Source organism: Microbacterium sp. NPDC087665 (assembly GCF_044743285.1).
Lineage (GTDB): Bacteria > Actinomycetota > Actinomycetes > Actinomycetales > Microbacteriaceae > Microbacterium.
Genome location: NZ_JBIUWD010000004.1, coordinates 350,608 through 463,224 on the forward strand (window position 1 = coordinate 350,608; position 112,617 = coordinate 463,224).

Below are 112,617 nucleotides of genomic sequence, written 5' to 3' on the forward strand. Positions count from 1 at the left end.
GTTTTGCTACAAACCTTGGGTCGGTTTTCGCTGGGGGTTGGCCGGGGGTTGGGGGGGGGCGGGGGGCTACACCGCCGTGGGGGGGGGGTTTTTCCCCCGCCCCCCCCCCCGGGGGGTTTAAAGGGGGGGGGGGCCCGGTCCCCCGGCCCCCCCGACTCACTTCCCGAGAGACGCGGCAGCCGCGGTGAGAGCATCCGCCGACTGCCGCAGCAGCGCGAGTTCCCCCTCTGAGAATGTGGTGTTGCGGATCGGCACAGCGCCGGCTGCGCTCACGATCGACGGCACCGACAGCGCGACGCCGTCGAGTCCGTGGAAGTCGTGGAGAACCGTGCTCACCGGCATCACCGCGTGCTCGTCCCGCAGGATCGCCTCGACGATCCGCGCGCTGGACAGGCCGATCGCGTAGTTGGTCGCTCCCTTGCCCTGGATCACCTTGTACGCCGCGTCGCGCACGTCGACGGCGATCTCCTGAAGTTCATCGAGGCTGATCCGCGGATGCTCCGGCGTCTCCCATTCGAGGATCGGCACCGTGCCGATGGTGGCCCGCGACCAGAGCGGGAACTCGGTGTCACCGTGCTCACCGATGATGTGCGCGTGCACGCTGGCCGTCGACACGCCGGCGCGCTGTCCGAGCTTCCACCGCAGGCGCGACGTGTCGAGCACGGTGCCGGAGGCGAAGATGCGCTCGGGCGGGAGCCCGGTCTCCCGCTGGGCGATGACGGTGAGGACGTCGCAGGGGTTGGTCACGATCACGTAGATCGCGTTCGGTGCCACCTCGAGCAGTCGCGGCATCATGCTGCGGATGATACCGGCGTTCACCTCGGCGAGTTCGATGCGCGTCTGACCGGGCCGCTGCTTGGCACCGGCGGTGATGACGACCACGTGCGAGCCTGCGACGACCGAGATGTCGCTGCCGCCGATGATGTCGCTCGTCCCGGTGAACTGGGTTCCGTGCGCGAGGTCGAGAACCTCCGCCTCGACCTTCTCGGTGGCGATGTCGTACAGCGCGACGTGTCGAGCGGACCCTCGGATCAGGGCGGCGTAGGCGACGCTCGATCCCACGCTTCCCGCACCGACGACCGTGAGCTTCGAGTTCTCGATGATCTCCATGCGCCCAGTGTGCCAGGTGACCCGCCGCACTAACATGACCAGGGAAACACGCGTCGTTCGGAGGGGGCAGCGCCGTCATGGCACTTGATCGCAGCCCGACCCCGACCGACCCCGTTCCCGCGTCTCCCACCGATCCGGTGTTCGCCGGCCTGCGCATCGCTCCCCCTCTGGCGCGCGTCTACTTCGCCCTGCAGGCCGTCGCGGGCGTGGCATGGTGGATCGGGGTCTTCACCTCTCCGATGGTGCGTGCGGCGACGCTCGGAGACCTCCCGGCCGTTTTCGTCGCCGCTGCCGACATCCCGCTCTTCGTCATCGCCTCGGCGCTGGTCGCGCTGGGGATGCGCCCCGCCGTGTGGGTCGTGGTGCCGTGGACGGTGCTCGTCGCGATCGGCATGACGATCTACGCGACGGCGAGCGGGATGGCCGGGTGGGGTGCGCTGCTCATGATCGTCGCCGCTGTCGCGAGCGTCGGTGCGGGCATCGTCATCGTGTGCGGGCGGGCGCCGATCGAGTGGATCGCGCAGGGACCCTTCGCGTTCCGCGCCTCGACGGCGAGTCGACGCTCGCGCATCGTCGCACGCACCGGAGTGCAGACACTCTTCTTCTGGGGACTCTTCCTGGGCGTGTTCCCCGTGGTCATCTCCTGGTTCGAGTCCCGATGGGGCCTCCACCTGGAGTTCCCGCTCGGTGTGCGCATCGGCGGTGCCGCACTGCTGCTGGCCGCGACCGCGCTCGGAGTGTCATCGGCCGTCGCGATGTCGACCCAGGGCGAGGGCACGCCGCTCCCCTCCGAGATGCCCCGCAAGCTCGTCGTCGCCGGGCCGTACCGATTCGTGCGCAACCCGATGGCCGTCGCAGGGATCGTGCAGGGCATCGCCGTCGGACTGACGCTCAGCTCCTGGCTCGTCGTGCTCTACGCGGTCTGCGGCTCGCTCGTGTGGAACACGCTCGTGCGCCCCATCGAGGAGGCGGATCTGGCGGCTCGGTTCGGACCCGCGTACACGACCTACGAGCGACGCGTCCGGTGCTGGGTTCCGCGGATCCCCCGCGCGCTCTGAGTTGCGGCAATACCGACTGCGAGGATCTCGACAGAAGTCGTAGCGCCGACCCCGCTCGATCCGGTTGAATGACCTCGACGATCGAGAGAAGGCCCCCATGAGTGTTGTCTCCCGCGGCTTCGGCGCTCGCAGAAGGGATTCCGACGAGCGCCTCCCACCCGGCCAGTATCTGGCGGACGACTTCCCCGTCCTGTCCGCGGGGCCGACGCCCCGCGTCGACACCGACACCTGGGAGTTCGTCATCGTCGGGCTCGACGGCATCCGCCACACCTGGTCGTGGGAACAGCTCCACGCGCTCCCCGTCGAGACCATCACCACCGATATCCACTGCGTGACCCGCTGGTCGAAGCTCGGCACGCACTGGCGCGGGGTCTCCGTCGAGAGCCTGCTGGAGCAGGTGGGACAAGACGGCGCCTTCGCCGAGGTCTTCTCCTACGGCGGCTACACCACCAACGTCTCGCGCGCCGACCTCACGCGTGGCAAGGCCTGGGTCGCGTTCGAGTTCGGTGGAGAGCCCCTCGCGCCCGAACACGGCGGACCGGCTCGCCTGCTGATACCTCATCTGTACTTCTGGAAGTCCGCGAAGTGGGTCCACGGCCTCAACCTGCGCGACCACGACGCCCCGGGCTTCTGGGAGCAGAACGGCTACAACATGCACGGAGACCCGTGGAAAGAAGAGCGGTACTGGTGACGACCGCACCGCTGTGGCGGGTGGCGAGCGTCGTGTCCGCCCGGGCAGCCGGATCCCACGGGCGAGTGATCGAACTGCAGGTCGAGGGGTGGCCGGGCAACATCGCGGGTCAGCACGTTGACGTGCGGCTGACCGCGGAGGACGGATACCAGGCCGTGCGGTCCTATTCGCTCGCTTCGTCGGGCCCCGGCGAGATCCTCGAACTGGCGGTCGATGAGGTCGACGACGGCGAGGTCTCCCCCTATCTGGTGGAAGACGTGCGGCCCGGCGACCAGATGGAGATCCGTGGGCCCATCGGCGGGTACTTCGTGTGGACCCCGGAGCAGACCGAGCCGGTGCAACTCATCGCCGGCGGGTCGGGCATCGTTCCCCTGATCGCGATGGCGAGAGTGCACGCGGCCACCGGCAGCGTGGCACCGATGCGGATGCTGTACTCCGTCCGCTCGGCGGTGGACGCGTTCTACGCCGACGAGCTGGTCCGGCTCTCCGGCCCCCATCTCACCATCGACTGGGCGTACACCCGATCGATACCCGCCGGCTTCGCACGCCCCGCCGGCCGGCTCGACGCCGCCACCATTGCGTCTGCGACACTCCCGCCGACCCGGGAGCCATCGGTCTACGTCTGCGGGCCGACGGGATTCGTCGAAGCCGTCGCCGACTTCCTCGTCGCGGAGGGGCATTCCCCCGATCGCATCCGCACCGAACGCTTCGGAGGCACCTGATGCACGCACATCCCGGTCACCACGAGCGGGTCGACGGCAATGCGGCCGGCGGATACCTCCTCGACATCTTCGGTCGCGATATGACGACCGCGCGAGCCACGTGCGCACACTGCGAGCGGTCGTCCGAGGTGGCGGATGCCGTCGCCGAGGTCGACGCGGCGGGCGTGATCCTGCTCTGCCGCGGGTGCGGTCGCACACTGCTCACGTATGTGCGTGGCGCCGACGGCGAGGCGCTCGTGATCGGCGGGCTGCGAGAGCTGCGCTGGACGAAAGCGGTTCGAGGTGTGGTGGGCCCTGCCGGGATCGAACCGACGACATCCACGGTGTAAACGTGGCGCTCTACCAGCTGAGCTAAAGGCCCTGGTGCCTCCAGTGTATCCGGTCGAGGGTGCGCGCCCGGGTCGTGGAAGAGGGCTAGGCTGAATCCGGCACGCGTTGTGCACAGCCGACAAGGCTGCCCGCGTCGCTTCCCGTTTCCTTGGCATGACCTGCCAGCTTGACGAAAGGCTCCCCGTGACCGTCCACGACCAGGATCCGTACTCTCAGGACTCTCTTGACAGTGATCCGGAAGAAACCGGCGAGTGGCAGCAGTCGCTCGACGAGCTCGTCGATGCCAAGGGCCACGGCCGTGGTCGCGAGATCATGCTCAGCCTGCTCAAGCGCTCGAAAGAGCTGCACCTGGGCGTGCCGATGGTTCCGACCACCGACTACATCAACACGATCGCTCCGGAGAACGAGCCCGAGTTCCCGGGTGACGAAGAGATCGAACGTCGCTACCGCGCCTGGATCCGCTGGAACGCCGCGGTGACCGTGCACCGCGCTCAGCGTCCCGGCATCAGCGTCGGCGGCCACATCTCGACGTACGCCTCGTCTGCGGCGCTGTACGAGGTCGGCTTCAACCACTTCTTCAAGGGTGCCGACAACCCCGGCGGTGGAGACCAGATCTTCATCCAGGGTCACGCCTCCCCCGGCACCTACGCACGTTCCTTCCTCGAAGGACGCCTGAGCGAGGACCAGCTCGACGGATTCCGCCAGGAGAAGTCGCACGCACCCCACGGCATCCCCTCCTACCCGCACCCGCGCCTGATGCCGGAGTACTGGCAGTTCCCGACGGTGTCGATGGGCCTCGGCCCGATCAACGCCATCTACCAGGCGATGTCGAACAAGTACATCGAGAACCGCGGCATCAAGGACACCTCCGCCTCGCACGTCTGGGCCTTCCTGGGCGACGGCGAGATGGACGAGGTCGAGAGCCGCGGCCAGCTGCAGGTCGCCGCCAACGAGGGCCTCGACAACCTGACCTTCATCGTGAACTGCAACCTGCAGCGTCTCGACGGCCCGGTGCGCGGCAACGGCAAGATCGTCCAGGAGCTGGAGTCGTTCTTCCGCGGCGCCGGCTGGAACGTCATCAAGGTCGTCTGGGGCCGCGAATGGGACGACCTGCTCTCGCGCGACACCGAGGGCGCGCTGCTCAACCTCATGAACGTCACCCCCGATGGTGACTATCAGACCTACAAGGCCGAGTCGGGTGCGTACATCCGCGAGCACTTCTTCGGCCGCGACGAGCGCGCAGCCGCTCTGGTCAAGGACTACTCCGACGACGACATCTGGAACCTGAAGCGCGGTGGACACGACTACCGGAAGGTCTACGCCGCGTTCAAGGCAGCGACCGAGCACAAGGGCAAGCCCACCGTCATCCTCGCCAAGACCGTCAAGGGCTACGGCCTCGGTCCGCACTTCGAGGGCCGCAACGCGACCCACCAGATGAAGAAGATGACGCTGGACAACCTCAAGACGTTCCGCGACACCATGCACATCCCGATCACGGATGCGCAGCTCGAGGAGAACCCGTACCTGCCCCCGTACTACAACCCGGGCCCCCAGGACGAGACGATCCAGTACATGCTCGAGCGCCGCAAGAACCTCGGTGGATACCTGCCGGAGCGCCGCTCGACGCACGTCGGTCTCTCGCTGCCCGAGGATTCCGCCTACGCCCTGCCCAAGAAGGGCTCCGGCACGCAGGAGATCGCCACGACGATGGCGTTCGTCCGTCTGCTGAAGGACCTGCTCCGCTCGAAGGACTTCGGCCACCGCATCGTGCCGATCATCCCCGACGAGGCACGCACGTTCGGCATGGACGCGTACTTCCCGACGGCGAAGATCTACAACCCGAACGGCCAGCACTACACCTCGGTCGACCGCGAACTCCTCCTCGCCTACAAGGAGAGCCCTCAGGGCCAGATCGTGCATGTCGGCATCAACGAGGCGGGCGCCCTCGCGGCGTTCACCGCGGCCGGCACGTCGTACGCCACGCACGGCGAGCCGCTGATCCCGGTCTACCTGTTCTACTCGATGTTCGGATTCCAGCGCACGGGCGACGCCCAGTGGGCGGCGGGCGACCAGATGGCGCGCGGTTTCATCATGGGAGCCACCGCCGGTCGCACCACCCTGACGGGTGAAGGCCTGCAGCACGCCGACGGGCACTCGCACCTGCTGGCTGCGACGAACCCCGCGACGGTGTCGTACGACCCCGCATACGGTTACGAGATCGCACACATCGTTCGGTCCGGTATCGAGCGGATGTACGGCGGCAACCACGAGGACCCGAACGTGATGTACTACATCACTCTCTACAACGAGCCCCTCGTGATGCCCGCCGAACCCGAGAACGTCGACGTCGACGGCATCGTGCGCGGCATCCACCGCGTTTCGGTCGGCGAGGGCGAAGGCCCCCGCGCCCAGCTCTTCGCCTCCGGCGTCGGACTCCCCTGGGCGCTCGAGGCACAGGAACTACTCAAGAACGACTGGGGTGTGATCGCCGATGTCTGGTCGGTCACGTCCTGGACCGAGCTGCGCCGCGACGGCCTCGCCGCCGACGAGCACAACTTCCTGTACCCGGAGGAGGAGCCCCGCACGGCCTACCTCACCCAGAAGCTGCAGGGCGCCGAGGGTCCCGTCGTCGCCGTGAGCGACTTCATGCACGCCGTGCAGGACCAGATCCGCCCGTGGGTCCCGCAGCGTTTTGCGACGCTCGGTGCCGACGGCTTCGGCTTCTCCGACACCCGCGCCGCGGCCCGTCGCTTCTTCAAGATCGACGGACCGTCGATCGTGGTGCGCACGCTGCAGTCGCTCGCCGAGGATGGCGTCGTCGACCGCTCGCTGGCCGCGCAGGCCATCGCGAAGTACAGCCTTCACGATGTCAACGCCGGCACCAGCGGCAACGCGGGCGGCGAAAGCTGAGTCATCCGTGACAGGTTCGTCTCCCACCGGCATGGACAAGGCCGCGACTCTCACTTGGCTGCGCCGGATCTCCGGTGACATCGCCTCGGTGACGATCAAGCGCCTCGAGGACACGCTGCCCTGGTACGCCGACATGCCACCAGCCCGCCGCTCTGCGGTCGGGCTGGTGGCCCAGGCGGGCATCACCTCGTTCATCCAGTGGTACGACGACCCCACGTCCACTCCGTGGATCGCCGCAGACATCTTCGCCGCGGCTCCGCGTGAGCTTCTGCGCAGCGTGAGCCTGCAGCAGACTCTGCAGCTCATCCGCGTGACCGTCGAGGTCACCGAGGAGCGCGTCGCCGGCAAGGGCGAGAACATCCGCGAAGCGATCCTGCTGTACTCCCGCGACGTGGCCTTCGCCGCAGCCGACGTGTACGCACGGGCTGCCGAGGCCCGAGGGCTGTGGGATGCTCGGCTCGAAGCGCTGGTGGTGGACTCGATCCTCACCGGCGAAGCCGACGAGGAACTCCCTAGCCGTATCGCCGCCCTCGGATGGCACGGCCACGGCGAGGTCGCGGTTCTGGTGGGCACGACTCCCCCGCAATTCGACGTCGACCAGGTGCGCCGCACGGCCCGCAAGCTCGCGGTCGACGTGCTCATCGGTGTGCAGGGGTCGCGTCTCGTGCTCGTGCTCGGTCGAGCGCGCGACGACGCCGAGCAGGAGGGCGAAGAAGACGAACTGACGTTCCTCGAGATCGCCTCGCGTCTCGAACCGTCGTTCGGACCCGGATACGTCGTTCTCGGACCGGCGGTGGCCGCACTCGTCGATGCGAGCCAGAGCGCCCGCGCCGCTCTGGGCGGCTTCGCGGTCGCACGCGCCTGGCGCAGCGCGCCTCGTCCCGTCGAGGCCGACGATCTTCTCCCCGAACGGGCACTGGCCGGCGATCCGCTCGCCAAACAGACTCTGATCGAGCGGATCTTCCGCCCGCTGCAGGCGCACTCCACCGATCTCGTCACGACGCTGTGGAGCTACCTCGACAACGGGCGCTCCCTCGAGGCGACGGCCCGCGAGCTGTTCGTGCACCCGAACACCGTGCGCTACCGCCTGAAGCGCGTCAGCGAGGTCATCGGCTGGGATGCCACCGGGCCGCGCGAGGCGTTGATCCTGCAGACCGCCCTCATCCTGGGCTCGATCGGCGCCGCCGACCAGGCTCGGCGTCGGCCGGCGTTGCGCAGACCGCCGCGCTGATCCGAAACGCTGACGCGCTCTTCGGCGCTCCCGATGGCACCGCTGTGCGCCACACACAAGCGTTTTCCGGAATCTTGTGATGAATCATCCACCGCTTCGCGCAGATCATTGGCAGACTGGTGAGGTGATTGTCGTCGTATGCCCTGGTCAGGGCTCGCAGACCCCCGGTTTCCTCGCCCCTTGGCTCGAGCTCGATGGGGTGGCCGAACGGCTCGACGCCTATTCGGAGGCGGCCGAGGTCGATCTCCGCGAGCACGGCACGCTGTCGGACGCCGACACGATCCGCGACACGCGCATCGCCCAGCCCCTCATCGTCGCCGCGTCGCTGATCGCGGCCGAGGCGCTGACGGCACGGGCCGGCCGGCGCGCCGATGGCATCGCCGGCCACTCCGTGGGTGAGATCGCCGCGCTCGTCGGCAGCGACGTGATCGATGCCGAGACGGGCATGCGGCTCGTCGGCATCCGCGGTCGTGCGATGGCGGATGCCGCGGCCCAGACCCCCACCGGGATGTGCGCGGTGCTCGGTGGCGACGAGGCGGCGGTCCTCGCGCGCCTCGATGACCTGGGGCTCTCTCCGGCCAACTACAACGGTGGCGGTCAGATCGTCGTCGCAGGTGAGCTCCCGGCTCTCGAGGCGCTCGCCTCCGAGCCGGTGAAGGGCACGCGGGTCATCCCCCTGCAGGTCGCCGGCGCCTTCCACACCGATTTCATGGCACCGGCAGTCGCCGTGCTCCGTGACGCCGTCACCGCTGTGACGCCCGCCGATCCCACGCTGACGCTGTGGACCAACCGCGACGGCTCGGTGGTCGAGACCGGCGCCCAGGCGCTCTCCTACCTCGTCGACCAGGTCTCCTCGCCCGTGCGCTGGGACCTCTGCATGGCATCGTTCGCCGAGCAGGGCATCACCGGCCTGATCGAACTCGCACCGGCCGGGGCGCTCACCGGTCTCGCCAAGCGCGGCCTGCGCGGAGTGCCGACGGTCGCCGTGAAGACCCCCGAAGACCTCGATGCAGCCGTCGCGCTGCTGAACGGAGAAGCCGCATGAGCGTCACCCTGACGCAGGCCACCGGCCCCGCCTTCACCCGCATCTACTCGTATGGCGCGGCCCGCGGTGAGAACGCGGTGCCGAACGACGACCTCATCGGCCCGATCGACTCGAGCGACGAGTGGATCCGTCAGCGCACGGGCATCATCACCCGTGTCCGCGCCGACAAGGGAACCGACGCGATCGACTTGGCGACCGACGCGGCCGCCGAAGCGATCGAGAAGGCCGGAATCCCGGCGAGCGACATCGACCTCGTGATCGTCGCCACCATCAGCAATCCGAAGCAGAGTCCGTCGGTCTCGGCGATCGTCGCCGATCGCGTCGGGGCGAACCCCGCCGCCGCGTACGACATCAACGCCGCCTGTGCCGGCTACGCCTACGCTGTGGCGCAGGCCGACGCCCTCATCAAAGCGGGCGCCGCGCACTATGCGCTCGTGATCGGCACCGAGAAGCTCTCCGACATCGTGGACCCGGCTGATCGCAGCATCTCGTTCCTCCTGGGAGACGGCGCAGGTGCGGCGGTCATCGGCCCGAGCGAGACGCCGGGTATCGCGCCGGCCGTCTGGGGATCCGACGGTTCGAAGGCCGATGCCGTGGGCATGAACGGTACGCTCACCCAGTTCCGCGACGGCGAGGTCCCCTGGCCGACCCTGCGCCAAGAGGGCCAGACGGTCTTCCGCTGGGCGGTCTGGGAGATGGCGAAGGTCGCGCGCGAAGCGCTCGAGCGCGCCGGTGTCGAAGCATCCGACATCGCCGCATTCATCCCCCACCAGGCCAACATGCGCATCATCGACGAGTTCGCCAAGCAGCTCAAGCTGCCCGAGACCACGGTGATCGCCCGCGACATCGAGACCACCGGCAACACCTCAGCCGCCTCGATCCCCCTCGCGAGCCACCGCCTGATGGCCGAGCACCCGGAGCTCTCCGGCGGGCTCGCACTCCAGATCGGCTTCGGCGCGGGCCTCGTGTTCGCCGCTCAAGTGGTCGTGCTCCCCTGACAGGGGCCCGACGTTCCCTAGACTGTTCCACGGTTCCGATAACAACCCGTAAGAAAGAGGAAGACCACATGGCTTTCACCAACGATGAGGTCCTCGCAGGCCTCGCAGAGCTGATCACCGACGAGACCGGCATCAACGCCTCTGAGGTCGCACTCGAGAAGTCGTTCACCGACGACCTCGACATCGACTCGATCTCGATGATGACGATCGTCGTCAACGCCGAGGAGAAGTTCGGCGTCACCATCCCCGACGACGAGGTCAAGAACCTCAAGACCGTCGGCGACGCCGTCTCCTTCATCGTCGCAGGCCAGGAGTAATCCACGTGGGATGCCACCCCCGCGTCGTCGGGGCGTGGCATCCTCCGTCCTGCCCCGAAACCCGCTCGACTCCCCGCCCGATAGGAACCACACCATGACCAAGCGCATCGTCGTCACCGGCATCGGCGCCACGTCCGCCATCGGCGGGACCGCCCCGGACAACTGGAGCAACCTGCTCGCAGGCGTGTCCGGTACCCGCACACTCGAGCACGACTGGGTGCAGAAGTACGAGCTCCCCGTCACCTTCGCCGCCGAGGCGATGGTCCGTCCCGAAGAAGTGCTCCCCCGGCACGAGGCCAAGCGCCTCGACCCCTCGTCGCAGTTCGCGCTGATCGCCGCGCGCGAGGCCTGGGAAGACGCCGGCTCCCCCGACGTCGCCCCCGAGCGCCTCGGCATCGACTTCGCCACCGGCATCGGCGGCCTCTGGACCCTGCTCGACGCCTGGGACACCCTGCGCGAGAAGGGACCGCGTCGCGTCATGCCGTTGACGGTCCCGATGCTGATGCCGAACGCCGCCGCCGGCAACCTCTCGCTGCAGTTCGGCGCCCGCGCCTACGCGCAGACCGTGGTCAGCGCGTGCGCGTCGAGCACCGAGTCGATCATCCATGCTTTCCACCACCTTCAGGATGGCCTCGCCGACGTCGTCATCGCCGGTGGAGCCGAGTCCGCGATCCACCCGATCACCATGGCGTCCTTCGCCTCCGCACAGGCGCTCTCGCGTCGCAACGACGACCCGGCGCACGCATCGCGCCCCGGTGCGATCGATCGCGACGGATTCGTCATGGGCGAGGGTGCTGCCGTTCTGATTCTCGAGACCGAGGAGCACGCCAAGGCGCGCGGCGCCAAGATCTACGGTTATGTGCTGGGCGGCGGAGTCACCGCCGACGCGTACCACATCACCGGCAACGACCCCGAGGGGGCGGGCGCCGCACGCGCGGTGACGCAGGCGCTCGAAGAGGCAGGCGTCACCCCCGACCAGGTCACCCACATCAATGCCCACGCCACCTCGACCCCGATCGGCGACCCGAACGAGTACGTCGCCCTGAAACGCGTGTTCGGCGATCGCCTCACCGAGATCCCGGTGTCGGCGACGAAGGCATCCACCGGTCATCTGCTGGGCGGTACCGGCGCGCTGGAGGCGATGTTCTCGATCCTCGCCCTGCGCGATCGGGTCGCCCCGCCGACGATCAACATGACGGAGCAGGACCCCGCGGTGCCGTTCCGACTCTCGGGAGAGCCGACCCCGCTCGGTGACGGCCCGCAGATCGCGATCAGCAACTCGTTCGGTTTCGGCGGCCACAACGCCGTCCTCGCCGTCGCGGGTGCCGACTACTGATCGATCCGCACGACGAAAGAGGCCCTCGGGATTCCCGGGGGCCTCTTTCGTTGTGACAGGCCTACTGCGCCCGTGCAGCGACGAGCTGCCGCGACCGCTCCTCACGCAGTCGCGTGATGCGGGGCAGGAACCACCCGATCAACGGACCGACGCCGAAGGCGAAAAGCACGGTGCCCACCCCGACCGGTCCGCCCAGGAGGAAGCCGACGAGCAGCACCGAGCCTTCGATCAGCGTGCGCACGATCCACACGCGCCAACCGGTGACACGTACGAGACCGGTCATCAGACCGTCGCGCGGTCCGGGGCCGAAGTCCGCGGCGATGTAGAGCCCCGTGGCGAACGCCAACAGAACCAGACCGAACACGAACATCGGCGCCCCGATCCATACGTTCGACGGTGCGGGCAGGACGAGAAGTGTCAGGTCGGCCGACGGTCCCACCAGCAGAGCGTTGAGCACGGTGCCCAGTCCGACCCGTTGCCGAAGAGGGATCCAGAGCAGGAGCACCACGATCGACACCAGAACCGTCACCGTGCCATATCCGAGAGACGAACGCCCGGCGACGCCGAGCGCGAGCACGTCCCAGGGGGCTACACCGATGCCTCCACGCACCATGAATCCGAGTGCGATGCCATAGAGCGCCAGACCGAGGATGAGCTGGGCGAGGCGCTCGACCAGGTCGCGGCGGGTCGTCGCAGTGATGGGCAGGAGCACGGAACGCAGGAGCATCTCTTCATAGTGGCCGCGCGTTGCGGTTCCCGCACCGGACCACTCGTACAGAAGTGGCCTGAGAAAAGAAGGCCACTTTGCGCCATGCTGGAGGCATGGGATCACGACTCGTCGATCAACTGGGCCCGCAGACCGTCGCCGGCGCCACGGCATCCGCTCTCGCCGGACACATCCGAGCCCTGATCCTCGACGGCCGGCTCACCGTCGGAGAGCGACTCCCCAGCGAGCGATCGCTCGCGCTCGAGCTCCACCGCTCGCGCTCGACCATCACGCGCGTCTACGGATTGCTGGAGCGCGACGGCTACGTGTCGCGGCTTCACGGCGGAAGCACCCGCGTCACGCTCCCCCACCCGATCGCCTCGTCCCCCTTCGAAGACGACGAATCCGCCATCGATCTCTCGATCGCCTCCATGGACTCCACACCCGGTCTCTACGATGCGACCGTCCGCTCCCTGCCTCGACTGGCGACGCTGCGTGGGACCAGCGGATACTCCTTGCGCGGCCTTCCCGAACTCCGCGAGGCCGTTGCTCGTCGATTCACCGAGCGGGGGGCACCGACGACGGCGGATGACATCATCATCACCTCCGGCGCTCTGAACGCCCTCAATCTGGTCCTGGCGACCATCGGGCGGCGCGGCGGCCGAGCCCTCGTCGAGCAGCCGACCTTCCCGCACGCCCTCGAAGCCATCCACCGTCACGGATACCGCATGGCGCCGACTCCCGTCGACGTCGACGGGTGGGATACTCGACACCTCAGCGATACTCTGCTCAGCGCAAGACCGCACATCGCCTACCTGATTCCGGACTTCCACAACCCGACGGGCGCGACTCTGCCCGATTCCGAACGTTCACGACTCGCAGCTGCGGCACGCAGCTCCGGGACGCACCTGATCATCGATGAGACGACGACCGATCTCGACATCGACCGGGGCTGGAACCCCACCCCGATGGCCGCCTTCGATCCGCGTGTCATCACGCTGGGTTCGATGTCGAAGATCGCGTGGGGAGGGATGCGGATCGGATGGATCCGTGCCGAGCCCTCTCTGATTCCGCGGCTGCTCGCGGTGCGGCCCTCGTTCGAGCTCGGTACCGCCCTGCTCGAGCAATGCATCGCCGTGGAACTCATGTCCGACATGGCGGCGCTCACCACGCACGTTCGCGAGCGCCTGCGCAGGGGCCGCGCAGCCGTCGAGGCGGGACTCGCCACGGCCATCCCGGGCGTGCGGATGCCACCGACTCCCGGCGGCCTGTCGGCGTGGATCGATCTCGGCGCTCCGATCTCGACCGCGCTGTCGCTCGCCGCGCGCGAACGAAGACTGATCCTTCCCCCGGGACCGCGGTTCACCACGGGCGGGGTCCTGGAACGTCGTCTGCGCATCCCCATCAGCTTCCCGCCCGAGCGCATGGCCGAGGCGATGTCGAGGCTGTCACGCGCGTGGGCGGACGTCAACGACGGCGCCTCCGCCCGCGGACGCGTGCTCGAACACGCCGCGGTCATCTGAATCTTCTGTCGGCCGACACGACGAAGACCCCGCCTGTGGGAACAGGGCGGGGTCCTGGTCGTATGGAGTGGGGATACGTTTTCTCAGCGTCCGGGATGACTCACCGGCATCCGATACTCACGCCTCCGCACTCCAGGTCTTCATCGCCGCCTGCACTATCCGACCTTGTGCAGCCAGACGACACGCGCGTCGTCACTCGCGTGACGGAAGGGTTCGAGCTCGTCGTCCCACGCCGAGCCGAGTGCCACGTCGAGCTCCCGCTGGAGTTCGAGCGCGCTCCCGGCGGCGATCTCCATCGCATAGCGGATGCGATCCTCGCCGATGACGATGTTTCCGGCGGCATCCGTCTGGGCGAAGTGGATACCCAGGTCGGGAGTGTGCAGCCAGCGGCCTCCGTCACTGCGCGGAGTGGGATCCTCCGTGACCTCGAAGCGCAGGTGCTCCCACCCACGGATCGCCGTCGCCAGAGCGGCACCCGTACCGACCGGGCCGTCCCAGTAGAACTCGGCGCGGCGAGCACCGTCGAGCACGGGCTGATCGGCCCAGTCGAAGTTCACCGCACGTCCGATAGCGCGACCCACCGCCCATTCCAGGTGCGGGCAGAGCGCGCGAGGCGCAGAGTGGATGAACACCACTCCGCGTGCGTAAGCCGTCGCCATGATCTCTCCGTTTCATCAGGTGCGTCTTCCCCAACGACCTGAACCAACGAAATCAGCGACGATATGCGGTTATGCGCCCATTCTTGCCCACGAACCTGGAAATCACAAGCATGTCATTCCACAGGAAAGGCCCCGGTCGTGTGGACCGGGGCCTTCCGCCGAGATGAATCTCCGCAGGTGTCGAGGATCAGGCCTCGCTCATCGCCTGCTTGACCTGCTGTCCCTTGGCTGCGTAGTACGCGGCACGAGCGGCATCCTTGCGCGCCTGCTCGGCGTAGCCAGCCTCGAGAACGTCCTGCGCGACCTCGACGTTGGGAACGTCGTCGGTGCCGTTGTACTTCTCGATGTACGCGTCGAGCTCAGGGCCCGAGGTCCACGAGGTGATGAGGCAGTAGCGCGGCTCGGTGCCGTTGTGCGTGGCGGCGTGCCACAGACGCTGCGTGTCGACGATCAGCTGCGCGCCGGCCGGCAGAGCGATGCGGTACTCGATGCTCGGGTCGGTGCGGTTCTCGCGAAGGACGAAGTAGCTGTCCTTATCGTCGGTCAGGTTGAAGAAGCCACGAACGACCCAGCCGGTGCCGTCGGGGTTCAGACGGTTGTTGTCGTCCTGGTGGAGGTTGTAGAGGCACTCGCCGTACGGCGTCGGCTGCAGCTCGATGATGCGGCAACGACCGACGTTGGCTCCCGGCTCCTGTGCGCGACGCGTCAGGTTGGGAGCCTTGGCGGTCTGCGAGTCGATCCAGACGCCGTCCTTGTCGGTGCGCGGCGGCTTGTGGTTCCAGAAGCCGTTGCACTCGATGTCGCCGAAGGCGCTCGCGAGCGGTGCGAAGCGGGTGTCGCCCGAGGACTTCCAGTCGTTGTACTCGACGTCCAGCCATTCCTGGGGGTCGAGTTCCTGGTTGTAGCTGTCGAGGACGACGAAGCCCTTCTCCTCCAGCGCTTTGGACTTGATGTATCCCATGATCGAGTCATGTTCCTTTCATCGGGGGCCAGCACGTTTTAACAGGCCCTGATAAGGCAAGCCTAACAGCGAGTCCTGCGCGCTCCTCAGAGGTCGGCCGTGAATAACCGAATAGACTGAATCGGGTGCCCGGGCGAGTCCTCGGCGCCCTGCGTACTGGGAGGACGAGACACGAGCATGAGCACCGCCACCAACGTCGAGGCGACAGCAGTCAACACGATCGAGTGGCTTGCAGCCGGGTCCACGACCATCGTCGTGCCGGTGTATCAGCGCCAGTACCGCTGGGACATCGGTGGGTGCGAACAGCTCCTCGCCGACATCAGGGCCGTCGCCGACGACGATGCCTCCCACCGGCACTTCATCGGCTCGATCCTGTCCGCTCAAGACGGATCCGGCGACGATCTCATCCTCATCGACGGCCAGCAGCGCATCACCACGCTGATGCTGCTCGTGGCGGCGCTCCGCCATTCGGTGCAGGAGAAGAACCCCTCGCTCGCCGAAGAGCTCGCTCGCGTGCTCGTCCGTCAGGACGACCCCGCACGCACCAAACTCCGCCCCCACGATGCCTGGGCAGGCCTCTACGAGTCGGTCGTGCTCGATCGCCGCGACGATGTCGATCAGGAGTCGCGGTTCGACGACAACTACGCCTTCTTCCGCAGCCAGGTGCACGTCGACGAGGTCGCGCGCATCTGGCGCGGCCTGCAGAAGCTCGAGCACGTGTCGATCACGCTCGGTGCCGACGCCAACGCGCAGCAGATCTTCGAAAGCCTCAACTCGACCGGTGAACCGCTGCGCGATCACGAGCTCATCCACAACTACATCCTCATGGGGCTCACCCACGCCGAGCAGCGCGACGTCGAAGAGCGCTTCTGGCTGCCGATCGAGCGCTACACCGGCGAAACCATCGGAGCCTTCTGGCGCCACTACCTCGTGATGACGACGGGCCGCGAACTCGCGGCGAACGGCGAGCACGGCGTCTACAGCGCCTTCCGTCAGTCGTTCCCCCGCGTCGACGTCGATCGGTTGCAGGCGGATGCCGAGATCTGGCGCCATTACGCCGAGATCTACAGCATCCTGCTCGATCCCTCCCGGGAACAGGATGCCGAGATCGCCCGGCAGCTGCGGTACGTGAACACGTTCGGCCGCGCAGCGTACCCTCTGGTGCTGAGCGCCTACAGCGATCACGCCCGAGGCCTCATCCCCCGCGAGGAGCTCATCGAGACGCTGGAGTGGATCCAGGCGCTGTATCTGCGGCGCACTCTGGTCAACCTTCCGAACGAGCGTCTCGTGGCACGCCTCTGCCGTGCACGTGCGGCCGGTCGCGATTCGCTGGCGCGTGCTTTCGCTCGCATCACCCCGTCGGATGAGCGGGTCAGCGCGGTGCTGAAGTACAGCGAGTTGCCCCACGCCGACTACGTGCTCGGCCGGTTGGAGGGTGTCGACGATCCGTCCGAGTACGACATCGAGCACATCGTGCCCAGCGTGCCCGCAGACGGCTGGTCCGGTGACGGAGTGCGCGTGTGGAGCGAGTACACCGACGACGAGCAGAACAGCCATCGCGCCCTCGCGCCCACACTCGGCAACCTCACCCTTCTGGAGTCACCGCTCACCGAGCGCGTGTTTGGGGCCGCGTATCCGGTCAAGCAGGCGGATGCCTACGCCCGCAGCGCTGTCGCGGCGACACGCCAGCTCGCACAGGTTCCCGTGTGGAACACCGCGTCGATCACGCAGCGCACCGTCCGGCTGACCGATGACGTGCTGCGCATCTGGGCGCGTCCCGCGCTCCCCGAGATCGATGACGACGGTCTCACCCCGATCCTCGATGCGGTGCGCCGCCGCGGATGGCCGGCCGGCTGGGAACGGGAGTTCGACTACGTCGAGTACCGCGGCGAACGGTGGGAGGTCTACGACGTCCGCTACCTGTTCAACCGGGTGATGCGCCGCGCGTGGACCGACACCCGAGCTGCGGCGCTCAGCTACAGCGCGGCACACGGCGGCCCGATCTACGATGCCATGGCCTGGAAGGGCCAGTGGGACGACCTCGGAGAGGGCCACCACCTCTACATGGGCTGGGACTCCAACTACATGATGAACGCCGTGCAGGGTGTTCTCGCCGAAGCCGGCATCGCGTCCGAGGTCTTCGTGAAGTACTCGTACATCGGGAACGTGATGTAGCGACGTCTCGGGGATCGCCGTCCCCGCCGATAGGCTGGAATACGTGAGTACCGTAGTCCGTCGCCTGCTGGATCTGACCGTCGAAGAGCACACGCTCACCGTTCCGCTGGTCTGGGGTGATCCCGGCGACACGCGAACGATCGACGTCTTCGCGTCGGTCGTGTCCCGCGACGGCGGAGAAACGCTCCCCTACCTGGTCTTCCTCCAGGGCGGCCCCGGCCACGAGGCGCCCCGCCCGTTCCACGCACCCACGGCGCCCGCGTGGCTCGACGAGGCGCTGGCGCACTACCGCGTCGTTCTGCTCGATCAGCGCGGCACCGGTCGTTCCACGCCGGTGAAGGATGCGGATCTGGAACGCGGAGCATCCGCCGTCGCCGAGCACCTCACGCACCTCCGTGCCGATGCCATCGTGCGGGACTGCGAAGCGATGCGCGAGCATCTGGGAGCAGCGCAGTGGAGCGTTCTCGGCCAGTCGTTCGGCGGATTCACCACCCTGGCCTACCTCTCGACGGATGCCGGCTCGCTGAAAGACGTCTTCATCACGGGTGGGCTCAGCGCCGTCGATCGGCATCCCGACGACGTGTACGCCCTCTGCTACGACAAGATGCGGGCGTCGTCCGAGGCCTACTACCGCCGATTCCCCGAGCATCGCGACGCCATGCGCCGTCTTGTCGACCGCGCCGCGGCCGGAGACATCGTGCTGCCGGACGGTGAGATCGTCTCAACCTCGCGCCTGCGATCGTTCGGCTCCGCACTCGGCACGGACGGCGGATGGCAGACGGTATGGTCGCTGCTCGAACTGGACCCGTCGACGAATGCGTTCCGCTACGACCTCATGAACGCGATGCCCTACGGCGGACGCAATCCGCTCTACTTCGCCTTCCACGAGTCCAGTTACGCCGACGGCCACGCGACCCGCTGGTCGGCGGAGCGCACGGAGCCGGCCGACTTCCGCGACGACCCCACGCTCTTCACGGGTGAGCACATCCGCCGCGAATGGACCGAGACGGTTCCGGCATTCCGCCCGTGGCGCGAGGTCGCCCTCGAGCTCGCCGAGTTCGAGTGGCCCCGCGTGTACGACGCCGACGCCATCGCGGACTCCGGGGCGACGGGCGCCGCGGCAGTGTACGTCAACGACGTCTACGTGCCGCTCGAGTTCTCGCTCGAGACCGCACGGCTCATCCCCGGTGTGCGGCTCTGGCAGACCAGCGAGCACGAGCACAACGGGCTTCGATCGGGCGGCGTCCTCTCGCGGCTGATCGATCTGGCGCACGGCCGACGCATCCGCTGACCGTTCTCCCCGGCGCCGACTACCCTGGTGGCATGAGAGACGTGCTCGGTTGGGCGACCCTCGCGATGGTGCTCGTCACCGGCCCGGGACTGTTGATCCTGGGCATGACGCGCACCTTCTCTCGCAAACCCGTCGAGGAGAAGTACGAGGGGGTCACGGGCGGAGGACTCGGCGGTGCCTTCGACGCCGTCTGGTCGCCCAGCGCTCATGAGGCCGGCATGGAACGAGACCGACAGACGCAGCGGACGGCACCGGCCCCCTCGCCCGGCGATCCGCCCGATGAGATCGACGACGGACGCATCACCATCCGCCTCTGACGCCCGTCCCGACGACAACGACGAAGGCCCCGCTCTCCGAGGAGAGCGGGGCCTTCGTGTGGACGGTCCTTACTTGGAGCCGCCGAAGCCCTTGAAGCGCTGGTTGAACTTCTCGACACGACCGGCCGAGTCCATGATGCGCTGCTTGCCCGTGTAGAACGGGTGCGAAGCCGAGGAGATCTCGACGTCGATGACGGGGTACTCCACGCCGTCCAGCTCGATGGTCTTGTCGCTCGAGACGGTGGAGCGGGTGAGGAACGTCTCTCCCGATCCGAGGTCACGGAAAACGACGGCCTTGTACTCGGGGTGAATGTCAGTCTTCATGGGATTCCTTAGTTGCTGCCCTGGATTGTGCCAGGGACGAGGGAAGTCTGCGGTGCAGAAAGCACCAAGGATCGATCCTACCAGATGGCGGTTCAGCCCGCGGCGCGTGCCGCGTAGCGTCCGTCCTCGCTGGTGAGGGTGATCGGCATGCCGAACGCGGTGGTCAGCGCCTCGGCGGTGAGGGCCTCCTCGATCGGGCCGGCCGCGACGACCTGGCCGTCGCGCAGCAGCATCACGTGCGTGAAGCCGACCGGGATCTCCTCGACATGGTGCGTGACCATGAGCATCGCCGGCGTCGACGGAGAAGAGGCGTAGCCGCTGAGCAGCGCCAGCAGCTCTTCGCGCGAGCCGAGGTCGAGCGACGCGGTCGGCTCGTCGAGCAGCAGCAGCTCCGGATCGGTCATCACCGCGCGGGCGATCTGCACCCGCTTCTGCTCGCCGTCGCTCAGCGTGCCGAACGTGCGATCGGCGAGGTGCTCGAGGCGCCAGTCGCCGAGCACGCGCAGCGCGCGGCGCTCATCGATGTCTTCATAGTCCTCGTTCCAGCGACCGAGCACCGAGTACGCGGCGGTGAGCACGGTGTTGAGCACCGTCTCGTCACGCGGCACGCGCTTGGCCATCGCGGACGATGCGAATCCGATGCGCGGACGCACCTCGAACACGTCGGTGCGGCCCAGGGTCTCACCGAGAACCGTGACTGTGCCCGACGTCGGATGCATCAGCGTGTCGGCGAGCTGAAGCAGCGTGGTCTTACCCGCGCCGTTGGGTCCGAGGATCACCCAGCGCTGGTCGTCGGCGACCTGCCAGGTCACGTGATCGATGATGTTGCGCCCTTCGCGGCGCACGACGACATCGGTGAATTCCAGAGCGATCGGCATGCCTCCAGCCTATCGGCTCAGTTCGACACCTCTGCGTAGAGCGCGCGGGTCGCGTCGGCGATCGAGGCCCAGCTGAACTCGCGCGTGGCCCGCTCCCGACCCGCGTCGCCGTAGGCGCGCGCTCGCGCGGGATCCAGAGCCACCTCGGTGAGGGTCGCGGCGAGGTCGGCGACGAAACGCTCCGGGTCGACCGGGGTTCCCGTGCCGTCCTGCACCTGATCGATCGGCACCAGGCGACCGGTCACGCCGTCGTCGACCACCTCGGGGATTCCTCCCGTGATCGTTCCGACCACTGCTGCACCGCATGCCATCGCCTCGAGGTTCACGATGCCGAGCGGCTCGTAGACCGAGGGACAGACGAACGTGGTGGCCGCCGTCAGGATCGCCGAGAGCTCGTCGCGCGGAAGCATCCGCTCGATCCACACGACACCGTTGCGCGTCTGCTGCAGCAGACGGACGCCTTCTTGCACCTCCGCCATGATCTCGGGGGTGTCGGGTGCGCCGGCGCAGAGGATCAGCTGCACTTCCGGGGGCAGCAGACGGGCTGCCTGCAGCAGGTACGGCAGCCCCTTCTGCCGTGTGATGCGCCCCACGAACACGACGGAGGGCCGTGCGGGGTCCATGCCGACCGACTGGAGGAACGCCGGGTCGTGCACCGGCCGCCAGCGTTCGACGTCGATGCCGTTGTGGATGACGCGCACGCGCTCCGGGTCGACCTGGGGGTAGCTGCGCAGGATGTCCGCGCGCATACCGGCGCTCACCGCGATCACCGCGGCCGCGTTCTCGTAGGCGAGCTTCTCGATACCGCTCGACACGGCGTATCCGCCACCGAGCTGCTCCGCCTTCCAGGGCCGGAGCGGCTCCAGGCTGTGCGCGGTCAGGACGTGCGGGATGCCGTGCAGCTGCGAAGCGAGGTGACCGGCGAAGTTCGCGTACCAGGTGTGACTGTGCACGACGTCGGCGCGTTCGATCGCGGCCACGATCTCGAGATCGGTTCCGAGGGTCTGCAGGGCCGCGTTCGCCGAGGCGAGTTCGACCGGTGCGCTGTATGCCGATGTTCCCGGCTCCTCGCGCGGCGCTCCGAACGCGCGCACGCTCACCTCGATGCTCTGACGAAGGGCCGCGACGAGCTCCGCGACGTGCACACCCGCACCGCCGTAGATCTCCGGCGGATACTCCTTCGTGATCATTTCAACTCGCATGTCTGAACGCTAGTACAGCGAGCCGGATCGCATCTATGGTGGAGCCATGTCCGCTCCAAAGAAGGTTTTCGGGATCATCCTCGCCGGCGGCGAGGGCAAGCGACTCATGCCCCTGACGGCCGACCGTGCGAAACCGGCCGTGCCGTTCGGCGGACAGTACCGCTTGATCGATTTCGCGATCTCGAATCTCATCAACTCCGGCCTCCGCCAGGTCGTCGTCCTCACGCAGTACAAGTCGCACAGCCTCGACCGCCACATCTCGCAGACGTGGCGCATGTCTGCGCTCCTCGACTCCTACGTCACCTCGGTTCCTGCACAGCAGCGATTGGGCAAGAGGTGGTTCTCGGGGTCTGCGGACGCGATCCTGCAGAGCATGAACCTCATCAACGATGAGAAGCCCGACATCGTCGTCGTCATCGGCGCCGACCACGTCTACCGCATGGACTTCCGCCAGATGCTCGACGCGCACATCGCCTCGGGCGCGAAGGCGACCGTGGCCGGCATCCGCCAGCCCCTCGCCCTCGCGTCGCAGTTCGGCGTGATCGACGCCGACCCCGACGGCTCGGGGCGCATCCGGGCCTTCCTCGAGAAGCCGACCGACGCCACGGGCCTCGCGGATGCCCCGCACGAGGTGCTCGCCTCCATGGGCAACTACATCTTCGATGCCGACGCCCTCATCGCCGCGGTCGAGGCCGACGGCGAGTCCCCCACGTCCGGACACGACATGGGCGGCGACATCGTGCCCTACTTCGTCGATCGCGGCGAGGCCGGCTACTACGACATGAAGCAGAACGACGTTCCGGGTTCCTCGCCGCGTGATCGGTCGTACTGGCGCGACGTGGGCACGATCGAGTCCTTCTTCGACGCGCACATGGATCTGATCTCGACGCTGCCCATCTTCAACCTGTACAACATGGACTGGCCGATCCACTCGCAGACGGTCAACTCCCCGCCCGCGAAGTTCGTGCGGGACTCGGTGGGCCGGATCGGCAACGCGATCGACTCGATCGTCTCGCTCGGATCGGTGCTCTCGGGCACGCACCTCGAGCGCAGCGTGGTGGGGCCGTGGACGCTCGCCGGAGGAGGGTCGACGATCACGGACTCCGTCGTCTTCGATCACGTGCACATCGGAGCAGGATCACGGGTGCATCGAGCGATCCTCGACAAGAACGTGGTGCTGGCCGACGGTGCGACGGTGGGCGTCGATCGCGAACGCGACCTCGCCCGCGGGTTCACCGTGACCGAGACGGGCATCACCGTGGTCGGCAAGGGAATGTTCATCGAGCGCTGAGCAGCGTGCGTGCGGAGTCGCTCTGCTCCGGTCGCTAGGCTCGACGGTGTGACTGCTGCGCGCTTCCTCGTCGTCCTCGATGCCGATTCCACCCTCATCCGCAACGAGGTGATCGAGTTGCTCGCCGACGAGGCGGGGCGCCGCGACGAGGTGCAAGCGGCCACCGAAGCGGCCATGCGCGGCGAAGTGGACTTCGCGGAGAGCCTGCGCACGCGCGTCGCGGCTCTTCGGGGAGTTCCCGTCGAGGCCTTCCGTCGCGTGCTCGCGCGGATCGAGCCCACCCCCGGGGTGCGCGAACTGACCGCGGCCGTGCACGCACGCGGCGGTGTCGTCGGTGTGGTGTCCGGGGGGTTCCACGAGATCCTCGACGAGGTCGCACCCGATCTCGGAGTCGACCGCTGGCGGGCGAACCGCCTGACGGTGTCCGACGGCGTGCTCACGGGTGAGGTCGACGGCGACATCGTGGATGCTGCAGCCAAGGCGTCTTCCCTGCGGGAATGGGCGTCCGAGCTCGGAATCGCGCCGCGGGCGACGATCGCGATCGGTGACGGGGCGAACGACCTGCAGATGATGGCCGTCGCCGGTCTCGGACTGGCGTTCAACGCGAAGCCCGCCGTGCGCGCGGCCGCGAGCCTCGTCGTCGGTCCTCAGGACCTCTCCGCGGTGATCCCCCTTCTGCCCTAGACGTTTCGGCGAGCCGCGTCACCCGAGACCCCTCGCGAATGTCCGACGGCGGGTCTAGCGTCGGATCATGGACATCATCCTCATTCCCGGACTCTGGTTGGACGCCACGAGCTGGAACGCCGTGCTCCCCGCCCTGACGGCGGCGGGCCACCGCGTGCATCCGCTCACCTTGCCCGGCGTCGGCGAATCCGCTGAGGCGTCGGCCGACATCGGCATCGCGGATTGGGTCGATGCGGCGGTTCAGAAGATCGACGAGATCGGGGCCGACCGGGTCGTCGTCGTCGGCCACAGCGGCGGCGGCAACGTCGCCTGGGGCGCAGCGGATGCGCGTCCCGATCGCGTGGCCCGCGTGATCTTCGTCGACACGGTCCCCCCGGCCCCCGGTCAGGGCATCAGCGAGTTCGAGGTCGCCGACGGCGTGATCCCCTTCCCGGGCTGGGACCACTTCCCCGACCGCGACGTCTTCGACCTGGATGAAGAGATCCGCGCACGCACTGCGCCGCTCGCCCGGAGCGTGCCCCTGCGGGTGCCCACCGATGCGATCACCCTCTACAACACCGCGCGATTCAGGGTTCCGGTCACGCTGCTGATGGGCGATATGGATCGCGCGGCGGTCGAGGCCGAGCTCGACCAGTGGGGAGCGTACGCCGACGAGTTCCGGGCGATCGGGTCGTCCGATGTCGTCCGGATCGGCTCGGGGCACTGGCCCCAGTTCTCCGTCCCTGAGCGGCTCGGCGAACTCATCGCGGCAGCGATCACGGACTGATCACTGCCGTCCCTTCGTACGTCAGTGGCCCATCCCGAGACCGCCGTCGACCGGGATGACGGCGCCCGAGATGTACGCGGCGTCGTCACCCGCCAGCCACGTGACCACACCGGCGACCTCATCCGCGCTCGCGAATCGGCCGGCGGGGATATTGGACTTGTACTGCTTCTGCGTCTCTTCGGGGAGCTCGGCGGTCATGTCGGTCTCGATGAATCCGGGAGCGACGACGTTCGCGGTGATTCCCCGTGCGCCGAGTTCCCGGGTGAGGGAACGCGCGAAACCGACGAGCCCGCTCTTCGACGCGGAGTAGTTGATCTGGCCGGCCGAGCCGTAGAGGCCCACGACGCTCGAGATCAGGATGACCCGACCGAAACGTGCGCGGAGCATCCCCTTCGACGCCCGCTTGACGACGCGGAACGTACCACCGAGGTTGGTCGCGATCACGCTGTCGAAGTCGTCTTCGCTCATGCGCAGCAGAAGCGTGTCCTTGGTGATGCCCGCGTTCGCGACGACGACCTCCACCGGACCGAGTTGCTGCTCGACCTCGGTGAACGCGGAATCGATCGACGCGGCATCGGTCACGTCGGCGCGAACGGTGAGCGTGCCCTCGGGCCCCTCTCCGCTGCGGGCGGTGACGGCGACGCGGTACCCCTCGCGGACGAATCGCTCCGCGATCGCGCGGCCGATGCCGCGGCTGCCTCCGGTGACGAGGACGACGCGCCCAGCACTCATGTCTATTCACTCCCGACGTTGCGTACGACCCGGCATCCGAGTCGAATTCGATCCTATCGAGGATGATCCGCGCGGATGAGGTCGGAAGGTTTGACAGACGGAGGCGGTGCTGAAACGCTGAGCGGGACGAAAGGCTTCCCGCGTGAGCGACAACAGCATTCCCCCTTCTGCAGGAGAATCTCCCTACTCCCCGCCGCCCGCCGCACCTGCGCCGCCCGCGCAGCCGCACCAGGCGTACCCGGGAGCCGCACCGGCCTACGGCCAACCGGCACCGACGTACGGCCAACCGGCACCGACGTACGGCCAGCCCGCCCCGGCGTACGGTCAGCCCGCTTCGGCACCCCTTCCCTACGGCGCGCCGCCCCAGCCCCCGGCTCAGCAGCCGTACGGCGCTGCCCCGGGGTACGGCTACGCGCAGAATCCGTACCCGGTGTACCCGGCGCCGCGACCGACGAGCGGTCTGGCGATCACCTCGCTCGTCACCGCCATCGTGAGCGTCGTCTTCAGCTGGTTGGCATTCCCCGCCCTCGCCGCGGTCGTCGCCGTCATCACCGGCCACATGGCGCTGAAGAAGACGAAGACAGACCCGAACATCGGCGGTCGGGGCATGGCTTTCGCCGGGCTCATCATCGGCTACGTCGTGCTCGGCGTGATCGCCATCATGATCATCGTGACGATCTTCACGTTCGTGCTCTTCGGCGCCTTCACGCTCCCGTTCCTCTACAACAGCTGAGCTGCTCGGTATCGGCGCTCCGGCGCGCTGTCAGCGGCGTAGGCTGGATGCATCGTGAAGAGCAAGCGCCTCGTCCCCGCCGTCACCTCCCTGCCGCAGTCGCCGCAGGCTGAGGCGGATCACCGCGTGCGCCGGTACGCGCTGACGATGACGATCCGCATCGTCTGCTTCGCGTTGATGGTGCTCGTTCAGCCCTACGGCTGGTACACCTGGGTGTTCGCGATCGCCGCCGCCGTGCTCCCCTACATCGCCGTGGTGCTCGCGAACGCAGGAAGCGACAGCACCGAGACGTCGGCGGAGTCGCCGGTCGCCGAGATCGAGGCGGCTCCGACGGTGATCGCGGAGAAGAGCGATTCCGACGATCCGCTGGTCATCACCATCCACGAGAAGCCGCAGGATCCGTCATGACCGAACTCATCTGCTCGCGTGCGGCGTGCCGGAGCACCGCGACCCATCAGGTCGTCTGGCGCAATCCCCGTATCCATGCGGCGGATCGTGAGAAGATCTGGCTGGCCTGCGACGAGCACGTCGACTACCTGCGCGATTATCTCGCCGCTCGCGACTTCCCCGTCGTCGTGAGAGACGGTGTACCGGCATGAGCCAACGGTTCACGCGATGGGTCGTCTACGTGCTCATCGCGATCGGCTTCGCCGTGGCGTGCGCATTCCTGTCGAACTGGCAGTTCGAGAGGAACGTCTCGCGCACCGAGCAGATCGAGCTGGTCGAGAAGAACTACGACGCGACTCCGGTCCCCCTCGCCGACATCATCGGAGCGGACGACGTGCTCGACCCCGAGGATGTGTGGCACCCCGTGCTGTTGCAGGGTGAATATCTGGCCGATCAGCAGCTGCTGGTGCGCAACCGGCCCCACGGCGGCACGAGCGCCTTCGAGGTGCTCGTGCCGTTCCGCGACGTCGATGGGCGCGTGTTCATCGTCGATCGCGGATGGGTTCCGCCGGGGGATGGAGACGCACCGGACGCCGTTCCTGCACCGCCCGAGGGCTCGGTCGAGGTGGTCGTGCGGCTGCGCCCGAGCGAGCAGGTTCCCGCTTCGGGCCGCGGTGCACCCGAGGGGCAGGTGCCGACGATCAATCTCCCGACGATCGCCGAGTTGGTCGAGGGCGATGTGGTCACCGCAGGGTACGGACAGCTCGTCAGCGAAGATCCGGCAGGAACGGCGCTGGGCGGCTTCACCTCCCCCACCGACGACCCCGGACCGCACCTCTCCTACGCGATCCAGTGGATCCTGTTCGCCATCATGGGTTTCATCTTCATCGGCTATATCATCCGCACCGAGATCGTGAAGCACCGCGAAGAGGTCGAGGGGATCCCGACACCGGTGAAGGCGCCCCGGCGACGCGACAAAGACGCGGATGTCGAAGACGAGCTGCTCGACGCCGGTGTCGAATCGCGCGGACGCTAGTCGTTGCGGGGCTGTTCTTCCTCGATGACGGGCACCCCTGCGATCGCCGCGCGCGTCCACTCGCCGTCCCGGCGCTCGTAGACGATCCGGGTGTGACGTCGGTCCGGAGCGCCCTGCCAGAACTCGACCCGCTCGGGGATGAGTCGCCAGAGCACCCAGCGGTCGGGCCCGAGCCCCGCGCGAGCAGGAGCGGGACGCGAAGCGAGATCTGCTGCGCTCTCGTCTGGCGAGGCTTCCTCGACATGCCCGCGCACGCGCACCGCCCTCACCAACGGCTGCCACCAGAAGTTCAGCGCACCGGCGGGATGCGCGGCCAACTGCGCAGCCTTCCTTGACGCACGTGGTCCGGCGAATGCCCAGCCGCGAGCATCCACGTCTTTGAGGATCAACGTGCGCGCATCGGGGACCCCGTCGGATCCGACGGTGGCCAGCGTCGCGGCGAGCGGTTCGGCGACGCCGTCATCGATCGCCTGCGTCAGCCACGCGACGAACAGATCCTCCGGTGCCGCCGGCAGGTCACCGATGTCCCAGGCAGGAGCATTCCCGCTCAGAGAGGGTTGCGCGCGCAACCAGGCCGCGACGTCTGTCGTTTCGGATGGCATGCACTCGACTATGCCACCGATACGCCACCGATGCCTCTCGTGCGCGCCTAGGCGAGCTCGATGAGGTCCTGGTACTCCTGGTTCCAGATGTCCTCGACGCCGTCGGGCAGGATGAGCACGCGCTCGGGGTTGAGCGACTGCACCGCCCCGGGGTCGTGCGAGACGAGCACGACAGCGCCCTCGTAGTGCGCCAGCGCGTCGAGGATCTCTTCGCGCGACGCAGGGTCGAGGTTGTTCGTGGGCTCATCGAGCAGCAGCAGGTTCGCCGACGATACGACGAGCGTCGCGAGAGACAGACGCGTCTTCTCTCCGCCGGACAGCACTCCCGCGGGCTTCAAGACATCGTCGCCCGTGAACAGGAACGAGCCGAGCACGCGTCGCGCTTCCATCTCGGTGATGTGGGGAGCCGCGGAGACCATGTTCTCGAGGACCGAGCGGTTGACGTCGAGGTTCTCGTGCTCCTGGGCGTAGTAGCCGACCTTGAGGCCGTGGCCCGGCTCGAGCTGCCCGGTGTCGGGCTCATCCACGCCCGCGAGCATGCGCAGCAGCGTCGTCTTACCGGCACCGTTGAGCCCCAGGATGACGACTTTGGAGCCGCGGTCGATCGCCAGGTCGACGTCGGTGAAGATCTCGAGCGAACCGTAGGACTTCGACAGGCCGGTGGCCATGAGCGGGGTCTTGCCGCAGGGCGCGGGCTTCGGGAAGCGCAGCTTGGCGACCCGATCGACCTGACGCACATCGTCGAGTCCCGCGAGGAGCTTCTCGGCGCGGGCGACCATCTGGTGCGCGGCGGCGGCCTTCGAGGCCTTCGCGCCGAAGCGGGCGGCCTGCAGCTGCAGCGTCGTCGCCTTCTTCTCGGCGTTGGCGCGCTCCTTCTTGCGGCGCTCCTCGTCGGCGACGCGCTGACGCAGGTAGTTCTTCCAGTTCATGTTGTAGGTGTCGATGACCTGGCGGTTCGCGTCGAGATAGAAGACCCGGTTCACGGTCTCGCCGACCAGTTCCACATCGTGGCTGATGACGATCAGTCCGCCCTTGTACCCCTTGAGGAACTCACGCAGCCACACGACGCTGTCGGCGTCGAGGTGGTTGGTCGGCTCGTCGAGGATCATCGTCTCGGCGTCCGAGAAGAGGATGCGCGCGAGCTCGATGCGTCGTCGCTGTCCACCGGAGAGCGTCGACAGCGGCTGATCGAGGATGCGATCGGGCAGCGACAGGTTGTGGGCGATCGACGCCGCCTGCGCCTCGGCCGCGTATCCGCCCTGCGCCTCGAACTGCTCGGTGAGCTGCCCATAGCGCTTCATCGCCTTCGCGGCGACGGCCGGGTCATCGGACGCCATCGCGATCGATGCTTCGGTCATACCGAGGTTCAGCTGGCCGAGCCCGCGTGCGTCGAGGATGCGCGTGCGCGCCAGGTCTTCGGGGTTGCCCGACCGCGGGTCCTGCGGGAGATATCCCAGCTCACCGGAGCGGGTGACGTTGCCGCCCGACGGGAGCACATCACCGGCGAGCACCTTGGTGAGCGTCGTCTTGCCGGCACCGTTGCGACCGACGAGTCCGATCTTGTCGCCGTCGCCGACGCGGAAGGAGACGTTCTCCATGAGGAGGCGCGCGCCCACGCGGATCTCGAGTTCGTGCACGGAAAGCACAGCGGGATGTCCGTTCGTTCAGGGGAAAGTGGCCGAGCGGCCAGCCTCCCAGTATATGCCGACCGGCAGAACGCTCCGCCCAGGGACAAGATCACTCTGCAGAGTGAGAGCCGCGATACCCCAGAGGGATGCCCCGCGATGCATCCGCTCCTTAGCGTTCGAGGGTGGACGTCATCAACGAACTCATCCTGCAGGCCGTCGCCTCCCCCTGGCTCGCGCTCATCCTCTTCACGGTCACGGTGATCGACGGGTTCTTCCCGCCGATCCCCAGCGAGACGGTGCTCGTCGCCGCGGCAGCGGTCTCGGCGTCGACCGGCGGCGGAGACCTGCTGATGCTCGGCCTGGTTGCGGCCGTCGGCGCCGCGGTCGGCGACAACATCGCCTTCGCCATCGGGCGGCGCGTGGGCACACGCCGCCCCGCGTGGATGCGCCGACCCCGAATCGCCGCGGCCTTCGACCGTGCCGAGCGCGCGCTGGATCAGCGCAGCGCCATGCTCATCCTGGGCGCGCGCTACATCCCAGTCGGACGGGTCGCCGTCAACATGTCGGCGGGAGCACTGGGGTTCTCCTGGCGCCGCTTCGTGCCTCTCAGCATCGTCGCCGGCGTGAGCTGGAGTGCGCTCAGTCTCTCGATCGGTCTGCTCGCGGGCAATTGGATCGAGGATCAGCCGCTCCTCAGCGCAGGAATCGGCATCGCGATCGCTCTCGCCGTCGGTGTCGCCATCGATCGCGTGGCGGCGCTCCGCAGACGCCGCGTCGCCGCACCGCACCTGGCAGGATGAAGATCATGGCCCTTCGCCCGCGCCTCGCCCGGATCAGCCGGAGGACGCTCCTGCTGACCGCGCTCGGCGTGGCATCCGCTGCGCTCTACGCGATCTTCGTCCCCGTGCACATCGCGCTCTACGGGACTCCGTTGCCGCTCGCCTTCCTGCTGGGCGTCGCGCTGTGCGCAGCCCCGCTGCTGTCGCTCTCCCGCCCACGGACGGCGATCGCGCTCTTCTGCGCCAGCGCGTTCGCCATCCCCCTGATCGCAGAGGCGGACCGGGCCGCGACCGCACCCTGGCCCTGGTCGGTGCCGACGATCATCATCTTCGTCATCTTCGTCGGCGTCGTGACGGGCGTGCACGGCGCACGTCTCGGCATCTTCCCCCTCGCGATCGGCACCATCGGGTCTCTGCTCGCTCCGCTCCTGCGGCCCGACATCATGGACATCGCTGATGTCACGGCGACGGCCACCGCCGACCTGATCGTCACGGCATCCGTCGCGACAGCCGCCTTCGTGCTCGCGATCCTCATCGCCGGTCGGGTCCGTGTCGGAGCGGAACTGACGAGGGAACGCGAGCACTCCGCGCTCGAGGAGTCCCGCCGTGCGCTCGTCGAAGAGCGCACCCGCATCGCCCGTGAGCTGCACGACGTCATCGCCCACAGCATGTCGGTCATCCAGGTGCAGGCCTCGACGGCTCGGTATCGGCTGCCCTCGATCGACGACGATGCCGTGCGGGAGTTCGACGACATCGCCGCGACCGCTCGCGCGTCACTCACCGAGATGCGCCGCATGCTGGGCGTTCTTCGCACCGAGAACCAGGCGACCGAGCTCGAGCCGCAGAAGGGGCTCGACGACATCCCCGCCCTCGTCGATACGATGCGACGCGCCGGCCTCGAAGCGGGCCTCGCCCTGATCGGTGCCGACGATTCGACGGCCGTGCCGGCGGCGGTGCAGATCGCCGCGTATCGGATCGTGCAGGAAGCCCTGAGCAACGCCGTCCGCCACGCTCCCGGGTCGGCGGTCACCGTGCACGTTCAGGCGGATGCCGCGTCTCTACGCATCCGTGTGCGCAACGACGCCCCCGCGTCCGCGGCAGACCGAGGCATCGGACACGGTCTTCGGGGAATGCGCGAGCGCACCCATCTGCTGGGCGGCACCCTGACTGCCGGGCCGAGCGCCGGGGATGTCTGGCAGGTCGAGGCCACGCTGCCGAACGACCCAGAGCACGCGGCATCCGAAGGCATCGGGGCCCGCGGAGATGACACGCGAAGCGGCACCGCCGCTGTGAAGGAGAACCCATGACGATCAGCGTCCTCATCGCCGACGATCAGGCGATGGTGCGCGCCGGCTTCGCCGCGCTCCTCGACGCCCATGACGGCATACGGGTCACCGGTCAGGCCGCGACAGGCGCCGAGGCCGTGACGCTCGCGGCACGGCTCGACCCGGACGTCATCCTGATGGACGTGCGGATGCCGGAACTCGACGGCATCGAGGCCACCCGGCGCATTCTCGGGCCGAGTTACCCCGCGGCGCACGTCCCGCGGATCCTCATGCTCACGACCTTCGACATCGATGACTACGTCTACGACGCGCTCGAAGCCGGGGCGAGTGGATTCCTCTTGAAGGACGCCCTCCCGGAGGAACTCGTGCATGCCGTCCGTGTCGTCGCCGGTGGCGACGCACTCCTCGCCCCGAGCATCACGCGCCGTGTCATCGAGCAGTTCGCCGGACGCCGTCCCCGCCCTCCGCGCGCACTCGGCGCGCTCGCCGATCTCACCGACCGTGAACGCGAAGTCCTGGTGCTGATCGGACGCGGCCGCTCGAACAGCGAGATCGCCACCGATCTGTTCATCGCCGAGCAGACCGTGAAGACGCACGTCGGCAAAGTGCTGGCCAAGCTCGGGGTCCGCGACCGCGTCCACGCGGTGATCCTCGCCTACGACGCTGGCCTGGTCGAGCCGGCCTCCTGAATCACCCCACGGTAGGGGGCTGAACAGCTCTCCGGGGTGATGTCCGCGAACCCGCCCCGTCCATAACCTCCAGGAACACCGTTCCGAGGAGGACTCATGGCCATCGTCCAGGCACCGCCCACCGTGCGCACTCACGCCCCGCAACCGGGCGACGCGCGTGACACGGGCATCGATATGGTCCGCGCGCTCTGCGTGGTCGGCGTCGTGCTCCTGCACGCGATCATGGTCGGCGTCACGATCACCGACGGAGCCCCGGTCTTCGACAACGCCAGTGTCGGCACCTGGTGGATCGTTCCGCTGAGCTGGATCCTGCAGGTCATGCCCCTGTTCTTCGTGATCGGCGGCTTCTCCGGCATGCTCGCGTACCGCCGGTCGCGTCAGCGAGGAGGCACGGCGCGCAGCTTCGTCGCGACCCGCATCCACCGTCTGCTGCGCCCCGCCGTCGTCACGGTGGCGATCGTCGGCGCCGTCCTCCTGATTCTGGGGATGCTGGGAACCCCCGCCGAGCTGATCGTCGTGGCGGGATTCCGCTACGGCCAACCGCTGTGGTTCCTCGCCGTTTTCCTGCTCTGCCAAGCCCTTCTGCCCGCCCTGATCGCCGCGCATGAACGTGCGCCGATGCGCACTCTCACGGTGCTCGTCGCCGCCGCCATCGCCGTCGACGCCGCGCGTGCGCTCACGGGCATCGACGCACTCGGATTCGCGAATCTGGCCTTCGTCTGGCTCGCGGTGCAGCAGATCGGTTTCTTCCTCGCGGACGGACGGATCGATGCGCTGTCACGCCGGGTGCGGATCGCCGCCGGCATCGTCGCCGTCGCCGCGCTCCTGTTCACCTTCGCGACGGGCGTCTACTCCCCCGACCTCATCGAGAACATCAATCCGCCCACCGCCGCGCTCCTCCTGGTCGCCGTCGCTCACACGAGCGTCATGTCGCTGCATCGTGAGTGGCTTATCGCCCTCAGCCGACGGCCACCCGCCGCAGCCTTCCGGGCATTCGTCACCCCGCGCACCATGACCATCTACCTCTGGCACATGCCGGTTCTGCTCGCCATGGCCGGCATCACGGCGATCGTCGCGCTGTCCCAGGGGTCTGAGCTTCCTGCCGTCGACAGCATCGAGTGGTGGTTCGGCCGCCCGGTCTGGCTGGTGACGGCTCTCGGGTGCACCGCCCTGGTCGCTCTGGTCTTCAGCCGTATCGAGCAGACACCGGCGCCCGAGCTCGCACGGTCATCGTTGCGCGTCGTCGTGTCGACGCTGAGCGGTCTGGTCGGCATCGTCCTTCTGCTGGCGTTCGGGACCACAGTGCTCACCGCGATGCTGGCGGTGGGGCTGCTGGTCCTTGCCCTGCATCTCGCCCGCCGGGAAGGGGCGCCCCTCGTGGCACTACGCGGGCGAGCCCGAACCGCTCAGACGCGCGGAGCCTCCGCCGCGTGACCGAGCCGGAACCCGGGGATCGCAGCGAGGAGCACGAGGGCCGTGCAGAACAGGAACACGATCCAGAACACACCGGCGCCCCCGCCCAGCGTCGCCACGGCGAGTCCCACCAGAGCGATCGAGACCGCAGCGCCGGTGGAGTCCGAGATCGACAGAGCCGAAGAGTTGAATCCCTGGTTGCGCTCCTCGGAGTACGCCAGCGTGAGCACGGTGAGGCGCGGATACAGCAACCCCATCCCACCGCCCGCAAGGCCCCATCCGACCACGATCAGAGCCGGTGAGACCTCGATGAGGGCGGCGGTCAGCACCGACAGCAACGCGGCACCGACCAGTGCGAGGCTGATCAGGGTGATGCGGTGGTTGCCGAGACGTTCGCCGAATCGTCCCTGCAGTTCGGATGCCCCGGCCCATGCCAGCGCGGCGAACATGAGCGCCAACCCCGCCCAGGTGGCGGTGAACCCGTACCGCTCCATCAGGAGGTAGGGGATGTACGCCTCGGCCGCGAAGAACGACCCCGCGACGAGTCCTCGCATGAGCACCACGCTCGGCAGACCGCGTCCCGCGCGCAGCGTGCGCTTCGGGAGCAGAGGAAGCACGGCGACGGCGATCACGACGAGGGCGCCGAGAGCCACGGGCCACCCGATCGAGGGCCTCATGTCGGCGGAGAAACCGATGAGCACGGCGAGCACGGCGACGACGACGGCGAGCAGCAGGCGGGTGACGACGACACGGAGGTTCTGAGGCTCGCCATGACCGAGGCTGACGCCGCGCAGTCTCACCGCGATCATCAGGAACGCGATCGCGGTGAGCACGGCCACACCGAGGAATGTCCATCGCCAGTCGATGTGCTCGGCGACGGCGCCCGCGAGGAACGGCCCGACCATCGACGGAACGACCCATGCGGCCGCGAACGCCGCGAAGATCCGACCGTGCAGGTGGGGTGGATACAGTCGCGCGACGACCACGTACAGCGCCACGGTCTGGCCGCCCGCGCCGAGTCCCTGCACGAGTCGTCCGATGAGGAACTGGTCCATCGTCACCGCGAAGCCGGAGACCAGCAGACCGGCGATGAAGAGCGAGACCGCCACGTAGAGCGCGCCTCGGGGGCCGCGGGCATCCGACCACGCGCCGCTGGCGACCATGCCGATCACGCTGGTCGCCAGCGTGCCCGCGAATGCCACAGCGTAGAGCGCTTCGCCATCGAGGGCTTCGCTCACGATCGGCATCACCGTCGTGACGGCGAGTGCCTCGATCGCCGCCAAGAAGATCAGGGCGATCGCGCCGGTGGTCACCCAGACGCGACTGCGGTCCCAGATCGAAGCTGCGACCGCCTGCTCGCCCGTCACCGGCCCACGAGCGCCGCGATGCGCTCGACGGCCTCGGTGATGATCTCGGGACTCGTCCCGAAGTTCAGCCGCACGTGGCCGCGGCCTTCGTCGCCGAAAGCGGGGCCGTAGTGCAGCGCGACCTTGCCCTCGCGAAGAATACGGCGCGCAGGGTTGTCGCCCCACTCGAGTGCGGAGAGGTCGATCCAGGCGAGGTAACCGGCATCCGGAATGCGATATCGCGCTCCCGGTAGGTGGGTCACGAGCAGATCCTCCAGCAGCAGCCGGTTCTCGTCGAGCGTGCGCAGCAGCCCATCCAACCACTCATCGCTCTCTTCCGAGAACGCGGCGATCGAGGCGAGCAGGCCGAACTGTCCCGTCCGCCATTCCACTTCCACGGGAAGGCCGCGCACGACGGACGACGTCGCATCGTCGGCCGTCACCATGAGAGCGCACTTGAGTCCGGCGAGATTGAACGCCTTGCTCGCGCTCACGACGGCGAAACCGACGCGCTGCGCCGCATCGTTCACCGCCAGGAACGGTGTGAAGCCGGTACCCGGTTGCGCGAGAGGGGCATGGATCTCGTCGGAGATCACAGCCGCGCCGAACTCCTCGGCAAGCTCCGCGAGAGCGGCCAGCGATTCTCGCTCGTGCACGGTGCCGGTGGGGTTGTGCGGATTGCACAGCAGGATCGCGCGCGCACCCTCGGCGAAGGCCGAACGGATGCCGTCGAGATCGAGTTCCCAGCGGGTACCCGTGTCGCGCAGCGGCACTCGCTCGACCTCTGCGCCCGCCTCTGCGACGAGATCGTAGAACGGCGGATACACGGGCGGTGTCACGATCACGCGCTCACCGGGCTGCGTGACGCGTCGGAGGATCTCGACGATGCCCATGCTCACGTCGGCGGTGCTGCGGAGGCGAGAAGGATCGACGGTCCAACCGAAGCGGCGCTGAGCAAAATCCGTGTACGCCTCGGCGAGCGGTGACCGCGAGGCGATGTAGCCGGTGTCGCCGATGTCGAGTGCCTGCTGCAGAGTCGCAGAGATCGCCGGAGCGAGCGGGAAATCGGTCTCCGCGACGAACAACGGAAGGACGTCCTCCGGATACTCGCGCCACTTCTCACTCGAGCGTCGACGCAGCTCTGCCAACGGCAAGGCCTTCACTTCGAGCATCCGCGCTCCTACTTCGTTCGGCGCGCGTCACTACTGGTCGCGCACGCTCCTGCTGACGTCCGCGCGTGCGGACGCATGTTCGCCGGTGGTCAGATGGCGAAGCCGAGGGCGCGCATCATGTCGCGCCCGTCGTCGGTGATCCGCTCGGGACCCCACGGCGGCATCCAGACCCAGTTGATCCGGAACCGGTCGACCACGCTGTCCAGCGCCTGAGCGGTCTGGTCCTCGAGCACGTCGGTGAGCGGGCACCCGGCGCTGGTGAGCGTCATGTGAATCACGAGGGCGTCGTTCTCGTCGTCCCACGCCAGATCGTAGATGAGGCCGAGGTCGACGACATTGATCCCGAGCTCGGGATCCATGACGTCCTTGAGAGCCTCGGTGACCTCGTCGAACTTCTCGTCGGTCAGCGTTGCGGTCATGCGGTCAGCCTACGCCTCGATCGGAGCGGCGGGGTCGAGGAAACGGTCGTAACCCTCGTCCTCGAGCCGGTCGGCGAGTTCGGGGCCGCCCTCTTCCACGATCTTGCCGGCGACGACGACGTGCACGAAGTCGGGGCGGATGTAGCGGAGGATGCGGGTGTAGTGCGTGATGAGGAGCACGCCGAGACCTGTGGACTCCTTGGCGCGGTTGACACCCTCGGACACGATCTTGAGCGCGTCGACGTCGAGCCCGGAGTCGGTCTCGTCGAGGATCGCGAACTTCGGCTGGAGCACCTCGAGCTGAAGGATCTCGTGGCGCTTCTTCTCGCCGCCCGAGAAGCCCTCGTTGACGTTGCGCTGCGCGAACTTCGGGTCCATGCGCAGGTTCGCCATGGCGGCCTTGACGTCCTTGGTCCACCCACGGATGGCGGGGGCCTCACCGTCGAGCGCGGTCTTCGCCGTGCGCAGGAAGTTGGTGACCGTCACACCGGGGATCTCGACGGGGTACTGCATGGCCAGGAACAGACCGGCACGAGCACGCTCGTCGACGGTCATCGCCAGGACGTCTTCACCGTCAAAGGTGATGGAGCCGCTGGTGACCGTGTACTTGGGGTGGCCGGCGATCGTGTACGCGAGCGTCGACTTGCCGGAGCCGTTGGGGCCCATGATCGCGTGCGTCTCACCGGTGTTCATGGTGAGGGTGATTCCGTTGAGGATCGGGGTGGTCCCCGCCTCCGTGTCGACCGTCACGTAGAGGTCGCGGATCTCGAGAACAGACATTCAGATTTCCTTCGTCACAGTCGGGTCGATGAGCACGTCGTCGCCGTCGATCTCGACGACGTAGACGGGGACGGGCTCGTAAGCGGGGAGGTTTTGGGGCTTGCCGGTGAGCAGCGAGAAGGCCGAGCCATGGGCCCAGCACTCCACGGTGTCGCCTTCGACGAAGCCCTCGGACAGCGAGATGTCGCCGTGGGTGCACGTGTCGCCGATGGCGTGGATGACACCCTCGCCATCTTTGATCACGGTGATCGCGATGCCGTCGGGTTCGACGCGCAACGGAGTGTCCTGTTCGAGTTCGTCGACACCGCAGACGCGCTGGGCGCTCACGCGCTCACCGCCGCGAGCTCCGTCTCGATCGCTGCGAGCAGTTCGGATTCGAGGGCGGGGATGCCGAGGCGCTGCACGATGTCGGTGAGGAATCCGAGGACCACCAGTCGGCGGGCCTCTTCCTCACTGATGCCGCGGGCCTGCAGGTAGAACAGCTGCTCGTCGTCGAAACGACCCGTCGCGCTCGCGTGACCGGCGCCGAGGATGTCCCCGGTCTCGATCTCGAGGTTCGGGATCGAGTCGGCGCGCGCGCCCTCGGTGAGCACCAGGTTGCGGTTGGCCTCGTACGAGTCGGTGCCCGTGGCGTCGGCGCCGATGAGCACGTCGCCGATCCAGACGCTGTGCGCGCCCTGGCCCTGCAGCGCACCCTTGTAGAGCACGTCGCCCTTGGTGTGGGCGCCCTTGTGGTGCAGGTAGACCTGGCTCTCGAGGTGCTGGCCGGCATCCGCATAGGAGAGGCCGTACATGTACCCCTCGGAGCCCGCGCCGGAGAGTTCGAGCGTCGGGTTCACGCGGACGACACCGCCGCCGAAGCTGATCACGAAGTGCTTGAGCACGGCATCGGCGTCGACACGGGCCTGGTGGGCCGCGGTGTGGATCGCGTCGTCCTGCCACTGCTGCAGGCTGATCACCGTCAGCTGCGAGCCGGCCCGGGCGATGATCTCGACGTTCTGCGAGTACTGCACCGATCCGGTGTGCTGGAGCACGACCGTCGCGACGCTGTGCTCGAGTGCTTCGATCACGATGTGGGCATCCGCCCGCAGGTCGGCACCCCGCCCCTCCACCGCGATGAGGATCGGCTCTGCGACCTCTTCTTCGCGAGGAATATGCACGTGCAGCGCTTCGGTGGCACCCTGCCATGCGACCGCGGCGGTGATGTCCTCGCCGCGGAAGAACTCACCGCGCGGGGCCGTGCCGACGGCGAGCGGAGCTGCGATGTACTGCTCCCCCGCGCCGAACGTGTAGTTCACGCCGTCGTTCGGGTTCGCGACCTCGAAGAGCCCGGTCAGACGTGCGACGGGCGTGTGCTTCCAATTGACCTCGCGCCCGGTGGGCGCACCGAAGTCAGCAGGCTCGAAGGAGTGCGGGCGCTCGGAGCGCGTCTGCACGGGCACGAAACCAGCGGCGGCGACCTGGGCCGCCGGGTCCACGTGCGCGTTCGAAGAGTGCGGCGCCGTCGGCGCCGTAGTCTGAGCGGTCATCTCAGCCGACCGATCCTTCCATGCCCATCTCGATGAGCTTGTTCAACTCCATCGCGTACTCCATCGGCAGCTCACGGGCGATCGGCTCGATGAATCCGCGAACGATCATGGCCATGGCCTCGTCCTCGGGCATTCCGCGCGACTGCAGGTAGAACAGCTGCTCCTCGCTGACCTTCGAGACGGTCGCCTCGTGACCGAGCTGCACGTCGTCGACACGGATGTCGATCGCCGGGTAGGTGTCGGAGCGCGATTTGGTGTCGACCAGCAGCGCATCGCACCGCACGGTGTTCGCGGAGTGGTGCGCTGCGGCATCCACTCGCACCTCGCCGCGATAACCGGCACGGCCACCGCCGCGGGCGATCGACTTCGAGACGATCGACGACTGCGTGTACGGAGCCATGTGGATCATCTTCGCGCCGGCGTCCTGGTGCTGGCCGGGGCCGGCGAAGGCGACGGACAGGGTCTCGCCCTTGGCGTGCTCGCCCATGAGGTAGATCGACGGGTACTTCATCGTCACCTTGGAGCCGATGTTGCCGTCGACCCACTCCATGGTCGCGCCCTCGTGGGCGATCGCACGCTTGGTGACGAGGTTGTAGACGTTGTTCGACCAGTTCTGGATCGTCGTGTAGCGAACGCGGGCGTTCTTCTTGACGATGATCTCCACCACGGCGGAGTGCAGCGAGTCCGACTTGTAGATCGGAGCCGTGCAGCCCTCGATGTAGTGGATGTAGCTGTCTTCGTCGGCGATGATCAGGGTGCGCTCGAACTGCCCCATGTTCTCGGTGTTGATGCGGAAGTACGCCTGCAACGGGATCTCGACGTGAACGCCCTTGGGGACGTAGACGAACGACCCGCCCGACCAGACGGCCGTGTTGAGGGCGGCGAACTTGTTGTCGCCGGCCGGGATCACGGTACCGAAGTACTCCTCGAAGAACTCGGGGTGCTCGCGCAGCGCGGTGTCGGTGTCCATGAAGATGACGCCCTGCGCCTCCAGGTCCTCGCGGATCTGGTGGTAGACGACCTCGGACTCGTACTGAGCCGCGACGCCGGCGACCAGGCGCTGACGCTCGGCCTCGGGGATGCCGAGGCGCTCGTAGGTCTCGCGGATCTCCACGGGCAGGTCTTCCCACGACTGGGCCTGCTTCTCGGTGGAGCGCACGAAGTACTTAATGTTGTCGAAATCGATCTCGCTGAGGTCTGCACCCCAGGTCGGCATCGGCTTCTTGCCGAAGAGCTGATACCCCTTGAGGCGCGTCTTCAGCATCCATTCGGGCTCGTTCTTGAGCGCCGAGATGCCGCGGACGACCTCTTCGGAGATCCCGCGTTTCGCGATGGCACCCGCCGCGTCGGCGTCATGCCACCCGAATTCGTACACCCCCAGGCTGTCCAGCTCCGGGCGGTCGATCAGCACATCCGACATCACACTCTCCTTATTGGGCCTCAACGGTGTCATCCGCCCCGACACACCTGATCCCCGTCGAGTCTGCAGGGAGCGGGTGCCGCTGGTGGGCCCTCATCACCGGCGCATACATCGCGCCTAAACTGTTAGGGATGCTTCAGCGCGGTCAGCGCTCATCCCAACAATTCGATTCTACAGGTTCCGCTTCGCGGACGGGCCGCCCGTCCCGCGCGAAGTGCGCCGGAGGACCCATGCCCGACACCGCCACGCCCGCTTCCACGATCTCCGCGGAGCGGGACCTGCGTCCCACGGCCGACGCCTCGCTGTGGGCGCGCCTGCTCCGGGTGTTCGCCTGGCTGTCCTTGGCCACCGAGACGATCATCATCGGCACCGGTGGCGCTGTGCGCCTCACCGGCTCGGGACTCGGATGCTCGGAATGGCCGCTCTGCACGCCCGAGTCGCTCGTCCCCATCTTCGCGAACGACGGCATCCACGGATTCATCGAGTTCGGCAACCGTCTGATGACGGGTGTCGTGGGCATCATCGCGCTGGCCGTCGTGCTGCTGATCCTGCACCTCACGGGCGGTCGCCCCTCGGTGTTCCGGGCACTGCGGTACGCCGCCGGCGGAATCGTCGTCGCTGCTCTCGTCTACGGCGGCATCGCCCTGGCATCCGCGATCTTCTCCCCGCCGTTCCTCGGTGCGCCGGGTTACGCCTTCCCCGTCGCCACCGGCATCGTGCTCCTCGCCGTGATCGCAGCCGCCATCCACACCTCGCGACTCACCTCATCACGACGGGATCTCGTCGTCCTGGCGTGGGTCGTGTTCGCCGGGGTCGTGGCGCAGGCGCTCGTCGGTGGAATCACCGTGCTCACCGGGCTCAACCCGTTGATCGTCGGTTTCCACTACACCTCGTCGCTGCTGCTGGTTTGCGTGACGGCGGCCTTCCTCGTGCGTGTGTACTCCGCCCCCGGCCCGCGGGAACGCGCCGTTCCGGTGTGGTTCACGATCCTCAGCCATGTGACGGGTCTCGCCCTCGCCGTGACGATCCTCTTCGGTGTGCTGACGACGGGCTCCGGCCCGCACTCCGGCGATCAGGACGTGCTTCGCCACGGATTCGATGCGACCGTGCTCGCCCACGTGCACTCGTGGCCCGGATACATCCTCGCGGGACTGGTCGTCGTGCTGACGATCGCCGCGTGGGTGCTGCGGCTCGAGCCCCGCAAGTGGCTGCTCGTCCTGGTGCTCGCGATCGTCGTGCAGGTCGGCGTCGGCGTGTGGCAGGCACGCGAAGGTCTCCCGCCGCTGCTGGTCGGCATCCACATGGTGCTCGCCTCGCTCTCTGCCGCGACGTACACCGTCGTGGTGCTGCATCTGAAGCACCCCGTCTCGGCGGAGTGATCCGCAGCCGGACAGCGGATCCATAGGCAACGCATACGGGAGTCATCGACGCGTCGGTGATCGTTGTCGGCATGAACAAGTCACTGACACGCAGTATCGGCTTCTGGCTGCTCCTCATCCTCGCGCTCGCCTCGACGGCCGTCGGCGGGTGGCTCGTCTCCGGTCAGATCAGCACCATGACGGCGACGCTGACCGACAACACCGCGACGGGCGTCGACGTCTACGTCGGTCAGTCCCTCGTCGTGGTCGGCGCGGCGCTGCTGGCCGCCGGCGTGGTCGGCATCCTGCTCGCGGTCGCCCTGGTGGCTGTGCAGTCGTTGATCCCGTCGTCGGCGCCCGTCGTCGTCGAGCCGATCGATTGGACCGCCGAGAACGAGACCGACCAGACTCCCGCGGCGAACAACATCGAGAACACGTCGGTGGACGCAGGCGACCAGCCGTCAGTCGAGATCGCGGACGAGTCCGCGATCGACGACGCGGAATCCGCCGATGAGGATCAGAAGGGCAGCAACGGGTCGACCGCGACCGCCACGAAGATCAACGTCAAGTAGGTGATCGAGGCGTGGAAGACTCTCATCGGCCGCGCCTCGGTCCCCCGCACCGCACGGTTGTACAGGCGATGCGATTCGTAGATGAACCACCCGCCGAACACGAGCGCCGAGACGGTGTAGACGAGGCCCATGTTCGCGATGGGCACGAGCAGCAGCGAGCAGGCGATGGTCGCCCAGGCGTACAGGATGACCTGCAGGCCGACCTGCGAGGCGTTGCGCGTGACTCCGAGCATGGGAACGTCGACATCGTCGTAGTCGTCGCGGTACTTCATCGACAGCGGCCAGTAGTGCGGCGGCGTCCAGAGGAAGATCAGCAGGAACAGGATGAAGGCCGGCCAGTCGAGCGAGCCGGTGACGGCGGACCAGCCGATCAGCACCGGGAAGCATCCCGCGATGCCGCCCCAGACGATGTTCTGCTCGGTGCGGCGCTTGAGCAGCATCGTGTAGATGACGACGTAGAAGAAGATCGCGGATGCCGAGAGCGTCGCCGCGAGCCAGTTCGTGGTGAACCACAGCCAGACCGTCGACAGCACGGCCAACGTCCAGGAGAAGATGAGGGCCCCGCGCGGCGTGATCTCGCCGGTGACCAGCGGGCGGTTCTCGGTGCGGTGCATGTGCGCATCGATATCGCGGTCGAGGTACATGTTGAACGCGGCGGCGGATCCGGCGCTCATGGAGCCGCCGATCACGGTCGCCAGCACCAGCCACAGGTCGGGCATCCCGCCCTGCGCGAGGAACATCACCGGAACGGTGGAAACCAGCAGCAGTTCGAGAACACGCGGTTTGGTGAGGGCGACGTAGGCCTTCACCGTGCGACCGATGGACTTGTTCCCCACGGTCTGATCAGACATCGTCGAGATCTCGATCGCCTCCTCCACACACGCGTAATGACAGCCCTCCCAGTCTAGGGCACGCCGAGGGCCGGACTCGGAGCGTAAGACGGGGCCGGGCGCCGGAACGACCCCGCTATGCTGAAAACACTCGCGCCCGGCGCTGTGCACACATCTCCGTGACGATGCGGAGGCGCAGGGAATACGGGCGCCCTCGAAACTGTCGGAAAGGGCATGAACGTGTCGGAATTGCAGTGGGATGAGATCGATCGGCGCGCGGTGGATACCGCTCGCCTCCTGGCGGCAGACGCCGTGGAAAAGGTCGGGAACGGGCATCCCGGCACGGCCATGAGCCTCGCTCCTGCCGCGTACCTCCTCTACCAGCGCGTGCTCCGCCACGACCCCACCGATACCGACTGGCTCGGTCGCGACCGCTTCATCCTGTCGGTCGGACATTCGTCGCTCACCCAGTACGTCGAGCTCTACCTCGGTGGTTTCGGTCTCGAACTCGACGACCTCAAGGCTCTGCGCACGTGGGGCTCGCTCACGCCCGGGCACCCGGAGTACGGGCACACCAAGGGCGTCGAGATCACCACCGGCCCGCTCGGCCAGGGTCTCGCCTCGGCCGTCGGCTTCGCCTACGCGGCGCGCTACGAGCGGGGCCTCTTCGACCCCGAGGCTGCCGCCGGCACGAGCCCGTTCGACCACTTCATCTACACGATCGCCGGCGACGGCGACCTGCAGGAGGGTGTCACCAGCGAGGCATCCTCGCTCGCGGGCCACCAGCAGCTCGGCAACCTGATCGCCATCTACGACTCCAACCAGATCTCGATCGAGGACGACACGAACGTCGCCTTCACCGAAGACGTCGCGAAGCGCTACGAGGCCTACGGCTGGCAGGTGCAGACCGTCGACTGGAAGAAGACGGGGGAATACGTCGAAGACGTCGCCGAGCTCTATGCCGCGATCGAAGCCGCCAAGGGCGAGACCTCCAAGCCCTCCCTCATCATCCTCAAGACGATCATCGGCTGGCCGTCTCCCGGCAAGCAGAACTCCGGCAAGATCCACGGCTCCGCTCTGGGCGCCGATGAACTCGCCGCCACGAAGAAGGTCCTGGGCTTCGACCCGGAGGAGACGTTCGCCGTCGCCGACGACGTCATCGCCCACACCCGTGGGCTCGCGGCTCGAGCTGCCGAGGCACGCGCCGAGTGGCAGACGTCGTTCGACGCCTGGGCTGAGGCGAACCCCGAGCGCAAGGCTCTGCTCGACCGGCTCGAGTCGGGCGAGCTGCCCGCGGACATCTCTTCGGCGCTGCCGGTCTTCGAAGCAGGCAAGGACGTCTCCACCCGCGCGGCATCCGGCCAGGTCATCAACGCCCTCGCCGCCGAGCTGCCCGAGCTGTGGGGCGGCTCCGCCGACCTCGCCGAGTCGAACCTCACCACGATCAAGGGCGCTCCGTCGTTCATCCCCGCCGAGTGGTCGACGCATGAGTGGTCGGGCACCCCCTACGGTCGCGTGCTGCACTTCGGCATCCGCGAGCACGCCATGGGCGCGATCGTCAACGGCATCGTCCTGCACGGCAAGACGCGCGCCTTCGGCGGCACCTTCCTCATCTTCAGCGACTACATGCGGCCCGCCGTGCGCCTCGCGGCCCTCATGAACGTGCCGAGCGTGTTCGTCTGGACGCACGACTCCGTCGCCCTCGGCGAAGACGGACCCACGCACCAGCCGATCGAGCAGATCGCGACCCTCCGCGCGATCCCGAACCTCGCGGTCGTCCGCCCGGCGGACGCCAACGAGACGGCCGCCGCGTGGCTGGAGATCCTCCGCCGCCAGGCGGGTCCCGCCGGTATCGCCCTGACGCGCCAGAACATCCCGGTGTTCGAGCGCGGCGACGGCGAGGCCAACGGAGAGACCTTCGCCTCGGCATCCCACACCGCCAAGGGAGCATACGTGCTCGCCGAGGCTCCGAACGGCACGCCCGACGTGATCATCATCGCCACCGGATCCGAAGTGCAGCTCGCGGTCGACGCGCGCACCGCACTCGCCGCAGAGGGCGTCAACGTGCGCGTCGTGTCGGCTCCGTCGCTCGAGTGGTTCGACGAGCAGGACGAGGCGTACCGCGAGAGCGTGCTCCCCGCCGCCGTGACCGCTCGTGTCTCGGTCGAGGCCGGATCCGTGCTCTCGTGGCGCGGCATCGTCGGCGACCGCGGTCGCTCGGTCGGCATCGACCACTTCGGCGCATCCGCCGACTACAAAACCCTGTTCGAGAAGTTCGGCATCACCACGGAGGCCGTGATCGCGGCCGCACGCGAGACCATCGCCGCAGACAGCACCAAGGAGAACGCATGAGCACCCCCACCGCACAGCTCGCCGCCGCAGGCGTCAGCATCTGGCTCGACGACCTCTCTCGCACCCGCATCTCGTCCGGCAACCTGGCCGAACTGATCGAGTCGCGCAACGTCGTGGGCGTCACCACGAACCCCACGATCTTCGCGAACGCGATCACCGACAAGAACGACACCTCGTACGACGCGCAGCTGACCGAGCTCGCAGCGTCGGGCACGTCCGCGGAGGATGCCGTGTTCGCGGCCACCACGCAGGACGTCGGTGCCGCTCTCGATGTCTTCCGTCCGGTCTGGGAAGCCTCGAACCACGTCGACGGCCGCGTCTCGATCGAGGTCTCCCCCGACCTCGCCCACGACACCGACGGCACCGTCGCGCAGGCGAAGCAGCTGTGGAAGAAGATCGACCGCCCGAACCTGCTCGTCAAGATCCCCGCCACGAAGGCCGGCCTCCCCGCCATCACCGAGGCGATCGCGACCGGCATCAGCGTCAACGTGACGTTGATCTTCAGCCTCGAGCGCTACGCAGAGGTCATCGACGCGTACCTGACGGGTCTCGAGCGCGCGCACAGCGCAGACTTCGACCTGTCGAGCATCCACTCCGTCGCGTCGTTCTTCGTGTCGCGTGTCGACTCGGAGACCGACAAGCGTCTGTCCGAGATCGGGACGGATGCTGCGAACGCGCTCAAGAGCAAGGCCGGCCTCGCGAACGCCCGCCTCGCGTACGAGCTGTTCGAGCAGAAGTTCGGCGAGAAGCGTGCCCAGGACCTCATCGCGCTGGGCGCGAACCTGCAGCGTCCACTGTGGGCCTCCACCGGCGTCAAGGACCCGGCCCTGCCGGACACCCTCTACGTGACCGAGCTCGTCGCACAGGGTGTCGTCAACACGATGCCCGAGAAGACGCTGGCCGCCACGTTCGACCACGCTGTCGTCACCGGCGACACGATCACGGGCGGTTACGCCGAGGCTCACCAGGTCTTCGCCGATCTGGCCGAAGTCGGCATCGACTTCACCGACGTCACCCAGGTGCTCGAAGACGAAGGCGTCGCCAAGTTCATCGACTCGTGGCACGATCTGCTCTCGCAGGTGACCGAGGCGCTGGAGGCACAGCGATGACCTTCGGCATCCACGCCTCGGGCGCCGCGCGCGTCGCGATCGACGAGGTCGTCCCCGCGCTGGTGCGCGATCTCGTCGCATCGCGCATCACCGGCGGCGACGCCACGCTCTGGGGTCCGGCTGCCGAGGCCGAGGCATCCGTCCGACTGGGATGGGTCGAAGCGGTCTCTGTCTCGCGTCCACTCGTGTCCGAGATCGTCGCCCTGCGCGACGATCTGCACGCGAAGGGAATCACGCGCGTCGTCCTCGCCGGGATGGGCGGCTCGTCGCTCGCCCCCGAGGTCATCGCGCAGACGTCGGGGAATCCTCTGACGATCCTCGACTCCACCGCGCCGGGCCAGGTGCTCGCCGCACTCGATGAGGGCCTCGCCGACACCGTTCTCGTCGTCTCCTCGAAGTCGGGTTCGACGGTCGAGACCGATTCGCAGCGCCGCACGTTCGAGGCCGCGTTCCGCGACCTCGGCATCGACCCGACCGAGCGCATCGTCGTCGTGACCGACCCCGGTTCGCCGCTCGACTCGTCTGCGCGAGAGGCCGGCTACCGGGTCTTCAACGCCGACCCCAACGTCGGCGGTCGCTACTCGGCCCTGACCGCTTTCGGCCTCGTCCCCTCGGGTCTCGCGGGCGTCGACATCGATGAGCTCCTGAACGAGGCCGAGGCCTCGCTTCTCGAGGTCGCCGTCGACTCCGCCGAGAACCCGGCGCTGCGTCTCGGCGCCGCGATCGCCGGCACCAGCCCGCGTCGTGACAAGCTCGGCCTGATCACCGACGGCACCCACATCAAGGGTCTCCCTGACTGGATCGAGCAGCTGATCGCCGAGTCCACCGGCAAGGACGGCACGGGCATCCTCCCCGTCGTGCTGCTGCCGGTCTCTCCCGAGCTCGACACCAAGCCCGTCGATCTGCAGATCGTCCGTCTGGTCGACGATGCCAACGAGTTCCACCTTCACGAGCGCCACGAGGGCGAGATCCTCGTCAGCGGATCGCTGGGCGCACAGCTCATCGTGTGGGAGTACGCCACGGCGATCGCCGGTCATCTGCTCGGGATCAACCCGTTCGACCAGCCCGACGTCGAGTCCGCGAAGATCGCCGCCCGGGGTCTGCTCGACGCTCGTCCCGAGCCCACCGAGCCGGCATTCACCGAGAACGGCGTCGAGGTGCGCGTGTCCGACGCGGCACTCGCGGCGTCGGGAACCGTCGAGGGCGTGCTCGACGCACTCTGGGCTCAGCTCCCCGCCGACGGCTACGTGTCGATCCAGGCCTACGTCAACCGGCTCGATGTGCCGCAGCTCCAGGGCCTCCGCGAACTCGTGGCGGCCGACTCCGGCCGGCCGACCACGTTCGGATGGGGACCGCGGTTCCTGCACTCGACCGGCCAGTACCACAAGGGCGGGCCCGCGCAGGGCGTGTTCCTGCAGATCCTCGAGCGCACCGATGTCGACCTCGAGATCCCCGAGCGGCCGTTCACCTTCGGTCAGCTCATCGAGGCTCAGGCAGCCGGCGACGCCGCTGTCCTCGCCGAGCACGGACGTCCCGTCGTCTCCCTGACGATCACCGACTCGTCGGCCGACGTGCTCACCCTCTTCGAAGCCGCACAGAAGTAGCCAGCAGGAGATTCCCCCACTGATGTCTGTTCCCATCTCGCGCGGGCAAAACCCGCTGCGCGACCCCGACGACCGCCGTCTCAACCGGATCGCAGGGCCCAGCGCCCTCGTGATCTTCGGCGTCACCGGAGATCTCTCGCGCAAGAAGCTCATGCCCGCGGTCTACGACCTCGCGAACCGCGGTCTGCTTCCCCCCGGCTTCGCACTCGTCGGCTTCGCCCGCCGGGATTGGGAGGACCAGGACTTCGCACAGGTCGTGTACGAGGCGGTCAAGCAGCACGCGCGCACGCCGTTCCGTGAGGAGACGTGGGCGCAGCTGCTCCAGGGCATCCGCTTCGTCTCGGGAGAGTTCGACAACCCCGAGTCGTTCCAGAAGCTCAAGAACACCGTCGATCAGCTCGACATCGAGCGCGGAACGATGGGCAACCACGCCTACTACCTGTCGATCCCGCCGAAGGACTTCCCCCTGGTGGCGAAACAGCTCAAGGACTCCGGTCTCGTGGGCGAGAACAGCGACGAGGAGTCGCGCTGGCGCCGCGTCGTCATCGAGAAGCCCTTCGGGCACGACCTCGACTCGGCGCGCGCGCTCAACGCTGCGCTCGAGGTCGCGTTCCCCGCGGATTCGATCTTCCGCATCGACCACTACCTGGGCAAGGAGACGGTGCAGAACATCCTCGCTCTGCGCTTCGCCAACGAGCTCTACGAGCCGATCTGGAACCGCAACTACGTCGACCACGTGCAGATCACCATGGCCGAGGACATCGGCGTCGGTGGTCGCGCAGGCTACTACGACGGGATCGGCGCCGCCCGCGACGTCATCCAGAACCACCTGCTCCAGCTGCTCGCGCTGACGGCGATGGAAGAACCCATCAGCCTGTCGGCCGAGCACCTGCGCGCCGAGAAGGAGAAGGTGCTCGCCGCGGTCCACGTGCCCGAGGATCTCTCCCAGGCGACCGCACGCGGTCAGTACGCGGGTGGATGGCAGGGTGGCGAGAAGGTCACCGGGTTCCTCGACGAGGACGGCATGAACCCGGAATCGACGACCGAGACCTACGCCGCGATCAAGCTCGAGATCGACACGCGCCGCTGGTCGGGCGTTCCGTTCTACCTGCGCACCGGCAAGCGACTCGGCCGGCGTGTCACCGAGATCGCCGTCGTCTTCAACCGCGCCCCGCAGCACCTGTTCGGCCGGGGCAATGCCTCCGAGCTCGGGCAGAACGCCCTCGTCATCCGCGTGCAGCCCGACGAGGGTGTCACGATCCGCTTCGGCTCCAAGGTGCCGGGCAGCGGATCCAACGTGCGCGACGTCACGATGGACTTCGGCTACGGCCACGCGTTCACCGAGGCGAGCCCCGAGGCGTACGAGCGTCTGATCCTCGACGTGCTCCTGGGCGACCCGCCGCTGTTCCCGCGGCACGAAGAGGTCGAGCTCTCCTGGAAGATCCTCGACCCGGTGGAGAAGTACTGGGCTGCCGAAGGCGGCCCGGTGGAGCAGTACGCGCCCGGCTCGTGGGGTCCGGCATCCGCCGACGCCCTGCTGGCCCGCGACGGACGAGTCTGGAGACGACCGTGATCATCGACCTTCCCGACACGACCGTCAGCCAGGTCGCCAAGCAGCTCGTGAAGGTACGCGAAGAGGGCGGCGCCGTCGCCCTCGGGCGCGTGCTCACTCTCGTCATCTCGGCGCGCAACGGCGTCGCCGAGGCCGCGATCGACGCGGCCAACGATGCCTCCCGCGAGCACCCGATGCGTGTGATCGTGCTCACCACGAGCGAGGGCGAATCGCGACTCGACGCCCAGATCCGCGTGGGTGGCGATGCCGGAGCGAGCGAGGTCGTCGTGCTGCACGCCTTCGGCGATGCCGCCAGCAACGAGGAGAGCCTGCTCACCGGCCTCCTGCTGCCGGACGCACCCGTCGTCGCCTGGTGGCCCGAAGAGGCGCCGACGTCACCGTCGACCTCTCCCCTGGGCCGCATCGCTCAGCGACGCATCACGGATGCCGCGACGGTGTCCGACGTGCGCGACCGACTGGCCCTCCTCGGCAAGACGCACGCGCCGGGTGACACCGATCTCGCCTGGACGCGCCTGACGCACTGGCGCGAGCAGCTCGCGGCCGTGCTCGACCAGCCGCCGTACGAGCCCATCACCGCGATCGAGGTGCGTGGCGCGGCTGCGTCTCCGTCGACCGCGCTGCTCGCCGCCTGGTTGCAGATGGCCCTCGAGGTACCGGTGCGCTGGTTCTCCGAGAAGCCCGAAGTCTGGCACGACGGCATCAAGTCCGTACGCCTCACGCGCGAATCGGGCGACATTCTGCTCGAACGCCCCGCCCCGGGCGTGGCCGTGCTCACGCAGCCCGATCAGCCGGACCACGATCTGCATCTCCCCCGCCGCACGTTGCGGGAATGCCTCGCCGAGGAGCTGCGTCGGCTGGACCCCGACCTCCTGTACGGTCGAGTGATCACCGAGGGCTGGGAGATGCTGGGTCCGCCCGAGACAGGAGAGTGACCGCCATGCAGGCACAGTCCGCAGAGAAGCGGGTGGTGGTCTCGGCCACCCCCGCAGCCCTGGCAGCGCACGTGGCCGATCGATTCCTCACCCGGCTGCGCGCGCGCACCGGCAACGGGCGGATCGCGCACATCGCGCTGACCGGCGGTTCCATGGGCGGTGCGGTACTCAGCGCCACACGCGACGACCCGCGTGCCGCGTCGATCGACTGGTCGCTCGTGCATTTCTGGTGGGGCGACGAGCGGTTCGTGCCGGCTGACGATGCCGACCGCAATTCACTGCAGTCACGGCAGGCACTGCTCGATCACATCCCGGTCCCGCCGGAGAACGTGCACGAGGTGGCCGGCCCCGAGACCGGCCTCACCCTCGATGAGTCGGCCGCGGCGTATGCGGCGGAGCTGTCCCGCTTCGGCACGGACGAGAACCCCTGGCCGGCATTCGCGGTCTGCTTCCTCGGTGTGGGGCCTGACGGCCACATCGCTTCGCTGTTCCCGGACCGCGAAGAGGTGACGGTGACCGATGCTGCCGTTCTCCCGGTGCGCAACTCCCCGAAGCCGCCGCCCGAGCGCGTGACTCTCACGCGTCCCGTGCTGAATTCGTCGAAGCGCGTCTGGCTCGTGCTCACGGGCGCCGACAAGGCATCCGCTCTGGGCCTCGCCCTCGCGGGTGCGAGCTACACGAGCGTGCCCGTCGCCGGTGCGCGTGGCCGCAAGCGCACGATCTTCTTCGTCGATGAGGCTGCGGCGGCCGAGGTGTCGCCCGACCTGATCGACCCGTCGTACTGAGCCGCCGAAGAGCGGTGATCGCGGTCGACTGCGACCGCGGGTGCCGATCGACTACGCTGTCGGCTTCTCCGTGTCGTCCGGAGCCGATGCGCCGCCATCGCTTCCGCGCGTGATGCCGATCTCCTGGCTCTCGCTCACCACCTGCGGGTGGTAGCGGGCGAGTCCGACGACTCCCCAGACGGCGATCGCTCCGGCGACTCCGAAGATGACGAGCACCCACGGCGGGGCGGCGGCCGCCTCGCCGAGGATGACCATTCCGATGAGAACGGCGATCAGCGGGTCGACAACCGTGAGGCCGGCGATCACGAGGTCGGGTGGGCCCGAGCTGTAGGCGGTCTGCACGAAGTAGGCACCGACGGCTGCCGCGGCGATGAGCGCCACCACGCAGATCGCGGTGATCCACTCGAACTGGCCGGCTTCGATCCGCTTGATCACGACCTTGGCGAGCGTGGCGACGAAGCCGTAGAGGATGCCGGCGCCGATCACGTAGAACAGCGCACGCATGCGGTGGCGGAGCACCAACCAGCAGCCGCCCAGGATGATGATCACCACGAGGAGGATCGCGAGGATCACGAAGAGCTCGCGGTCGGTGATGCTCTGCTCGGTGGCATAGATCGCCGCGAAGAAGACGAACAGGAAGATGCCGCCGACGCAGCACACGATCGCCGTGAGCGATTGTCTGGTCGGAGAGTGGCCCGAGATGCGCGCGTTCAGCAGTGTCGTGATGACGAGAGCGATCGCCCCGAGGGGCTGGACGACGATCAGAGGTGCCTGCACCAGCGCTGCGAGCTGGCAGACGATCGCGAGCCCGAGCATGAGAGTGCCGAGGAGCCACGACGGCCGGGTGAGCAGGCGCTTGAGCTGATCGAGGCTGAGGCCCGATGTTCCGGCATCGCCGCTGAGCTGTTCGACCTTCTCGACGCCGCGGTGCTGATACTGCGCACCGAGCGACATGAACACCGCACCCGCGAGAGCCAGCGGGATGCCGAGGAGCAAACCCGGATTCTGGAACACTCCGACGAGCTGCTCGCCGACGTCCTCGACCCCGTTCATACCGACTCCCCTGCGCTCACCCTACGACCCTACCTGCCGGACCGTGCACAGTAGGGTTGTGACGTGGCCGTACTTCCTATTCGCATCATGGGCGACCCCGTCCTGCACTCCCCCGCCTCCCCTGTCGACGCGATCACCGACGAGATCAGAACACTCGTCGCCGACATGTTCGAGACCATGGACGTCGCTCCCGGTGTCGGCCTCGCCGCCCCGCAGGTCGGCGTCCCGTTGCGCATCTACACGTACTCGTACGTCGACGACGATGATCTGCCCTGGCGCGGAGTCATCATCAACCCCGAGTTGTGGATGACGCCGTTCGAGCCCGGCGACCCGGACCCGGATCTCGAGTCCGAGGGCTGCCTGTCCTTCCCCGGAGAACGCTTCCCGCTGCGGCGCTCGGAGCGCGTGCAGGTCAGCGGCATCGATCTCGACGGCGCTCCGGTGTCGATCGCGGTGGACGGATGGCGTGCGCGAATCATGCAGCACGAGTTCGACCATCTCGACGGCATCCTCTACGTGGACCGTCTCTCCGACTCGGACTGGAAGACCGTGCAGAAGATCGCCCGCAAGCGCGGATGGGGTCGCCCGGGCGCCAGCTGGATGCCCGGCGTCGACTACCTCGAAGGTTAACGCTTCTTCCTCAGCGAGAACATCGACTCTTCGGAGTTGCATCACAGGTTTGACGCCCTATAGCGTTTCATTGATGGGTGTTCCTGTATACCCATTCAACAATCGTTCTGGAGGGGACACAATCATGATGAAGATGCGCACGCGACGCGCACTCGCGCTCGTCGGCTCCGCCGTGGCGCTGTCGGTCGCACTGACCGGCTGTAGCGCGATCAACAGCATCCTCGGGGGCGGCTCCGGCGATGCCGACCGCGACGAGGACACCGGACAGGTCACCGAGAGCGCGAACATCGACATCTTCTCGCTCAAGCTGGGCGACTGCAAGATGGAGAGCCCCAGCGGTCTGATCGAGGACGCCGACGTCGTTCCGTGCGACCAGCCGCACGACGAAGAGGTCTACTACGAGATCACGATGGACGACGGAGAGTTCTCCGAGGAGGCGGTCGACGCCGCCAGCCAGGAGTGCATCGGCGACGCGTACACGACCTTCGTGGGCATCACCTACGACGAGTCCGCCCTCGAGGTGTTCCCGATCACGCCGACCAAGGACACGTGGGACGGCTACGACGACCGCATCGTGCAGTGCGTGATCGTCGACCCGGCCGGACAGACCACCGGATCGCTCAAGGGCGCCGCGCGCTGACCCGACGGTTTGAGAGAAGGGGGCCTCGCCGATCGGCGAGGCCCCCTTCTTATGTTTCAGCGGTGTGCGATGACGCTGCGGAACCCGCGGAGCCTCAGGCTGTTGCCGACCACGAAGACGCTCGAGAGCGCCATGGCGGCACCGGCCAGCATCGGGTTCAGCAGTCCGAGCGCGGCCACCGGAATCGCGGCGACGTTGTAGGCGAACGCCCAGAACAGGTTCGTCTTGATGGTGCTCAGCGTCTTCCGAGACAGTCGGATGGCATCGACGGCGCTGCGCAGATCGCCACGGACGAGCGTGATATCGGATGCCTCGATTGCGGCATCCGTTCCCGTGCCCATCGCGAGCCCCAGGTCGGCTTGGGCGAGAGCCGGGGCGTCGTTGACGCCGTCTCCGACCATGGCCACGACCTTGCCCTCGGACTGCAGTCGAGCGATCACGTCGACTTTCTCCTGAGGCAGCACTTCGGCGATGACCTCGTCGATCCCCACCTCCTGTGCGATCCGTCGAGCCACCGCCTCGTTGTCTCCCGTCAGGAGCACCGGCGTGAGTCCGAGCGCGGTGAGCTCCGCGATGGCCTCGGCACTCGTCGGCTTGACAGCATCGGCGACCACGAGGACCCCCCGCGCCTCGCCGTCCCATCCGACCGCGACCACGGTCTTGCCGGCCTTCTCCGCGCTGGCCTTCTTCGCCGCGGTCTCCGTGGTGAGGCGCTGCGACCATTCCTCGAGGAGCGACTCGCGGCCCACGATCACCGCCCGCCCGTCGACCACGCCCTGCACGCCCTTGCCCTCGATGTTGGCGAAGTCGTCGACCGGCGGCAGTGCGCCGGTCTCCTGGGTCGCCGCCTTCGCGATGGCCTGTGCGATCGGATGCTCGGAGGCATCCTCGAGCGCACCAGCGAAACGCAGCAGCTCATCACGATCCGTGCCACTCTCGGGAATCACGTCGACCAGCGTCATCCGGCCGCTCGTCACCGTGCCGGTCTTGTCGAGCACCACGGTGTCGACCCGGCGGGTGGATTCCAAGATCTCCGGCCCCTTGATGAGAATGCCCATCTGGGCGCCTCGGCCCGTGCCGACGAGCAGCGCCGTGGGGGTGGCGAGACCGAGTGCACAGGGGCACGCGATGACGAGAACGGCGACGGCGGCGGTGAAGGCGGCCGTCGCCGGGAACCCCGCACCCCACCACGCGCCGAGCGTGATGACCGCGATCACGATCACGATCGGTACGAAGACGCCGGAGATACGGTCTGCGAGTCGCTGGACCTCGGCCTTTCCGGTCTGCGCGTCTTCGACCAGTCGCGCCATCTGGGCGAGCTGGGTATCGGCACCGACGCGCGTCGCACGGATCACCAGACGTCCACCCGCGTTGACGGTGGCGCCGGTGACGGCGTCGCCCTCAGCGACTTCGACCGGCATGGACTCGCCGGTCAGCATCGACGCATCCACCGCCGAGGTGCCCGAGACGACGACGCCGTCCGTGGCGATCTTCTCGCCAGGACGCACGATGAACTCGTCGCCGACCTGCAGATCGTCGACCGCGATCGTGGTCTCGATCCCCGCGCGCAGAACGGCGACGTCTTTCGCGCCCAACTCCATCAGGGCACGGAGCGCCGCTCCGGCCTGGCGCTTCGAGCGCTTCTCGAAGTACCGGCCGGCGAGGATGAACATCGTCACGCCCGCACCGACCTCGAGGTAGATGTTGGCGGCGCCATCCGACGGCGCGAGGGTGAACTCGAACGGATGCACCATTCCCGGTGTGCCTGCCGTTCCGAAGAACAGCGCATACAGCGACCACAGGAACGCCGCAGCGGTGCCGAGCGAGATGAGTGTGTCCATCGTCGCGGCGCCGTGTCGCAGATTCATCCACGCGGCACGATGGAACGGCCACGCGCCCCACACGATCACCGGCGCCGCCAGAGCGAGCGACGCCCACTGCCAGTAGGTGAACTGCAACGCGGGGATCATCGCCATCGCGATGACGGGGACCGTGAGGATGACCGAGACGATGAGACGATTCCGGAGCGAGGTCAGCTCCGGATCGGCATCCGCATCCGCGGGTTTCGCGGAGTTCTTCGGAGCGGGAAGCGCCGCGGTGTACCCGGTCTTCTCGATCTCGGAGATCAGCAGCGCGGCGTCGTAGCCGTCGGGAACGGTGACCTTCGCCTTCTCCGTGGCGTAGTTGACGGTGGCGTTCACGCCATCGAGCTTGTTGAGCTTCTTCTCGATGCGCATGGCGCAGGACGCGCAGGTCATCCCGCCGATCTCGAGATCGAGGGCTGTCGCCCCTGTCGAGGGTGCGGAGGCGTTCATGATGTCTTCCCTTCCGTGCCGTGATCGTTCAGCACCACGATCAGTGGCCGTCCGAGTGCGTCGGGGCTTCGGTTTCGTCCGTGGTGTCGTGATCGGTGCTGCCGTGCGCGGCGTCCAGCACGAACTCGGCCGTGTGAACGGTGCCGTCCACCTGGAAGTCCAGATACAGCAGGTATCGGCCGGCGGTCGGGGCCTCGGCGGTAAAAGCGATCTCCGGGCCCGATGTCTCGCCTTCCTTCGGGGCATCGCCGGCTGCGTGCACGTGCAGATACGCGAGGTCGCCCTCTCGCAGCGCGACGAGGTGACCGAATGCGCCGAGGTACGGCTCGAGGCCGGTGACCGGATCACCGTCGCGGGAGACCGTGATGCGGAGGTCGCTGATCGTTCCTGCGACGAGGTCGCCCTCGAGCTCCACCGCGAACCCGTCGACCTGATCCACTCGCTGCGGTTCGCTGACCACTGCGACGAAGGACCCGTCGACCTGAACCGTCTGGGCGAGAGTCGCCCCCTCGTCGCCGCTCGCGGGCGTGAAGTCCGCGAAGACCCGATAGGTGCCCGCTTCATCCCATACCCAGGGGATCGACCAGGTACCGGCCTCATCCATCGTCGGGTGCACGTGGCGGAACTCGCTCCCGTCGCTGCGCACCACAATCAGATGCAAATCTTTCTCGTGGGCTCGCTCGAACGCGGTGACCGCCTCTCCGCCGAGAGTCTCCACCCGGAAGCTCAGCGTGCCGTCTTCCCCCACAGCCCGGGGCGCCGAGACGGGCGAGAGCTGCATACCCTCGGCCGACAGCGAGAGCGCCTTGAGCGACGTCGCCGACGCCCCTCCGTCACCATTCGCGTGTGACTGCATCGCGCTTCCTGCCTTCCACTCGTCTACTGCTTCGTGCGGCACCACCAAACTTGCGAGACCGAATGCGGCGACGAATGCCACCACCAGTCCCCCGCCGTAGATTCCCAACCGCGCTCCGGCGTTCATCAGAGGCGGATCGCCGAGTATCCGGCCTCCGCGACCGCGGCCAGCACGGCGTCGTCATCGACATCGGCATCCGATTCCACGATGAGCTTCCCGGTCTGCGCGCTGACCTGGATGCCCTCGACGCCCGCGATCTCGCTGACTTCTTCGCGCACAGACATCTCGCAGTGGCCGCACGTCATGCCGGTCACCTGGTACTCGGTCGTCTTCGCGTTCATCGTGTGCTCCTTCGTGATTCGTGAATACCCCCTGGGGGTACTAGGTACAACACTACCCCGCATCCGCTATTCCCGGGTACGCCGAGGAAATCGGTGTCGCGAACAGCGGGCGGCGGCAGCGAAAAGTCCTCGGAAACGCAGAGAACCCCCACCAGTCACCTGGTGGGGGTTCATCGCTCCCCGGCTTGGACTCGAACCAAGAACCTGCCGGTTAACAGCCGGCTGCTCTGCCAATTGAGCTACCGAGGAATGTGCACCGCTGAGCGGGCAACTCAACAAGCTTAGCAAACTCCCGGCGCTGTCCGTGACACCGGGCACGGTTCTGCGCGTCTCGGGCGTGTCGCCCTCAGCGTCGGGAATCCGCCTCGGCGTTCGGCACCCAGAGCAGATCCTTACCCACCCCGCGCGCGACCACATGGCCGGCACGGAGCATGAGCGTTTCGGCATTGAGCTCGCGGATGAAGTCGGCGTCGTTCGTGACCAGCAGGGCGGCCATCGACTGCTCCTTGCGGCGTCGCGTGATCGCATCGAAGACCACCGGGCGCACCTCGAGATCGAGGTTCGCGAGGATCTCGTCGGCGATGAGAACCTGCGGCTCCAGGACGAACGACCGCGCGATCGCCACGCGCTGACGCATGCCCGCGCTCAGTTCGTACGGGAACTTGGCCGCAGTGCCCAGCGGCAGATGCAGCTCGTCGAGAAGGGTCGCCACACGGATCGAGAGGGCACGACTGTTCACCCGCTTCTCGCGCATGAGGATCGGCTCGGCGATCACCTCGTTCACGGTGAGGCGGGGAGGAAGATCGGCACCGGCCCCCTGAGGAACGAACCCCGTGCGGTACGTCAGCACACGATGCTTGCGCCCGGGGCGCCGAGCGTCGACGCCGCACACCTCTGCGCGACCGCCGACCACCTTCACGGACGGGTCGGTCGACCCGGCCAGAGCGGCGACGAGGCTCGATTTGCCCGACCCCGTGGGCCCGGCCACGCACAGCAGCGCTCCCGGAGACAGGGAGAACGTCACGCCATCGACGGCACGCGTCGGCATGCCGTGACCGATCCGGTCGATCACCAGGTCGGAGCAGTCGATCGCGTAGGGGGAAGCGTGTCTTCGAGACATGAGTCCATCCTGCCCTCCCCCGCTGTTGGATGCGGGTTACGACTCGGCGAACCTCTGGCGCTCCACGTCGATGTCGCGCAGGCGCACGCGCAGCGCACGACCCCCGTCGGAATCGGCGGGCACGCGCTGCACGGCACCGAGGAGCTCCTGCTTCTCGCGTTCGAGCTGTCGCAGGATGAGCCGTCGGGCGAGGTCGGTGGTCGACGCGACCGCGCCCTCCTCGTCACGCGCGGGGAACGGGGTCATGAGCAGCTCACCGCCCAGCGAACGGTAGGGCTCGCGCACGCTGTTCACCGCCTCGGTCACCCATCCGGCGCGCGTGCGGTCGGGAGCGGCCGCCACGGCCTCGCGCACGGCGTCGAGGCCCGGGGTGCGGAACGGCGCCGAGAGCGCCTGCGACAGCAGGGCCTGATCGACCTGGTGTCCGTACTGGAGTGCTCCCATCAGCGCATCGCGCTCGACCGCCACGTCGGCGGATCGCGGCAGAGACGCGAGGGTCACCTGCGTGATCCCGGATGCCGGAACCTCTCCGGCAGGCGGGTGGGGTTCTCGGCGCGAGGGACCGGAGGATCCGCCGCGGGCCGCCCGTTCGACCTCGGTGTGCACCTCGGTCGGGTCCATGCCGAGACGACGCGCGAGGACCCGCTCGTATCCCGGCCGCAGGAGCCGGTCGCGGATCTCGGCGACGATGGGCGATGCCGCCCGCAGCGCCCCGACGCGCCCCTCGACCGTGGAGAGGTCGAAACCGCCGAGCTTGCGATCGATCGCGAACTCGAACATCGGCACCTTGGCGTCCATCAGACCCCGCACGGCGGCATCGCCGCGCTGCAGGCGCAGATCGCACGGGTCGAGGCTGTCGGGAGCGACGGCGACGAAGGTCTGCGCGTTGAAGCGGTCGTCTTCCGTGAAGGCGCGCAACGCGGCCTTCTGCCCTGCCTCGTCTCCGTCGAAGGTGAAGACCACCTCGCCGGAGGCGTTGTCGTCGCCCATCACCCGCCGCAGCACCTTGATGTGGTCGGCTCCGAAGGCGGTGCCACAGGTCGCGACCGCCGTGGTGAGCCCGGCGAGATGGCACGCCATCACGTCGGTGTACCCCTCGACCACGACCACGCGGCGGGGGTCGCTGCGGGCGATGTCGCGCTTGGCGAGATCGAGGCCGTAGAGCACCTGCGCCTTCTTGTAGATCGGCGTCTCGGGGGTGTTGAGGTACTTCGGCCCCTGATCGTCATCGAAGAGCTTGCGCGCGCCGAACCCGATGGTCTGCCCGGAGACGTCGCGGATCGGCCAGACCAGCCGCCCGCGGAAGCGGTCGTAGACACCGCGCTGCCCCGTCGAGACGAGCCCTGCGGTGCTCAACTCCTCGCGCGTGAAGCCCTGCGCCGTGAGCGCCTTGAGCATGCCGTCCCATCCACGCGGTGCGAAGCCCACGCCGAAGTGCGCGGCCGCCCCGGCGTCGAAACCCCGTTCACCGAGGAATCGACGCCCTGCCTCGGCGTCGGCCGAGAGCAGCTGGGAGCGGAAGAACTCCGCGGCCGCGGTGTTCGCGGCGTACAGACGGCTGCGGCCACTCGTCTCGGGAGCCGCCCCGCCGTCTTCGTAGTGCAGCGTGTATCCGACGCGGCCCGCCAGACGCTCCACCGCCTCGGTGAAGCTGACGTGGTCCATCTCGCGCAGGAACGAGTAGACGTCGCCCGACTCGCCGCATCCGAAGCAGTGGTAGTACCCGACCTGCGGACGCACGTGGAAGCTGGGGCTCTTCTCGTCGTGGAACGGGCACAGCCCCTTGAGGGAGCCGACGCCGGCCGATTTCAACGCGACGCGCTCGCCGACGATGTCGGCGATGTTGATGCGCGCCTTGACCTCGTCGACGTCTGCCTGCCGGATACGGGGCATCAGCCGACTCCTTCGGCCACGGCCCGCCTCTCGGCGTGTGCTCGGGCGCCGAGGCGGACGTGGCGCGGCGACCAGATACCCACCTCTGCCGGGTCGATCTCGCCGACGAGGCGGTTGTGCCAGTCGATCGCGGTCTGGTCGGTGAGGCTCGCGATCTGGTCGACGATCACGCGGGCACGCTCGTCATCGGTGGTCGCGTCGACGAAGTCCGCGGCGAACGCCGGCTCGAGCACGTCGGCTCCCGCCGACCACAGCGTGTCGGTCGACCACAGCGCGTCGGCGAGTCGCGTGAGAACCCGCCGCTGCTCTTTGTACACGCCCTTACGGGCCTCGATCGTGACGATCGCCTGGCCCATGATGCCCTTGAGAACCGCGATCTCGGCCTCGACGACGCGCGGCACGACCACGTGGGCGTTGTAGCGCACGAGGGCCTTACTGCCGTAGGTGTCGCGCGTTGCCGATACCGCGGCGCGCGCGAAGCGACCGATGAGGTCGCTCGTGAGGTTCTTCAGACGCGCGAGCGACTGCCGACTGCGGTCGAACGACGACAGCCACATCGACTGCGATGACAGCCGGTAGAGCGCGTCGGCGAGTTCTTCGCGCGTGAAGTCGTAACCGACCCACTGCTGGATGCGGCCGACGAGGGCGTCGTGCGCGGAAGGATCCGACAGCTGGGCGACATCGACATAGCCGTTCACGATCGCGTCCTCGAAGTCGTGAACGGAATATCCGATGTCGTCGGAGAGGTCCATGATCTCGGCTTCGATGCACCGCAGACGGCCGGGCGCGCCCTCGCGCATCCAGCGGAACACGGCTTCGTCTTCGGGGTACACGCCGAACTTCAGACGCCCACCCGGATCCGGCACCGGGCTGTCGACGGTCCACGGATACTTGCACGTCGCGTCGAGGCTGGCCCGCGTGAGGTTCAAGCCGACGGAGCGGTCGTAATCGTCGAGCACCTTCGCCTCGAGACGCGTGAGGATGCGCAACGACTGGGCGTTGCCCTCGAAACCACCGATGTGCCCCGCCCACTCGTTCAGTGCACGTTCGCCGTTGTGTCCGAACGGCGGATGCCCGAGATCGTGGCTCAGGCACGCGGTGTCGACGACATCGGCGGACACCCCGAGCGCGGTCGCGAGCTCGCGCCCGACCTGCGCGACTTCGAGCGAGTGCGTCAGACGGTTGCGTGCGAAGTCCGCCGTGCTGGCAGGACTGAGCACCTGCGTCTTGGCCGCGAGGCGACGCAGCGCGGCGGAGTGCAGCACACGGGCACGGTCGCGGGCGAAATCGTCGCGCTCGGAACGGTGGGTCTCGGCGAAGAACCGTTCGGCGTCGCGGGGGTCGTACCCGTCGGTGCGGCCGCGGCCCGCGGCCGGTGCAGACTCAACCACCGCTGTTCTCGATCTCTGCTCCCCGCATCATCTCCGACGCGGATGCGGCGATCTCCCGCGAGTCCAACCACCTGTCGGGGAGCGCGGGTCGCTTCGGACGCCCTGCGCGTCCGCGCTGCCCCTCGGCGTCGGCCCCGGGGTACGGAGCGCTGTGGTCGAGCTGTGCGAGAAGCTCGTCGATGTGGGCGAGGCTGGATGCCGTGGCGAGGCCGGTGCGGATGTCGCCGCCCACCGGGTAGCCCTTGAAGTACCAGGCCACGTGCTTGCGCACGTCGCGGCATCCGTGGTCCTCGTCTTCGAAGAACTCGACGAGCAGTTCGGCGTGGCGTCGGAAGGCGTCGGCGACGAAGCCGAGCGTCGCGTCGACGGGGTGCGCCTCCGCCCCGAAGGCGGCGGCGAGTTCGCCGAACAGCCACGGCCGCCCCAGGCATCCGCGACCGACGACCACACCGTCGCAGTCGGTCTGCTCCATCATGCGGACCGCGTCTTCGGCGGACCAGATGTCGCCGTTGCCCAGCACCGGCACGCTGGTGACGGCCTGCTTGAGCTCGCCGATCGCGTTCCAGTCGGCGTAGCCCGAATAGAACTCGCTCGCGGTGCGCGCGTGCAGGGCGATCGCCGCGACGCCGGCGTCTTCAGCCGCGCGTCCCGCGTCGAGGAAGGTGAGGTGGTCGGGGTCGATGCCCTTGCGCATCTTGATGGTCAAGGGGATGTCGCCCGCGGCCTTCACCGCCTGGGTGACGATGTCGGAGAACAACGACGTCTTCCAGGGGAGCGCCGCTCCCCCGCCCTTGCGCGTGACCTTGGGGACGGGGCATCCGAAGTTCAGGTCGATGTGGTCGGCGTAGTCCTCGGCGACGATGATGCGCACGGCTTCGGCGATGGTGTGCGGGTCGACGCCGTAGAGCTGGATCGACCGGGGAGTCTCGCTCTCGTGATGACGGATGAGACGCATCGTCGTGTCGTTGCGTTCGACGAGCGCGCGCGAGGTGATCATCTCGCTCACGTAGAGGCCCGCCCCGTACTCGCGGCAGAGTCGACGGAAGGCGGTGTTGGTGATACCGGCCATGGGTGCGAGAACGACGGGCACGTCGAGGTCGATCGGACCGATGCGAAGCGTGCGCGCGGATGCGGGAGCGATTGTCATGTCTCTTCCATTCTCCCAGACGCGGAGCCATCGGCGCCGCACCGACCTAAGCTGTGGAGTATGACCGATTCCGCGCTTCGTTCGATCCCGTTCACCGACGCCCAGGGCAACGAAAAGACCCTCGACGACCTCGGTGCCGATGTGGTCCTGGTGGTGAACGTCGCCTCGAAGTGCGGCCTCACGCCGCAGTACGAGCAGCTCGAAGAACTGCAGCGACTCTATGGCGATCGCGGATTCAGCGTGGTCGGCTTCCCGAGCAACCAGTTCCTGCAGGAGCCCGGCTCGGTGGAGCAGATCATGGAGTTCTGTTCGACGACGTACGGCGTCTCGTTCCCGGTGAACGACAAGGTGAAGGTCAACGGCAGGAACGCCTCCGAACTCTACAAGGCGCTCAAGGAGACTCCGGATGCCGGCGGCAAGGCCGGCCGTGTGGAGTGGAACTTCGAGAAGTTCCTCGTGCTGCCCGACGGCGAGGTGCTCCGCTTCCGCCCGAAGCAGAAGCCGAACGACCCCGCCATCGTCAACGCGATCGAAGCCGCGCTGACCCGCTAGACCGCAGCGGTCTCGGGCTCGGCGTCGTCTTCGAGCCCGGTTTCGCCGCGCTTGGACCACAGGTCGCGCAGCACGTTCTCGAACGCTGCCGGCGGCTGGGCGCCACTGATGCCGTACTGCCCGTCGATGACGAAGAACGGCACTCCCTGGATCCCGTACGCACGAGCCTGCGCCTGATCCTGGCGCACGGCGGCGAGGTACTGCTCCGTCTCGAGCGCCTGGCGCGCAGCATCCGCGTCGAGGCCCACCTCGACGGCGAGCTCGACGAGGTCGTCGATGCGACCGACGTGCTTGCCCTCGGTGAAGTACGCCGACATCAGGCGCTCTTCCATGGCGTGCTGCCGGCCCTCCGCCTTGGCGTGGTGCAGCAGCTCGTGCGCCTTGACCGTATTCGTGTGCTGGAGCTTGTCGAACCGGTACTGCAGCCCGGCCTTCTCGGCGACCCCGGTGACGTTGGCGAGCATCTGCTCGACCTGGTCACGGGGCATGCCCTTGTGGCCGGCCAGGAAGTCGATCTCATCGCCGTCGAAGTCGACCGGGGTGTCGGGCGAGAGCTCGAACGAGTGGAAGGTCACGGAGACCTGGGGTGCGTCGTCATCGCCGGCGACGGCTTCGAGGCCCTTCTCAAGATTGCGCTTGCCGATGTAGCACCACGGGCAGGCGATGTCGGACCAGATATCGATGGAGATAGGTTCGCTCACACCCTCATCCAACCCCATCGAGCCGACGACTATTCCGTGGATAGGATGCTCGGATGCTGTCCGCCGACGATCCCCTGCCGTTCACGCCGACGCGTGTGCTCGTCGCCGGGGTCTCCGGCTCGGGCAAGACGACGCTGTCATCGCGCATCGCCCAAACGTGGGATCTGCGGCACGTCGAGATCGACGGACTGTTCCACGGCGCGAACTGGACGCCCAGACCGCAGTTCCTCGACGACGTGCGCGCCTTCGCCGCCGAGCACCGGTGGGTGACCGAGTGGCAGTACACGAGCAAGGGCACCGACGACATCCTGACCCCGCGCGCCGATCTCGTCCTGTGGCTCGACTACCCCTATCGCGTGGTGCGAGCGCGTCTTCTCAAACGCACCATCAGCCGCAGCATCCTGCGCACGAAGATGTGGAACGGCAACGTCGAGAAGCCGATCTGGAAGATGTTCCGCGGCGACCCCGAGGAGAACATCCTCGCCTGGCAGACGAAGACGCTGCACAAATGGACGGAGCGGATGCCGGTGTGCGAGGTCGAGTTCCCTCATCTCACGATCGTGCGGCTGCGCCACCCCCGTGAGACCGAGCGGTGGCTGCGGGCTCAGGCCGAGGCGTCGGGGGTGTCGATCGCTCCACCGAAGCGCCGGTCGCGGGAGAGGTAGATACCGATCGCGCGCCAGAGCTCCTCGCGGGAGAAGTCCGGCCACAGAGTGTCGAGGAAAACCATCTCGGCGTAGGCCGACTCCCACAGGAGGAAGTTCGAGGTGCGCTGCTCCCCCGAGCTGCGCAGGAACAGGTCGACATCGGGCATGTCGGGGATGTAGAGGTTGCGGCGGATCATCTTCTCGGTGATCGCGTTCGGCTTGACCCGACCCGCGGCGACGTCTGCGGCGATCGATCGCATCGCATCGACGAGCTCCACGCGGCCGCCGTAGTTCACGCACATCGTCAGTGTGAGCACATCGTTGGTGCGCGTGAGCTGCTCGGCGTGCTGCAACTCTTTGATGACGCTGCCCCAGAGCCGAGGTTTGCGACCAGCCCAGCGCACCCGCACACCCCACTCGTTGAGCTGATCTCTGCGGCGGTGCAGCACATCGCGGTTGTATCCCATGAGGAAGCGCACCTCTTCGGGTGAGCGCGCCCAGTTCTCGGTCGAGAACGCGTACACCGACAGGTGCTTCACGCCCGCCTGGATCGCTCCGGCCACGACGTCGAGAAGAACCTCCTCGCCGGCCTTGTGCCCTTCGACGCGACTGAGTCCCCGGCGATTCGCCCAGCGACCGTTGCCGTCCATCACGATGGCCACGTGCTCCGGCACCGCGCGGAACGCCGGCGGGTGCACTCCCGTCCAGTCGAGCGGACGGTACGCCACGGCGTCTTTGTGCGTGTAGGGCTTCGGGGTCACCGTGCGCCTCCAGGGATGTCGGATACATGGGCCAGCGAGCGGATGCCGCGCTCCAGGTGCCACTGCGCGTATGCGGCGACGAGGCCGGAGGCGGTGGCGGTGTCGGCGTGCGACGCCGCGTCGACGGCATCCCACTCCCCCCTCATCAACGAGTGGAGGAGTCCGAGAGACGTCGCGCCGAGACGGGGGCTGCCCGCGGGAGCGCAGTTCGTGCACACGAGGCCGCCGAGCTGAACGACGAAGGTCGTGTGCGGGCCGGGAGTGCCGCACCGGGCGCAGTCACCGAGCGAGGGAGCCCAGCCACCCAGCGACATGACACGGAGCAAGTAGGAATCGAGGATGCTCCGAGCCGCATGCTCGCCGCGAGACAGCGCGCGCAGGCCGCCGACCAGCAGCAGGTATTGGTCGGAGGTGGCCTCGGCATCGCTCAGACGATCGGCGGTCTCGACCATGGCGCTCGCCGACGTGAAGCGTTCGTAGTGCGCGACGATGTCGGCACCGTACGAGCCGAGCGACTCCGCCTGCTGCACGATGTCGAGAGAGCGGCCCTGATAGAGCTGCACATCGGCCACCATGAACGGCTCGAGCCGCGCGCCGAACTTCGACGATGTGCGCCGCACGCCCTTGGCCACCGCGCGCACCTTGCCGTGGTGCCGCGACAGCATGGTGACGATCCGATCCGCCTCGCCCAGCTTGTGGGTGCGCAGGATCACCGCTTCGTCTCGATAGGTGGGCACGGCTCAATTATCCTCCGTGCGGGAGAATGAAAGGGTGACCGAACCGCTCTTCATCATTCCGCTCTGGGCGGACCTGCTCGGCGTCGGCCTCGGCGGGGTCCAGGGCGCGATGTTCGCCTCGGGCTTCCAGGGGCAGCGCCGGCTGGATTGGCTCGGCGTCGCCATCATCGGAATCATGATCGGCATGGGCGGCGGTCTCATCCGCGACATCCTGCTCGGTCAGACCCCCGCGACGCTGCAGAACAACCTCTACCTCATCACCGCGACCGGGGCTGCGCTCCTCGGCATGCTGCTGGCCGGACTCTTCAACCGGCTCAACACCGTCATCGTCGTGCTCGACGCCGTCGTCATCGGCATGTTCGGAGCCTTCGGAACCTCCAAGGCCCTCGCCTTCGGGATCCCCGTGGTCCCCGCCGTCTTCATCGGGGTATGCGCCGCAGTCGGCGGAGGGGTGCTGCGCGACATGCTGATGGGTCTTCCGACCTCGATCATGCACGTCGGTTCGCTCTACGCGGTCGCTGCTGGGGCCGGATGCGTGTTCATCGTCACCGCCAGCAGCTTCGGGATGCCGATCACCCTCGCCGCGATCATCGGCATCGTCGTCACCGCGGTGATCCGGGTGCTCGCCGTGAGCTTCGACGTCTCGCTGCCGGAGCAGCGCCGCCTGTACCGGCGCAAGGTCGCGGCCGAAACCGGTGCGATCCCGATCGTCAAGCCCTGAGTACGCAGACCGCCCTTCGTCTCGCTACCCTCGCTCAGCAACCGGAGGACACCGGTCCCTGAGCGAGGAGCGCAGCGACGAGACGAAGGGCCGCTGCGTTGCTCAGACGGCGGCGAGCTCATCCTGACGCACGCGGATCGAGCGATTGACCCCGGAGACGATCGCCTTGAGCGATGCCGTCGAGATGTCGCCGTCGATGCCGACGCCCCACAGGCGCTGATCGCCGACCTGCAGTTCGACGTACGCTGCGGCCTGCGCATCGCCACCGGCACTGAGAGCGTGCTCGACGTAGTCGTAGACCGTGATGTCGAAGCCCTGGGCCCGCAGCACCTCGACGAAGGCCGCGACCGGACCGTTGCCGTTGCCGGCGACCGAGAGCTGCTGCTCGTCATCGCGCAGCACGACGTCGAGCACGACATCGCCCGACATGTCGCTGCGGGTCTGCGTGGCGAGCAGCTCGAAGCGGCCCCACTTGTCGGCGGTCGCCGCAGCGGGCAGGTACTCGTCCGAGAAGATCGACCAGATCTGGTCGCTCGTGACCTCTCCGCCCTCGGCGTCGGTCTTGGCCTGCACCACACCCGAGAACTCGATCTGCAGCTTGCGCGGCAGGTCGATGGCGTGGTCCGCCTTGAGCAGGTAGGCGACGCCGCCCTTGCCCGACTGCGAGTTGACGCGGATCACGGCTTCGTAGGAGCGGCCGAGGTCCTTCGGGTCGATCGGCAGGTACGGAACCGCCCACTCGATGTCGTCGACCGTCACGCCGTCTGCTTCTGCACGGACGGCCATGGCCTCGAAGCCCTTCTTGATCGCATCCTGGTGCGATCCGCTGAACGCGGTGAAGACGAGGTCGCCCGCCCACGGGCTGCGCTCGGGCACCGGCAGCTGGTTGCAGTACTCGACGGTGCGCTTGACCTGGTCGATGTCGCTGAAGTCGATCTGCGGGTCGATTCCCTGCGTGAACAGGTTGATGCCCAGTGCGACGATGTCGACGTTGCCCGTGCGCTCGCCGTTGCCGAAGAGGCATCCTTCGATGCGGTCGGCGCCGGCCATGTAACCGAGTTCGGCGGCGGCGATCGCCGTGCCGCGGTCGTTGTGCGGGTGCAGCGACAGGATCACGTTCTCGCGGTGTGCGAGGTGACGGCTCATCCATTCGATCGAGTCGGCGTACACGTTCGGTGAGGCCATCTCGACCGTCGCCGGGAGGTTGATGATCACCTTGCGGTCGGGAGTGGGCTCGAAGACCTCGATCACCTGGTTGCAGATGTCGACGGCGAACTCCAGCTCGGTACCCGTGTAGCTCTCGGGCGAGTACTCGTAGAAGACCTGGGTCTCAGGGATGGTCTTCTCGAACTGTCGGCACAGTCGCGCGCCTTCGAGCGCGATGTCGATGATGCCCTGCTTGTCGGTGCGGAACACGACCTCGCGCTGCAGGATGCTCGTCGAGTTGTAGAGGTGCACGATGGCCTGCTTGGCGCCGGCGATCGACTCGTAGGTGCGCTGGATCAGGTGCTCGCGCGCCTGCGTCAGCACCTGGATCGTGACGTCGTCCGGGATCAGGTCGTCTTCGATCAGCTGACGCACGAAGTCGAAGTCGGTCTGGCTGGCCGAGGGGAACCCGACCTCGATCTCCTTGTACCCCATGCTCACGAGAAGGTCGAACATGACGCGCTTGCGCTCGGGCGACATCGGGTCGATGAGCGCCTGGTTACCGTCGCGCAGGTCGACGGCGCACCAGCGGGGCGCGGTCGTGATGCGGGCGTCAGGCCAGGTGCGATCCGGGAGGTCGACACTGATCTGCTCGTGGAACGGCCGGTACTTGTGGATCGGCATCCCGGAGGGGCGCTGAGTGTTCTGCATGATGGGGCTTCTTCTCTTCGTCAGTGTGATCGGGCCAACACAAGCGCCGCGACGAGGAAGGCCCTAGCTTTAGGACTCGTCGCGGCAGCTAAGAAGAAGCAGACCGCCGAAAGGCATGTTGTCATGCTAGCAGGATGCTCTCGTCACCACGACCAGCGAGACGATCGCCCGGTCTGCGACACTCTCCCGTATGAGCACTTCGCAGCGACGCCTCGTCCTCACCGCATCCTCGATCGTGGGAGTGCTCTTCCTGAGCGCCTGCACCGCGGGAGCCGGCGGTGCAGCAGCTCCGACGAGCACATCCGTCCCGTCGGATCAGCGCCTGGAGAACGTGCAGCCTGCACTCCCTGAGGGACGGGTGATTGCCACCGGCACCGTCCTCGATACCGACGGAGAGGCGCAGCTGTGCCTCGGACCCGTCGCGGAGTCCTTTCCTCCGCAGTGCGCGGGCATCCCCCTCGACGGCTGGACATGGGACGGCGTCGACGGCAGCGAGTCGAGCGGGAGCACGACCTGGGGGACGTATGCCGTCTACGGCACATACGACGGAGAGCGGTATGCCGTGACCGATCCGCCCATCATGCTCGCACTCTACGACCCGATCCGGCCCGAGGACCCCACCGGGGGTGTGGACGGCGGAGCATCGGACGCCGACCTGGCCGCGGTGCAGGACGACATCGCGGCGCGCCTGGGGCACCGCGCGCTGAGCCTTCACCCCGAGCGCGGGTACGTGTGGCTCCAGGTGGTCTGGGACGACGGCACCCTGCACAAGGCGGCCGATGCCGAGTTCGGCGACGATGTCGTGATCGTCACCTCGTCGTTGCGGGAGATCGACTAGCGCGTCGCGTCAGAGAACGCAGCGGACGGTCGTCGACGTTCCGCCGACGTTCGCCCACCCGCCGGCCGAGGCGGTGGCGAGCACCGACCCCGCACTGTTCCGCGCCTGCGCATAGCCGGAGGTGCGCGCATCCGCCAGCGAGCGCACCACGAATCCGCCCGGCACACTCAGCACACCGCACGTTCCCCAACTCACGGCGACCCCGGTCAGCGCGCTTCCGCTGTACACGCAGACACGGCCGGTCGCGCATCCGCCGACCGCGCGCGCAGCGAAACCCTGCGCCGCCTGGGGCGCCGTCACCTCCATGTCGAGCGCGGGCCAGACCGCATGATGGGCGTCGACCAGCACCCCACCGGGGATGTCATCGAGCATCTGCGCGATCTGCGGATCGACCTCATCGGGCGTCGACGCCGAGGCGGCCGCCGGGACGGACGCCCCGAGCAGTGCCGCGAGGATCAGGGCTGGCAGCACCGCACGTGACGACCGCATCACAGGACTCCTTCGTCCACATCCCAGAGTTGATAAGAGATGATCGCACCGCTGGGGAACGGTCCGTCTTCGACGAGATTCGTGCGCTCGACGCCGACGATGCGGCCCGTCGTCGCGGAGATGAGTACAACATCGCTCGCTGAGCCGTCGACAGCCTGCACCCGCAGAGCAGTGACCGGTCGTCCGAGCCTGTCGGTGGACGTTCCCAACGCCTCGGCGCCGCCCGTCTCGGCGAGGATGCCGAGCATCTCGGACTCCTGCGCGTTCGTCAGCGTCCACTGCCCCAGCACCGAGGTGATCGCGGTCGTGACGTCGGCCGCGGTGGGATCGCCCGGAAGACCGTACGCGGCGAGCACGGCCTGCATGTCCGCCTGCGTCGAACCGGGCATGTCGACGACGGGCGCGGTGAACTGCCCGGGCTCCATCTCGAGCTCCCAGGCGACCTCACCGCTGCTGGAGATCTCGGATCCGACGTTCGCCGAAGCATCCGTCGGGTCGTAGGGCACGCCCTCTATCGCCACCGTGCGGCCGGACAGATCGGGGTTCCACGTGATCGTGATGAGCTGCGGGACCACCGTGGTCTCATACGTGCCCATGTCGACCGAGAACGACCAGGATGCTGAGCGGACCACCCGCTCGGCATCGACGGGGCCGTCGCTCGCTGCGAGAGCCGTCTGCGCGTCACCGACGATCTGCGCGGTGGTTCCCGACGCTTCGAACTCGAGAGGCGACGGCGATGCGGCGACGGCAACCCCCGGGGGGACGAGAACGGCGACGGCGACAGCGACGGATGCCGCGGCGACCGCCATCCCCGATGCCCAGCCGGCGATGACCGCCCGGCGTCGGCGCGGTGCTCGTGCGTCGCGCATGATGCGGTCGCGCGTGGCGAGGGCACGAGGATCGGGATCGGCGTCGCGAGGCGTGCGCGCGGGGTCGGCGTCGGCGATCAGGCGTTCCAAGAGCGCGCTCTCAGTCATCGACGATCACCCCCTCCGATCTCAGCGCAGCGCGCACGTGTTCGTTCGCGCGATGCAAGGCTTTCCGTACCCGGGTCGCGGATGTCCGCGACAGCTCGGCGATCTCCCCCACCGTCAGCCCATCCCAGTACGTGAGCATGATGATACGCCTCTCACGCTCCGGGAGTACAGAGAGAGCCCGAAGAACCACACCCGATGCCCCAGGAGCCGTCGCGGATTGCTCTCCCCCGACGCCCGCATGCACGGCTGCGGCCGCGCTCGATCCGGTCGCCGGTCGGCGCACGCTCGCCTTCACCGCACGTTCCGCGGCGCGCAGAAGCCAGATGCGACCCATCGGGCGACGGGGATTCAACCGCGTCCACGCACGGAAGAAGACCTCCGAGACGATCTCCGTGACCACGGCGTCATCGGCGACGACGCCCTCGATGTGATGGCGGATCGCCGCCCAATGCGCATCGAAGACGCGGGTGAAGACCTCGTCCCGCGGCGACTTCGGGGCGGAGTCGCGCGCGCTCATCTCAGCGCGTCCGGCGGCTCCTCTGCCGCCGTCGGCTCGCTACCCGTCTCCATGTCAGAAGCCGAGCCTGCCGAGCTGCTTCGGGTCGCGCTGCCATTCCTTGGCCACCTTCACATGCAGCCCGAGGAAGACGCGGGTGCCCAGGAGCTCCTCGATGCCGACACGTGCGCGGGCACCGACATCCCGCAGGCGCTTTCCCTTGTGCCCGATGATGATCGCCTTCTGGCTGTCGCGTTCGACGACGATCTGGGCATGGACATCCGTCAGGTCGCTGTCGGGACGTGCGGAGACCTCGTCGATCATCACGGCGATGGAGTGCGGGAGCTCGTCGCGCACGCCTTCGAGCGCGGCTTCGCGGATCATCTCCGCGATACGGTCCTCCTGGGACTCATCGGTCGTGATGCCCTCGGGATAGAGCGCCGGCCCGAGGGGCAGAAGTGCCAGGATCTCGTCCGAGAGCACGCCGAGCTGATCGCGCGTCAACGCCGAGAGCGGCACGACCGCGGCCCAGTCCTCGCGGAGAGCATCGACCTCGAGCAGTCGCTCCGTGATCTCCTCCGGGCTCGCGGCATCGGTCTTCGTGACGATCGCCACCTTCTTCGCGCGCGAGTACCCATCGAGCGACGCGGCGATACGGCGGTCACCGGGACCGACCTTCTCGGTCGCCGGCACGCAGAAGCCGATCACGTCGACGTCGCCGAGGACCTGCTCGACCAGGTTGTTCAGACGCTCACCGAGGAGGGTGCGCGGCTTGTGGATGCCCGGAGTGTCGACGATGACCAGCTGGCCGTCGGGACGGTTCACGATGCCGCGGATCGCGCGACGCGTCGTCTGCGGCTTCTCGCTGGTGATCGCGATCTTCTCGCCCACCAGGGCATTCGTGAGGGTCGACTTGCCGACGTTCGGCCTGCCGACGAACGTCACGAACCCACTCCGGTTCTGCTCAGTCATCGCGTCGATCTCCTTCATCATCCACCGGGTCCGAATCGTTCGGGGCCCTCTCCACGAAAACCGTGGCAATACCTCGGCCGCGCCCCCGAGAGGCGCCTCCGGTGAGTACGAGTCCGTCGACCACTGCGGTCGCACCGGGCTGAGGAACCTGCCCCAGCTCCTTGCCGAGGAGTCCGCCGATCGAATCGACATCTTCATCGTCGAGCTCGATACCGAAGAGATCGCCGACGTCTTCGAGTGAGAGCCGGGCGCTCACGCGGTAGCGACCATCGCCCAGGTCTACGAACTCGGCGGATACCTGATCGTACTCGTCGGCGATCTCGCCGACGAGCTCCTCGATGAGGTCTTCGAGCGTCACCAGCCCCGAGATCCCGCCGTGCTCGTCGATCACGAGACAGACGTGCACGGCGTCGCGCTTCATCTGCTGCAACAGCGTCTCGGCCCGCATGGATTCGGGAACGAAGGTCGCGCGGCGCGAGATGGGCCGGATGGATGCTCCGCGCCAGGCCCCCTCGTCGCGATAGGCGAACTGGACGAGATCTTTGAGGTAGAGCACGCCGACGACGTCATCGAGATCGTCGTCGACCACGGGCATGCGGGAGACACCGCGATTGAGGAACAACTCCATGGCCTCGCTCGTCGACGCCTTGGCGTCGACGGTCACCATCTCGGTGCGGGGCACCATCACGGCGCGCACGAACTGGTCGGTGAAGTCGAAAACGGAGTGGATGAGGTCGCGATCGTCCTCTTCGATGAGATCGTTCGACGCGGCCTCGTCGACCATGCTCAGCAGTTGCTCCTCCGACGAGAACGAGCTGCGGCCGGCGCCCGGTGTGACCCGATTGCCGAGGAGTACGAGACCCTGCGCGATCGGCCCGAGGATGATGCGCACACCTCGCACGATCGGCGCATTGGCTCGCAGTAGACCGTCGGCACGGTGCCGGCCGAACGTGCGAGGGCTGGCGCCGACCAGCACGAACGTGATCCCCGTCATCAGCACGGCGGCCGCCAGCATGGCCCACCAGATGTTCTCGAACAGCGACGTGAACGCGACGGTCACGAGCACGGCGGCCGTCACCTCGGAGAGCACACGGATGAACGCGACGGCGTTCACATGCGCGTCGGGGTCGGCGGCGATCTTCGCGAGCTGCGGGGCGTTGCGCCCCTCGGCGCCCATCTCCTGGAGGTCGGACCTCGAGCGCACGCCGAAGGCCGCGTCGATCGCCGCCATCAGACCGCCGAAGGCGACGAGAAGAACGGCGCCGATGAGGAGGAATGCGGCCGTCATCGGTGGCGCTCGGCTGCAGCGAAGCCCTGGATGAGCTCCTTCTGCAGCCCGAACATCTCCCGCTCGTCGTCGGGCTCGGCGTGGTCGTAGCCGAGGAGGTGCAGCAGCCCGTGGGTGGTGAGCAGGATCAGCTCGTCCATCAGCGTGTGCCCGGCCGCCTGCGCCTGGGTCTCGGCGACCTGCGGGCAGAGCACGATGTCGCCGAGCAGACCGGGTGCGGTCGGGCGATCCTCGGTGCCGGGGCGCAACTCGTCCATCGGGAAGCTCAACACGTCTGTGGGACCGGGTTCGTCCATCCACTGCACGTGAAGCGCCTCCATCGCGCCCTCGTCGACGAGGACGATCGCGACCTCGGCGTCGGGACTCACGTGCAGCTGCGCGAGGTTGAAGTCGGTCAGTCGCTGAAGCACCGTCTCGTCGACGTCGATGGCCGACTCGTTGTTGATCTCGATCATGAGACTCCTCGTTTCGGCATCCGATCGCGCGGGCCGGGTTTCTGGGCACCGCGGCGGTCGGCGCGATTGGCGAACTCGGCCGCCTGCTCCCGCTCGAAACGCTGCGCTGTGCGTCGTTCGTCGTATTCGCTGTAGGCATCGACGATCCGTCCGACGAGCGAGTGACGAACCACGTCGTCGCTCGTGAGCCGGGAGAAGTGGATGTCGTCGATGTCGGCCAGGACGCGGGTCACCAGACGAAGGCCCGACGCACCCTGCGGGAGGTCGACCTGGGTGATGTCACCGGTGACGACCATCCTCGTGCCGAAGCCGAGGCGCGTCAGGAACATCTTCATCTGCTCGGGCGTCGTGTTCTGCGCCTCGTCGAGCACCACGAAGGAGTCGTTGAGCGTGCGGCCGCGCATGTAGGCAAGAGGGGCCACCTCGATGGTTCCCGCTGCCATCAGGCGGGGAACGATCTCGGGATCCATCATCTCGTTGAGCGCGTCGTACAACGGTCGCAGGTAGGGATCGATCTTGTCGTTCAGGGTGCCCGGAAGGAAACCGAGCCGCTCTCCCGCTTCGACCGCCGGGCGCGTGAGGATGATGCGCGTGACCTCTTTGCGCTGCAACGCCTGCACGGCCTTCGCCATCGCGAGGTAGGTCTTCCCGGTGCCCGCCGGCCCGATGCCGAAGACGATCGTGTTCTCCTCGATCGCGTCGACGTACTCCTTCTGCCCCTGCGTCTTGGGGCGGATGGTCTTGCCGCGCGTGGAGAGGATCGCCTCGCCGAGCACCTCGCTCGGACGGGGGCCGCCCTCCTGGCGAAGAAGTCGGGCGGAGTTCGACACGTCGCTCGGAGCGAGGTCGTGGCCGGCCTTCGTCATCGTCATCAGTTCGTCGACGAGGGTCTTGGCCTTCGCCACGGTCTGCGTCGATCCGCTGAGGGTGATCTCGTTGCCGCGCACGAGCACCTGCACCTCGGGGTGCTCCTTCTCGAGCATCCGCAGCAGGCGATCCTGCGGGCCGAGCAGCTGCACCATCGCCACGCCGTCGGCATAGATCTTCTCGATCGCCTCGGGCTGAGGCGCGTGCGATCGGCGCTCGGGCAGCGTCGGTCCGCTGTCGGGGTTGTCAGGCACCTGTGCTCTTCTCGGTGAGTCCGCCGCCCAGCACATGCGCGTGGACGTGGAAGACGGTCTGTCCGGCATTGGCACCGGAGTTGAAGACGAGACGGAAGTCTCCGTCATCGGTGTGCTGCGTCGCGAGCTGCTTCGCGAACGCGATGATCTCGGCCAGCAGAGACGGGTCCCCCGCCGCGAGCTCGGCGACGTCGCGGTACTCGGATGTCTTCGGAATGACCAGGAGATGCACCGGCGCCTGCGGCGCGATGTCGCGAATCGCGAACACCCGATCGGTCTCACCGAGGATCTCCGCGGGGATCTCACCGTTCAGGATGCGCGTGAAGATCGAGGGCTCGCTCATAGATCCAGTCTAGCCGCCGGGCGCCTGGGGTCGCCGGGGCACGCGCCGCTCACCAGCGGCCGAGCGCCACCGACAGCACCGCGATCGCGGCGGGTCCTGCGGTCGATGTGCGCAGCACCGTGTCTCCGAGAAGCACGCGCTCCGCCCCGGCATCCGTGAGCTTGGCGAGCTCATCGTCGGTGAGCCCGCCTTCGGGGCCGACCACGAGCACGAGGTCGCGACCGTCTGCGACCACCTCGGACAGTCGAACATCGGCGGTCGGATCGAGCACGAGCACGCGCTGCTCGGCAGCCCTCGTCACGAGATCGGAGGTGCTCACCGGCGGGGTCACGGACGGAACCCATCGGCGATGCGCCTGCTTCGCCGCTTCGCGGACGATGGTCGCCCAGCGCTCGCGACCCTTGACCGCCTTCGGTCCGTCCCAGCGCGAGATGCTGCGGCTCGCCTGCCACGGCACGACCTCGTCGACGCCGAGTTCGCACGCGGCCTGGATCGCGAGTTCGTCACGATCCCCCTTCGCCAGAGCCTGCACGAGCACGATCCGTGGGGAGGGCGCCGCCTGCTCGACGCGGTCGGAGACCCGCACGTCGACGCGCGCCGGTGCGACCTCCTCGGCGACGCCGGTGAGCCAGACTCCCGCCCCGTCGCCGACAGTCACCGTCTCTCCCACGCGCAGCCGCCGCACGACGGCCGCGTGCTTCGCCTCCGCACCGGTCAACGACACGATGTCGCCGACGACGGCCTTCGAGGACGACTCGACGAGAAAGTGCAGCGCCATGCTCAGTGGGTGCGGAAACGGTCGCGGAGCTTCGAGAACAGCCCCTGCTGGAACTGCGCCAGCTGCGGAGCCGGTTCCTTCGCCTTCTTCGCGAAGTCCTCTATCAGCGCCCGTTGCGCGGAGTCGAGCTTCGTGGGGGTCACCACCTGCACGCCGACGCGCAGGTCACCGCGCTGCGAGCCGCGCAGCGGAGTGATGCCGCGCCCCTTGATCGTGAGAACGTCTCCCGACTGCACGCCGGCGCGGATCTCGAGATCGACGGATCCGTCGAGGCCCTGGATCGAGGTCTCGGTGCCGAGGATCGCATCCGTCATCGACACTTCGAGCGTGGCCAACAGGTCGTCCCCGTCACGACTGAACGCGGCGTGCGGGTTGACGGTGACCTCGACGTACAGGTCGCCGTGCGGGCCGCCCGCCTTGCCGACCTCGCCGGAACCCGGGAGCTGCAGGCGCAGCCCCGTCTCGACACCCGCGGGGATGTCGAGCGAGACCGTGCGACGCGAACGCACACGGCCCTGGCCGCCGCACGTTCCGCAGGGGTAGGGAATCGTGGTGCCGTAGCCCTCGCAGGTGCCGCACGGCGCCGAGGTGACGACGTTGCCGAGAAGGCTGCGCACCTGGCGCTGCACGTGACCCGAACCGCCGCAGATGTCGCAGGTCACGGGCGAGGTGCCCTCCTGGCAGCACGATCCCTGGCAGGTCTCGCACAGCACGGCCGTGTCGACCTCGATGTCGCGGTGCGCGCCGAAGACGACATCGCCGAGATCGAGGGTCACCCGCACGAGTGCATCCTGGCCGCGCTCGCGCCGGGACCGGGGGCGCGCTCGCCCACCGCCCTGCGCGGCGCCGAAGAACGTCTCGAAGATGTCGCCGAAGCCGCCGAAGCCACCCCCGCCGAAGTTATTGGAGGCGCCGTCTCCGCCGCCCATGTCATAGCGGCGACGGGAATCGTCATCGCTGAGGACGTCATAGGCGTGCGTCACGAGCTTGAACCGCTCCGCCGCGTCTTCACCGGGATTGACGTCCGGGTGCAGCTGCCGTGCCAGGCGTCGGTACGCCTTCTTGATCTCATCGGTGGATGCTTCCCGGGACACCCCGAGAACCTCATAGTGATCCGCCACAATCGCCTTTCTGCGTGGTCTTCTGCGGGAGCCGCCTCAGCGGCTCGCCTCGTCTTCGTCGAGCATCCGCGACAGATACCGGGCGACCGCCCGTGCTGCCGCGAGATTGCTCGGATAGTCCATGCGCGTCGGGCCCATCACGCCGACACGCGCCATGCCGCTGGGAGCGGCGTAGTTGCTCGCCACGATCGAGGCCTCGCCCAGGCCGAACGACGCGTTCTCGGTGCCGATGCTCGCCGCCAGCCCCTGCTCGTCGGTCTGCATCTCGCTCATCAAACGCAGCAGGGTCACCTGCTCCTCGATCGCCTCGAGCAGAGGATGGATGCTTCCGCGGAAGTCTTGCTCCCGCCGCGCGAGCGTGGCCGCTCCCGCCATCACGAGCCGCTCCTGGCGGAATGCCTGGAGCTCGTCGACGATGACGGCGGCGACCGCACGGAGCGCCGCATCGGGCGGTCCGGTCGGCGCCGCGGCGAGGAGGCTCTCCAACCGCTCGGCCGCATCGCTGACCGCCTGGCCGGTGATGAGACCGGCGAGGCGCGTGCGGATGGCGATCGTGGCGGTCTCGTCGACCTCGACGGGCAGCGGCGTCATGCGCTGCGACACGCCACCGGCGTCGGTCACGAGCACCACGAGCATCCGACTCGGCGACAGCGCCACGAGCTCGATGTGCGTGAGATGCGCGCGGGCGAAGGAGGGGTACTGCGCGAGGGCGACCTGCCCGGTCAGCTGGGTGAGTACGCGTACCGTGCGCACCATGAGGTCGTCGAGGTCGCTCGGAGTGGCGAGGAAGGACTCGATGGCCGTGCGCTGCGCGGATGTCAGCGGGCGCAGCTGCGCGAGGTGATTGACGAAGACGCGGTAGCCCTTGTCGGTCGGCACACGGCCGGACGAGGTGTGCGGTGCCGTGATGAGTTCTTCGTCTTCGAGGAGAGCCATGTCGTTGCGGATCGTTGCTGCGGACACGCCGAAGGAGTGGCGGTCGACGATCGATCGACTGCCGACGGGTTCGTGGGTCTCGACGTAGTCCTGCACGATCGCTCGGAGAACTTGGAGCCCTCGCTCTGTGACCATCGCCTTCCCTTCCGCTGGCACTCGGACGTTCAGAGTGCCAATCCTACCCCGCTCGCGCCCTCCAACGCCCAACGCCCGCCGGTCGTCCTAGGATGACGAGCATGGCCGAGCCGTCCACCGTCGCACTTTCCACCGGAGCCGTCGCGGGTTCTCTCGACGGCGATGTCCGCCGGTTCCTCGGCATCCCATACGCCGCACCGCCGTTCGGCAGCCGCCGCTTCCATGCACCGCAGCCCGTGTCGGCGTGGGAGGGCACCCGAGATGCCATGGCGTTCGCCGCGACCGCACCCCAGCTCCCCTATGCGGGTGCGATCGGCGAGCTGCTCGGCTCAGTGAGCATCGCGGGCGACGACATCCTCACCGCGAACGTCTGGGCGCCCGTCGACGCGCAGGGCGCCCCTGTTCTGCTGTGGATCCACGGCGGCGCACTCGAACGTGGCACCGCGGCACTCCCCCTCTACGATGGCGCGGCGTTCGCCCGCGCGGGCATCGTCTTCGTATCGATCAACTACCGACTGGGCTCCGAAGGCTTCTCGGTGCTCGACGACGCGCCCCGCAACCTCGGCCTGCGCGATGCGGCGGCCGCCCTGGAATGGGTGCACCGCGAGGTGGCTTCCTTCGGCGGGAACCCCGCGCAGATCACCGTGATGGGCGAGTCCGCCGGCGGTGCCATCGTCGCCGGACTCCTCGCCCGCGACGACTCCCGGTCGCTCATCGCGCGCGCGATCATCGAATCAGGCCCACTCACGGCACAGACGCCGCAGAAGGCCGGGAGGGTGACCGCGCAGATCGCGAAACGCCTGGGCATCGCTCCCGACGTCGCCTCGTTCTCCGCCGTGCCGCCCGAGAAGCTGCTGGAGACCCGTCGCGCGCAGGCCGCGGGGTCGTCACCGCTCGGCGGTGCCCCCGGATTCCAGTTCGCGATCGACCCCGACAGCCTGCCCCGCTCCCCGCACGAGGTGCTCGGCTCGATCGACACGCCCCTGCTGATCGGCAGCAACACCGACGAGTACCGCCTGTGGTTCACCCCGGAGGCTCTCGACGACATCAGTGCGCTCAAGCTCACCCTCGCCCGCATCGCCCTCCGGATCCCCCGACGCGCCGTCACCGCCTACCGCGACGCCTTTCCCGGAGCATCCACCGGCGAGATCTTCGGCCAGCTCGCCACCGACGTCCTGCTGCGCGCTCCGCTGAGCCGGGTCGCCCGGGAGCGATCGGCGCCCACGTTCGTCTACGAGTTCGCGTGGCCCAGCCCGGTGCGCGACCTGCGCGCCGCGCACGCGCTCGAACTCGGCTTCGTGTTCGATCGTCTCGGCGACGACGAGGCCCGGCGCCTGGCGGGAGCGGATGCCCCGCAGAACCTCGCCTCGGAGATGCACGCCGCCTGGATCTCGTTCGTGAAGACGGGTGACCCCGGTTGGTCTCCGTACGGCACGGGTCGCACCACCCGGGTGTTCGACACGACGAGCACGACTGTTCGGCAGCGGCGCACCGAAGGCATGGATCTGCTCCCGAGACCACGGCGCTGACGCCGGACAGCGGTCAATCGGTGAGCTGACGAACCACCGCGTCGGCCAGCAGGCGCCCGCGCAAGGTGAGTCGCACCTGCCCGCGCACGGCTGATGCCGCGTCGACGAGACCGTCGGCGATGAGGCCCGCGACGTTCGATCGGTTCGCAGCGGGGAGATCGGCAACGGCGATCCCCTCGACGAGCCGGCTCTCCAGGAGCACGCGCTCGAGCATCCGCGCCGTGGCGTCGGGGCGCTCGGTGCCCGCGGCCGGTGAATCGGATGCGGCGAGCCGCTGCGCGTAGGCCGCCGGATGCTTCACGTTCCACCAGCGCAGACCGGCGACATGGCTGTGCGCTCCGGGGCCGAAGCCCCACCAGTCGCTCCCCCGCCAGTACGCGACGTTGTGGCGCGAGCGCTGCTCCTCGCTGCGCGCCCAGTTGCTCACCTCGTACCACCCGAATCCGGCGGCCGCGAGCTTGCCGTCGGCGAGCTCGTACATGTCGGCCTGCAGGTCGTCGTCGGGGGTGGGCACCTCGCCGCGGCGGATCTGCCTGGCGAGCTTGGTACCGTCTTCGATGATCAGGGCGTACGCCGAGATGTGGTCGGACTCGAGAGCGAGAGCGGCGTCGAGAGACGCCTCCCAGTCTGCGAGCGACTCGCCCGGGGCGCCGTAGATGAGGTCGACGCTGACGGCGAGACCGGCGTCCTTCGCCGCAGCCACGGCGGTGCGTACGTTGTCGGGCTGATGCGTGCGATCGAGCGCGGCGAGCACGTGGGGCACGGCGGACTGCATGCCGATGGAGAGACGTGTCACGCCGGCGTCGGCGAGTGTACGCGCGACCTCGGGAGTGACCGTGTCGGGGTTCGCCTCGACGGTCACCTCGGCACCGTCGACGAGTCCGAACGCCGATGTCGCTGCCCCGAGCATCCTGGCGAGATCGCCGGCCGGAAGCAGCGTCGGGGTACCGCCCCCGAAGAACACCGTGTCCATCGGGCGGAGAGCCCCCGCGTCTCCGAGCACACGGCGGGCGAGCTCGATCTCGGCGACCAGCGTCGCGGCGTAGTCCTCTTGGCGCGCGCCCCGGAGCTCGTTGGACGTGTAGGTGTTGAAGTCGCAGTATCCGCAGCGCACCCGGCAGAACGGGATGTGCAGGTAGGCCGAGAACGGGACCGACGTATCGATCGGCAGGTCGGCGGGCAGTCTGCCGTCAGACGGAGCGGGATCGCCGAGAGGAAGAGGTCCCGCCATCAGACGGGAGTCGCGTAGAGCGGGGAGATCGCTCGGAGATAGCGCGCGAAGAGCTCGCGGCGGCGGCGCTTCACGAGCGGCGGCACCGTGCGGTACAGCAGAGAGTTGGGGGCGTCAAAGGCACGGACGGTGAACCAGACCTCGTCGTTGTCTTCGCGCCAGTCGACGTCGAACGACTCTTCGCCGCTCACGACCGACCCGCCGACCGTGCCCAACACGAAGCCGATCCGCCGTGCCTCTTCGGTGACGGAGATCACGCGCAGCTCGGCATCGGCGCGCATGCTGCCGACGCGTCCGTGCACCTTGAGAGTCATGCCCGGGCCCACGAACGGAGTGCCCTCGGCGTCGTATCGCGGCTCGACGTCGCGCTTGCTCGGAGCGATCGGGTTGCCCTCGGCGTCGAAGCTGACGCCGGCGTAGGCAGGGCCGGGAGCGGGCCGCACGTCTTCGACCGTGAGCCCGGCGGCGCGCTGCGCCGTCCACGACAGGAGAGCCTCGCCCGCGGTCTGGAACCGCTCGATACCGCTACCGATGCGCCAAGACGCCTCGGCGGGGATGCTCCGCTCCGGCGGATACTGCATCAGATCGGGCGCGTGGGTGGCACCCACGGCTGCATAGTCCACCGTGTCGTCTCGGAAGTTCCCGCGCCGCATGAGAACAAGCCTACTTTGCGTTGGCTGAACGAACACCCTCACCCCGCCGCGAAGCGACACAGTCCGCAGGGAGGAATCACGGATCCAGGGCAGAAAACGGGGATTCACCCTGCGGATGGGAGAACTCCCTGCGGGTGACGTCGTCAACGAACGCGGCGGGCTTCGGCCCCGACGATGCGGGTGTAGCGCGCGTGCGTGGTGCGCTGCATGAACCGCAAAGCGGGACTGAGCAGGCGCCAGATCAGCGTCGAGGGACGCGAAATCGAGCGGGCGGTGAACATTCCGTTTTCGAGCACGAAGGATTCTTCGCCGTAGATCGGATGCCCCGGGCGCGTCTCGTAGCCGAAACCGTGTTCATCGGCCCACACCACCCGGATCGGCTCGGTGAAGGTGATGCCGAAGACGCGCTTCGTGAGCATGCCCTCAAGGCCTGCGGCCGGTGCGGTCTCGGGGCCGGAGAAGCCCGCACGCCGCTTGAACTCCCACGAACGGATCAGCGCGGCGACAGCACCCTGCGCCTCCGGGGCGACCGTCACGCTGCGCTCCGACAGGCGCATGCCGCGCGGCACCCTTTCGAGCGGATGGCGCGTGATCCCGCGCTCGTACGGCGGGAACGGCACGCCTACTTCTTGTCCTTGCCTTCGACGTCGCCGGAGAGCGCTGCGATGAACGCCTCCTGGGGAACCTCGACGCGGCCCACCATCTTCATGCGCTTCTTGCCCTCTTTCTGCTTCTCGAGGAGCTTGCGCTTTCGGGTGATGTCACCGCCGTAGCACTTGGCCAGAACGTCTTTGCGGATCGCACGGATGGTCTCGCGAGCGATGATGCGCGCGCCGATCGCCGCCTGGATGGGCACCTCGAACTGCTGGCGAGGGATGAGCTTGCGCAGACGCTCGGCCATCAGCGTGCCGTAGGCGTAGGCCTTGTCGCGGTGCACGATCGAGCTGAACGCGTCGACCTTCTCACCCTGCAGGAGGATGTCGACCTTCACCAGGTCGGCTTCCTGCTGACCTGCGGGCTCGTAGTCGAGCGAGGCATAGCCCTGCGTCTTCGACTTGAGCTGATCGAAGAAGTCGAAGACGATCTCACCGAGCGGCATGTTGTAGCGCAGCTCAACGCGCTCTTCGGAGAAGTACTCCATGCCCAGCAGCGTGCCACGACGCGTCTGGCACAGTTCCATGACGGTGCCGACGTAGTCCTTCGGCAGCAGGATCGCGGCCTTGACCATGGGCTCGGACACCGAACCGATGCGGCCGTCGGGGTACTCGCTCGGGTTCGTCACCGTCACGGTCTCACCGGTGTCGGAGGTCAGCACTTCGTAGATCACGCTGGGCGCGGTGGTGATGAGATCGAGGCCGAACTCGCGGGCGAGGCGCTCCGTGATGATCTCGAGGTGCAGCAGTCCGAGGAACCCGCAGCGGAAGCCGAATCCCAGCGCGACCGAGGTCTCGGGCTCGTACACGAGCGAGGCGTCGGAGAGCTTGAGCCGGTCGAGCGCCTCACGCAGCTCGCCGTAGTCGCTGCCGTCGATCGGGTAGAGACCCGAGAAGACCATCGGCTTGGGCTCGGTGTATCCGGGGAGCGCATCGGTCGCGGGCTTGCGCGCCGTCGTGACCGTGTCACCGACCTTCGAGAGGCGAACGTCTTTCACACCGGTGATCAGGTAACCGACCTCGCCGACTCCGAGTCCCTTGGTGGGGATCGGCTCCGGGCTCGACACGCCGATCTCGAGCAGGTCGTGCGTCGCGCCGGTCGACATCATCTGGATGCGTTCGCGGGGTGAGAGGCTGCCATCGATCATGCGCACGTAGGTGACCACGCCGCGGTAGGCGTCGTAGACCGAGTCGAAGATCATGGCGCGGGTGGGAGCATCCGCATCGCCCTTCGGGGCGGGGATCTCCTTCACCAGACGGTCGAGGAGCTCTTCGACGCCGACGCCCGTCTTTCCCGAGACGCGCAGCACGTCTTCCGGCTTGCCGCCGATGAGGGAGGCGAGTTCCTTCGCGTACTTGTCGGGGTCGGCCGCCGGCAGGTCGATCTTGTTGAGCACGGGGATGATGTGGAGGTCGTTCTCGAGCGCCAGGTAGAGGTTGGCGAGCGTCTGCGCCTCGATGCCCTGCGCGGCGTCGACGAGAAGGATCGCCCCCTCGCATGCGGCGAGCGACCGCGAGACCTCGTAGGTGAAGTCGACGTGACCGGGGGTGTCGATCATGTTCAGGGCGAAGGTCTCGCCCTCGATCTCCCACGGCATGCGCACGGCCTGGCTCTTGATCGTGATGCCGCGCTCGCGCTCGATGTCCATGCGGTCGAGATACTGGGCGCGCATGTCGCGATCGGACACGACGCCCGTGATCTGCAGCATGCGGTCGGCGAGGGTCGACTTGCCGTGATCGATGTGGGCGATGATGCAGAAATTGCGGAGCTGCGTCGCCGGAGTCGCGGCAGGCTGAAGGGGTGTGAGAGCGCGTGGTGACATGTCCCGTCGATTCTACGGTGAGGTGAGGCTAATACTCGATTCGCCCGAGGCGGTGGTAACGTCGCCCAAGTCTCGGGGGTCTCTCCCGGGACTGAGTTCCACGAAGTAGCCGACCGAGTAACATCGATTTGGTATACCGAAGTTCGCGAAGAGGCGGACGGAGGTGAGTGAAGCACGTTGATCAGAGCCGTACCGGCGATCCCGTTCGGCTCTGATGAAGAGAGAGATACCGACCTTGATCAAGTACCTGCTGCGTCGAGCATTGGGCTGGCTGCTCATGATCGTCGTGGCGACGAACCTCACGTACTTCCTCGCCTGGCTCTATCTGAACCCGCGAAGCAACTACGTCGGCCGTCGCCCCCCGCTCAACGAGGAGCAGATCCAAGCGCTGCTCCGTCCGCGCAACCTCGATCCGACCGTGCCGCTGCTCGAGCGCTGGTGGACCTGGTTCAGCAACATCATCTTCCACTGGAACTGGGGCATGAGTCCCAACGGCGACTCGGTCAACGAGCAGGTCGCGTACCGGGTCTGGGTGAGTGCGGAACTCGTGCTCGGCGCCACCATCCTGTTCACCGTGCTCGGCATCGCGCTCGGCGTCTACACCGCCTCCCGGCAGTACAAGCTCGCCGACCGCATCGGGCAGGCGACATCGATCATCACGATGAACATCCCGATCGTGGTGGCATCCCTCGGCATCGTGCTCCTCGCGATCCAGGCCAACAACGCCACCGGCACGAGGATCTTCTTCGTCACGGGGGCCGCGAGTCCCGGCGTGACCGGGTTCTTCCCCGTGCTGATAGACGCGGCACAACACCTCATACTCCCCACCATCGCGTTGATCCTCGTCAGCTACGCCGGCATCCATTTCCTGCAGCGCTCCCTGCTGCTCGACAACATCAACGCCGACTACGTGCGCACGGCGCGGGCCAAGGGGCTCACGAAGTCGCAGGCCGTCCGCCGCCATGCGCTGCGCACCTCGCTGATCCCGGTCACGACCCAGGTGGCGTTCTCCATCCCGGCCGTCTTCACCGGCGCGGTGCTGACCGAATCGATCTTCGGGTGGAACGGCATGGGCAAGTACTTCACACAGACGATCGCGACGAACGACGTGCACGGTGTCGTGGCCGTCGCGGCCTTCGGCGCCGTCATGACCGCGATCGGCGCCGTCCTCTCGGACATCGCCGTCGTCATCCTCGATCCACGAGTGCGGGTGAGCTGAACCATGAGCATCGCAGACCTCTCCGATCCCCTCCGCCACGGAGACGATCCGCCCGCCACGCCGGTGCGGACGCCCCGCAAGCGGATGTCGAAGTTCGAACTGTACGGACGCCGATTCCTCCGCAACCGCGGTGCCGTCGGCGGCGCGGTGATCTTCATCGTCATCGTGCTCTTCGCCGTGCTCGGACCGCTCTTCCAGCAGTACGACCACGTCGAGCTCGACTTCCTCGCGCTCACGCAGCCGCCATCGGCCCAGCACTGGTTCGGCACCAACGGCGCCGGCAACGACCTCTACGCCCAGGTGGTCGTCGGCCTGCAGCGCTCGCTGATGATCGCCCTCGCGGTATCGATCGGCACGACGATCCTCTCCGCCCTCATCGGGGCCGGCGCCGCCTACTTCGGCGGCACGTTCGAGCGCGGCGTCCTCGTCGTCATCCACTTCCTCATGGTCGTGCCGACGTTCCTCATCCTCGCGATGATCTCCAACAGCGCCGGAGGTGACTGGCGGATCATCGCGGTCATCATGATCGCGATCAACTGGTTCTTCCCCGCGCGGGTGATCTGGACGCTGTCGCTCTCGCTGCGCGAGCGCGAGTACATCTCCGCAGCCCGGTACATGGGAGTCCCGGGATACAAGATCGTGCTGCGGCACATGCTCCCCAACATCGGTTCACTGCTGGTGATCAACTTCACCCTCGGCGTCGTCGGAGCCGTGCAGACCGAGACGAGCCTGTCGTTCCTCGGCTTCGGCGTGAAGGCGCCGGATGTCTCGCTCGGATCACTGATCGGGTCGGGATCCGCCACGATCACCAGCGCCCCCTGGCTGTTCTACTTCCCCGCCGCGGCGCTCACCCTGCTCACCATCTCGATGGCGTTGATCGCAGACGGCCTGCGCGATGCCCTCGATCCCACCTCTGCTGCGGGAGGCCGCGCATGACCGCTCCCATCCTCTCCGTCCGCGATCTGAAGGTCAGCTTCCCCTCGGAGGCCGGACGTGTCGACGCCGTCCGCGGCATCTCCTTCGATCTGGAGGCCGGACGCACGCTCAGCATCGTCGGCGAGTCCGGTTCCGGCAAATCCGTCACCTCGCTCGCCATCATGGGCCTCCTCACCGAGAACGCGAAGGTCAGCGGATCGATCGTCTTCGACGGTCAGGAACTGATCGGCAAGACGGATGCTCAGCTCTCGATGATCCGTGGGAACGGCCTGTCGATGGTGTTCCAGGATCCGCTCACGTCGCTCACGCCCGTCTACACGATCGGCGATCAGCTGGTCGAGGCGCTCACCGTGCACAAGAGCCTCGGCAAGCGCGAGGCTCAGGCCCGGGCGATCGAACTGCTGCGCCTGGTCGGCATCCCCAACCCGGAGCGCCGCCTGAAGGCCTTCCCTCACGAGTTCTCGGGTGGGATGCGCCAGCGCGTCGTGATCGCGATCGCGATGGCGAACAATCCGAAGCTGATCATCGCCGACGAGCCGACCACCGCTCTCGACGTCACCATCCAGGCGCAGATCCTCGATCTGCTCGGCACCGCGCAGCGCGAGACCGGCGCCGCCGTGATCCTGATCACCCACGACATGGGCGTGGTCGCGAAGACCGCCGACGACGTGCTCGTGATGTACGCAGGGCGCGCCGTGGAACAGGCCCCGGTGCGCGAGCTCTTCCACCACACGCGGATGCCGTACTCGATCGGTCTGCTCGGAGCGATGCCCCGCGTCGACAAGGGCGAGAAGGTGCCGCTGATCCCGATCCACGGCAACCCGCCGCTGCTGATCGATCTGCCGGATGCGTGCCCGTTCGCGGCCCGCTGCCCCATCGTGATGGACGCGTGCCGCACGAGGGAGCCAGATCTCCTGCCCGTGCATACGGGTACCGCCACGGGCACCGCCGGCGAGCATCGCGCCGCGTGTATCCGCGCGACGGACATCGACGACGACGGACGGATCGGCGGACTCCCCGTCTACCCCGTTCCCCCGATCCCGGAGAGCGCCCTGACGCGCACTCCCCGCGAGGAACGACCGGTCGCGCTCGAGGTCACGAACCTCACGAAGACCTTCCCGCTGCTCAAGGGAGCGTTCGTCAAGCGCCGTGTCGGTTCGGTGCACGCCGTCAAGGGCGTCAGCTTCGACGTGCGCCAGGGCGAGACGATGGCGATCGTCGGCGAGTCCGGGAGCGGCAAGTCCACGACGCTGCTGCAGATCATGGACTTCGTCGCGCAGGAGAACGGCGACATCCGCATCGGAGGGAAGAGCGTCGCCGACGTGCGGCGCGGCGCGGAAGAGCGCCACCTGCGACGCGACATCCAGATCGTCTTCCAGGACCCGATGGGCGCGCTCGACCCCCGCATGACGGTCGCCGACATCATCGCCGAGCCGCTGCACGCCATCGGCATCAAGCGCGACGAGGCCGATAACCGCGTCGACGAGCTGATGGACCTCGTCGGTCTCGACCCCGCGCACTCCGATCGATTCCCCGGGGCGTTCTCGGGCGGTCAACGTCAACGCATCGGAATCGCCCGCGCGCTGGCGACGAACCCCAAGATCGTCGTGCTCGACGAGCCGGTCTCGGCGCTCGACGTCTCGATCCAGGCCGGCGTCATCAACCTGCTCGACGAGCTCAAGGTGAAACTCGGCATCTCCTACCTGTTCGTCGCGCACGACCTCGCGGTGGTGCGACACATCGCCGATCGCGTCGCCGTCATGTACCTCGGGGCATTCGTCGAAGAGGGCGACGTCGACAGCGTGTTCGACGATCCGCAGCATCCGTACACGCAGGCGCTGCTGTCGGCGATCCCCGTGCCCGACCCCGACATCGAACGCGCCCGAGAGCGCATCGTGCTCTCGGGCGACCTGCCGAGCCCGACGGAAGAGGTGCGCGGATGCGCCTTCGTCAGTCGCTGCCCGCTCTACCAGACGCTCGGCGAGGCGGAGCGAGCACGCTGCGAGGGCGAAGTGCCCGCACTCACGGGCGTTCCTTCTCACCGGAACGCCTGCCATTTCCGATAACGGTTAACAACGATTAATCGACATGATCGAAGTCGAAGATTAGCCTTCCCCCATCCCCCAAGCCGACACGGCAACAGAAGGAGTAAGACCATGAAAAGGCATCAGAAGCTGCTGGGCGCACTCGCCCTCAGCGGCGCCCTCGCACTCGTCATGAGCGGATGTGCAGCGGGCGGCGATGGCGGCGGCACCGACAACGGCGGCGAGAAGGAGACCGTGACCGGCGCGGACTACAACCCGCAGCCCCGCGAGAACCTCAAAGAGAGCGGCGTGGTCACGTTCCCCATCGGCGAGATCACCCCGCAGATGAATGCCAACCACTCCGACGCCACGGTCGACACCGCGACGCTCTGGGAGTGGTACAACCCCCAGACCATCCTCATGACGCCGGACGGCGAGGCGTACGCCAACCCGAACTACCTCGAGGACTGGACCACCGAGGTCAAGGACGACAAGACCGTCGTCACCTTCACGATCAACCCGAAGGCCGTCTGGAACGACGGATCGCCGATCGACTGGACCTCGTACGAGCAGACTTGGAAGGCGCTCCGCTCCACCGATGAGGGCTACGTCCCCAGCTCCACCGACGGCTACTCGCTCATCGAGAGCGTCGAACAGGGCAAGGACGACCGTCAGGCCGTCGTCACCTTCAAGCAGGTGTACCCGTGGACGAACGGCCTCTTCTGGCACATCGTCAACCCCAACGTGAACACCCCGGAGCTCTTCAACGAGGGCTACCTCAACGAAGCCCACCCGGAGTGGGGCGCAGGCCCTTACGAGATGACCGAGTTCGACCCCAAGGGCGGCACCGTCATCTTCGAGCCGAACCCGGACTGGTGGGGCGACAAGCCGCTGCTCGACACCGTGACGTTCCGTCAGCTCGACGACACCGCCGAGATCAACGCCTTCAAGGCCGGCGAGATCAACATGGCCGCGACCGGAACCGCCGACCGCCTCGCGCAGGTCGCCGACATGGACGACGTCGTCACCTACAAGGCACAGCGCACGTCGAACAACCTCATGCAGCTGAACGCCGAGCGCCCGCAGCTCGCAGACATCAAGGTCCGCGAAGCGATCATGAAGGCGATCGACCGCGAACAGCTCAAGGAGGTCGTCTGGAACGGCCTGGACTACACCGAGGAGCCGGCCGGCTCGCTGATGCTCTTCCCGTTCCAGGACGGCTACGTCGACTCGCTCAGCGAAGCCGGCTGGAAGTTCTCCGATGACGACGCGAACGCTCTCCTCGACGAGGCGGGCTGGGTCGCCGGCAGCGACGGCATCCGTGAGAAGGACGGCGTCAAGCTGGCCGTCACCCTCCCGGTCTTCGGTGACGACCCGATCGTCGAGACCCGCGGCAAGGTCATCCAGGCCCAGCTCAAGGCGATCGGCGTCGACGTGACCGTCGACGTGCGTCCGACGTCGGAGTTCTCCACGACGATCACGACGAAGGACTGGGACATCGTTCTCATGGGCTTCTCGTCGAGCGACCCGTACGGCTTCGCGTACTTCTGCCAGGTGTACTGCTCCGACAGCGGCCTGAACCTCTCGGCGACCGGTACCCCGGAACTCGACGAGAAGATCTCGGCCGTCGCCGACCTTCCCACCGCGGAAGAGCAGATCGCCGAGGGCGCCAAGGTCGAGACCGAACTGATCAAGGCCACGTGGGGCATCCTTCCGCTCTACTCCGGTCCCGAGATCCGCACGGTCTCCAAGGGCCTCGCCAACCTCACGCCCGAGACCTACACGGGTCTCGACCTCTTCGGGCTCCTGCCCGTCGAGAACGTGGGCTGGGAGAAGTAATTCCCTTTCCTGAAGCGGGGTCGGTGGTCTTCCACCGGCCCCGCTTTTCGTTCCTGCCGGCATCGTGATCAGACATCTCGCCCACGCCGGACCCCCTTTCGAGACGCGTGGAGGATTGTTATGGTCTTCGGACCACGATGAAACAGTCCAATGGAGGGTGGTCATCATGAAGAAGAAGACAACGGGAAAGAACGTCATCGTCGGCCTCTTCGCAGCGCTGATGCTGACGCTCGGCTCGGCGGTCCCCGCCGGTGCGGTGATCGATATCGCGCCCCCGGGCGATGGCGGAGGCGGCGGCGGCGGTGCCGGCGGCTGGCCGATCAAGTGCATCAAGTACTGCTCGCCTCGTTGATTCGCAGCAGCGCCGTGAAGCGGGCCGGTGGGTGACCACCGGCCCGCTTTGGGGTCTGCGGGGTGTATTCAGGATCGTCGCTCTAGTGTGGGGGCGTGAGCGCTCAGATCGTCTTCGTCCATGGCATCCGCACGTCGGCCACCATGTGGCGGTCGCAACGCGAGTACCTCGATGAGCGCGGCATGTCCTACACCGCGGTTGATCTCCCCGGTCACGGAACCCGGATCGATGAGGACTACTCACTGCAGGAGGCTCTGCACACCATCGATGTCGCCGTGCGCGCTGCGGCTGAGAAGGGGCCTGTGCTGCTCGTCGGTCACTCGCTGGGCGGGCTCCTGTGCCTGGCCTACGCGGGCAGCGGCGAGGCCGCCCCGCTCGCGGGCCTGGTCGCTGCTTCGTGCACGGCACTCCCCGCCGGAGCCGGCCTCGCGGCCTACCGTCTCATCACCCGCATGACCTACATGCTGCCGGATCAGGGCATGTGGATCTCGCGTCGCATGCTCGCCGCGACCATTCCGCCCGAGACGCGGCTCGACTTCGGGGCCGGAGGCTACGCGCTCGACGTGCAGGATGAGGTGCTGAAGAGTCTCTCTGCCCTCGATCTCGCGTCGGCCGTGGCGAGGATCGACGCGCCGCTCTGGTTCGTGAACGGGCAGTACGACCAGCTGCGCCGCAACGAGCGTCTGTTCTGCCGGCTCGCTCCGCATGCCGAACTCATCATGGTGCCGCGCACCACGCACCTCGTGACCGCGATGCGTCCGCAGATCTTCAACGCCGTTCTGCAGCTCGCCGTCGCGACGCTCGAGAGCGACGTCGCAGCGCGATCATGACGACTGCGGCTGAGGCTTCGGCTGCCGCGCCATCGCGGTGAGCACCCCGCCCACCACCGACAGCACCGCGGCGGCGACGAAGACCAGCCAGAAGCCGCCGACGAGGGCCACGAGCCCCGCACCGAGCACGGGCCCGATCAGCTGACCGAGCGCCGCCGTGACGTTCACGATGCCGAGGTCTCGGGCGTGGTCCCGCTCGGTCGGGAGCAGATCTGCGGCGAAGGCGAGCCCGACGGTCGAGAACGCTCCGTACCCGACGCCCATCAGGGCGGCCGCGACCATCGTCATCTCGAACGTCGGAACCAGTGCGATCGCCACCCCCGAGGTTGCCTGCACGAACGTGGCGATCACCGCGAGACCTCGCCGGTTGCCCGTGCGATCCGACCAGATGCCGGTGAGAACGGATGCCGCCACCACGAACACGGTGTAGACGACGATGAGCAGCAGCAGGTTGTCCTGCGCGACGGTCGACGGCTGCCCGAGACCGTGCAACAGGAAGAAGAGGAACAGTGCTGTGCCGAGGGCGTTACCGATGTTGGTCACGAGACGACCCGAGAGCATCCAGGCGAAGTCGCGATCACGCAGGGACTCCCAGCGTCGGGACGCCGTGCGCCCGGCGCGCACCTCAAGCGCGCTGGGCGGGTCGGGAAGCATCAGGGCGGATGCCGTGCCCACCACCGCGATGATCGCGGCGAGCAGCAGATACCCGGCACGCACGTCGAGGCCGAGCAGCACCACCAGTCCCACACCCAGGACGATTCCGACGGCCTGACTCGATCCCACGGCGGCGGATGCTGCACCCCGCTGCGTCGAGGGGAGCTGATCGGCGATCAGCGCAGTGAAGGCGGCCGATGACACGGCGACGCCGATGGACACGCCCACCCAGGCAGCGCCCACCGCCCAAGGACCCGAGGTGAAGCCCGTGACGACGAGGAAGACTGCGGTCGTCCACACTCCTCCCAGGGCCCACGGGCGGCGACGCCCGCGGCCCGATCGGCCACGATCGGACAGGGCGCCCGCGAGCGGGCCGGCGATGATGCCCGCCAGCCCGCCGATCCCGAGCACGAGTCCCGACGACACCACGCCCGTGATCCAGTCGTCCTCCGGTGTATCCAGCTGAAGCGGAAGGAGCAACTGCACCGGTGTGAGCTGCACGGTCCAGATCGCGAGCCACGCGAGCGTGAACACCGACATCCACCGCACGCCGACCTTCGTCGTCGAATTCATCGTGTGCTCTCCCCCGCTGTCTGCCCGGATCCTGCTGCCTGCCCGAATCCTGCTGTTTGGCCGGATCCTGCTGTTTGGCCGGATCGCGATCGGGCGATGGCGTCTCGATACCAGTTGTAGGAAGCCTTCGGGGTGCGCTCCCCCGTCGCGAAGTCGACGTGCACGAGGCCGAAGCGCTGCGTGTACCCGTCGGCCCACTCCCAGTTGTCGAGGAGCGACCACACGGTGTACTCCTGCACCGGGACGCCGGCGCTGATCGCCTCGCCGATGGCGGCGATATGCCCGGCGAGATAGTCGATCCGGTCGTGATCATCGATGTACGCGGCGGTGTCCGGTTCGGGGAACGATGCCCCGTTCTCGCCGATGATCACGGGCGGCATCTGCGGATGCCGCCCGTGCAGGTCGATCAGCAGGTCACGCAGAGCGTCCGGCATGATCGGCCATTCCTCGCCGAATCCGGTGACCGGAACTCCCGGAGTCGGCACGATGTCGAACGGGATCGGGCTGGCCGCATCGGCGGCCGTGACCGTCGTCGGGTTGTAGAAGTTGATGCCGTAGAAGTCGATCGATCCGCCGATCGCTGCGAGGTCACCGTCTCGCACCGGCATCGGCGACAGGCCCAGAGCCTCGAGATCGGGATAGGCACCGCCGAGGAGCGGCTCGCTGAAGACCCGGTTGTGCAGGACGTCGTAGATGCTCGCTGCCATGACATCTGCGTCCGACTCGCTCCGGGGAAGAACGCGCGTGTGGTTGTTGACCAACCCGACCTGCGTCGCGCCCCGCGCACGTAAGGCGTCGGCGGCGTGCGCGTGGGCCAACAGCTGATGATGCACCGTGGGGAGCGCATCGAACAGCAACTGCTTTCCCGGCGCGAGCGCACCGGTGGCGTAGCCCTGCAGCGTCGTCATCGCCGGCTCGTTCAACGTGTACCAGTCGCGCACCCGGTCACCCAGGCGGTCGGAGACGACCGCCGCGTAGTCGGTGAACCGCTCCGCCGTGTCCCGCCGGAGCCAGCCCCCGTCCGCCTCCACCGCACTCGGCAGCTCCCAGTGGTAGAGCGTGGGAAAGGGCGTGACACCGGCCTCGAGCAGCGCGTCGACGAATCTGGAGTAGTGATCGAGCGCGGCCGTGTTCCCTCGTCCTCGACCGTCGGGTTGCACCCGCGCCCAGGGGATAGAGAACCTGTAGCGGTCGACGCCGAGCTCCGCGACGAGCGCGACGTCGGAATCCGGCTGACGATAGCTGTTGCACGCGGGATCGGCGGTCGACCCGTCTCTGACAGCGCTCGGTCGCTCGAGGAAGTCGTCCCAGATGGATCGCCCTCCCCCGTCATCGGCGCGGGCTCCTTCGATCTGGAAGGCGGAGGTCGCGACAGACCAGCGCAGGTGGGCGGGTAGGGCGGAACCGAGGGAGGGGGAACTCATAGCGCTCCTTGACGTCGACGTCGGGTAGTGCTGATTCTGCACCCAGTACCGCGCCGAGCGCGACGGAGTCCCGCGATTTGATGCCGTGTCGACGGCGCGCGCGCCGCAATGCACGCTCGTTTCGCGGGATTCGGCCGACTGCTGGTAGAGTTGGCTCTTGGCTTGCGTGTGGGTTCTACCCTCACGACCGTCGTGCAGCAGCCCTCTTCTGCTGCCGGCACTCTCAATCACTCCTGTACAGAAAGCGTCCACACGTGGCAAACATCAAGTCGCAGATCAAGCGCAACAAGACCAACGAGAAGGCTCACGAGCGCAACAAGGCCGTGAAGAGCGAGCTCAAGACTCTCGTTCGCCAGACCAAGGCAGCCGTCGCCGCAGGCGACAAGGCAGCTGCTGAGGCCACCTTCAAGAAGGCAGCCGTCAAGCTCGACAAGGCTGTCAGCAAGGGTGTCCTGCACAAGAACCAGGCGTCGAACCGCAAGTCGGCCATCGCCAAGTCGGTCGCCGCTCTCTGAGTCGCACCGTCTGAGAAAGGCCCGTCCCGTTCGCGGGGCGGGCCTTCTTCGTTTCCACGGTGACGTGGGAGTTCTCGCCTCGTCGCCCGGCATACCGAACGACGAGCTTCGCTGCGGTCGGTCAGCCGCCGAACGGTTCGCGCGTGGCGATGACCGTGACCATGCGCTCGAGGGCGAACACCGGGTCACGGGAGGCGCCTTTGACCTCGGCGTCAGCGCGGGCCGTCGCCTGGATCGCCATGCCGAGGGAGCGTTCGTTCCATCCGGCGAGGTCGCGACGAGCTCGGTCGACCTGCCAGTCCTTCATGCCCAGGCGCTGAGCGAGCTGACGGCTGGACTCGCGGTTGCCCGCCACCCGCGCCATGCCGCGCAGCTTCATCGCGAACGCTGCCACCATCGGCACCGGATCGGCACCCGAGGCCAGTGCGTGGCGCAGCGCGATCAGGGCCTCGCCGTAGCGGCCGGCGATGGCGGTGTCGGCGACGACGAAGGCGGAGACCTCGACGCGTCCGCCGTAGTACTTGGTGACGATCTCGTCGGTGATATCGCCCTCGACATCGCCGATCAACTGCTGGCAGGCGGCGGCGAGTTCGGTGAGGTCATCGGCGAAGGCGGATACGAGCGCGCGCAACGCCGAGGGAAGGATGCGTCTCTTCGCCGCGCGGAACTCGCCAGCCGCGAAGTCGACGCGGTCGCTGTCTCGTTTGATCGCCGGGCAGGCGATCTCGATGCCGCCGCCTGTGCCGGCGCGCAGCGCGTCGAGCAGCTTCTTGCCCCGGACGCTCGCGCCGGTATGCCGCAGCACGACCGTCGCTCCCTCCTGGGGCTGCTCGAGGTACGAGACCGCTTCGTTCAAGAACGCGTCGGAGCATTTCTCGACTCCGGACACGCGCACCAGGCGCGGCTCGCCGAACAACGACGGTGAGGTGAGGGCCAGGAGCGTGCCGGGCGAGTAATCGTCGGCACGGACGTCGCTCACCTCGAGCGCTGGATCTTCGGTGCGCAGATACTGTCGCACCCCGGCGATCGCGCGCTCCGCGCAGACCTCTTCCGGGCCCGAGACCAGCACCACCGGAGCCGGCCGCGGCTCGCGCCACGACACCTGCGGGATCTTCGCGGACTTCGCAGCAGTGCGGGAGGAGGATCGCGGGGCTGCCATGATCCCAGCCTACTGGGGGCCGCCGACATCGGTTCGCGTGTGCCCGCGCCGTCCGGGCAGCGGTCGTGGGCATGGTCGATAGTGTGCGGTGGGAGGCACATCGATGGCAGAGGCAACGAACGAGGCTCAGCAGAAGACAGACGTATCCGTCTGGGGCATCGTGCTCTGGATGTTCACGGGCCTGCTGTGGTGGATCTACGAGATCGTCGCCTGGGGGCTGATGCTCGCCGGTTCGATCTTCTTCGTCGCGGCGGTGTCCTCCGTACCCGGATCGGGCGGGGAGGACTTCCCCGGCCTCGTCCTCGTTCTCAGCGTCGCGTCCGCCGCGGTCGGTGCGACGATGGCATTCGTGCGCAGCAGACTCCGGCGGGTGAGCTTCTGGCGAACGATGCCGTTCGTACCGGACGTCCCGTGGGCATCCGCAACCTGACCTCCGCCGATTCATCGATTCTTCGTGCTTCTCAGGATCCGCCGACATCGGTCTCTGTCCACACCTGCAGTTCATCGCCGTTCGTGCCGAGCAACACCCGGCCCTGACGATCGGTGCGCAGCACGTGCGCTCCCGTCGCCTCGAGCAGAGCGAGTGTCTCCGCGCGCGGGTGGCCGTAGTCGTTGTCGACACCGGCGCTGAACACGGCCACCGTCGGATGCAGGGCCTCGTAGAGACCCGGATCCTGATCGGCGCTGCCGTGGTGCGCGACCTTGACCACGGCGAACGGCCCGGTGAGGCGCGAGGTACGCAGCAGCATCCGTTGCGCGGCGGCCGAGAGATCGCCGAGGAAGAGCGATCGTGGCACGCCCCCACCCTCGAATTCCACAACCACGCTGGCATCGTTGCCCGCCGGGAACGCCGCCGAGTCACGCTGCGGCCACAGCACTCTCCATGTCGCCTCGCCGAGCGTGCCGTGCAGCCCTGTGATGGCCGGGGTGAGCGCGGCACCGCCCTCGCGGAGGTGCGCGAGGAGGCGCTCGTCGTCGGTCTCCCCCGCCGGCCCGTGCAAAACGGTACCGACTCGGCCCTGCACGGCCTCAACTCCCCCGACGTGGTCGAGGTCGAAGTGGGTGAGCACCAGCAGATCGATGCGGTCGATGGCCAGTGACCTCAGACACTCGTCGAGAGCACCGGGATCGGGGCCGGTATCGATCAGTGCCACTTTTCCCGCCGAGCGGACGAGAAGGGCGTCGCCCTGCCCGACGTCGCACGCGGCGATCGACCATCCGTCCGGCGCCGACAGTCGTGCGAGCGGGCCCGCGAGCACGAGATGCGCCGTGCCCAGCGACAGCGCGACGATGAGCACGGTTGACGACACTCGATGCGCCCACACCGCGAGCACCACCGAGCGTCGACTCCGTCGTGCCGGGTCGATACGTGCTCTCACGCCGCACACGACGACGCCGAGGCAACCGCTGAGCACGGCGACGAGCAGAGCGCTGCCGATCCCGGGCACGAGGGCGACCTGCGCGAGGGGCAGCCGCGCGCTGACCGTCGCACAGGTCGCGATCCACGCAGCCGGCAGCCAGGCCGAGGCTGTCAGCAGGTCGGCGAGGAACGGAACCGGGCCTGCGAGACAAGCGAGGAGTCCTACCACCGTCGCCACGGGCGCTGCAGGACCCGCGAGCAGATTCGCGGCGATCCCGACCAGGGACTGCTGCTCGGCGAACAGCGCGATGATCGGGCCGCATGCCAGCTGGGCGGCGAGCGGCACCGAGATCGCCACGGCCAGGGGTTGCGGCATCCACCGGGCGAGACCTCGCGCGAGCGGTGGTCCGAGCAGGATGAGCGCGCCGGATGCGGCGACGGACAGCGCGAAGCCGGCGGTCGTCGCCATCCACGGATCGGCGATCAGGATGCCCACGGTGCAGAGAGCGAGCATGCCGGCCCCGGCACTCGGCCTCCCCAGCAGGATCGTCAGCATCGCCACCCCGGCCATCACCGAGGCCCGGATAACGCTGGGCTCGGGCGTCACGAGCACGACGAAGCCAGCAAGAGCCGCTCCCGCGAGCACGACGCGCGCGCGGCGCCCTCCGCCGCACAGCGCGGTCAGCCAGAAGACCGCGCCCACCACGATCGCGCAGTTCGCGCCGCTGACCGCGGTGAGATGGCTGAGCCCGCTCGTGCGCATGTCATCGTTCAGCGCGGTCGACACGGCTCGGGTGTCCCCGACCGCGAGCCCGGGAAGCAGGCCGGCCCCGGGATCGGGAAGCCGAACCGAGCGTGCGATGAAGTCGTGGCGAATGCCGGCAGCGACGGCGAAGACGCCCTCCGCCGAGCGCTCGACCGCCGACTCGTCGGCGAACATGATGAGCGCCGATCGCTCCCCCGGGTCGGTGGCCAGAGCCTGCCCTTTCACTCGAACCGTCGCACCGAGGTCGAACCCGTCGGCCGGCTCGATACCGACCCGCACCGGCACCGAAAGAGGCGTCGCCGCGCCGGGTGGCCCGATCCCCTGCGTCTGCACCTCGAACCACAGCCTGCCGTCCTGCCCGATCGATGCCGACGACGCGACCTCGCCGACGATCTCCACGATCCGCCCATCGGAAGCGGCGGCCGAGTCACGCGCGGGCGTTGCCAGAGCCACAGTGAGCGCCGCAGCGGCAGCCGCCGCGAGCATCACCGCGACCAGCCCGCCGCGTCCGACACTCCGCCGATCATCAAGGCCATCGCGAGACCGGTCGCGCACCACCATCACCGCGAGCAGCACGGCGGCGACGATCGCGCAGATCAGGCCGCTCGTCCATGCGGCCTCCGGCCAGCACACGCAGACCAGCGCCGAAACCCACACGACCCCTGCCAGCGGCAACAGGCGAAAATCGCGGCGCTTCATACCCGCGCGCCGTCGCGAATGCCCTCGAGCAGCTTCTCGCCGATGCCCGGAACCGCCAGCAGATCATCGACCGACTGGAATCGCCCGTTCTCGTCACGCCACGCGATGATGCGCTCGGCCAGGGCGGGGCCGATGCGCGGCAACGTCTCGAGCGCGGCCTGATCGGCGGTGTTGAGGTCGACGCGGTCATCACTCGGCGCCGCAGCGCCCGGCGACTCGCCCCGTGCTCCGACCACGGGCACGACGATCTGCTCGCCGTCGGTGAGCACGCGCGCCAGGTTGACCGCCGCGAGGTCGGCGTCGGGCGTCGTCCCGCCCGCCGCCGCGATGGCATCGACGAGCCGCGCGTCGAGGTCGAGCACGTACAACCCCGGGCTCTCGACAGCCCCCAGCACGTGCACGTACAGCTCGCCGCTCGGCGCGGGAGAGGTCGTCCCCGCGTCGACCAACGGCACCGACTCGGCGGGCGCCGCCTGCCCTCGCAGGATGCCGAGCCCGACGGCCGCCGAGAGCACCACGAGTGCCAGCACCACGGCCGCTCCGATACTCAGGCGCAGGCGGCGCGGAGCGGCGGGCGGTACGGGGTCCTGTGGCGTCACCCGGCAAAGCTAAAGCGCGGGCGAACGACCGGATGATGCGTGAAACGCGCCCGGTGGAGAACGGCGTGAACGCCAACGCAGTGCAGGCGGAGTGCAGGGCGGTGCAGACGGGGTGGCCCTTCCCGCCGGACGCATCGAAGCATCCGGCGGGCGGGGACTCAGCCCTTGACGACGATGCTGACGATCTTGGGAGCCCGCACGATGACCTTCACGATCTCCTTGTCGCCGACGGCGCGGATGACGCGCTCGTCGGCGCGCGCGAGGGCTTCGAGCTCGGTCTCGCCGATGCGCGCCGAGACCTCGAGCTGCGCCCGCACCTTGCCGTTGATCTGCACGACGGCGGTGACCGAGTCCTCGACGAGCAGCACCGGGTTGGCGGACCGCCAGGTCACGAGGCCGACGGACGGCTCGTGACCGAGCACCTCCCACATCTCCTCCGCGGTGTGCGGGGCGATGAGGTCGAGCATCACGGCGACGGTCTCGGCGGCTTCGCGCACAGCGGGATCGGCTGCGCCGGCACCACTGTCGATCGTCTTGCGGATGGCGTTGACGAGCTCCATCAAGCGCGCGACGAGCACGTTGAACTTCGTCTGCTCGACGAGGCCAGGGGCCTCGGAGAGCAGCTTGTGCGTGGCGCGGCGCAGAGCCGCGTCACCGCCGTCGAAGATCACGTCGACGGGGCTCGCGACCTCACGGGCGACGCGCATGGCGCGCGCGAGGAACTTCTGCGCACCCGTCGTCGAGACGTCTGCCCAGTCCTTATCGTCTTCCACGGGACCTGCGAAGGCCAGGCCCACGCGCAGCGCGTCGGCACCGTGCGCCTCTAGCTCCTGTTCGAACAGCACCAGGTTGCCCTTGCTCTTCGACATCTTCGTGCCGTTGAGGATGACCATTCCCTGGTTGATGAGGTTGGAGAACGGCTCGGTGAAGTCGATCAAGCCCATGTCGAACAGAACCTTGGTGATGAAGCGCGCATACAGCAGGTGCAGGATCGCGTGCTCCACCCCACCGATGTACGAGTCGACCGGCGCCCAACGCGCGGCCTGCGCCGGATCGAAGGCGACCGTGTCGCTCTGGGGCGAGAGGAAGCGCAGGAAGTACCACGAGCTGTCGACGAAGGTGTCCATCGTGTCGGGGTCGCGCAGCACCGGATCGCCTGTGGCGGGGTCGACCGTGCGCACCCAGGACTCGGCTCCACCCAGCGGCGAGGTGCCCTTGGGCGACAGATCGAGACCTTCGACGCTCGGCAGACGCACGGGCAGCTGATCTTCGGGCACCGGGATGATGCTGCCGTCTTCGGCGTGCAGCATCGGGATCGGCGTGCCCCAGAAGCGCTGACGAGAGATCAACCAGTCGCGCAGTCGGTAGTTCTTCGCCGCGCGACCGGTGCCCCGCGTCTCGAGCTGCTCGATGGCGCGCGCGATCGCGTTGCGCTTGGAGAGGCCGTTCAGTTCGCCGGAGTTGATCATGCGGCCTTCGCCGGTGAGGGCGATGCCGGTGACGGACGGATGCTGGTCGTCGACGTTGCCCGTGTCGATCGGCACGCCGTCTTCGTCGACCTCGATGATGGGCATCGCGCCCGTGATCGGGGCCGTCGTGTCGACGACGATCTTGATCGGCAGGTCGAATGCCCGCGCGAAGTCGAGGTCGCGCTGGTCGTGCGCGGGAACCGCCATGACCGCGCCGTGCCCGTAATCGGCCAGCACGTAGTCGGCCGCCCAGACGGGCAGCTTCTCACCGGTGACCGGGTTGATCGCGTAACGCTCGAGGAACACACCCGTCTTGGGGCGATCCGTCGCCTGGCGGGCGATGTCGGTCTCCTTCTGCACCTGCTCGAGGTACGTCTGGAAGCGCGCGCGCACCTCGGCGGGAGCATCCGCCGCCAGCTCGGACGCCAGGTCGGAGTCCGGAGCCACGACGAAGAACGTCGCGCCGTGCAGCGTGTCAGGGCGCGTCGAGAATACCGTCACGGGCTCGTCGCGGCCTTCGATCACGAAGTCGACGTCGGCGCCGACCGAACGGCCGATCCAGTTGCGCTGCATCTGCAGCACCTTGTGCGGCCAGAAGCCCTCGAGCTGGTTGAGGTCGTCGAGCAGGCGGTCGGCGTAGTCAGTGATGCGGAAGTACCACTGCGTCAGCTTCTTCTTGATGACCTCGTGGCCGCAACGTTCGCAACGACCGTCGACGACCTGCTCGTTGGCGAGCACCGTCTGGTCGTTGGGGCACCAGTTCACGGCGCTCTTCTTGCGGTACGCGAGACCGCGCTCGTGCAGCTTCAGGAACAGCCACTGGTTCCAGCGGTAGTACTCGGGGTCGGAGGTGTGCAGCACGCGCGACCAGTCGAACGAGACGCCGTACGACTGGAAGGCGCTCTTCTGCTGCGCGATGTTCTGGTAGGTCCACTCGCGCGGGTCTGCACCGCGACGGATCGCGGCGTTCTCGGCCGGCAGACCGAAGGAATCCCACCCGATGGGGTTCAGGACGTTGTGCCCGCGGTGACGCCAGAAGCGCGCCACGATGTCGGAGTAGAGGTAGTTCTCGGCGTGCCCCATGTGCAGATCGCCGGAGGGGTACGGGAACATCGCGAGGACGTAGCGGCGGGGACGGGTGTCGTCATCGCCACCGGTGAGGAACGTGCCGTTCTCCGCCCAGTACTTCTGCCATTTGGCCTGGATGTCGTGCGCCGACGACGTCTCGTCGTCGGCAGGAGCGGCGGACAGGTTCTCAGACAACGAACGCACGACCAATCTGAAGGGAAAATCGGGATCAGTTCAGGATATCGGAACCCCAGGGCACGGGCAGGACGGCACCGAGTGCCGCGAGCGGTGCGCGCGCCTTGGTCGCGACTTCGGCTACCTCGTCCGCAGCCTCCGATCCCCACGTGATGCCGCCGCCGGCGCCCACGAAGGCGGTCGCTCCTTCGATCACGATGCTGCGGATCACCATGGCGAGATCGATCTCGCCGTCGATGCCGATGTAGCCGAAGCATCCGGCGTAGATCCCGCGCGGGCCGCCTTCGAGCGCGTGCAGTCGCGACATCGCCGACAGCTTCGGAGCCCCCGTCATGCTCCCCGCCGGGAACGTCGCATCGAACAGGTCGCCCACGGTCGTCCCCGTCGAAGCCGTGCCGCGGACCGTGCTCACGAGCTGGTGCACCGCGGGGTAGCTCTCGACGGTCCAGAGCCCGTCGACACGGATGGAGCCGGGCTCGCACACCCGCGAGAGGTCGTTGCGCATGAGATCGACGATCATCACGTTCTCCGCGCGCTCCTTGCGACTCGCCCTCAGCTCTGCGGCGAGCGCGGCATCCTGCACGCCGTCGGATCCGCGGGGGCGCGTGCCCTTGATGGGCCGGGTGGTGATCGCTCCTCCGGAGACACGGAGGAACTGCTCCGGGCTCGCGCTGAGGAGTGCTCGGCCCGCGATACGGATGAAGCCGCCGTGGTGGGCTGGTGTGGCGCCTCTCAGGCGGCGGTACACGGCCACGGCGTCGTGATGCCCCTCGACGGTGAATCGCATGGTGAGGCAGAGCTGGTAGGCGATCCCGGCGCGGATGAGATCGCGGCAGCGTTCGATCAACCGCTCGTATTCAGCCGGGTCGTGCCGCGCCTGGGCGATGACGACTCCGTTCGGTTGCGTTCCGGAGGTCGGCAGGGCGGATGCTCCGACCGGCGTCGCGTCCAGGGTCTCCTGCCACGCGTCGAGGTCGGCGGCGGCGGCGAGCGCCCAGACGCGTCGCCGGGCGTGGTCGAACGCGGCGACCCGGGTCGCTCGCAGCCACGTCGGGTCGGACTCCCCGTGCGGCCCGGCCACGGGAGAACCCGCGGCGGCGGCACCGCTCTCGTAGTCGCGCCATCCGATCCATCCCCCGCGGAAGGGTGGGTATGCATCGTCGTCGGTGCTCTCTCCGACGGGCGGTGTCCCGAGTGCGACCTCCCGGGGAAGGGACGAGGCCGCTGTTCCCACGCCGACGAAGCTCCACCCGTCACGGGCGTCAGAGCCCGCGTCGAGCCAGAAGACGTCGTCCGACGACGATTCCAGCAGACGGAAGACTTCGAAGGGGTCGCACCACGAATCCAGCGGACGAGCGCTCAGAAGGTGGGGCACCTTTCCAGCCTAGAACCTGCACCCTCCCGTATTCTCAAGGTGTGGACGACCTCTTGATCTGGCTGCTCGGATTCATCGAGTCCATCGATCCGGTCGCCCGCACTCTGATCGCCGGCCTCGCGGTCATGCTCGAGACCAGCGTGCTGGTCGGGCTCGTCGTGCCGGGCGACACCATCGTGATCATCGCGTCGCTCGGGGTCGACGGTCCGGTCGAGGCGACCGCGATGGTCGTCGCCGTCGTCATCGGCGCACTGATCGGAGAGAGCATCGGGTTCGCGCTGGGCCGCTGGCTCGGCCCGCGCATCCGCACATCGTGGCTCGGTCGCCGCATCGGCGAGAAGAACTGGGTGCGCGCGGAGCGGTATCTCGCACGCCGTGGCGGCATCGCGATCTTCCTCTCGCGCTTCCTCCCCGTTCTCCACTCCCTGGTTCCCCTGACCGTCGGCATGAGCGGGTACCGCTACCGGCGCTTCCTCGCCTGGACAGCGCCCGCGTGCGTGCTGTGGGCCATCGCCTACGTCAGCGTCACCTCCCTGGCGGCTGGCAGCTTCCGGGAGATGGTCGACCAGGTGCACTACGCGGGCTACATCTTCGTCGGTGTCATCGCGCTCTTCCTCCTGCTGGTGTTCGTCGGCAAGAAGGTGCTCGAGCGGGTCGAGGCGCGCCACATCGACGCCCACGACGCTCAGCTCGATGCGCACGACACGCAGTCGGAAGCAGACGTGAAAGACTGAGCCAATGGCTTCCGCACCCCCGGCGCCCCGGATCCACTGGTTCGCCCGACTCGAGCACCGCCTTCACGTATGGCGTGAAGGGCGTGCGCGCCGCCGCGGGCGCTCCGCGACGATCCTGCCGTTCCCCGGTTACGGGGGCCCGGGCTGGGTGCGTGTCGTCGGCCGCGTTCTCATCGTCCCCCCGCAGCGTCGGGGCAAAGACGGCGAACCGACGAGCGTGCGCGGCTGGCGAAGCTTCGTCGGCATCCCGGTGAGCTTCGCCACCGTGAAGGTGCACATCGGTGACTCGGTGCACGAGATCGTCGCCGACCGCGGCGGTGTGGTCGATGCCGTCGTGCACACCACGCTCGAGCCCGGATGGCAGACCTTCCTGATCTCGACCGAGGGACAGGACCCCATCGAGGCGACGGCCTTCATCGTCGCGGATTCGACGACGTTCGGAGTCGTGTCCGATGTCGACGACACCGTGATGGTGACGGCGCTCCCCCGCCCCTTCATCGCATTCTGGAACTCCTTCGTGCTCGATGAGCATGCCCGCATCCCGGTTCCGGGGATGAGCGTGCTCCTCGATCAACTGCTGCGACAGCATCCCGGCGCCCCGATGGTCTACCTCTCCACCGGCGCCTGGAACATCGCACCCACGCTCCGCCGCTTCCTCGGACGCCACCTCTTCCCCGCGGGCTCCATGCTGCTCACCGACTGGGGCCCCACCCACGACCGCTGGTTCCGCAGTGGCCGGGAGCACAAGCTCACCAACCTCCGTCGGCTCGCCACCGAGTTCCCGCACGTGAAGTGGCTGCTTCTGGGCGATGACGGCCAGCACGACGAGTCGATCTACTCGGAGTTCCTCGACGAGCATCCCGAATCCGTCGCCGGAGTCGCCATCCGTCGTCTGCTGCCCGCCGAGGCCGTGCTCGCCGGTGGACGTGCCGGCAAGGAACCGCACTCCGAGCACGTCGCGCCGTGGGTGAGCGCCGAAGACGGCGCCGGTCTGCGCGATCTTCTCGGCGAAGCCGGCATCCTGCACTGACATGTCGGTGACCCGGGCGGACTGGACCCTCCGCGAGCGCGCGCACCAGGAGCGCGCCGACGCGCTCACGCACGAGCACCGTGCACGCGCGGCGGCGGGTGAGAAGCATCCGGTCTGGGACTTCCTCTTCAGCTACTACTCGTACAAGCCCGCCCAGCTGCGTCGTTGGCATGCGGGCGCTGGCATGGAGCTCGAAGACGCTCCTGAGCGCGCGTCCTGGCGGTGGTACGCCCCCGGCCGTACCGAGGGCGGGGTCGTCGCCGACGCGGCGGCATTCGGCAGCGAGAAGGCCGAGCTCGCGGGTCTGATCGAGCGGATGCTGCGCCGCACCGCTTCGCGTCCCGGGCAGTTCGGCTGCTTCGGTCTGCACGAATGGGCGATGGTCTACCAGGCCGATGAGCACCGGCATGCGGTTCCGCTGCGGCTCGGACAGGCGGGAACGGATGCCGTCGTCGAGGCGCACGACCTGCGCTGCACCCACTTCGACGCCTTCCGGTTCTTCACCCCCGAGGCGGTCCCGCGCAACCGCACGCCGCTGACCCGCGACGACCAGCCCCTGTTCGAGCAGCCCGGGTGCCTGCACGCCGGCATGGACCTGTACAAGTGGGCGATCAAGCTCGGCCCTCTGGTCCCCGGAGAGCTGTTGCTCGACACCTTCGAGCTGGCCCGCGACATCCGCCTGCTCGATATGCAGGCCGCGCCCTACGACCTGCGGGCGTGGGATGTCGTTCCGGTCGCGATCGAGACGACCGAGGGCAAAGCCGAGTACGTGCGGCGGCAACGGGTGTTCGCCGACCGCGGTGCCGAACTGCGGGCCGCCCTGCTGCGTGCGTGGCGGGGCGACGCGGTTCTCGCCGCCTGAACGATCTCAGCCCACCGGCTCGCAGTCCGCGCACGCCGACCACTGCGCCGTCGAGGCGGCGAGTAGAAGGCGCAGGGTCATCACCCGGGTGGCGGCGTCTTCGAGCCGATCAGCCGGGAGCGCCCCAAAATCGACGGCGGAGACGATTCCCGCCGCCATCTGCCCCGCGGTGTCGGCTGTCGACCCCGCGATCATGAGAACGAGGTCGTTGCCGGCGGCGAGGGCCGCGACCCCGTTGGCCACCGGGTCGGCGAAGGCGGGGTCTCCCGATGACAGCAGCATTCCGAGATCGTCGGTGACCATGACCCCGTCGAAGCCGAGCTCGTCACGCGCGATCTCGTGCCACACCGTCGACATCGACGCCGGAGCGGAATCGATGCTCGGGTATGCCAGATGCCCGAACATCAGCAACGAGGCCCCCGCATCGATGCCGGCCACGAACGGGAGCGCGTCGGCGGTGCGCCACTGCTCGAGGCTCATCGGCGTGCTCGGGATCGCGTGATGCGAATCGCCAGCTGCCGCCCCGTGTCCGGGAAAGTGCTTCAGCGTCGAGGCGAGGAACGGCTCCTGCGCTGCGGTGGCGGCGGCGACGCGTTCCGCCGAGGCCTGCGGGTCGATACCGAGAGCACGGCCGTATATGAACGACGACGGGTCGGCGGTCACATCGGCGACCGTGCCGAAGTTCACCGTGATCCCGGCGCGGGCGGCGAGAGAGGCGCGCGCGGCGAAGGCGGCACTCGTCTCATCGACGGGCGCCGACTTCAACGTCGTCGACGAGGCGAAGCCGTCATCGTGCAGGCGCGAGACCAGCCCGCCCTCCTGATCGACCGCGATCAACGGGGGCAGATCCGGGTCGACGGCCAGCGCGGCGGTCAGAGCCTGCAGATCGGTCTCCGTGGCCGGGATGTTCGACCCCATCAGTATGAAGCCGCCCCAGCCCTGCTGCATGTATGCGTTCACGGCCGCGGCATCCGTCACCGGAACGTGCCCCATCACGACGCTCGCCGCCTGCTCGGACGTACTCATCTGCGCGACCATCTCGGCGGCACGGGCAGCCGGGCCGCCGTCACTCTGCGCGACCTGCACCGCCGCTGAGCGGATCGGTTGCAGGGGTGACGCCGCGGCGGGTCCGGCGATCGCGACGACCGTGACCGTCACGATGCCCGCGAGCGCCCACCCACGGTACCGCGTCATCCCTGCACCTCGAATCAGGCGCCGAGGTCAGCAGCTGAGGGCTTCGGCGATCGGCACGGCCGACTGCGGGTCTCCGTTGCCGAAGCGGACCGTGCGACCCAGCGTGCACGGTTCGACGAGCGATGCGGCGATCACTGCCGCGACATCGGCACGAGAGACGGAGCCATGGCCGTCGGGGTCGATCTCGATGCGCCCCGTCGGCTCATCGAGGGTCAGGGTGCCGGGCGCGACGATCGTGCCGTCGAGCGCGGTGCCCCGCAGGTGCTCGTCGGCTGCCCACTTCGCGTCGGCGTAGGCGAAGAACGAGTCGTCGGCGGGAACGCCGTGATCGGCGGTCGAGCCCAGCCACGACACCATGACGTAGCGGTCGACGCCCGCCGACTTCGCCGCGTCCATCGAGCGGATCGCGGCGTCGCGGTCGACCGCATAGGTGCGCTCGGCAGACCCTCCACCGGCGCCGGCGGACCACACGATGGCGTCATGGCCGCGCACGAGGTCGGCGATCTGCGCAGCACCCATCGTCTCGATGTCAGCGACGACGGGGTGTGCGCCGGCCGCCTCGACGTCGGCGATGTGCTGGGGATTGCGGATCACCGAGGTGACCTCGTCACCGCGCGCGGCGAGAAGGGGGGCGAGAAGCAGAGCGACACGGCCGTGCCCTCCGAAGACGATGATGCGGGACATGCGTTCTTTCCTCACTCCGACAGCTGCGAGCTGTCGATCACGAAGGCTTGCGGATGGCTTGGTAGGTAGCGTACGACCACCGCCTGACCGCCAGGTATGTACGCATCGCGGTCAGGGTAGACGGCCGGGGTGAAGAAGTTGCTCTCCACCGTGTATCTCACGCCCTCGGCCGTCGTGAACGTCACCCAGTCGCCGTCGAGGGTGGCCGTCGTCGGCCGGCCGTTGTCGAAGATGTAGGCCCGGGTGACAGGCACGCCCGTCAGGCTCAGGATGCCGATCACCAACGATCCGAGCATGACCAGCGCGAGGATGCGGGCGACCACACGCACAAATGCGCCGGCGATGTCGCGGGGCGGGCGGGCGTCCTCGCGTACGAGGCCTTCGCGTTCGCGAATCCGCTGCAGTGCGCCGCCCGCGGCCACGCCCTTCGCCGAGAGGGCGAACAGCCCCAGGATCGAGAAGCCGGCGATGAAGACGATCACGTAGCCGTGCGCCGCCGGGAAGTTGAGCAGCCAGAAGACGGTGTCCATCGGATTCATCGTCCGGCCTCCTTCTCGATCGTCACAGCGACGGTCGTGGGATCCTCCCAGCGGTAGAACGCCCAGATCGGCGCCCCCACCTGCAGGTGCGGGATCGCTTCGGGGTACACGAAGACGGTGGTGTCGGCTTCCCAGGTGGCCGCGCCTTCGGGAGCCATGAGCACCTTCAAGGCGAGCTCGCTCTGCCCTTCCCGACGCCGCCCCGTCGGGCGCACTTCGAGTACGGATGCCGGCACCGATGTTCCCGTGGTCCGTGCGCGCACCTGACTGGGGTCGAGCAGCCCCCGGTCGATGCGCCACTGCAGCATCGCCGCGTGCACCGCGGGGTCGGTGAGGTCGGCGAGTTCGACCGCATCCTCGACGCCCGCCCGGTATCGCACGGCGACCGGGTGGCCGACCTGGAGCGCGGCGAGGTCGGTCGGTTCGACGAGCATCCGCAGCTGGGCGATGAAGTCGTCACCGTCCTTCGGCGTGACCCGCAGGAAGAGGTCGTACTGCGGCACGTCGTTGATCGATGCTCCGGTGCGGGACACCTCGACGATGCGACCGACACCGATGTGCGATTCGCCCCGGGTGAGACGCCGACGGCGCGGCCCCAGCATCACGCCACCGAACGTCAGCAACAGTCCCCAGGCCACGCCGATCATGATCGGGGCACCGAGCGTGTCTTCGCCGCCGAAAGGGAGGATCGACTCCCGCTGATTCACCCCGAACAGTCCTTCGCCGGTCCAGATGACGAGCCAGGCAGACAGCAGCAGCCAGATGACCAGGAGGACGATGCGGAGCATGTGCTCAGCGTATCGACGGAATGCTCGCCAGCGCCTTCTGCACGCCCTTCGCGGCTGACCTGCCGGCCCGGTTCGCGCCGATCGTGCTCGCCGACGGACCGTACCCGACGAGCTGGATCCGCGGGTCGGCGACCGCCGTCGTGCCGCGTCCGCGCCGGTCGAGTTGGATGCCCCCGGCGGCGCTCCGCAGGTGCAGCGGTGCGAGGTGGCCGATCGCGGGCCGGAACCCCGTCGCCCAGAGGATGATGTCGACGCGTTCGAACGTGCCGTCGGCCCAGCGCACCCCGTCGGGTTCGATGCGCGCGAACATCGGCAGCCGTCGCTCGTACACGCCCAGCCGTTCGGCCTCGCGCTCCTGCGGCCGCAGCATCAGACCGGTGACGCTGACGACGCTCTGCGGCGGGAGCCCCTGGGCCACGCGCTGCTCCACCAGGGCGACCGCAGCGGCGCCCGCCTCGGGCGAGAAGTCGTCGGTGCGCCAGACCGGTTCGCGACGCGTCGCCCAGAGGGTGTCGGTGATCGGGGCGAGCGCACCGAGGAACTGCACGGCGGATGCTCCCCCACCGACCACCAGCACGCGCTTGCCGAGGAAGTGCTCGGGTCCCGGGTAGTCGATCGTGTGCAGCTGCTCGCCGAGGAACGTCTCCATTCCCGGGTAGTGCGGGAGGAACGGATGCGTCCACGTTCCGGTCGCGTTGACGAGGGTGCGGGACCGCCACTCGCGCTCCCCCGCGCGCACGACGAGGATGCCCTCCTCGTCATCGACGCGGTCGACCCGCACCGGACGGACGACGGGAAGCGCGTGGGCTCGCTCGTATTCGGCGAAGTATGCCGGAACTGCGATGTTCGCACGCTGCTCGTCACGCGGCGGAGGGGCGTCTCCCGGGAGCTCGGCGACGCCGTGCACGTCGCTCATCGTCAGAGCATCCCAGCGATGGCGCCAGGCCCCGCCCGGTTCGGCGTCTCCGTCGAGCACCACGTGGGAGATGCCCAGCCGGGTCAGGTGATACGACGCCGACAGGCCGGCCTGGCCCGCGCCGATCACGATGCTGTCGAGGATGCTCACGCCCGAATCAACATCGAGAGGGTCCCTCTTGTTCCGCGGCCTGATCGTCGGCGGCGGTCTCCTGCCCCGACGCGCCCGGGACGCCGCCACCGATTGGTGTTGGCGCCGATTCCTGTAGTACTCTTTTCAAGTTGCCCCGGTCAGTCCGGAGCGATTATGGGCCTGTGGCGCAGCTGGTAGCGCACCTGCATGGCATGCAGGGGGTCGGGGGTTCGAGTCCCCCCAGGTCCACAACGAAACAGCAAAAGTCCCGCGAGAGATCGCGGGACTTTTGCTTTTCCGGATGCGCCGGACGATCAATCGCTCACGCCGCGGGCTGCTCCGCCTTCGCCTCGTGCGAGACGGGCTCCCACGATCACCCCGAGCGTCATGGCGCTTCCGACGAGCGCCCAGCTGAGCCACTTCGGCATGGTCAGCCCCCCGAGGGGTTCTCGACCGGTGTGCCGTCTTCGTCGGTGGTGTGGTCGGTCGTCTTCTGGTCGGCCTGCTCGGGCGCTCCCCCGGAGGCGGTGTCGGCCTCTTCGTCGGGTCCCGGCGTTCCCTGCGTGTTCTTCGGATCACTCATCGTGGTCTCCTTCATTCGGTCGTGCGATCACCCTAGGCGGGTGCATTGCGGAGCGATAAGGGGTTGACCGGCGTCGCCCGGAGCGAGAGACTCCCCCACTGCGGGTTTCGTCTCCGTTCGGAACTCCGCGGCGAAAAGCAAGGGGGAGGCGGATGTCGGTGGCATCGACTTACACTTCCCCGGTGAACGACCTTCATCAACATCCAGCCGGCGTCCTCTGGGCGTGTGTCGAAGACGGATTCCATGTCGGGAGTCGCGATGGCGAATTCCTCGGCTACGTCGACCGTCAGCCCGATGGGCACTACTTCGCATTCAACGCCCGCGCGCAGCACCTCGGCGAGTTCTCCGCCCTGCATGACGCGACGACCGCGGTGCTGGCGGCGTCCGAATCCCCGGCACCTCTGTCCGGTGCGAACGAAGACGCGATCGGGGTCTCGTGATGGCCGACGAGAACGATGAGCTGATCTCCCTGGTCTACACCAGCACCGCCTCGCACCCCTTGCGCGAGACCGCGGTCGCCCACCTGCTCACGCAGTGCAGGGCGCTGAACGCCGAGCGAGGTGTCACCGGCATGCTGCTCTACCGCGGCGGACGATTCATCCAGGTGCTCGAAGGCGCACCGGCGGTCGTGACCGCGCTCGTCCAGCGCATCACGGGCGACTCGCGGCACCACGATCTGAAGATCCTGCTTCAGGAGACACTGCGCACCCGACGGTTCGCCGACTGGACCATGGGGTACGAGGCGTTCCGCGACACCGACGGGAGCATTCCGGCGGGCTACCGCGATTCCTTCGCAGACCTCGGCTCCGACACCGACCGTTCGACGTCGACGAGAGCGCTGGCCGAGCTCACACTCTGGTTCCGCATCCGCAACGGCGTGCCCGCAGAGCTCGCCTCCTAGCTGCCGTCACCCGTCGGTTTCGTCGCGTGCTCGATCATCTCGCTGTACCCGGAGACGTACGTCGGGTACTCCAATGTTCCGAGCACCCGGCGAAGCAGCGAGCCGTCGAGCACGTGGCCCGTGGAATGAGGCGCATCGAGGTCGGGTGGGGGTATCACCCCGAGCTTCTCAGCGATGAAACCCACCACCTCCCCGAGCGGCACGGGCTTCTCGTCGAGGGCGTGAACGAGCGCGGGGGGATCCGGCATCCGCAGGAGCACCTCGAGCGTGCGAACCAGGTCGGTCTCGTGGATGCGGTTGGTCCACCGCTGGTAGTCGACGGTGGCATGCTCCTGCACGCGACGGATGAGGAAGTCGCGACCGGGACCGTAGATACCTGCCGGCCGCACGACGACCGCGGAGAAGAT

The 112,617-nt window shown here is 67.9% G+C and carries 112 protein-coding genes and 3 tRNA genes (1 of these 115 only partly in view); 54 read left to right on the top strand and 61 right to left on the bottom strand.

All coding sequences use genetic code 11. The features are described from left to right. Positions 1–156: 156 nt before the first annotated feature. Positions 157–1,110, bottom strand: a complete 954-nt coding sequence (locus ACIOSY_RS11545; RefSeq protein ID WP_400853294.1) for an L-lactate dehydrogenase — start codon at positions 1,108–1,110, stop codon at positions 157–159. A 77-nt stretch (positions 1,111–1,187) separates the two neighbouring features. On the opposite strand from ACIOSY_RS11545, the gene ACIOSY_RS11550 reads away from it, so the two are divergent. The 4 genes from ACIOSY_RS11550 to ACIOSY_RS11565 all read left to right on the top strand — a co-directional run bounded on the left by ACIOSY_RS11550 (position 1,188) and on the right by ACIOSY_RS11565 (position 3,910). Next, positions 1,188–2,168, top strand: coding sequence for a methyltransferase family protein (locus ACIOSY_RS11550; RefSeq protein WP_400853296.1), 981 nt, complete (start codon positions 1,188–1,190; stop codon positions 2,166–2,168). 97 nt (positions 2,169–2,265) lie between these two features. Then, positions 2,266–2,859, top strand: a complete 594-nt coding sequence (locus tag ACIOSY_RS11555) for a molybdopterin-dependent oxidoreductase (protein WP_400853298.1) — start codon at positions 2,266–2,268, stop codon at positions 2,857–2,859. Then, positions 2,856–3,581, top strand: a complete 726-nt coding sequence (locus tag ACIOSY_RS11560; RefSeq protein ID WP_400853300.1) for an FAD-binding oxidoreductase — start codon at positions 2,856–2,858, stop codon at positions 3,579–3,581. The genes ACIOSY_RS11555 and ACIOSY_RS11560 overlap by 4 nt, the downstream gene beginning before the upstream one ends. Continuing rightward, positions 3,581–3,910, top strand: coding sequence for a DUF6510 family protein (locus ACIOSY_RS11565; RefSeq protein WP_400853835.1), 330 nt, complete (start codon positions 3,581–3,583; stop codon positions 3,908–3,910). Before ACIOSY_RS11560 ends, ACIOSY_RS11565 begins: the two co-directional genes overlap by 1 nt. Here the strand turns inward: ACIOSY_RS11565 and ACIOSY_RS11570 are convergent. Next, positions 3,867–3,942, bottom strand: a tRNA-Val gene (locus ACIOSY_RS11570). The two genes, ACIOSY_RS11565 and ACIOSY_RS11570, sit on opposite strands and share 44 nt — an antisense overlap. Before the next feature lie 152 nt (positions 3,943–4,094). On the opposite strand from ACIOSY_RS11570, the gene aceE reads away from it, so the two are divergent. From aceE to ACIOSY_RS11600, 6 genes are all read left to right on the top strand, one after another. Beyond that, entirely contained in the window at positions 4,095–6,821 is a 2,727-nt protein-coding gene (gene aceE, locus ACIOSY_RS11575; RefSeq protein WP_400853302.1) for a pyruvate dehydrogenase (acetyl-transferring), homodimeric type, read from the top strand. A gap of 31 nt (positions 6,822–6,852) precedes the next feature. Further along, positions 6,853–8,052, top strand: coding sequence for a PucR family transcriptional regulator (locus tag ACIOSY_RS11580; protein ID WP_400853837.1), 1,200 nt, complete (start codon positions 6,853–6,855; stop codon positions 8,050–8,052). A gap of 124 nt (positions 8,053–8,176) precedes the next feature. Beyond that, on the top strand, positions 8,177–9,097 hold the full coding sequence (locus ACIOSY_RS11585) for an ACP S-malonyltransferase (RefSeq protein ID WP_400853304.1): 921 nt from the start codon (positions 8,177–8,179) through the stop codon (positions 9,095–9,097). Next, on the top strand, positions 9,094–10,095 hold the full coding sequence (locus ACIOSY_RS11590; RefSeq protein ID WP_400853306.1) for a beta-ketoacyl-ACP synthase III: 1,002 nt from the start codon (positions 9,094–9,096) through the stop codon (positions 10,093–10,095). The genes ACIOSY_RS11585 and ACIOSY_RS11590 overlap by 4 nt, the downstream gene beginning before the upstream one ends. 68 nt (positions 10,096–10,163) lie before the next feature. Continuing rightward, positions 10,164–10,412, top strand: coding sequence for an acyl carrier protein (locus ACIOSY_RS11595; RefSeq protein WP_017830435.1), 249 nt, complete (start codon positions 10,164–10,166; stop codon positions 10,410–10,412). Positions 10,413–10,506: 94 nt separating this feature from the next. Next, positions 10,507–11,748 (top strand): beta-ketoacyl-[acyl-carrier-protein] synthase family protein, encoded by a 1,242-nt coding sequence (locus ACIOSY_RS11600; protein WP_400853308.1) that lies wholly within the window; start codon positions 10,507–10,509, stop codon positions 11,746–11,748. A gap of 61 nt (positions 11,749–11,809) precedes the next feature. Here the strand turns inward: ACIOSY_RS11600 and ACIOSY_RS11605 are convergent, their stop codons facing one another. Next, positions 11,810–12,475 (bottom strand): YitT family protein, encoded by a 666-nt coding sequence (locus ACIOSY_RS11605; protein WP_400853310.1) that lies wholly within the window; start codon positions 12,473–12,475, stop codon positions 11,810–11,812. Positions 12,476–12,570: 95 nt separating this feature from the next. Between ACIOSY_RS11605 and ACIOSY_RS11610 the strand changes: the two genes are divergently transcribed. Next, entirely contained in the window at positions 12,571–13,977 is a 1,407-nt protein-coding gene (locus ACIOSY_RS11610) for a PLP-dependent aminotransferase family protein (RefSeq protein WP_400853312.1), read from the top strand. Between the two features lie 155 nt (positions 13,978–14,132). On the opposite strand, the gene ACIOSY_RS11615 is transcribed toward ACIOSY_RS11610, so the two are convergent. Both ACIOSY_RS11615 and ACIOSY_RS11620 read right to left on the bottom strand, forming a co-directional pair. Continuing rightward, on the bottom strand, positions 14,133–14,636 hold the full coding sequence (locus ACIOSY_RS11615) for a DUF3145 domain-containing protein (RefSeq protein WP_400853314.1): 504 nt from the start codon (positions 14,634–14,636) through the stop codon (positions 14,133–14,135). 187 nt (positions 14,637–14,823) lie between these two features. After that, positions 14,824–15,597 carry a hypothetical protein gene (locus ACIOSY_RS11620; protein ID WP_400853316.1) on the bottom strand — a complete coding sequence of 258 codons (774 nt, stop codon included), beginning with the start codon at positions 15,595–15,597 and terminating at the stop codon, positions 14,824–14,826. Between the two features lie 177 nt (positions 15,598–15,774). Between ACIOSY_RS11620 and ACIOSY_RS11625 the strand changes: the two genes are divergently transcribed. Genes ACIOSY_RS11625 through ACIOSY_RS11635 form a run of 3 tightly spaced genes read left to right on the top strand, consistent with a single transcriptional unit; the run spans position 15,775 to position 19,380 of the window. Next, complete coding sequence (locus tag ACIOSY_RS11625) at positions 15,775–17,772, top strand: DUF262 domain-containing protein (RefSeq protein ID WP_400853318.1); 1,998 nt, start codon at positions 15,775–15,777, stop codon at positions 17,770–17,772. 43 nt (positions 17,773–17,815) lie between these two features. Beyond that, on the top strand, positions 17,816–19,063 hold the full coding sequence (locus ACIOSY_RS11630; RefSeq protein WP_400853320.1) for an alpha/beta fold hydrolase: 1,248 nt from the start codon (positions 17,816–17,818) through the stop codon (positions 19,061–19,063). A 32-nt stretch (positions 19,064–19,095) separates the two neighbouring features. After that, entirely contained in the window at positions 19,096–19,380 is a 285-nt protein-coding gene (locus ACIOSY_RS11635; RefSeq protein WP_400853322.1) for a hypothetical protein, read from the top strand. A 69-nt stretch (positions 19,381–19,449) separates the two neighbouring features. On the opposite strand, the gene ACIOSY_RS11640 is transcribed toward ACIOSY_RS11635, so the two are convergent. From ACIOSY_RS11640 to glgA, 3 genes are all read right to left on the bottom strand, one after another. Then, complete coding sequence (locus tag ACIOSY_RS11640; protein WP_400853324.1) at positions 19,450–19,704, bottom strand: type B 50S ribosomal protein L31; 255 nt, start codon at positions 19,702–19,704, stop codon at positions 19,450–19,452. A 92-nt stretch (positions 19,705–19,796) separates the two neighbouring features. Next, a complete protein-coding gene (locus ACIOSY_RS11645) occupies positions 19,797–20,582 on the bottom strand; it encodes an ABC transporter ATP-binding protein (RefSeq protein WP_400853326.1) in 786 nt (261 codons plus the stop codon). Positions 20,583–20,599: 17 nt separating this feature from the next. Further along, positions 20,600–21,784, bottom strand: a complete 1,185-nt coding sequence (gene glgA / locus ACIOSY_RS11650; protein WP_400853328.1) for a glycogen synthase — start codon at positions 21,782–21,784, stop codon at positions 20,600–20,602. 46 nt (positions 21,785–21,830) lie between these two features. On the opposite strand from glgA, the gene ACIOSY_RS11655 reads away from it, so the two are divergent. From ACIOSY_RS11655 to ACIOSY_RS11665, 3 genes are all read left to right on the top strand, one after another. After that, positions 21,831–23,075, top strand: a complete 1,245-nt coding sequence (locus ACIOSY_RS11655) for a glucose-1-phosphate adenylyltransferase (protein ID WP_400853330.1) — start codon at positions 21,831–21,833, stop codon at positions 23,073–23,075. A 48-nt stretch (positions 23,076–23,123) separates the two neighbouring features. Beyond that, positions 23,124–23,759 carry a phosphoserine phosphatase SerB gene (gene serB / locus ACIOSY_RS11660; protein WP_400853332.1) on the top strand — a complete coding sequence of 212 codons (636 nt, stop codon included), beginning with the start codon at positions 23,124–23,126 and terminating at the stop codon, positions 23,757–23,759. A 67-nt stretch (positions 23,760–23,826) separates the two neighbouring features. Next, positions 23,827–24,525: an alpha/beta fold hydrolase gene (locus ACIOSY_RS11665; protein WP_400853334.1), complete on the top strand. Its 699-nt coding sequence runs from the start codon at positions 23,827–23,829 to the stop codon at positions 24,523–24,525. 21 nt (positions 24,526–24,546) lie between these two features. Here the strand turns inward: ACIOSY_RS11665 and ACIOSY_RS11670 are convergent, their stop codons facing one another. Next, positions 24,547–25,257, bottom strand: a complete 711-nt coding sequence (locus ACIOSY_RS11670) for a beta-ketoacyl-ACP reductase (protein ID WP_400853336.1) — start codon at positions 25,255–25,257, stop codon at positions 24,547–24,549. A gap of 142 nt (positions 25,258–25,399) precedes the next feature. On the opposite strand from ACIOSY_RS11670, the gene ACIOSY_RS11675 reads away from it, so the two are divergent. The 4 genes from ACIOSY_RS11675 to ACIOSY_RS11690 are packed head-to-tail and all read left to right on the top strand — an operon-like array spanning position 25,400 to position 27,413. Further along, entirely contained in the window at positions 25,400–25,990 is a 591-nt protein-coding gene (locus ACIOSY_RS11675; protein WP_400853338.1) for a DUF4190 domain-containing protein, read from the top strand. 54 nt (positions 25,991–26,044) lie between these two features. Beyond that, positions 26,045–26,398, top strand: coding sequence for a DUF3099 domain-containing protein (locus ACIOSY_RS11680; protein ID WP_400853340.1), 354 nt, complete (start codon positions 26,045–26,047; stop codon positions 26,396–26,398). After that, entirely contained in the window at positions 26,395–26,589 is a 195-nt protein-coding gene (locus ACIOSY_RS11685) for a hypothetical protein (RefSeq protein ID WP_400853342.1), read from the top strand. The genes ACIOSY_RS11680 and ACIOSY_RS11685 overlap by 4 nt, the downstream gene beginning before the upstream one ends. Continuing rightward, positions 26,586–27,413: an SURF1 family protein gene (locus tag ACIOSY_RS11690; RefSeq protein WP_400853344.1), complete on the top strand. Its 828-nt coding sequence runs from the start codon at positions 26,586–26,588 to the stop codon at positions 27,411–27,413. The genes ACIOSY_RS11685 and ACIOSY_RS11690 overlap by 4 nt, the downstream gene beginning before the upstream one ends. On the opposite strand, the gene ACIOSY_RS11695 is transcribed toward ACIOSY_RS11690, so the two are convergent. Together ACIOSY_RS11695 and ACIOSY_RS11700 are read right to left on the bottom strand one after the other, a co-directional pair. Beyond that, positions 27,410–28,015: a pyridoxal 5'-phosphate synthase gene (locus tag ACIOSY_RS11695; protein WP_400853346.1), complete on the bottom strand. Its 606-nt coding sequence runs from the start codon at positions 28,013–28,015 to the stop codon at positions 27,410–27,412. The genes ACIOSY_RS11690 and ACIOSY_RS11695 overlap by 4 nt on opposite strands. Positions 28,016–28,062: 47 nt before the next feature. Next, a complete protein-coding gene (locus tag ACIOSY_RS11700; RefSeq protein ID WP_400853348.1) occupies positions 28,063–29,661 on the bottom strand; it encodes an ABC-F family ATP-binding cassette domain-containing protein in 1,599 nt (532 codons plus the stop codon). Between the two features lie 164 nt (positions 29,662–29,825). Here ACIOSY_RS11700 and ACIOSY_RS11705 point away from each other — a divergent pair, with 164 nt between their 5' ends. From ACIOSY_RS11705 to ACIOSY_RS11720, 4 genes are all read left to right on the top strand, one after another. Beyond that, on the top strand, positions 29,826–30,443 hold the full coding sequence (locus ACIOSY_RS11705; RefSeq protein WP_400853350.1) for a DedA family protein: 618 nt from the start codon (positions 29,826–29,828) through the stop codon (positions 30,441–30,443). Between the two features lie 5 nt (positions 30,444–30,448). After that, complete coding sequence (locus ACIOSY_RS11710) at positions 30,449–31,729, top strand: sensor histidine kinase (protein WP_400853352.1); 1,281 nt, start codon at positions 30,449–30,451, stop codon at positions 31,727–31,729. Next, positions 31,726–32,397: a response regulator gene (locus tag ACIOSY_RS11715; RefSeq protein ID WP_400853354.1), complete on the top strand. Its 672-nt coding sequence runs from the start codon at positions 31,726–31,728 to the stop codon at positions 32,395–32,397. The genes ACIOSY_RS11710 and ACIOSY_RS11715 overlap by 4 nt, the downstream gene beginning before the upstream one ends. Before the next feature lie 96 nt (positions 32,398–32,493). Further along, positions 32,494–33,831, top strand: coding sequence for an acyltransferase (locus ACIOSY_RS11720; RefSeq protein ID WP_400853356.1), 1,338 nt, complete (start codon positions 32,494–32,496; stop codon positions 33,829–33,831). Here the strand turns inward: ACIOSY_RS11720 and ACIOSY_RS11725 are convergent. From ACIOSY_RS11725 to sufB, 7 genes are all read right to left on the bottom strand, one after another. Next, positions 33,804–35,177 (bottom strand): MFS transporter, encoded by a 1,374-nt coding sequence (locus tag ACIOSY_RS11725; RefSeq protein ID WP_400853358.1) that lies wholly within the window; start codon positions 35,175–35,177, stop codon positions 33,804–33,806. The two genes, ACIOSY_RS11720 and ACIOSY_RS11725, sit on opposite strands and share 28 nt — an antisense overlap. Further along, on the bottom strand, positions 35,174–36,328 hold the full coding sequence (locus tag ACIOSY_RS11730) for a MalY/PatB family protein (RefSeq protein WP_400853360.1): 1,155 nt from the start codon (positions 36,326–36,328) through the stop codon (positions 35,174–35,176). Before ACIOSY_RS11730 ends, ACIOSY_RS11725 begins: the two co-directional genes overlap by 4 nt. An 89-nt stretch (positions 36,329–36,417) precedes the next feature. Next, positions 36,418–36,747, bottom strand: coding sequence for a metal-sulfur cluster assembly factor (locus ACIOSY_RS11735; RefSeq protein ID WP_400853362.1), 330 nt, complete (start codon positions 36,745–36,747; stop codon positions 36,418–36,420). A 9-nt stretch (positions 36,748–36,756) separates the two neighbouring features. Then, positions 36,757–37,527 carry a Fe-S cluster assembly ATPase SufC gene (gene sufC / locus ACIOSY_RS11740; protein WP_400853364.1) on the bottom strand — a complete coding sequence of 257 codons (771 nt, stop codon included), beginning with the start codon at positions 37,525–37,527 and terminating at the stop codon, positions 36,757–36,759. Further along, entirely contained in the window at positions 37,528–37,854 is a 327-nt protein-coding gene (locus tag ACIOSY_RS11745) for a non-heme iron oxygenase ferredoxin subunit (protein WP_400853366.1), read from the bottom strand. It lies immediately after the preceding gene. Further along, positions 37,851–39,056, bottom strand: a complete 1,206-nt coding sequence (sufD, locus tag ACIOSY_RS11750; RefSeq protein WP_400853368.1) for a Fe-S cluster assembly protein SufD — start codon at positions 39,054–39,056, stop codon at positions 37,851–37,853. The genes ACIOSY_RS11745 and sufD overlap by 4 nt, the downstream gene beginning before the upstream one ends. Before the next feature lies 1 nt (position 39,057). Beyond that, the gene (sufB, locus tag ACIOSY_RS11755) at positions 39,058–40,476 is read right to left on the bottom strand and encodes a Fe-S cluster assembly protein SufB (protein ID WP_400853370.1); all 1,419 of its coding nucleotides are present in this window, start codon (positions 40,474–40,476) and stop codon (positions 39,058–39,060) included. Positions 40,477–40,706: 230 nt separating this feature from the next. Between sufB and ACIOSY_RS11760 the strand changes: the two genes are divergently transcribed. Together ACIOSY_RS11760 and ACIOSY_RS11765 are read left to right on the top strand one after the other, a co-directional pair. Further along, positions 40,707–41,855, top strand: a complete 1,149-nt coding sequence (locus ACIOSY_RS11760; RefSeq protein ID WP_400853372.1) for a heme A synthase — start codon at positions 40,707–40,709, stop codon at positions 41,853–41,855. A gap of 71 nt (positions 41,856–41,926) precedes the next feature. After that, positions 41,927–42,406, top strand: a complete 480-nt coding sequence (locus ACIOSY_RS11765; RefSeq protein ID WP_400853374.1) for a hypothetical protein — start codon at positions 41,927–41,929, stop codon at positions 42,404–42,406. Here the strand turns inward: ACIOSY_RS11765 and ACIOSY_RS11770 are convergent. Continuing rightward, positions 42,352–43,257, bottom strand: a complete 906-nt coding sequence (locus tag ACIOSY_RS11770; RefSeq protein WP_400853376.1) for a heme o synthase — start codon at positions 43,255–43,257, stop codon at positions 42,352–42,354. The genes ACIOSY_RS11765 and ACIOSY_RS11770 overlap by 55 nt on opposite strands. A 219-nt stretch (positions 43,258–43,476) precedes the next feature. Between ACIOSY_RS11770 and tkt the strand changes: the two genes are divergently transcribed. The 6 genes from tkt to pgl are packed head-to-tail and all read left to right on the top strand — an operon-like array spanning position 43,477 to position 51,591. Then, entirely contained in the window at positions 43,477–45,588 is a 2,112-nt protein-coding gene (gene tkt / locus ACIOSY_RS11775) for a transketolase (RefSeq protein ID WP_400853839.1), read from the top strand. After that, entirely contained in the window at positions 45,585–46,697 is a 1,113-nt protein-coding gene (tal, locus tag ACIOSY_RS11780; RefSeq protein ID WP_400853378.1) for a transaldolase, read from the top strand. Before tkt ends, tal begins: the two co-directional genes overlap by 4 nt. Further along, a complete protein-coding gene (locus ACIOSY_RS11785; RefSeq protein ID WP_400853380.1) occupies positions 46,694–48,301 on the top strand; it encodes a glucose-6-phosphate isomerase in 1,608 nt (535 codons plus the stop codon). The genes tal and ACIOSY_RS11785 overlap by 4 nt, the downstream gene beginning before the upstream one ends. Before the next feature lie 22 nt (positions 48,302–48,323). Beyond that, positions 48,324–49,874, top strand: a complete 1,551-nt coding sequence (gene zwf, locus ACIOSY_RS11790; protein ID WP_400853382.1) for a glucose-6-phosphate dehydrogenase — start codon at positions 48,324–48,326, stop codon at positions 49,872–49,874. Continuing rightward, positions 49,871–50,806: a glucose-6-phosphate dehydrogenase assembly protein OpcA gene (locus ACIOSY_RS11795; RefSeq protein WP_400853384.1), complete on the top strand. Its 936-nt coding sequence runs from the start codon at positions 49,871–49,873 to the stop codon at positions 50,804–50,806. Before zwf ends, ACIOSY_RS11795 begins: the two co-directional genes overlap by 4 nt. A gap of 5 nt (positions 50,807–50,811) precedes the next feature. Beyond that, positions 50,812–51,591 (top strand): 6-phosphogluconolactonase, encoded by a 780-nt coding sequence (pgl, locus tag ACIOSY_RS11800; protein WP_400853386.1) that lies wholly within the window; start codon positions 50,812–50,814, stop codon positions 51,589–51,591. Positions 51,592–51,642: 51 nt separating this feature from the next. Here the strand turns inward: pgl and ACIOSY_RS11805 are convergent, their stop codons facing one another. After that, positions 51,643–52,644 carry a DMT family transporter gene (locus tag ACIOSY_RS11805; RefSeq protein WP_400853388.1) on the bottom strand — a complete coding sequence of 334 codons (1,002 nt, stop codon included), beginning with the start codon at positions 52,642–52,644 and terminating at the stop codon, positions 51,643–51,645. Between the two features lie 63 nt (positions 52,645–52,707). Between ACIOSY_RS11805 and def the strand changes: the two genes are divergently transcribed. After that, entirely contained in the window at positions 52,708–53,274 is a 567-nt protein-coding gene (def, locus tag ACIOSY_RS11810; protein ID WP_400853390.1) for a peptide deformylase, read from the top strand. 124 nt (positions 53,275–53,398) lie between these two features. Continuing rightward, positions 53,399–53,914, top strand: a complete 516-nt coding sequence (locus ACIOSY_RS11815; RefSeq protein ID WP_400853392.1) for a hypothetical protein — start codon at positions 53,399–53,401, stop codon at positions 53,912–53,914. A 56-nt stretch (positions 53,915–53,970) separates the two neighbouring features. On the opposite strand, the gene ACIOSY_RS11820 is transcribed toward ACIOSY_RS11815, so the two are convergent. From ACIOSY_RS11820 to dusB, 8 genes are all read right to left on the bottom strand, one after another. Then, complete coding sequence (locus tag ACIOSY_RS11820; protein ID WP_400853394.1) at positions 53,971–56,229, bottom strand: heavy metal translocating P-type ATPase; 2,259 nt, start codon at positions 56,227–56,229, stop codon at positions 53,971–53,973. A 40-nt stretch (positions 56,230–56,269) separates the two neighbouring features. Beyond that, the gene (locus ACIOSY_RS11825; protein WP_400853396.1) at positions 56,270–57,085 is read right to left on the bottom strand and encodes a hypothetical protein; all 816 of its coding nucleotides are present in this window, start codon (positions 57,083–57,085) and stop codon (positions 56,270–56,272) included. Between the two features lie 125 nt (positions 57,086–57,210). Next, positions 57,211–57,426 carry a heavy-metal-associated domain-containing protein gene (locus ACIOSY_RS11830; protein ID WP_400853398.1) on the bottom strand — a complete coding sequence of 72 codons (216 nt, stop codon included), beginning with the start codon at positions 57,424–57,426 and terminating at the stop codon, positions 57,211–57,213. Between the two features lie 176 nt (positions 57,427–57,602). Further along, positions 57,603–57,675 (bottom strand) — tRNA-Asn (locus ACIOSY_RS11835). 97 nt (positions 57,676–57,772) lie between these two features. After that, complete coding sequence (locus tag ACIOSY_RS11840; RefSeq protein ID WP_400853400.1) at positions 57,773–58,546, bottom strand: ATP-binding cassette domain-containing protein; 774 nt, start codon at positions 58,544–58,546, stop codon at positions 57,773–57,775. Between the two features lie 36 nt (positions 58,547–58,582). After that, entirely contained in the window at positions 58,583–60,439 is a 1,857-nt protein-coding gene (gene dnaG / locus ACIOSY_RS11845) for a DNA primase (RefSeq protein ID WP_400853402.1), read from the bottom strand. Further along, entirely contained in the window at positions 60,439–61,830 is a 1,392-nt protein-coding gene (locus ACIOSY_RS11850; protein ID WP_400853404.1) for a deoxyguanosinetriphosphate triphosphohydrolase, read from the bottom strand. The genes dnaG and ACIOSY_RS11850 overlap by 1 nt, the downstream gene beginning before the upstream one ends. Then, the gene (gene dusB / locus ACIOSY_RS11855; RefSeq protein WP_400853406.1) at positions 61,823–62,977 is read right to left on the bottom strand and encodes a tRNA dihydrouridine synthase DusB; all 1,155 of its coding nucleotides are present in this window, start codon (positions 62,975–62,977) and stop codon (positions 61,823–61,825) included. Before dusB ends, ACIOSY_RS11850 begins: the two co-directional genes overlap by 8 nt. A 60-nt stretch (positions 62,978–63,037) precedes the next feature. Between dusB and ACIOSY_RS11860 the strand changes: the two genes are divergently transcribed. After that, on the top strand, positions 63,038–63,529 hold the full coding sequence (locus ACIOSY_RS11860) for a glutathione peroxidase (protein ID WP_400853408.1): 492 nt from the start codon (positions 63,038–63,040) through the stop codon (positions 63,527–63,529). Here the strand turns inward: ACIOSY_RS11860 and ACIOSY_RS11865 are convergent. Then, on the bottom strand, positions 63,526–64,230 hold the full coding sequence (locus ACIOSY_RS11865; protein WP_400853410.1) for a DsbA family protein: 705 nt from the start codon (positions 64,228–64,230) through the stop codon (positions 63,526–63,528). The two genes, ACIOSY_RS11860 and ACIOSY_RS11865, sit on opposite strands and share 4 nt — an antisense overlap. A gap of 53 nt (positions 64,231–64,283) precedes the next feature. On the opposite strand from ACIOSY_RS11865, the gene ACIOSY_RS11870 reads away from it, so the two are divergent. Continuing rightward, positions 64,284–64,895, top strand: a complete 612-nt coding sequence (locus ACIOSY_RS11870; protein WP_400853412.1) for an AAA family ATPase — start codon at positions 64,284–64,286, stop codon at positions 64,893–64,895. On the opposite strand, the gene ACIOSY_RS11875 is transcribed toward ACIOSY_RS11870, so the two are convergent. Further along, entirely contained in the window at positions 64,835–65,638 is an 804-nt protein-coding gene (locus ACIOSY_RS11875; protein WP_400853414.1) for an isoprenyl transferase, read from the bottom strand. The two genes, ACIOSY_RS11870 and ACIOSY_RS11875, sit on opposite strands and share 61 nt — an antisense overlap. Continuing rightward, positions 65,635–66,375 (bottom strand): DNA repair protein RecO, encoded by a 741-nt coding sequence (recO, locus tag ACIOSY_RS11880; RefSeq protein WP_400853416.1) that lies wholly within the window; start codon positions 66,373–66,375, stop codon positions 65,635–65,637. The genes ACIOSY_RS11875 and recO overlap by 4 nt, the downstream gene beginning before the upstream one ends. A 34-nt stretch (positions 66,376–66,409) precedes the next feature. Between recO and ACIOSY_RS11885 the strand changes: the two genes are divergently transcribed. Continuing rightward, positions 66,410–67,096, top strand: coding sequence for a trimeric intracellular cation channel family protein (locus ACIOSY_RS11885; RefSeq protein WP_400853418.1), 687 nt, complete (start codon positions 66,410–66,412; stop codon positions 67,094–67,096). A gap of 102 nt (positions 67,097–67,198) precedes the next feature. Here ACIOSY_RS11885 and leuA read toward each other — a convergent pair whose 3' ends face one another. Continuing rightward, positions 67,199–68,953 (bottom strand): 2-isopropylmalate synthase, encoded by a 1,755-nt coding sequence (gene leuA / locus ACIOSY_RS11890; protein WP_400853420.1) that lies wholly within the window; start codon positions 68,951–68,953, stop codon positions 67,199–67,201. A gap of 190 nt (positions 68,954–69,143) precedes the next feature. On the opposite strand from leuA, the gene ACIOSY_RS11895 reads away from it, so the two are divergent. Next, on the top strand, positions 69,144–69,791 hold the full coding sequence (locus ACIOSY_RS11895; protein WP_400853422.1) for a hypothetical protein: 648 nt from the start codon (positions 69,144–69,146) through the stop codon (positions 69,789–69,791). A gap of 9 nt (positions 69,792–69,800) precedes the next feature. Here ACIOSY_RS11895 and ACIOSY_RS11900 read toward each other — a convergent pair whose 3' ends face one another. The 11 genes from ACIOSY_RS11900 to hrcA form a co-directional block, all read right to left on the bottom strand. Beyond that, positions 69,801–70,280: a hypothetical protein gene (locus tag ACIOSY_RS11900; RefSeq protein ID WP_400853424.1), complete on the bottom strand. Its 480-nt coding sequence runs from the start codon at positions 70,278–70,280 to the stop codon at positions 69,801–69,803. Next, positions 70,280–71,257, bottom strand: coding sequence for a hypothetical protein (locus tag ACIOSY_RS11905; RefSeq protein ID WP_400853426.1), 978 nt, complete (start codon positions 71,255–71,257; stop codon positions 70,280–70,282). The genes ACIOSY_RS11900 and ACIOSY_RS11905 overlap by 1 nt, the downstream gene beginning before the upstream one ends. Then, positions 71,250–71,774 (bottom strand): RNA polymerase sigma factor, encoded by a 525-nt coding sequence (locus tag ACIOSY_RS11910; RefSeq protein ID WP_400853428.1) that lies wholly within the window; start codon positions 71,772–71,774, stop codon positions 71,250–71,252. Before ACIOSY_RS11910 ends, ACIOSY_RS11905 begins: the two co-directional genes overlap by 8 nt. Before the next feature lie 54 nt (positions 71,775–71,828). Beyond that, entirely contained in the window at positions 71,829–72,725 is an 897-nt protein-coding gene (era, locus tag ACIOSY_RS11915) for a GTPase Era (protein ID WP_400853430.1), read from the bottom strand. Next, positions 72,718–74,013, bottom strand: a complete 1,296-nt coding sequence (locus ACIOSY_RS11920; RefSeq protein ID WP_400853432.1) for a hemolysin family protein — start codon at positions 74,011–74,013, stop codon at positions 72,718–72,720. The genes era and ACIOSY_RS11920 overlap by 8 nt, the downstream gene beginning before the upstream one ends. Next, on the bottom strand, positions 74,010–74,468 hold the full coding sequence (gene ybeY, locus ACIOSY_RS11925) for an rRNA maturation RNase YbeY (RefSeq protein WP_400853434.1): 459 nt from the start codon (positions 74,466–74,468) through the stop codon (positions 74,010–74,012). The genes ACIOSY_RS11920 and ybeY overlap by 4 nt, the downstream gene beginning before the upstream one ends. Continuing rightward, complete coding sequence (locus ACIOSY_RS11930; protein ID WP_400853841.1) at positions 74,465–75,490, bottom strand: PhoH family protein; 1,026 nt, start codon at positions 75,488–75,490, stop codon at positions 74,465–74,467. Before ACIOSY_RS11930 ends, ybeY begins: the two co-directional genes overlap by 4 nt. A gap of 91 nt (positions 75,491–75,581) precedes the next feature. After that, positions 75,582–75,932, bottom strand: a complete 351-nt coding sequence (locus tag ACIOSY_RS11935) for an HIT domain-containing protein (protein ID WP_400853436.1) — start codon at positions 75,930–75,932, stop codon at positions 75,582–75,584. A gap of 49 nt (positions 75,933–75,981) precedes the next feature. After that, a complete protein-coding gene (locus tag ACIOSY_RS11940; RefSeq protein WP_400853438.1) occupies positions 75,982–76,710 on the bottom strand; it encodes a 16S rRNA (uracil(1498)-N(3))-methyltransferase in 729 nt (242 codons plus the stop codon). Positions 76,711–76,712: 2 nt separating this feature from the next. Continuing rightward, entirely contained in the window at positions 76,713–77,831 is a 1,119-nt protein-coding gene (gene dnaJ / locus ACIOSY_RS11945) for a molecular chaperone DnaJ (protein WP_400853440.1), read from the bottom strand. Between the two features lie 36 nt (positions 77,832–77,867). Continuing rightward, a complete protein-coding gene (hrcA, locus tag ACIOSY_RS11950) occupies positions 77,868–78,902 on the bottom strand; it encodes a heat-inducible transcriptional repressor HrcA (protein ID WP_400853442.1) in 1,035 nt (344 codons plus the stop codon). 101 nt (positions 78,903–79,003) lie between these two features. Here hrcA and ACIOSY_RS11955 point away from each other — a divergent pair, with 101 nt between their 5' ends. Next, on the top strand, positions 79,004–80,431 hold the full coding sequence (locus ACIOSY_RS11955) for a carboxylesterase/lipase family protein (protein ID WP_400853444.1): 1,428 nt from the start codon (positions 79,004–79,006) through the stop codon (positions 80,429–80,431). 13 nt (positions 80,432–80,444) lie between these two features. On the opposite strand, the gene hemW is transcribed toward ACIOSY_RS11955, so the two are convergent. The 4 genes from hemW to lepA form a co-directional block, all read right to left on the bottom strand. Beyond that, a complete protein-coding gene (gene hemW / locus ACIOSY_RS11960) occupies positions 80,445–81,662 on the bottom strand; it encodes a radical SAM family heme chaperone HemW (protein ID WP_400853446.1) in 1,218 nt (405 codons plus the stop codon). Beyond that, complete coding sequence (locus ACIOSY_RS11965) at positions 81,662–82,315, bottom strand: DUF1990 family protein (protein ID WP_400853448.1); 654 nt, start codon at positions 82,313–82,315, stop codon at positions 81,662–81,664. The genes hemW and ACIOSY_RS11965 overlap by 1 nt, the downstream gene beginning before the upstream one ends. A gap of 143 nt (positions 82,316–82,458) precedes the next feature. After that, positions 82,459–82,935, bottom strand: coding sequence for a DUF1990 family protein (locus ACIOSY_RS11970; RefSeq protein ID WP_400853450.1), 477 nt, complete (start codon positions 82,933–82,935; stop codon positions 82,459–82,461). Between the two features lie 2 nt (positions 82,936–82,937). Continuing rightward, positions 82,938–84,791 (bottom strand): translation elongation factor 4, encoded by a 1,854-nt coding sequence (lepA, locus tag ACIOSY_RS11975; RefSeq protein WP_400853452.1) that lies wholly within the window; start codon positions 84,789–84,791, stop codon positions 82,938–82,940. 235 nt (positions 84,792–85,026) lie between these two features. On the opposite strand from lepA, the gene ACIOSY_RS11980 reads away from it, so the two are divergent. The 6 genes from ACIOSY_RS11980 (at position 85,027) to ACIOSY_RS12005 (ending at position 91,991) form a co-directional block, all read left to right on the top strand. Beyond that, positions 85,027–86,010 (top strand): ABC transporter permease, encoded by a 984-nt coding sequence (locus ACIOSY_RS11980; RefSeq protein WP_400853454.1) that lies wholly within the window; start codon positions 85,027–85,029, stop codon positions 86,008–86,010. A 3-nt stretch (positions 86,011–86,013) separates the two neighbouring features. Beyond that, entirely contained in the window at positions 86,014–86,946 is a 933-nt protein-coding gene (locus tag ACIOSY_RS11985) for an ABC transporter permease (RefSeq protein ID WP_400853456.1), read from the top strand. Next, positions 86,943–89,012, top strand: a complete 2,070-nt coding sequence (locus ACIOSY_RS11990; protein WP_400853458.1) for a dipeptide ABC transporter ATP-binding protein — start codon at positions 86,943–86,945, stop codon at positions 89,010–89,012. The genes ACIOSY_RS11985 and ACIOSY_RS11990 overlap by 4 nt, the downstream gene beginning before the upstream one ends. A 90-nt stretch (positions 89,013–89,102) precedes the next feature. Continuing rightward, entirely contained in the window at positions 89,103–90,809 is a 1,707-nt protein-coding gene (locus ACIOSY_RS11995; RefSeq protein WP_400853460.1) for an ABC transporter family substrate-binding protein, read from the top strand. Between the two features lie 166 nt (positions 90,810–90,975). Beyond that, positions 90,976–91,161 carry a hypothetical protein gene (locus ACIOSY_RS12000; RefSeq protein WP_400853462.1) on the top strand — a complete coding sequence of 62 codons (186 nt, stop codon included), beginning with the start codon at positions 90,976–90,978 and terminating at the stop codon, positions 91,159–91,161. A gap of 95 nt (positions 91,162–91,256) precedes the next feature. Further along, positions 91,257–91,991 (top strand): alpha/beta fold hydrolase, encoded by a 735-nt coding sequence (locus ACIOSY_RS12005; protein WP_400853464.1) that lies wholly within the window; start codon positions 91,257–91,259, stop codon positions 91,989–91,991. On the opposite strand, the gene ACIOSY_RS12010 is transcribed toward ACIOSY_RS12005, so the two are convergent. Both ACIOSY_RS12010 and ACIOSY_RS12015 read right to left on the bottom strand, forming a co-directional pair. Continuing rightward, on the bottom strand, positions 91,986–93,218 hold the full coding sequence (locus tag ACIOSY_RS12010) for an MFS transporter (RefSeq protein ID WP_400853466.1): 1,233 nt from the start codon (positions 93,216–93,218) through the stop codon (positions 91,986–91,988). The genes ACIOSY_RS12005 and ACIOSY_RS12010 overlap by 6 nt on opposite strands. After that, positions 93,215–94,642 carry a GH1 family beta-glucosidase gene (locus tag ACIOSY_RS12015; protein WP_400853468.1) on the bottom strand — a complete coding sequence of 476 codons (1,428 nt, stop codon included), beginning with the start codon at positions 94,640–94,642 and terminating at the stop codon, positions 93,215–93,217. The genes ACIOSY_RS12010 and ACIOSY_RS12015 overlap by 4 nt, the downstream gene beginning before the upstream one ends. Before the next feature lie 254 nt (positions 94,643–94,896). Here ACIOSY_RS12015 and rpsT point away from each other — a divergent pair, with 254 nt between their 5' ends. Then, positions 94,897–95,157, top strand: a complete 261-nt coding sequence (rpsT, locus tag ACIOSY_RS12020) for a 30S ribosomal protein S20 (protein WP_400853470.1) — start codon at positions 94,897–94,899, stop codon at positions 95,155–95,157. 121 nt (positions 95,158–95,278) lie between these two features. Here rpsT and holA read toward each other — a convergent pair whose 3' ends face one another. Continuing rightward, entirely contained in the window at positions 95,279–96,316 is a 1,038-nt protein-coding gene (gene holA, locus ACIOSY_RS12025; RefSeq protein WP_400853472.1) for a DNA polymerase III subunit delta, read from the bottom strand. 103 nt (positions 96,317–96,419) lie between these two features. Between holA and ACIOSY_RS12030 the strand changes: the two genes are divergently transcribed. Further along, complete coding sequence (locus ACIOSY_RS12030) at positions 96,420–96,746, top strand: hypothetical protein (protein ID WP_400853474.1); 327 nt, start codon at positions 96,420–96,422, stop codon at positions 96,744–96,746. A gap of 31 nt (positions 96,747–96,777) precedes the next feature. On the opposite strand, the gene ACIOSY_RS12035 is transcribed toward ACIOSY_RS12030, so the two are convergent. From ACIOSY_RS12035 to ACIOSY_RS12050, 4 genes are all read right to left on the bottom strand, one after another. Then, positions 96,778–99,141, bottom strand: a complete 2,364-nt coding sequence (locus tag ACIOSY_RS12035) for a ComEC/Rec2 family competence protein (protein ID WP_400853476.1) — start codon at positions 99,139–99,141, stop codon at positions 96,778–96,780. Beyond that, positions 99,138–99,740 (bottom strand): helix-hairpin-helix domain-containing protein, encoded by a 603-nt coding sequence (locus ACIOSY_RS12040; protein ID WP_400853478.1) that lies wholly within the window; start codon positions 99,738–99,740, stop codon positions 99,138–99,140. The genes ACIOSY_RS12035 and ACIOSY_RS12040 overlap by 4 nt, the downstream gene beginning before the upstream one ends. A gap of 158 nt (positions 99,741–99,898) precedes the next feature. Then, positions 99,899–102,472, bottom strand: a complete 2,574-nt coding sequence (leuS, locus tag ACIOSY_RS12045) for a leucine--tRNA ligase (RefSeq protein WP_400853843.1) — start codon at positions 102,470–102,472, stop codon at positions 99,899–99,901. Between the two features lie 34 nt (positions 102,473–102,506). Next, positions 102,507–103,847, bottom strand: coding sequence for an anthranilate synthase component I family protein (locus ACIOSY_RS12050; protein ID WP_400853480.1), 1,341 nt, complete (start codon positions 103,845–103,847; stop codon positions 102,507–102,509). Between the two features lie 41 nt (positions 103,848–103,888). Here ACIOSY_RS12050 and ACIOSY_RS12055 point away from each other — a divergent pair, with 41 nt between their 5' ends. Genes ACIOSY_RS12055 through ACIOSY_RS12065 form a run of 3 tightly spaced genes read left to right on the top strand, consistent with a single transcriptional unit; the run spans position 103,889 to position 106,473 of the window. Further along, positions 103,889–104,581 carry a DedA family protein gene (locus ACIOSY_RS12055; RefSeq protein WP_400853482.1) on the top strand — a complete coding sequence of 231 codons (693 nt, stop codon included), beginning with the start codon at positions 103,889–103,891 and terminating at the stop codon, positions 104,579–104,581. A gap of 4 nt (positions 104,582–104,585) precedes the next feature. Further along, positions 104,586–105,611, top strand: coding sequence for an App1 family protein (locus tag ACIOSY_RS12060; RefSeq protein WP_400853484.1), 1,026 nt, complete (start codon positions 104,586–104,588; stop codon positions 105,609–105,611). 1 nt (position 105,612) lies between these two features. Next, positions 105,613–106,473, top strand: a complete 861-nt coding sequence (locus ACIOSY_RS12065; RefSeq protein WP_400853486.1) for a 3-methyladenine DNA glycosylase — start codon at positions 105,613–105,615, stop codon at positions 106,471–106,473. 6 nt (positions 106,474–106,479) lie between these two features. Here the strand turns inward: ACIOSY_RS12065 and ACIOSY_RS12070 are convergent, their stop codons facing one another. Genes ACIOSY_RS12070 through ACIOSY_RS12090 form a run of 5 tightly spaced genes read right to left on the bottom strand, consistent with a single transcriptional unit; the run spans position 106,480 to position 110,744 of the window. Next, positions 106,480–107,667: a glycoside hydrolase family 3 N-terminal domain-containing protein gene (locus tag ACIOSY_RS12070; protein WP_400853488.1), complete on the bottom strand. Its 1,188-nt coding sequence runs from the start codon at positions 107,665–107,667 to the stop codon at positions 106,480–106,482. Between the two features lie 27 nt (positions 107,668–107,694). Then, the gene (locus ACIOSY_RS12075) at positions 107,695–108,351 is read right to left on the bottom strand and encodes an SDR family oxidoreductase (RefSeq protein WP_400853490.1); all 657 of its coding nucleotides are present in this window, start codon (positions 108,349–108,351) and stop codon (positions 107,695–107,697) included. Positions 108,352–108,362: 11 nt separating this feature from the next. Then, positions 108,363–108,890: a hypothetical protein gene (locus tag ACIOSY_RS12080; protein WP_400853492.1), complete on the bottom strand. Its 528-nt coding sequence runs from the start codon at positions 108,888–108,890 to the stop codon at positions 108,363–108,365. After that, positions 108,887–109,678, bottom strand: a complete 792-nt coding sequence (locus ACIOSY_RS12085; protein WP_400853494.1) for a hypothetical protein — start codon at positions 109,676–109,678, stop codon at positions 108,887–108,889. Before ACIOSY_RS12085 ends, ACIOSY_RS12080 begins: the two co-directional genes overlap by 4 nt. 4 nt (positions 109,679–109,682) lie before the next feature. Then, positions 109,683–110,744, bottom strand: coding sequence for an NAD(P)-binding domain-containing protein (locus tag ACIOSY_RS12090; RefSeq protein WP_400853496.1), 1,062 nt, complete (start codon positions 110,742–110,744; stop codon positions 109,683–109,685). Between the two features lie 158 nt (positions 110,745–110,902). On the opposite strand from ACIOSY_RS12090, the gene ACIOSY_RS12095 reads away from it, so the two are divergent. Then, a tRNA-Ala gene (locus tag ACIOSY_RS12095) sits at positions 110,903–110,975 on the top strand. Between the two features lie 181 nt (positions 110,976–111,156). Here ACIOSY_RS12095 and ACIOSY_RS12100 read toward each other — a convergent pair. Further along, positions 111,157–111,309: a hypothetical protein gene (locus tag ACIOSY_RS12100; protein WP_400853498.1), complete on the bottom strand. Its 153-nt coding sequence runs from the start codon at positions 111,307–111,309 to the stop codon at positions 111,157–111,159. A 182-nt stretch (positions 111,310–111,491) separates the two neighbouring features. Between ACIOSY_RS12100 and ACIOSY_RS12105 the strand changes: the two genes are divergently transcribed. Both ACIOSY_RS12105 and ACIOSY_RS12110 read left to right on the top strand, forming a co-directional pair. Next, positions 111,492–111,749, top strand: a complete 258-nt coding sequence (locus ACIOSY_RS12105) for a hypothetical protein (protein WP_400853500.1) — start codon at positions 111,492–111,494, stop codon at positions 111,747–111,749. Continuing rightward, positions 111,749–112,210 carry a BLUF domain-containing protein gene (locus tag ACIOSY_RS12110; protein WP_400853502.1) on the top strand — a complete coding sequence of 154 codons (462 nt, stop codon included), beginning with the start codon at positions 111,749–111,751 and terminating at the stop codon, positions 112,208–112,210. Before ACIOSY_RS12105 ends, ACIOSY_RS12110 begins: the two co-directional genes overlap by 1 nt. Here ACIOSY_RS12110 and ACIOSY_RS12115 read toward each other — a convergent pair. After that, a protein-coding gene (locus tag ACIOSY_RS12115) for a hypothetical protein (protein ID WP_400853504.1) crosses the window boundary here: on the bottom strand, positions 112,207–112,617 show its 3' end. The gene runs 441 nt beyond the window's last position; 411 of the gene's 852 nt are visible here — the last part of the coding sequence; its start codon lies off the right edge, out of view; its stop codon occupies positions 112,207–112,209. The genes ACIOSY_RS12110 and ACIOSY_RS12115 overlap by 4 nt on opposite strands.

Coding starts and splice junctions, on each gene's coding strand:
- ACIOSY_RS11770 (WP_400853376.1), bottom strand. CDS start 43,257: ATGTCTGATCAGACCGTGGGGAACAAGTCCATCGGTCGCACGGTGAAG.
- ACIOSY_RS12070 (WP_400853488.1), bottom strand. CDS start 107,667: ATGACGCGGTACCGTGGGTGGGCGCTCGCGGGCATCGTGACGGTCACG.
- glgA (WP_400853328.1), bottom strand. CDS start 21,784: ATGCGAGTTGAAATGATCACGAAGGAGTATCCGCCGGAGATCTACGGC.
- ACIOSY_RS11685 (WP_400853342.1), top strand. CDS start 26,395: ATGACCGAACTCATCTGCTCGCGTGCGGCGTGCCGGAGCACCGCGACC.
- ACIOSY_RS11785 (WP_400853380.1), top strand. CDS start 46,694: ATGACCTTCGGCATCCACGCCTCGGGCGCCGCGCGCGTCGCGATCGAC.
- ACIOSY_RS11550 (WP_400853296.1), top strand. CDS start 1,188: ATGGCACTTGATCGCAGCCCGACCCCGACCGACCCCGTTCCCGCGTCT.
- ACIOSY_RS11735 (WP_400853362.1), bottom strand. CDS start 36,747: ATGACCGCAACGCTGACCGACGAGAAGTTCGACGAGGTCACCGAGGCT.
- ACIOSY_RS11760 (WP_400853372.1), top strand. CDS start 40,707: ATGCCCGACACCGCCACGCCCGCTTCCACGATCTCCGCGGAGCGGGAC.
- dnaG (WP_400853402.1), bottom strand. CDS start 60,439: ATGCCCCGTATCCGGCAGGCAGACGTCGACGAGGTCAAGGCGCGCATC.
- ACIOSY_RS11655 (WP_400853330.1), top strand. CDS start 21,831: ATGTCCGCTCCAAAGAAGGTTTTCGGGATCATCCTCGCCGGCGGCGAG.
- ACIOSY_RS11905 (WP_400853426.1), bottom strand. CDS start 71,257: ATGACTGAGAGCGCGCTCTTGGAACGCCTGATCGCCGACGCCGACCCC.
- ACIOSY_RS11995 (WP_400853460.1), top strand. CDS start 89,103: ATGAAAAGGCATCAGAAGCTGCTGGGCGCACTCGCCCTCAGCGGCGCC.
- ACIOSY_RS12010 (WP_400853466.1), bottom strand. CDS start 93,218: ATGAATTCGACGACGAAGGTCGGCGTGCGGTGGATGTCGGTGTTCACG.
- ACIOSY_RS11720 (WP_400853356.1), top strand. CDS start 32,494: ATGGCCATCGTCCAGGCACCGCCCACCGTGCGCACTCACGCCCCGCAA.
- ACIOSY_RS11920 (WP_400853432.1), bottom strand. CDS start 74,013: ATGACGGCCGCATTCCTCCTCATCGGCGCCGTTCTTCTCGTCGCCTTC.
- ACIOSY_RS11930 (WP_400853841.1), bottom strand. CDS start 75,490: ATGGTGCAGCTGCTCGGCCCGCAGGATCGCCTGCTGCGGATGCTCGAG.
- ACIOSY_RS11765 (WP_400853374.1), top strand. CDS start 41,927: ATGAACAAGTCACTGACACGCAGTATCGGCTTCTGGCTGCTCCTCATC.
- era (WP_400853430.1), bottom strand. CDS start 72,725: ATGACTGAGCAGAACCGGAGTGGGTTCGTGACGTTCGTCGGCAGGCCG.
- sufB (WP_400853370.1), bottom strand. CDS start 40,476: ATGTCGGATGTGCTGATCGACCGCCCGGAGCTGGACAGCCTGGGGGTG.
- ACIOSY_RS12015 (WP_400853468.1), bottom strand. CDS start 94,642: ATGAGTTCCCCCTCCCTCGGTTCCGCCCTACCCGCCCACCTGCGCTGG.
- ACIOSY_RS11625 (WP_400853318.1), top strand. CDS start 15,775: ATGAGCACCGCCACCAACGTCGAGGCGACAGCAGTCAACACGATCGAG.
- ACIOSY_RS11555 (WP_400853298.1), top strand. CDS start 2,266: ATGAGTGTTGTCTCCCGCGGCTTCGGCGCTCGCAGAAGGGATTCCGAC.
- ACIOSY_RS11610 (WP_400853312.1), top strand. CDS start 12,571: ATGGGATCACGACTCGTCGATCAACTGGGCCCGCAGACCGTCGCCGGC.
- ACIOSY_RS12060 (WP_400853484.1), top strand. CDS start 104,586: ATGGCTTCCGCACCCCCGGCGCCCCGGATCCACTGGTTCGCCCGACTC.
- ACIOSY_RS11825 (WP_400853396.1), bottom strand. CDS start 57,085: ATGCAGTCACACGCGAATGGTGACGGAGGGGCGTCGGCGACGTCGCTC.
- sufC (WP_400853364.1), bottom strand. CDS start 37,527: ATGTCTGTTCTCGAGATCCGCGACCTCTACGTGACGGTCGACACGGAG.
- sufD (WP_400853368.1), bottom strand. CDS start 39,056: ATGACCGCTCAGACTACGGCGCCGACGGCGCCGCACTCTTCGAACGCG.
- hemW (WP_400853446.1), bottom strand. CDS start 81,662: ATGGCGGGACCTCTTCCTCTCGGCGATCCCGCTCCGTCTGACGGCAGA.
- ACIOSY_RS11940 (WP_400853438.1), bottom strand. CDS start 76,710: ATGGCGCTGCACTTTCTCGTCGAGTCGTCCTCGAAGGCCGTCGTCGGC.
- zwf (WP_400853382.1), top strand. CDS start 48,324: ATGTCTGTTCCCATCTCGCGCGGGCAAAACCCGCTGCGCGACCCCGAC.
- ACIOSY_RS11640 (WP_400853324.1), bottom strand. CDS start 19,704: ATGAAGACTGACATTCACCCCGAGTACAAGGCCGTCGTTTTCCGTGAC.
- tal (WP_400853378.1), top strand. CDS start 45,585: ATGAGCACCCCCACCGCACAGCTCGCCGCCGCAGGCGTCAGCATCTGG.
- ACIOSY_RS11665 (WP_400853334.1), top strand. CDS start 23,827: ATGGACATCATCCTCATTCCCGGACTCTGGTTGGACGCCACGAGCTGG.
- ACIOSY_RS12075 (WP_400853490.1), bottom strand. CDS start 108,351: ATGTCCCGCATCATCGTCTTCGGAGGGCACGGCCGTGTCGCTCTGCTT.
- ACIOSY_RS12100 (WP_400853498.1), bottom strand. CDS start 111,309: ATGAGTGATCCGAAGAACACGCAGGGAACGCCGGGACCCGACGAAGAG.
- dusB (WP_400853406.1), bottom strand. CDS start 62,977: ATGACAATCGCTCCCGCATCCGCGCGCACGCTTCGCATCGGTCCGATC.
- ACIOSY_RS11690 (WP_400853344.1), top strand. CDS start 26,586: ATGAGCCAACGGTTCACGCGATGGGTCGTCTACGTGCTCATCGCGATC.
- ACIOSY_RS11605 (WP_400853310.1), bottom strand. CDS start 12,475: ATGCTCCTGCGTTCCGTGCTCCTGCCCATCACTGCGACGACCCGCCGC.
- ACIOSY_RS12030 (WP_400853474.1), top strand. CDS start 96,420: ATGGCAGAGGCAACGAACGAGGCTCAGCAGAAGACAGACGTATCCGTC.
- ACIOSY_RS12085 (WP_400853494.1), bottom strand. CDS start 109,678: ATGCTCCGCATCGTCCTCCTGGTCATCTGGCTGCTGCTGTCTGCCTGG.
- ACIOSY_RS11635 (WP_400853322.1), top strand. CDS start 19,096: ATGAGAGACGTGCTCGGTTGGGCGACCCTCGCGATGGTGCTCGTCACC.
- pgl (WP_400853386.1), top strand. CDS start 50,812: ATGCAGGCACAGTCCGCAGAGAAGCGGGTGGTGGTCTCGGCCACCCCC.
- ACIOSY_RS11860 (WP_400853408.1), top strand. CDS start 63,038: ATGACCGATTCCGCGCTTCGTTCGATCCCGTTCACCGACGCCCAGGGC.
- ACIOSY_RS11955 (WP_400853444.1), top strand. CDS start 79,004: ATGGCCGAGCCGTCCACCGTCGCACTTTCCACCGGAGCCGTCGCGGGT.
- ybeY (WP_400853434.1), bottom strand. CDS start 74,468: ATGATCGAGATCAACAACGAGTCGGCCATCGACGTCGACGAGACGGTG.
- ACIOSY_RS11615 (WP_400853314.1), bottom strand. CDS start 14,636: ATGGCGACGGCTTACGCACGCGGAGTGGTGTTCATCCACTCTGCGCCT.
- holA (WP_400853472.1), bottom strand. CDS start 96,316: ATGGCAGCCCCGCGATCCTCCTCCCGCACTGCTGCGAAGTCCGCGAAG.
- ACIOSY_RS11870 (WP_400853412.1), top strand. CDS start 64,284: ATGCTGTCCGCCGACGATCCCCTGCCGTTCACGCCGACGCGTGTGCTC.
- ACIOSY_RS11820 (WP_400853394.1), bottom strand. CDS start 56,229: ATGAACGCCTCCGCACCCTCGACAGGGGCGACAGCCCTCGATCTCGAG.
- ACIOSY_RS12000 (WP_400853462.1), top strand. CDS start 90,976: ATGAAGAAGAAGACAACGGGAAAGAACGTCATCGTCGGCCTCTTCGCA.
- ACIOSY_RS11910 (WP_400853428.1), bottom strand. CDS start 71,774: ATGAGCGCGCGCGACTCCGCCCCGAAGTCGCCGCGGGACGAGGTCTTC.
- ACIOSY_RS11710 (WP_400853352.1), top strand. CDS start 30,449: ATGGCCCTTCGCCCGCGCCTCGCCCGGATCAGCCGGAGGACGCTCCTG.
- ACIOSY_RS11545 (WP_400853294.1), bottom strand. CDS start 1,110: ATGGAGATCATCGAGAACTCGAAGCTCACGGTCGTCGGTGCGGGAAGC.
- ACIOSY_RS12080 (WP_400853492.1), bottom strand. CDS start 108,890: ATGAATCCGATGGACACCGTCTTCTGGCTGCTCAACTTCCCGGCGGCG.
- ACIOSY_RS11565 (WP_400853835.1), top strand. CDS start 3,581: ATGCACGCACATCCCGGTCACCACGAGCGGGTCGACGGCAATGCGGCC.
- ACIOSY_RS11895 (WP_400853422.1), top strand. CDS start 69,144: ATGAGCACTTCGCAGCGACGCCTCGTCCTCACCGCATCCTCGATCGTG.
- ACIOSY_RS11670 (WP_400853336.1), bottom strand. CDS start 25,257: ATGAGTGCTGGGCGCGTCGTCCTCGTCACCGGAGGCAGCCGCGGCATC.
- hrcA (WP_400853442.1), bottom strand. CDS start 78,902: ATGGTCACAGAGCGAGGGCTCCAAGTTCTCCGAGCGATCGTGCAGGAC.
- ACIOSY_RS12035 (WP_400853476.1), bottom strand. CDS start 99,141: ATGAAGCGCCGCGATTTTCGCCTGTTGCCGCTGGCAGGGGTCGTGTGG.
- ACIOSY_RS11715 (WP_400853354.1), top strand. CDS start 31,726: ATGACGATCAGCGTCCTCATCGCCGACGATCAGGCGATGGTGCGCGCC.
- ACIOSY_RS11595 (WP_017830435.1), top strand. CDS start 10,164: ATGGCTTTCACCAACGATGAGGTCCTCGCAGGCCTCGCAGAGCTGATC.
- leuA (WP_400853420.1), bottom strand. CDS start 68,953: ATGCAGAACACTCAGCGCCCCTCCGGGATGCCGATCCACAAGTACCGG.
- ACIOSY_RS11620 (WP_400853316.1), bottom strand. CDS start 15,597: ATGGGATACATCAAGTCCAAAGCGCTGGAGGAGAAGGGCTTCGTCGTC.
- ACIOSY_RS11990 (WP_400853458.1), top strand. CDS start 86,943: ATGACCGCTCCCATCCTCTCCGTCCGCGATCTGAAGGTCAGCTTCCCC.
- ACIOSY_RS11815 (WP_400853392.1), top strand. CDS start 53,399: ATGATGAAGATGCGCACGCGACGCGCACTCGCGCTCGTCGGCTCCGCC.
- ACIOSY_RS11900 (WP_400853424.1), bottom strand. CDS start 70,280: ATGCGGTCGTCACGTGCGGTGCTGCCAGCCCTGATCCTCGCGGCACTG.
- ACIOSY_RS11730 (WP_400853360.1), bottom strand. CDS start 36,328: ATGCTCGAAGTGAAGGCCTTGCCGTTGGCAGAGCTGCGTCGACGCTCG.
- ACIOSY_RS11695 (WP_400853346.1), bottom strand. CDS start 28,015: ATGCCATCCGAAACGACAGACGTCGCGGCCTGGTTGCGCGCGCAACCC.
- ACIOSY_RS11840 (WP_400853400.1), bottom strand. CDS start 58,546: ATGTCTCGAAGACACGCTTCCCCCTACGCGATCGACTGCTCCGACCTG.
- lepA (WP_400853452.1), bottom strand. CDS start 84,791: ATGTCACCACGCGCTCTCACACCCCTTCAGCCTGCCGCGACTCCGGCG.
- ACIOSY_RS11600 (WP_400853308.1), top strand. CDS start 10,507: ATGACCAAGCGCATCGTCGTCACCGGCATCGGCGCCACGTCCGCCATC.
- ACIOSY_RS11985 (WP_400853456.1), top strand. CDS start 86,014: ATGAGCATCGCAGACCTCTCCGATCCCCTCCGCCACGGAGACGATCCG.
- ACIOSY_RS11830 (WP_400853398.1), bottom strand. CDS start 57,426: ATGAACGCGAAGACGACCGAGTACCAGGTGACCGGCATGACGTGCGGC.
- ACIOSY_RS11590 (WP_400853306.1), top strand. CDS start 9,094: ATGAGCGTCACCCTGACGCAGGCCACCGGCCCCGCCTTCACCCGCATC.
- ACIOSY_RS12065 (WP_400853486.1), top strand. CDS start 105,613: ATGTCGGTGACCCGGGCGGACTGGACCCTCCGCGAGCGCGCGCACCAG.
- ACIOSY_RS12110 (WP_400853502.1), top strand. CDS start 111,749: ATGGCCGACGAGAACGATGAGCTGATCTCCCTGGTCTACACCAGCACC.
- ACIOSY_RS11965 (WP_400853448.1), bottom strand. CDS start 82,315: ATGCGGCGCGGGAACTTCCGAGACGACACGGTGGACTATGCAGCCGTG.
- ACIOSY_RS11935 (WP_400853436.1), bottom strand. CDS start 75,932: ATGAGCGAGCCCTCGATCTTCACGCGCATCCTGAACGGTGAGATCCCC.
- ACIOSY_RS11580 (WP_400853837.1), top strand. CDS start 6,853: ATGGACAAGGCCGCGACTCTCACTTGGCTGCGCCGGATCTCCGGTGAC.
- ACIOSY_RS11805 (WP_400853388.1), bottom strand. CDS start 52,644: ATGAACGGGGTCGAGGACGTCGGCGAGCAGCTCGTCGGAGTGTTCCAG.
- ACIOSY_RS11645 (WP_400853326.1), bottom strand. CDS start 20,582: ATGCCGATCGCTCTGGAATTCACCGATGTCGTCGTGCGCCGCGAAGGG.